This window comes from Streptomyces sp. NPDC088910 (assembly GCF_044749865.1).
GTDB lineage: Bacteria > Actinomycetota > Actinomycetes > Streptomycetales > Streptomycetaceae > Actinacidiphila.
Genome location: NZ_JBIVIV010000002.1, coordinates 1 through 115343, shown reverse-complemented (window position 1 = coordinate 115343; position 115343 = coordinate 1). Strand labels below are relative to the sequence as shown.

The window sequence follows — 115343 nt, the reverse complement described above, 5'->3', positions numbered from 1 at the left end:
GAGTCGCACATGAACGAGTCGCAGGTCTACGAGCCGCTGGTCGAAATGCCCACCTCCTCAGCGCTGTCGTGCCTGATCGCACTCCGGTGGAGTCGCGCCGTCCAGGCCCGCGCACTCGTGCTGTTGGACCCGAACGGGGAGGACCTCGTCGCCTACCCGAAGGACCGCGCGCCGGTGGGCTGGCACCCTCGGCTCGGCCTGATGAGCGCCTGGCGAGCGCCTGCGAGCGACGCGCGATGGGTGTCGCTGCGAGTACGCGAGTGCCAGGTGGAACCGCGGACTCGCGGTCGGGATTCGGGCGGCGAGTCCGGCCGAACGTATCCCCAGGGCCTGGCATGGTGGGTGAGCGATCCCGCCGTGGTCGCCCGACTCGCCCTCACCGAGGACGAGATGGTCCGGCGGATCGTCGAAAGCGCCTCGCTCAGTGGCGTCTGGCCCGGCCTGTCCGACGCGAGCCCTTCCCCCTTCAGCTCGGGGCGCCATGATCCCGGTAAGCCCTACCGCCTGGATCCACTGGGCGTCTCCTTCCGCTTCCGGCCGGGGCGCCCGGCCCTGTCGCCGCCACCGGCCCCGCCCGCGCTGCCGTCGCTGTGGGGGGCGGACCAGCACGAGGCGTACCGGTTCTATCGCGACGTTGTGGGCGGGGGTCCCCACGGCCTGGCGGCTCTGTGGCTGCTTTACCACCCGGACCAAGCCAAGGACGTCCTGCAATGGACTGTGGATCACCAGGGGTTGCTCGATGCCTCGGACAGTTGGGAGCACTCCTTGGCTTCGATGCTCCGGGAACTGACGGGAACTCATCGAGCCTTCATCGGCGTCAAGTTCGCGGAGATCCTCAGTGCGACTGGTGTGCCGCACGGCGAGGAGACGTTGGACCGAGTTCGCCGGGCGCAGGCCGCGGCGCCCGTGGACGCTCCAGGAGACTCGGCGTGGAGGTCGTAGGACCCGTCAGGCGAACTTGGCACTCTGGGCACGGCCCCATCACTCGCCCCTGTCGGGCAGTCGGCTCAGCCACTCGTCGAGCGCCGCGAAGTCCGTTGCCGTGAGGCCGTGGTGGGGGTCGACGCGGTGGAGCAGGGTGGGGGCGGGTCTTCCCGTGGAGGCCGGGGATGTCGTGGCTTTCGGAGGGGTCGGGCCAGGAGACGAAGGGGAGCTGGGGGAGGCCGAGGAGCGGGGAGAGGGAGATGTTGGCCTCGGATTCCCAGGTGGTGGCCCACACCAGCTCGCACGGCAGGGCGCTCAGGCGGGCGCCCAGGGCGGGGTTGACCCGTGCCGGCAGGGGGTTGGCGTCGGGCCCGAGCTGGCTCGTGTAGGTCGGGTAGCCGTCCGGGAGCTGCTTACGCGTCGCGCCGAAGGGGATGAGCGGTCCGTCGACGTCGAGGAAGAGCAGCGGATGGGGGTGCGGGGCGGCGGCGGTCATGGCTGCACGGTGGGCGGTGGAGGTGGGGGATGGGTGGGGGTGTCAGGGTTTCAAATACGTTTCAATTGAGTGGGGTTGATGCTTTGTGGTGGGGCTCTTGACCCTTCGGTGGGTGGCCGCTTAGGTTCGCGGCCACGGACTTGAAACGATTTTTTCGTGGGCGACGCGTGGGGTCGGCGCATGGGGAGATCGTGCCGAAGCAGAGATGCAGAGGAGACCCCGGTGATCGTGCGTGTGGTGACGGCGGTGCTGAGCTTGGTGGTCGTGGGGGTGGCGCCCGCGCAGGCCGGTGGGGCCGGGCACGGCGGCGGGGGCGGCGGGGGCGGCGGGGTGCGGGCCGGGAAGTTGACGGTGGAGCATCAGACCGAGCCGCTCGGGGTGGACGAGGCCAAGCCGCGGCTCGGGTGGACGCTGAGCGCGAGCGGCGACGCGCACGGCGCCAGGCAGACGGCGTACGAGATCGCGGTGTCGAGCACGCGCGACGGCCGCGCGGATGTGTGGGACAGCGGCGAGGTGCGCTCGGCGAAGTCCTTCGATGTCGAGTACGCGGGGCGCCAACTGCGGTCGCAGACGCGGTACTTCTGGCGCGTGCGGGTCTGGGACGGCGCGCACAAGGTGTCACGGTGGAGCCAACCGGCCTCGTTCGAGACGGCGTTCCTCAATCCGGGCCAGTTCAAGGGCGGTTGGATCGGCTCGCCGACGAAACCGGCGACCACGACGCTCACCGGCGCGGACTGGATCTGGTACCCGGAGGGCAAACCGGCCGACTCGGCGCCCGCGGCCACGCGGTACTTCCGCCGCACCGTCGACCTCCCCGCCAACGCCGCCGTCACGGCGGCCCCGTTCGAGCTGACGGCGGACGACAGCTTCGTCCTCTACGTCAACGGCAAGGAGATCGCGCGCTCGCCGCAGGTCAGCAACTCCTGGAGCACGGCCACCGTCACGGACATCGCGGCCGACCTGCGGCCCGGCCGTAACGTCATCGCGGTCCAGGCCGTCAACACCCTCCCCGGCCCGGCCGGGGTGATCGGCACGCTGCACATCGACGGCTCGGCGGGCGTCCCGCCCGACCTCGTCACCGACGCCGCCTGGAAGGCGAGCGACACCGCGCCGACCGGCTGGCAGCAGCCGGACTTCGACGACGCGGCCTGGCCCGCGGCCCTGGAGGCCGCGCATTACGGCGACGCGCCCTGGTACAGCTCGGTCGGCGTCCCGAGCCCGCCCGAGCCGCTGCTGCGCAAGGACTTCACCACCGGCGGCGCGAAGGGCAAGGCCCAGCGCCCCAAGAAGGTCGCGTCCGCCCGCGCCTACGTCGCCGGGCTCGGCTACTACAAGCTCTACCTCAACGGACAGCGCGTCGGCGACCACGAACTCGACCCGGCCTTCACCGTCTACGACAAGACGGTGCTGTACGCGACGTACGACGTCACCAAGTCCCTGCGCGGCGGCGGCAACACGCTCGGCGTGAGCCTCGGCCGCGGGTACTACGCGATGACGAACCCCGACGAGTGGAACGCCTCGCCCTGGCACAGCGAGCCGAAGCTGAAGCTCGAACTCGACATCACCTACACCGACGGCAGCACCCAACAGGTGACCAGCGACGGCAGTTGGCAGGCCGCCGACGGCCCGACGCGCACCGAATCCGTCCTGTACGGCGAGACGTACGACGCGCGGCTCGAACAACCCGGCTGGAACAAGCCGGGGTTCGACGCCACCGCCTGGAAGCCCGCGCTCCCCGTCACCGCCCCGGGCGGCACCCTCCGCGCGCAGGCGTTCCCGCCGATCAAGGTGACCGGCACCCTCCCGGTCAAGCAGGTCACCACGCCCAGGAGCGACGCGACGAGCACCGTCAAGGTGTACGACTTCGCCTCGCCCACGGCGGGTTGGGCGGACACCGCGCTGCGCGGCCCCGCCGGCTCCGTCGTCACGATCACGTACGGCGAGAAGCTGCTCGCCGACGGCACGGTCGACAACGCCGGGCTCCAGACGTACACGTACACGCTCAAGGGTGCGGCGAGCGGCGAGAGTTACCGCCCCAGCTACAGCTACGACGGCTTCCGCTACGTACAGGTCGCCGCGCCCGCGGGCGTCACCGTCACCTCCGTCAAGGGCGAGCGGGTGCACACGGCGGTCACCGCCACCGGCGACTTCAGCAGTTCGAGCGACCTGCTCAACCGCTTCCAGGACGCCCAGGCGAACACGACGCTGAACAACCTGCACTCGATCCCGACCGACACCCCGATGTACGAGAAGCGGCCGTACGACGCGGACGCGCACCTCACCGCCGACTCCGCCATCGCCAACTTCGACATGGAGAACTTCTACGAAAACTGGATGCGCGCCCACCGCGACGACCAGAACGCGGACGGCACGCTCGGCCACACCGTGCCCGGCACCGTCGGCGCCAAGGGCGTGAACGACCCGGTCTGGTCGGCGAGTTTCGTGCTGATCAACTGGGATCTGTACTGGTACTACGGCGACATCCGGCCGCTGGCGGACAACTACGCCGCGATGAAGCTGTGGCTCGACCACTACGAGCAGACCATCGCGAAGACGGGCAACGTCTACACCGGCTTCAGCTACGGCGACTGGGTCGCGCCCGGCGCCGCGTTCCCGCCGGAGGGCACCCGGCTCTCGGGCACCGCGTACATCCACCAGACGGCCACCATGATGGCCAGGATCGCCCGCGCCCTCGGACACGGCGCCGACGCCGCGCACTTCGACGCCTTCGCGACGACGACGGCGAACGCCATCAACGCGAACTTCTACGACGCCAAGGCGAAGGCGTACTACGACAACAAGGACGCGGGCTACCGGCAGACGTCCAACCTGCTGCCGCTCAGCCTCGGCATCGTCCCCGCGTCCGAGCGCGCGGCCGTCGTCGCCAACCTCACGAACGACATCAGGACCCGTGGCCGCCACCTCAACACCGGTGCGCTCGGCACCAAGTTGATCCTCCCCGTCCTCACCGACACCGGCAACGGCGACCTCGCCTACGACGTCGCCACCAACCCCACCTACCCCGGCTGGGGTTACTGGTTCCAGGGCCTCGGCGCCACGACCATGTGGGAGGAGTGGCAGGACACGTCACGCTCCCACGACCACGCCTTCCTCGGCACGGTCGACGACTGGCTCTACCAGTGCGTCGCGGGCATCGAGCCCGCCGCGCCCGGTTACACCCGGATCACGATCCGGCCCCACCCGGTCGGCGACCTCACCGAAGCCTCCGCCCACGTCGAGTCCCCGCTCGGCCGCGTGGCCTCCTCCTGGACCCTCGACCACGGCCGCTTCACGCTCCACGCCACCGTCCCCGTGGGCGCCACGGCCCAGATCCTGGTCCCCGCCCGCACCCGCGCCGCCGTCCACGCCCCCTCCGACGCCCGATTCACCGGCCTGAAGGACGGCTACGCCGCCTACGAGGTCGGACCCGGGGACTACGTCTTCCGCGTCGCCGGCTGACGGCGGAGCGGCGGGGCGGCGCGACGGCGGAGCGGCCCGGCGGCACCGGTCCGCCGCCGGGGCGGCGATATCCGGCCACGGCACCAGGGGCCGGTGAGGGGGCCGCGCGAGGTGGTTCCCGTGGGGAAAGTGGGGCCAGGGCCGGGGGCGGGAGAAATGGATTTCCCGTGCGTGGCGGGGCGCCGCCCCACATGTGTATGCGGCACGGCGCATGCCAAAACACCGTCCCGCGGAATCTGTCGACCGTGTGACGGGCGGGGTGGATGTTTTGGCTGAGGCCGGTTGGGGCCCGCTGGGGCCGGGCTGAGGGAAAAGCGAATTCGGCGGGCGGAAATTCACCGACGGGCAAATTCCGACCGCATATTCCGTCCGGCAGGGCCGGTGGAGCCGGGGGTGCCGGTGGACCCCGGGGAGCCGGTGGACCCGACGCGGCGGATGGAGCAGGTGGAGCAGGTGGAGCGTATGGGGCGGGTGGAGCCGGTGGGGCTCAGACCTCCAGGCCGTTCTCGACCTGCTTGAGCACGTGCCGCGCCAGGGCGAGGTTGGCCCGGCTCCGGTCGAGCGCGAGGTAGAGGAAGAGCGAGCCGGTGCTGCTGCCGAGCAGGCGGATCAGGTGGTACTGGGTGCCCAGCGTGATGAGGATGTCCTCGATCGTGTCGTCGATGGCGAGCATCGACAGCGTGCGGACCTTGGCGCGTACGACCTCGGTGTTGCCCGCCGCCGCCACCTCCAGGTCCAGGCCCCGGCCGCCGCCGAGCGTGCCGAGCGCCATGCCGCTCTCGTAGTCGACGAGCGCGACCCCGATGGCGCCTTCGACGGACATCGCTTCTTTGAGTGCCGACTCAATGTTCACGGGAATTCCCTTGGTTGTGCAGGTCCATGGGTGTCGCGGACCGTACGGGCGAGGATCGGCGTGAGCGGAAAACAGCTATGCGCGATCACAGGTGAAAGAGTTCGGCGTTAAAGTACTCTGCCAGGTGTTCGAAAGTGAAGGGGTGCCTGTGGACGCGCTGGAGTCGGTACTCGGCGAAGTCCTTTCCGCTGCCGGGACGTCAGGGACTGCTGGGACCTCGGGTGCGTCCGGGACGTCCGGTGCGGCCCTGGTCGACGCGGTGACCGGTCTCACATACGCCGAGAGCGGGGACTGCGCGGTGGCCGGAAACGGACCTGAGGTCTGCCATCTGCTGAGCCTCATCGAGGACGGGCTGCACGAGGCGGGAGCGGAGGGCGAGTTGGAGAGCGTGGTGGTGACCGGGCGGCGGACGTACCACGTCGTGCGGGTCGTGGCCCGGCAGGGCGACCCGGTGCTGATCTCCACGGTGCTCGACCGCGCCGACACCAATCTGGCGCTGGCCGCCCGGCACATCGCCACGGCCGCCGAGGGCCTGTTCGCATGACGGCTGACAGCGGGACCGAGCCCGACGACGTGTCCGTGTCCGTGTCCGTGTCCGAGCCCGATCCCTCGCCCGACTCCGACTCCGACCCCGAGCTGCGCGTGCCCCGGAACGTCCCCGCTCTCCTCGCCCAGCTCCGCCAGGAGCGCTTCACCGGAGCCGTCACCGTCGAAGGCGGCCCCGGCGGCACCCTCTTCCTCCGCGAAGGACTGGTCGGCGCCGTCGAGACACCCGCCGCCCCCTCCGCCCGCTCGCTGCTGTTGAAGTCCGGGCGGATCGACGAGCGGGAGTGGGAGGCCGCGCTGGCCGCGCTCCCCGAAAACGGCGAACTGGGAGCGGTGTTGACCGCGCGCGGATCGGTTACGGCGGCGGAGCTGTTCGTCGTCTGCACCGCCGCGCTCTTCGACGGCGCCTTCGCGATGGCCCTGCAACCGGTGACCGGCTGGCGCACCGACCCGGAACGCGGCCCAGGACACGGTCCAGGACGCGGCCCCGAACTGGCCGCCTGGCCCGGCCAGGAGCCCGCCCACCTGACCGAGGAGACCGCGCTGCGACTGCGGACACTGCGCGAAATGGTGCCGTCCGTAGCGGAGTTCGCGCGCGGCGCGGTCCGCGCGGAGGCCAGGTCCGACGCGGACCGTATCGGCGAGCGCGGCCGTACGCTGCTGCTCGCCGCCAACGGCCGCCGCACACCGCGCGATCTCGCGTTCGCGCTGGGGCGCGGGGTGTACCCGGTGATGCTCGACCTGGCCAGGATCGCGACCCGCAGGGCCGCCGCGCGCGACGACGACCCGCTCGCGCCGCGCCCGCTGCTGACCGCGCGGGCCGCCGACCGGCAGTCACCGCCGCCGCCAGGCGCCGACGACAGGCCGCTTCCGCGCCGCCAGCCCGGCGGCCAACTGCCGTCCACACGACCGCCGTCGGAGCGCAAGCCGCCCGGTCACCCCCATCACTCGTCACCGAACCACCCGTCACAGAACAACCTGTTGCCGTGAGCGGGACAGCGACCGGCCTGCCCGAGGAGAGTGCACCATGACCAGTGCCGCCCCTTACGAAGCGCTCGTCGCTTCGCTCAAGTCCCTGCGTGAACGCGTGATGGGCGTCAACGAAACGGTGATCTCCACCTCGGACGGGCTGCTCGTGGCCGCCGACACCGCGACCGTGCAGCCCGAGTCGGTGGCGGCGCTCGCCGCCGCGAGCCTCGGCGTCGGCCGCCGTACGGCGGCGGAGGTCGGTCTCGGCGGGCTGCGCGACGTCGTCGTCCGCTGCAACGGCGGCTACATCGTCGTCCTGTCCGTCGGCGAGCACGCCCTGTTGGTGATCCTCGCCGACGAGGGACTCGACCTGCCGGGCCTCCACCGCGAGTCCCCGGCGACGGTCGACCACCTCGTCTCCCTCCTCAGCGCCGCCTGACGCCTTCGGCCCGGACGACATCCCGGCCCGACACCGCCCGACACGGTCCGGACACCGACACGGTCCCGACACCGACACCGACACCGACACGGACGCGGCCCCGACATCGCCCCGCATCGGAAGCGGGGCGGAAGCGCCCGGCGGGTACCCGCGGAAGCGCCCGCCGCGGTCGACTGAGGTGTGCGCGGCCGGCCGGGCCGACGCCTCGGGCGGGACGGGGACGGGCAGATGGGCGGGTACAGCCGGTCGTACGGTACGGGCTCGGGGACGCGTACGGCTACGGCTACGGCTACGGCTACGGCTACGGCCACGGTCGCGGCGACGACCACGCACCCGCCGTCACTCGGCCAGGTCCGCCCCCGCGAAGGGCTCCGCGATCTTCTCCGCGCGCCCCGCGACAGCCCCCTCCGCGACCCTCTCCACCATCGGCCGCCCACCCGGCTCCGCCACCGCCTCCCCGTACCGCTCCTCGAACCGCCGCTCCACCGGCGACAGATCAGTCCTGCCCAGGTCCTCGGGCCTGATGACGATCCGCAACTCCGGTGTCAGCGCCGCGTATCGACGGCACGCGCCGATGAACGAGTCGACGATCAGGGCTGCGAGCTGACCGCGGTCGAGGTCGGTGACGCGCGCGAGTCCGGAGCCTATGAGCGGGACGGCCAGCGGCTTGAACAGGCCGTGCACGGCCACCGAGGCCCAGAGGCTGTCCAGGCTGGCCCGCAGGTCGTCGTGGCCGGAGTGCGCGACGAGGTCGTTGCCGATCCGCGAATACGCCGTCGCGAAGACCCGCCGTCCGTCCACCGGTACGGCGACGGTCGTGCCCACCGGGTAGCGCACGCGCCGGCCGCGCGGTTTGGCGCGGCTGCTCTCCGTACCGACGGCGGGCACCGCGCGCAGCCCGGCCCGCAGCTTCTCGTCCAGCAGGCGGCGCTGGCCGGCGAAGAGCCGGTCCACGAGCTGGCCCTGGACGCTGCCGCGGCTGATGACGACGTCCTCGTCGGTCGCGGTGTCGAAGGTGTCGGTGAAGCCGACCACCAGATTGGCGTCCGTCTGGTCGAACAGATCGCCCTGCACGAGCACGACGTCCACTTGTCGGCCGGGCAACGGCACCGCGTGGCGCAGCAGTTCGGCGCCGTGCCGCGCGCGCAGGGCGGTCCGCAGGGCTTCGAGCGTGCGGGCCGCGTCCGGGTCGCCGGGATGCTCGCGGGCGATCAACTCGGCCACCGGCAGGGCGAGATCGGGGCGGCCGAGTTCGGTGCGGGAGCGGACCAGGCCGCGCCGGGCGGAGTCCTGGAGCGCGGTGAGCCGCCGGACGAAGTCGACGGCGAACGCCTCCCCGTTGACCTCGGCAAGCGGCCGTCCGCGCACCATGCCCAGCGCCTCGGCCAGCCGGTGGGCCGCGGTCGCGGGCGGCGCGAGCAGCGCCTCGCCGACGACCGCCGTGAACCGCGCGCTGTCCAACTCCTCGGCGCGCGGCACCAGTCGGTACGCGGTCTCCGCGCCGCCCACGGTGACCTGCTGCTCGGTCCGCAGCAGCCGGGCGGCCGTGCCGTCCTGACCCGGATCGAGGGCGCGCCGCAACTCCAGGACACGCTTTTGCACCTCGTTGCGATTGCGCTGTGCCTGGTGCCGCGGCTCGTCGGCCAGCCCCCAGACGTCGCGGCGCAGTTGACGTACGGGAACGGCCTCGCCCTCGGCGGCCACCAGCCGGACCAGCAGCCGGGTCGTGAGCGGTGTCAGCCGTACCGGAAGACCGTCGACTTCGAGCAGTACGGGCCCCAGCACATTTATCCGAACGTGCGTCATTGCTTTCCCCACCCGTTTCCGCCTCCCTCGACGCAAACTCCCGGAGGCGAATGCCAGATTATCAAGCCGCCTTGGAAAAACCATGAGTTCCGCTGATCCCACAGGCCCGGTTCCGGCCCTCCCGCCGACAGGGGTGCGGCGCAGGATGCGCGTGCGCGCGCGGTTACGCGTGCGGTTACGGCGCGGATCGCCTACCGGGCCGCGTTCCCCGTCGCTTCCCCCGCCGCGTTCTCCGTCGCGTTCTCCGTCGCGTTCCGTGTTACGGACTCGGCTCCGCGCTCGCTTACGGTTGCGTGTGGCGCGGCGCGCCCGGCAGATCTTCGTGCGCAATGCCATTGCGGCATTCGGCGGAATATCCGCGGTCCTCCAGTTCGTGGGGCAGCTCTTTCCCCAGAGCTTTCCCGATCCGGCCCCGGTGACCGCGGCATCGGTGGCGGCCTGCGTGCTGTGGGGCATCGGCAGGGCCCGGCCGGTCACGCGCGTGCGGCAGGAGTTCCGGCGCCCCGACATGACGGTGGTGGTCGAGGAGGGCGACCTGTTCGAGCAGGCCGCGCACCTCGTGATCGGCTTCACCGACACCTTCGACACCGCCCCCGAGGGCGGCCTGGTCATCAACGAGGACAGCGTCCAGGGGCAGTTGCTCGCCCGCCGCTACGACGACGACCTCCCGCGCCTGGACGCCGAGTTGGACGCGGCCCTCGGCGCGGTGACGCCCGTCGCGCGCGAGGACCGGGCCCGCAAGCCGCTGGGCAAGCTGGACCGCTACCCGATCGGCACGGTGGCGGTCCTCGGCACCCGCCCGCGGCTGACGTTCGCGGCGGCGTACAGCCGTATCGGCAACGACTACGTGGCCGCGTCCAGCGTGGAGGACCTCTGGTTCAGCCTCAACCGGCTCTGGGACACAGTGAGCCGGTACGCGCGCCCGGAGGCGGTGGCGATGCCGCTGGTCGGTTCGGGGCTGTCCCGTCTCGACTACCTCGACCAGGACAGCCTGTTGCGGCTGATCCTGATGTCGTTCATCGCCAGGTCCCGCGAGGGCGCGGTCTGCTGTGAGCTTCGGGTGGTGGTCCGGTCCGCGGACCTGGAGCGCGTCAATATGCCGGAAGTGGCCGCTTTCCTGCGGACATTGGCGTCGGGCGTCGACCGCGCGTAAGGCGGACGCCGGATGGCGCGTGCGGACCGTACGAGAAGGGGCGGCCGGTCTCCGGCCGCCCCCTGCTCCGTCCTGCGAGGTGATGCGGTGCGTGTCCGGCGGCCCGCGTGTCAGGCGAGCCGCCGATAGGCCGACAGATTCTCGAAGTACGACGTGTCGCGCCAGTCGGAGCGGCTGTCGTCCACCGGGCACTCGGCCACCTTCAGCCGGGCGACGACCTTCTCCAGCGACGACTGCGAGCCGTCGAAGCGGATGACGTTGAGGCCCTCGATGTCGGTGGCGTGCCGCAGCCGGCCCACCTCGACGATGACCGTGCGCGCGCGGTACGCCATCAGCACCATGCCCAGCTCGATCAGCACGTTCTGCCGGGGCTGCCCGGTGTACTGCACCTCGTCCACCCGCTCGTAGTCACCGAGGAGTTCGGGGTGCAGCTTGGCGGTGTCGTCCGGGGTGAGCAGCACGAGCGCGGCCTGCGCGAGCGACGGCGCGTTCGCGATCACCTCACCGATGTAGGGCGAGGTCTTGCCGGTCGCCCGCACCAACTCCTCCCACTCCAACGGGCGCAGGTCGAGCCGCCGCAGCAGCCCGAACATCGCGAGCCGCGCCTGTTCGTCCCGGCCGTGCACGACGAAGACGTTACGGCTGCGGAGGCCGTCGTACGGCGTCGGCGCCGGGGAGTCCGGCCGCGCGGTCCCGGTGGCGGCCGGCTCCTGCGCGGCGGCCAGAACAGGACGGTATTCGTACCCGAAGTGCTCATTTCCGGAACCGGAAACGGTCATGCGCTTGTCCTGGTGATCCATTTCGTCACCCATGCCGCTCAATCCCCTTGGCCGTTCGCGGTTCCGCCGTTGCCCGGCGCGTACTCGTAGCCGAAATTCCTGTTGTTGTCGCCGGAGACGTGCATGCTCTTGTCCTCGTAGTTGAGGATGTTGTTCTGCGCCCTGTCGTGGTCGGTGAGATCCACATTGTGGTCGTTCAGGAACGTCCGGATGATTTCCAGCAGACGGCGCTCGACGATCTGCGTGTACTTCACGGCGTCGGACTTCTGGAAGAAGGCGTGGTAGTAGTCGTTCGTCGCCAACTCGCGCACGCTGGTCAGCGCGCCGCAGTTGACCGACTTGGTCACGTAACGCCCCAGGCGGAATTCGCTGCTGTCGACCGAGGTCACGCTCGTGCCGATCCGGATGGAACTGGGGCCGCGGCGGCCGGGCCGGACCAGGGAGCGCAGCGGCGACGGCAGGAAGCGCTCGGGCAGCAGCCGCAGCGGCGAGAGCAGCAGGCTGAACCCCCAGCGCGGCGTCGCCTTGACCATGTCCCAGGCCACCCGCACCGCCAGCCGCCCGTCGAAGGCGTCCGGCAGCCGGTCGACCAGGTGGAAGTCCTCCACGAGCGGCCCGAGGACGTACGGGTAGAACTCGGTGTGGAGCGTGTTCCCCTTGAGGTCGAAGCCGACGAAGATCGAGGTCACCAACTCCTCGTTCCACGAGCCGATCCGCACGCACAGGTACTCGCGCGCCGAGTCGTAGTCCTCGCGCCAGTGCAGGTCCGGCAGATCGCCGATGCCCGGCAGCCGGGACCAACCCTCGCCGCTGGTGCGGTCGTTGGTCCGGATCGCCGTGGTGAAGCGGCGCCGCTCGACGGCCAGGCCCTCGATGCGCTCGCCCGGCTTGGCGCCGTCGCGCAGTTCGGCGGCCATCCGCTCGCCGACGTATGCGGTGATCTTGTCCACGGTGAACGGCAGGAGCGGCTTGCGCTCGTCGGTGTCGAGCCCCGGCGCCGTCCCCTCGACGTCCCGCTTCCCCTCGTGGTCCCTCGACTTCAGGCGCAGCTTCCGCGCACCGATGAGGAGTTGGGCGTTCGCCCAGTCGCGCAGCGGTTCGCCCGCGCCGACGAACGGCCGGAAGCCGCCGTAGAAGACCAGGCTGTCGCTGGCGGACTGCTCCCGGTCGATCTTGCGGATCAGGGTCTCGGTCAGGCGCGCGTTCGCCGGGTACGCCCCGTCGAAACCGCCGTCGGTGCCGGTCTCCTTCAGCCGCGTCATCAGGATGTTCAGGGTCACGATCCGGCGCAGGTACGCCAGCGCCCACAGCGCCCAGAACACCAGCAGGACGGCGATGACGGGATTGACCGCGCCGCTCGCGGTCAGGATCAGCGCGGCGACGACCGATCCGGCGCCCAACCACCGTTGCAGACGCCGCAGTCGGCGGGCGGCGAGGGCGTGCGCGAGGACGGACACGTTGTCGTAGCCGTAGGACGGCGCGACCACGCGGAAGCGGTTGCGCAGCAACTCCCTGATGACGGTGCCGCGGTAGACGGGGTCGAGGTACGTGCCCGCCGACAGCAGACGGGTCGCCTTCGTACGGGCGTACGCGCGGGACACCGGCGGCGCCTGCGGGGGCTCGGCGGTGTGCGGGAGCACGGGGGTGACGGTCATGGCGGCTCAGCGCTCCGCTCTCAACAGGTCGTCGGCGGCGGGGCGGTGTGCGGGCGCGCCGTGGGCGGAGCTGAGGCCGGTGCGCGCACCGGAGGTGAGGCCGCTCGTCGGGTGCAGCGCCGAGCCGGCGACGAGGGCGATCAGCGCGATCAGCAGCAGGGGCGCGGCGGCGACGACCAGCCCCCACCCGCGCGCGGGCCCGGCGCTCGGTATCAGGCCCACGTGCCGGTACGGTGTCGGACCGAGCGCGGACACGTGCATGGGGAACTGCGCCGGTACGGAGGCCGGTTCGGAGGCCCGTACGGGTACGGGTACGGGTGTGGACGGCGGTGTGGACGGCGGCGCCGATGGCGGCACCGGCAGGTCGGCGGATCTGGGATACGGGTACGGATTCGGGTCGGGGGACGGGAGGCCGGGGTCGCTCATGGACCACTCCAACGGTCGGTGCGGTGTGCGCCCGATCCCGCTCGGCACGCTGGCGTACGCGCCTGCGCGGAAGGGCTGTTGACACCTCAGATGCGACCAGTGCCGCCGCTTCCCCGGCCAGAACCGGACCGCTTCCGATCCGCTTCCGCCGCCCGTTCCGGCTGGACGCGGCCCGTTCCGGCTGGACGTTAGCCGTTCAGCCCGGACGCGGCCCGTTCCGGGGCGCGTGGCAGCGTGTCCGGATGTGGCCGGAGCCGTCGGCGTCACCCTGGAGGACTCCCTCGCGGCGGGCGGCGTACGCCGAAGCCCGACGCCGACACCATCTTCGTCCCCGGCCTCGTCGACCTGCCCGCCGTGGCGGCCCTCGTCCGCGACAGCCCGCTGCCCGTCGACGTCATGGCCGGTCCCGGCTCGCCGTCAGTGGCCGACTTCTCCGCCGTCGGCGTCCGTCGGATCAGCGTCGGCACCGCCCTGGCCCAGGCCGCCTACGGTGCCGCCCGGCGAGCCGCCGCTGAACTGCTCAGCGAGGGAACGTACTTCGGGATGGCGCACGGCCTGGACTTCGGCGCGCTCAACGCCGCCGTCAGCAGGGCTGCGGGGAGCGGGCGTTCGTACTCGGCCCGGTCCGCCCGTCCGGGTCGCGGGGCGGGCCGCCGCCCGGAGGAGGTCCGCAAGGAGCCGGGCCGAGGGGAGGGGGGACGGGGGAAGCGCGGTGTGGACGGTGCGGCGGGGGAACGGGGGCGCCAGGGGGCGGAGGGCGAGGTCGGGCGGGACGGCCCACAGCGCGAGGGAGGGCACGAGGGCGACACCGAGCCCGGCGGCGACGTAGCCGAATTTCCCGCTCCACTCCGCGACGCGGATCAGCTTGCGCGGCGCGAAGCCCGCCTGCGCGCAGGCGTCGAGCAGGAGGGCCGGGTGCCCTCCGGCGGGCGCGTCCTGAATCCAGGACTCGTCGCGCAGGTCGCCGAGTTGGACCGCATCCGCGCTCGCGGCCAGCCGGTGGTCGGGCGGCAGTCCCACGTACAGCTCGTCCGCCAGCAGCGCGTCCGTCGTGACGCCCTCGGCCGACGGCAGGCCCGACGGGTAGTCGCTGACCACGGCGATGTCGAGCGCGCCGTCCGCGAGGCGCTGGACCAGCGCGTCGCTGCGGCCCTCGACCGCGACGACCTCGACGTCGGGACGCGCGCGGGTGAAGGCACGCAGCGCGGCCGGTACGAGGGCGATGTTCGCGGTGGCGAAGGCGCCGACGCGCAGGGTGCCGCCCCGGCCCGCGTGAATGGCGGCCAACTCGGCTTCCGCGCGGGCCAGTCGGTCCAGCACCTCGGTGGCGTGCCGGTGCAGGGCCGCTCCTGCGGGCGTCAGCCGTACGCCTCGCGGCAGGCGGACGAACAGCGGTCCGCCCGCCTGCCGTTCGAGCGCGGCGATGCGGCGGGAGACGGCGGACTGCGTGTAGGCGAGCCGCTGCGCGGCGGCGGTGAAGGAGCCGGTGTCCGCGACGGCGAGCAGCAGCCGCAGCGCGTCCGTACCGAAGGTGTCGCGCACGCCATTCCCTCTCTGCATGGGTCACATGAAATGTAGTCGCTGGTGGAATGGGGCGGGGGTTCCTACCGTCGAAGGGACCGAACGGGGCCTGCTCCGACCGGACCTGAGCCCGTTCCCTCTGACGCGGGAGTCGCCATGGCGCAGCCGAATTCCGAACCCCCTTTCTCCTTGCGGGAGATGCTGTCCGACCTTGAGGAGCTGGTTGTCTGCGAGTCCTTCTCCGCCGACCACGTCGCACTCGCGCGCAGCGCCGACGTGGTCGGCGCGCTGGGCACCCGCCTGCTCGGCACCGCGCCGGAGACCATCGTGAGTGACGGCGTACCGCACCTGCGGTGGGCCTTCGGCACTCCGCGCGTCCTGCTCGTCGGGCACCACGACACCGTCTGGCCGGCCGGCACGCTCGCCACCCACCCCTGGTCGGTGACGGACGGGATCGCGCGCGGCCCCGGCGTCCTGGACATGAAGGCCGGGCTGGTGCAGATGTTCCACGCGCTCGCCTCGCTGCCGTCCCTCGACGGCGTCTGCGTGCTGGTCAACGGTGACGAGGAGGTCGGCTCCCCGACCTCCCGCGCGCTGATCGAGGAGACCGCGCGGGGGTGCGCGGCGGCCTTCGTCCTCGAGGCGTCGGCGGACGGGACCGGCGCGCTCAAGACGGCGCGCAAAGGGACGTCACGCTACGAGGTGGTGGTGCACGGCCGCGCCGCGCACGCGGGACTGGAGCCGGAGAAGGGGGTCAACGCGGCGGTCGAGGCCGCTCACCAGGTGCTGGCGCTGGCCGAATTGGCGGCGCGGGATGAGGAGTTGGGCACGTCGACCGTCACCCCCACCCTGCTGTCGGCGGGCAGCACCCGCAACACCGTTCCGGCCCAGGCCGTCGTCTCCGTCGACGTCCGCGCGCCGACGCGTGCCGCACAGGACCGTATCGACGTCCTCATGCGCGGCCTCACCGCCCGTACCCCCGGCGCCCGGCTCTCCCTTCGCGGCGGCCCCCGCCGCCCCCCGATGGAACCCGCCTCCTCCGCCGACCTCTTCGCGCTCGCCGCCGCCCTCACCGCCGCCTCGGGCCGCCCCCCACTGCGCGGCCTCCCCGTCGGCGGCGCCTCAGACGGCAACTACACGGCCGCCGTCGGCTGCCCCACGCTCGACGGTCTGGGCGCCGTCGGCACCGGCGCCCACGCCCCCACCGAACACGTCCTCACCTCCGAACTCATCCCCCGCGCCCGCCTCCTCGCCGCCCTCGTCACCCGCACCCTCCACCCCTGACCCCGGCGCCGCCGTCCCGCGCGGCCTCCACGGACGGCCCACCGCCCCCCGCCCGGCTGCTCTCGATTCGCGCGGGGAGGCTGCTACCAACTGCCCGCGTTGCGTTGGGCGATCGCCAGATTGCGGGCGATGTCCTCGCGGAGCGGATGGCTCGGGGGGAGGCGTTGGGCGGAGGCGTGGGCTCGGCGGAGGAGGGTGAGGCCGTCGGAGCGGGCACCGGCGGTGAAGAGCGTGGCGCCGAGGGTGTTGGCGGTGGTCAGGGTGTCCTCGTGGGCGTCGCCGAGGCGGCGGACGCGGCGCTGGAGGGTGTCGTCGAGGACGGATACGGCGTCGGAGGTGCGGCCCTGGACGGCCAGCGCCGCACCGTAGTTGTGGGCGTAACCGAGCGTGGCGGGGTCGTCGGACCCGAGGACGCGGGCGGCGCGGGCCATGGCCTCGCCGTGCAGGGCGGCGGAGGCGCCGAGCTTGCCCTGCTGGTAGAGGACGGAGCCGAGCAGATTGCGGAGGCCGATCGACTCGCGGTGGTCGCCGCCGAAGGCGTCGTCGCAGTCGGACATGAGGCTGCGGAGCAGGGCTTCGGCCTCTTCGAGGGCGCCCTCGTCGAACAGAGCGCGGGCCGTACGGACCTGCCGGTGCAGCCGCCTGCGGGTCGAGCCGTTCCCCATGGCTGCCCCCCTCCCTCGCCGCGCGGGCGTGACCAACAAGCCTAACGGCCGGGCGGTTCGGTGGCACGATGGAAGCACCTGGCCACGCCGCGGAAGGAAGCCGATGATCGAATCCCTGGCGACGCTGGCCGCAGCCGCGTCCACGACGCTGGTCGCCGCGATGGCCACGGACGCCTGGCAGACGGCGCGTACGGGAATCCTGCGGGTGCTGCGTCGCGGCGGCGAGCACGAACCGGCCGCGCTGGCAGCGCAGTTGGACAGCGAGGCCGCGCTGGTGGTGGCGGCGGACGACGCGGGGGCGGCCAGGGAGAGCTTGCAGCCGGGCTGGCGGCTGCGCCTGGAGCAGTTCCTGCGGGACAACCCCGAGGCGGCCGAGGCCATCCGGGAGTTGACGGTACGGCTGGAGGCCGAGCTGCCGGGTTCCGAGCAGCAGTGGGTGCGGTACCACCAGAACGTCGAGGCACACGACAACGCCCGCGCCTTCGGCGTCCAGAACGGCAACGTGATCATCCACGAGGCCCCGGCGGCGGGCCCTGTCACCCCGAGCGCCGTAACGCCGAGCACCGGCCCCGTGACCCCGAGCGCCGACCCCGTAACGCCGAGCACCGGCCCCGTGACCCCGAGCGCCGACCCCGTGACCCCGAGCGCCGACCCCGTCACCCCGACGCCCCACGCCCCATCGCCCGACGCCCCATCGCCCGACGGCCAGGCACCCGGTGCCCGCCGCGACGGCGGACCCATGACGTGACCAGCCAGAATGTCACCGCGGTCGGCGGCTTCGCCTACGGCGCCATCGGCGCGGACATCCACGTCTTCGGCGACGGCACCCCCCTCTACCTCCTCAGGCAGTGGTCCCCGGCCCCGGAGCCCGCGGCGGAGTGGCTGGCCCAGCAGCCCAGCCGGATGCTCAACGCCCGTTACGCCGTGGCCCCCTTCACCGGCCGCGACACCGATTTGGCCTCCCTGCACGCCTGGTGCGCGGACGGCCCCCGGCGCGCGGCCCGCTGGCTGCACGCGCCCGGCGGCCAGGGCAAGACCCGCCTCGCCCAGCAGCTCGCGGGGCAACTCGCCGAGCAGGGCTGGAAAGTGGTCACCGCGGTCGAGGGACCGGGCACCGTACTTCCGCCGCAGGGCAGCCAGGATCTGCGGCTGGACGACGCGGCGGGACTGCTGCTCCTGGTCGACTACGCCGACCGCTGGGCGCTGACCAGCCTGACGTGGCTGTTCAGCAACGCGCTGCTGCACCGGCCGGACGTGCCGACCCGCGTCCTGCTCCTGGCGCGGAGCACCGACCCCTGGCCCGCGCTGCGCGCCGCCCTGAGCAATGAGCAAGTCGACGTCTCCACACAGGCGTTGGGCCCGTTGGACATGGAGGAGGGCTTCCGGCGCCGGGCCGGTGACCCGCGCCGCGACGACCGCGGCCCGATGTTCCGCGCGGCGCGCGACGGCTTCGCCGCCCGATACGGCATCCCCCCGCCGGACCGCCAACCCGACTTACGGCCGCCCGACTTCGGCCTCACCCTCGCCGTCCACATGGCCGCGCTCGTGGCGGTGGACGCCGAGGCCACCGGCCGCCGCGCCCCGGAGGACCTGGCCGGACTGACCGTCTACCTCCTCGACCGCGAGCAGTTGGGCTGGGCGCTGCTGCACGGGACACCGGGCCGCGTCACCGTCCCGCCCGCGGTGATGAACCAGGTGGTCTTCGCCGCCTCGCTGGGCGGCGCGCAGCCCACCGCCCGCGGCACGCTCCTGGTGGACGAGTTACGCCTCGGCCACCCGCCGCCGACCGTCCTCGCCGATCACGCGGTGTGCTACCCGCCGCCCGAGGAAGCGGCCGACACCGTACTCGAACCGCTCTATCCCGACCGCCTGGCCGAGGACTTCGTCGCCCTCACGCTGCCGGGCCACCCGGCCGACTACCCCGCGCAGCCCTGGGCCCCGGAAACGGCGGCGACCGTGCTGCGCCGCTGCGGCGGTCCCGCCCGGCCGGTCACGGCGCTCGCCACGGCCGCGGGCCGCTGGCCGCACGTCGGACGCACGTGCCTCTACCCGCTGTTGGCCGCCGAGCCCGCGCTCGGCGTCGCGGCCGGGGGCGCCGCGCTCACCGCCCTGGCCGGTCTGCCGGACATCGGGCCCGACCTCCTCGAAGACGTCGCCGCCGAGCTGCCGGAACCGGTGCCCGCGGACCTGACGGTGGGTCGGGCGGCGCTGCTGGTACGGCTGTTCGAGCACCGGCTGGCGGCGGCGGACGACGTGGACGCGCGAGCCGGGCTGCACGTCAACCACGGCAACAACCTGGACGACCTGGGCCGTACGGAGGAGGCGCTGCGGGCCACGCGGCGCGGCGCGGACCTCTTCGCCGAGCTGGCCGCGACCGACCCCCGGCGGTACGAGGAGCACGTCGGCCGCGCCCTGACCAATGTCGCCAACCACCTCGTCTCGCTGGGCCGGTTGGAGGAGTCGCTGAGCACCCAGCAGCGGGTCGTGGACCTCTTCGAGCGGCTGGTCGCCGAGGACCGGCCCGACGACGCGTCGTCCGGTCCGGTGACGGACTATGTGTCCGCGTACACCCCCCACCTGGCCACCGCGCTGGCCAATCTCAGTACGCGGCTGGAGGCGGCCGGTCGCTGGGAGGACGCGTACCGCGCCAACGAGCGGGCCACGCGCACGTATCGGACCGTCGCCGCGCGCGATCCGTCGTACCGCAGGGGGCTGGCCATCGCCCTGGTCAACGGCGCGACGCTGACCTTCCGTCCCCCGGCGGGCGCCGACGCGCTGCGCGAAGGGGTCGCCCTGAGCCGGGAGTTGGTGGCCGAGGGCGAGCAGGTCGAGGACACGCCGCTCGGCAGGTCGCTGTCCCTGCTGGGGCGGCAACTGACCGCCGAGGGACGGCACGACGAGGCCGTCGAGGTGGCGGAGGAGGTGGCCGCGATCAACCGCCGCCTCGCCCGGGCCAACTCCAGGCACTACGAGGAGGCTTGTGTCACCGCGCTGAGGCTGCTGCACTCAGCCCTCCTCGACGCGCGCCGCCCCCGCGAGGCCATGGAGGTGGGCGAGGAGGCGATCGCGATCCTGCGGCGGCTCGTCGAAAAGGCGCCCGCCACGTACGAGATGGAGCTGGTGGGCGCGTTGCACGCGCAGAACGACGCGCGGCGGTCGGCGGGCCTGGCGCAGGACCCGGAGGCCGACGCCCGCTCCCGGCGCGTCGAGCTGAGGGATACGTACACGGTCCCGGGCGTTACCGTCACCGTGCACGGCTGGCAGCCGGAGTTCCTGCCCCGGCCGTCCCCGCCAGCCGCCGCATTCGGCGCGGAGGCGGCGCGGCTCGCGGACGCGCGGGACTGGCCCGCGTACTGGGAACGGATCTGCGCCGCGCCCCTGGCCGAGGCGGTACGGCTCGCGCGCCGCGTTCCCCGGCGCGGCTGGCTGCCCGCGTCCCGCTCGGACCAGGAACTGCTGGCCTGGCTGCGCGAGACCTCGCCCCGCAAGGCCGAGGCGCTGATCGCCGAGGCCGCGAAGGCCGCCACCCGCCCGCTGCCCGACGACCTGACCTTTTTCTCGCCCTCGTTCTCCGCCTTCTCCCACGGCGGGGACGTGCTGGCCCTGGTCCCGATCGACTACGTGCCGGAGCGGGGGGACGCGGAGGCGACCGAGCGGATCGAGACCCTCGACCTCGGCTCGGGGCCGGAGCACCTCGGCTCAGGACGGAAGCACCTCGCCTCAGGGCCGAAGCCCGGCCCGGAGGCGGGACTCGACTCCGCCCGGCGGACCGTCCTGTACGAAGGCCCCGCCTGCCACAGCACCCTGGCCTGCCTGAGCGCCACCGAGGTGATCGCGGTCCGGCGGCGGGCCGGACGCGACGCGGGCACGGAGCTCGTCCGCCACGGCCCGGACGGCACGACGGTCCTCGCGCAGGGCACCCAACTCCTGGGAACGCGGCTGGCTTCCACCGCCCGCGGCTGCGTGGCCACCCTCGCGCTCCATCCCGCGGCGCTCACGCTCGGCCCCGACGGGCGGCTCGAACAGGTCAACCTGGAGGCGTGGGGCCTCGGTTACGACAACCGGATGGCGGTGACGCCCCGCGGCGACCGCCTCGTCCTGTCCGACGGCGGCCGGATCATCGCCACCGATGCCACGCTCAGCAGGGTGTTGGCCGTGGGCGCCGTACCCCGGTACCACGCGCCGGTGTCGGAGCTGGTCTTCGCCGACGACGACCTGCTCATGACGGCGGGCCACCAAGGCGGCCTGATGCTCTGGCAGTTGGACGGCACCGAGCTGACGCCGGTCGCCCACCGCGACACCGTACGGCTGTCCGGACTCTTCGCCGTGCCGCAGTGGGGCGTGGCCGGCGGCCAGGCGGGCTCCGAGGACCGCGTGCACTTCTTCGACCCGGCCGACGGTCTCGCACCGGTCGCCGCCCCGGCCGCCTTTGTCGGCGACCCCGGCCACCTCAAGGCCGTGATCACCTCACCCGGCGGGCGTCACGTCGTCTACTACGGCCAGCTCGATGTCACGGCCCCGGCGCGCCGCCGCTCCTTCGACTGGATCAGCAGGGTCCACGACCTCCAGCACCCCGGCGCGCTCCTCCAGCGCCCCCTCGCCGCCCTCGACACCCCGCAGCTCGACGTCCTCGCCCGCGCGACCGCCGCCGACCCCCGCCACCGCGACCTCCTCCGCCTCGCCCACACCCTCGGCGCCCGGCCCCGCCCCGGAATCATCTAGCGCCGAATGGGCTCTGACCAGCGCAAACACCGAACGGACGGAGACGCGTCATCGCGGACAGAAGCTGACCGCAACGGCTCCTAGGGTGGTGATCAACGGGGGACCGAGCAGCACTGCGAAGGGCGTGGATCATGAGCGAGACCATGACGGTGAACGCGGCGGAGAGCACGGCGGAGAGCACGGCGGCGAAGGCTGCGGAGGACGCCGCCGGGGCCGTCACCGATGAGCGGGCGGACCTGCTGGCGATGCTCGCCCAGCACCGGTACTTCCTGCGCGTCACCACGCGGGGCCTCACGGACGAGCAGGCGCGGCAGCGGACGACCGTCAGCGAGCTGTGTCTGGGCGGCCTGATCAAGCACCTGACCGGAGGCGAACGGGCCTGGACGGACTTCATCGTGGCGGGCCCGTCGGCGATCGGGGACGCGACGGCCATGACCGAGGCCGACTGGCAGCGGCGGACCGACGAATTCCGTCTGCTGCCCGGCGAGACACTGGCCGGGGTGCTGGAGGAGTACGAGGAGCAGGCCCGCATGACCGACGAACTGGTCGCGGCACTGCCCGACTTGGACGCCTCCCAACCGCTCCCGAAGGCACCCTGGTTCGAGCCGGGCGCTCTCTGGTCGGCGCGGCGGGTGCTGCTGCACCTCATCGCCGAGACCGCCCAGCACGCCGGTCACGCGGACATCATCCGCGAGTCGTTGGACGGCGCCAAGACCATGGGCTGAGCGGCGTACGCGGTACGGGGACAACGGGGACAACGGGAGTACGCGGACAACGGGAGTACGGGGCCGCGTGCGGTACGGGGGTTCGGGCCGTAGGGGTCTGCCTCGGGGCCGCCCCGGCTTCGCGCTCGGCGCAACCGCACCGCCCCCAAATCTGTTGTCCGCCGTGCGGACCTGGGACAGCATGCCGTAGATGGGATCCCTCCTCCGCACCGAAGCCGCAGCCCGCGCCGCCCTGCTCGACGTACGGTCGTACGCCGTGGCCCTGGACGTCACGCGCGGCGACCGTCTCTTCCGCAGTACGACCACGATCCGGTTCGGCTGCGCGGAGCCGGGCGCGTCGACCTTCGTGGAGATCCAGCCGGAGACGCTGCTGCGCGCCGAGTTGAACGGCAGGCCGCTCGACCTCGCGCGACACGTCGACAACCGGCTGGAGTTGGCGGACCTGGCGGCGGACAACGAGCTGCTGGTCGAGGCCGACATGGCGTACTCGCGTACGGCGGAAGGGCTGCACCGCTTCACCGACCCGGCGGACGGTGCCGTCTACGTGTACTCGGCGTGCGCGCCCGACCTGGCCTCGAAGCTCTTCGCCTGCTTCGACCAGCCGGACCTGAAGGCGCCGTTCACCTTCACCGTGACCGCGCCCGAGGGCTGGACGGTGGTCGGCAACGGCGCGTCGTCCCAACTCGACGACGGCCGCTGGGAGATCGCGCCGGTCGGCCCGATCTCCTGCTACCTGGTCGCCGTGGCCGCCGGGCCGCTCTACGCGGTCCGCGCCGAACACGACGGCATCCCGCTCGGCTTGTACGCGCGCCGCTCGCTCGCCGCCGAACTCGACCGCGAGGCACCGGACTTGTTCGCGGTGACCCGAGCGAGCTTCGACCGGCTGCACGGGCTCTTCGAGGAGCGCTACCCCTTCGGCGGCTACGACCAGGTGTTCATGCCCGAGCTCAACTGGGCCGCGATGGAGAATCCGGCCTGTGTCCTCTTCCAGGACGAGATGCTGTTCCGGTCCGCGCCGACCGACACGCAGCGCGCGCTGCGGGCCGTCGTGGTGTGCCACGAGATGTCCCACATGTGGTTCGGCAACCTCGTCACCCTGGCCTGGTGGGAGGACGTATGGCTCAACGAGTCCTTCGCCGAGGTGCTCGGCTACCGCATCGCCGCGGAGTCCACCCGCTACGACAGCGCCTGGACGCTCTTCTCCCGCCGCAAGAGCTGGGGTTACGACGCCGACGAGCGCCCCACCACCCACCCGGTCGCCGCCACCGGAGCGGAGTCCGCGGCCGAGGCGCTGTCCGCCTTCGACGGCATCTCGTACGCCAAGGGCGCCTCCGCACTGCACCAACTTGTGCACTGGATGGGCGACGAGGCGTTCTTCGCCGGGCTCAACAGGTACTTCGCCGCGCACCGTTGGGGCAACGCGGATCTCCGGGACTTCCTCGCCGCGCTCGCCCTCCCCGCCGGCCCGGCGGGCGCACAGGGACCGGACGTGTCCGGCTGGGCCGACGCCTGGCTGCGGACGACCGGCGTGGACACGCTGCGCATCGAGGTCGAGGTCGAGCCTGAGGCCGAGGCCGACGTGGATACGGTGCCCGGCGCGGCGCCCGGCGTCCTGACCTCCGCCGTCCTCGTCAACGACGGCACCCGCCCGCACCGCGTACGCGTCGGCGTGTACGACCGGGACGGTGCGGCGGTCGTCCCGCGCCGACAGTTGGACGTCGAGGTCGCGCCGGGCGGCCGTACGCCGCTGTCCGAACTGGCAGGCGCCCCGCGCCCCGCCCTGCTGCTGCCCAACGACGGCGACTTCACCTGGGCGCGGCTGCGCCTGGACGCGCACTCCGCGGCCACCGTCGCCGCCTCGCTGTCGGCCGTCACGGACGAACTGGCCCGCGCGGTCCTGTGGGAACACCTCCGCGACCTGACGCGCGGCGCCGAGACATCGGCCGCCGCGTATCTGGACCTGGTCGCCGCGCACCTGCCGGGCGAGACCTCGGACTGCGTCGTCGAGGCGGTGCTGGCCTTCGCCGCCGACCACGTGATCGGCCGCTATCTGGCCCCCGCCGACCGGCCCGCCGCGCTCGCCCGGCTCGGCGACACCGCCCGTGCCGTCCTGGCCCGCCCGGCCGCGGCCACGGGCAGGGGTCTGCGGCTGGCCGCCCTGCGCACCGCCGTCGCCACCGCGTCCGGTGACGCGCAACTCGCCCAGCTTGAGGGCTGGTTGGCGGGCGACGACGTGCCGGACGGCATCGCCTTCGACGCCGATCTGCGCTGGGCGGCGCTGGCCCGGCTGGCGGCGGCCGGGGCGGCCGACGAGGAGCGGATCGCGGCCGAGCTGGCGGCCGACCCCGGCAACGTCAGCGAGGTGGGCGCGGCCCGGGCCCGCGCCGCGCTCCCGGACGACGCCGCCAAGGAACGCGCCTGGCACCTGCTCTTCGCCCCGGGCGAGCTGACCATTCATCAGCTCGTCGCGACCGCCGAGGGCTTCTGGCGCTCGGGCGCGCCGGAGGTCCAACGGGCCTACGTACAGAGGTACTTCGAGCGGCTTCCGGCGGCCGGTGAGCGCGGCGGCGCGGTGGTCCAGGCGCTGAGCCGGGCGCTGTTCCCGGTCGGTGCGGCCGACGCCAGCACCGTACGCGCGGCCGAGGAATGCCTCGCCCGTACCGATCTGGTCCCGTCCATGCGCCGCCAGCTCGCCGACGGCCTGGACGACCTCCGCCGCGCCCTCGCGCACCGGGTCTGAGCGCGGCCACGCCGAGCGCGGCCCGCCCCTGATCTGAGGGCGGCCTTCCGCTTCCCCCTTTAACGGCGCCTTTTTCTCATTTTTTCTAACGATGCAAAGAGCCGCGAGGCGTGCGGAGACGGCCTCCGGCGGCGAAGGTGTCGGGCCGGAGGACCCCGGTGCGGCCCTCGTATGCCCGCGCGCCTTCGCAGTCCGCACTGCCCGTGCCTCCCCTGTGCCCCATGTGGTGAGCCGTGCCTGGTGTGATCGGGCCGCTCGATTTTTCACAAACTTTGCGCGGAGGGTGGACGGCGCTGAAGCCTGCTGGTTTCATGCTCCCGGTCCAGGTTTCTAACGTTGGAAAGTCGGCAGGGCCCCCAAGGCGCTGTCGTGGAGCCGCACGTCCTCACCCGCTTCCTGGACGCCGAGTTCTCTTACGGAGAGGTGTATCCGCAGTGAGATCAGGCATATCCCGCACAACAAACAGCCGCCGAGCGGCGGGCAGCACGGGGTCGTCCCGGCTGTCCCGGACGGCCCGGCTGACCGCACTGGTGCCGCTGATACTGGGCGCGGCGCTGCTGACCCCGGCCGCGGCGGGCGCGGCCCCGGCCGCCGCACCGGCCTCGTCCACCGCCGGGGCGTCCGCCGCTCCGGCCGACACCGCTCAAGGTCTGCGCGGCGACTACTACCTGAGCACCGACGCCACCTCGCTCGACTTCGCGCAGTACAGCAGCACCGCGGTCGAGCCGTCCTTGAACGTGCCCGACCTGATCCCCACGCTGCGCGGCTACGCGGGCTCGACGGAGAACGTCGCCGTGCACTGGACGGGCCAGCTCGACGTCCCGGCCGACGGCACGTACACCTTCTACATCAAGGGTGACAACGGCTTCCGGATGTCGCTCGACGGGTCGAGCGTCATCGACCACTGGACGACCGACTGGGACGTGCAGACGACGTCCGAGCCGGTCACCTTGACCGCCGGCGCCCATCAGTTGGCGTTCGACTACAACCAGGGCAACGGCGGCGCGTACATCAAGACGGAGTGGTCGGGTCCCGGCATCGCCCGCCAGGCGATCCCGGACGCGGCGCTGCATCTCCCGGTCGGCTACACGCCGTCCGACGTGAACGCCGTGGTCGCCCCCTCGGGGAAGACCGCCACGGTGCAGTTGGCGGGCCCGGTCACCGCGGTGCCGTCCGACATCACCAAGCACCTCGCGGTGATCGCGGGCGCGGGCCGGTGGACGCCGGGCGTCTCCGTGAACCCGGCGAACAGCTCCCAACTCCTGCTCACGGCGGGGAAGTCGGACACGCCGGTCTCCCTGCACTCCGATGTGCGGATCAGCTACGACGGCCTCGGCGGCCTGACGACGTCCGCCGGTCCCGTACCGCTCTTCTCGGGTCTGGCGACCAACAACTCCACCTGGTACTTCGCCAGCAAGTACGCCAAGGACGTCGACCCGTCCCACGTGCTCCCGGACTACCCCCGGCCGCAGTTGACGCGGGACAAGTGGCAGAACCTCAACGGGACGTGGCAGTTCCAGGGCACCTCGGAAAGCGCGCCGCTGCCCACGTCGAAGCTGAGCGGCAAGATCCTGGTGCCGTACCCGATGGAGGCGCCGCTGTCCGGCGTCGCCGAGCACCACGACTGGTCGCTGTACCAGCGCACCTTCTCCGTACCCGCCAACTGGCGGATCGGCTCGGGCCAGCGCCTGCACCTGAACTTCGGCGCGGTCGACTACGAGACGTGGGTGTACGTCAACGGCCGCCAGGTCGCCCACCACGTCGGCGGATACGAGGCGTTCACCGCCGACGTCACCGACGCGCTCACCCGCGGCGGGCCGCAGACCGTCCTGCTGAAGGTGAAGGACACCACCGACGACGGCACGCCCGTCGGCAAGCAGTCGCGCAGCCCCAGCGGCATCTGGTACACCCCGACCTCCGGAATCTGGCAGACGGTGTGGCTGGAGCCGGTGGCCGACGCGAGCATCGACTCCCTGGTCCTGACGCCGAACGTGAAGGACGGCACGCTGTCCGTCACGGTGCGTCCCGCGGCCGGTACGTCGTCCTCCTCGCTGGTGGCCGCCGTCGCGTACGCGGGCCACAAGCCCGTCGGCGCGGCCGTCGGCCGCGCGGGCGCCGAACTGCGGCTGCGCATACCGCACCCGGAGCTGTGGAGCCCCGACCACCCGTACCTGTACAACCTCCAGGTCACGCTCACCAACGGCCGCTCGATCGACACCGTCGGCTCTTACTTCGGCATGCGGTCGATCTCGGTCGGCAAGGTCGGCGGCGTGAACAAGATCGAGCTCAACGGGAAGCCGACGTTCGTCCTGGCCACCCTCGACCAGGGGTTCTGGCCCGACGGCATCTACACCGCGCCGACCGACGCGGCCCTCAAGTCCGACCTCGAACTGCACAAGCAGCTCGGCTTCAACGCGGTGCGCAAGCACATCAAGGTCGAACCCGCCCGCTGGTACTACTGGGCGGACAAGCTCGGCCTGATGGTCTGGCAGGACATGCCGAGCCGCAACACCGGCCCGGACTCCACCCCGGCCAGCGACGCGGCCTTCACCAGCCAGGTCCACGAGATCGTCGACCAGCACATCAGCAGCCCGTCCATCGTCATCTGGACCATGACGAACGAGGGTTGGGGCGAGAAGACCAAGGAAGCCACCGGCGCCCTCGCGGACTCGGTCAAGCAACAGGACCCGAGCCGCCTGGTCGACCCCGCCTCCGGCGTCAACTGCTGCGCTTCCAAGGGTGATTCGGGCCGAGGTGACCTGATCGACTACCACCTCTACCACGGTCCCGCCTCCCCGGCCCCCGACGCCACCCGCGCCGCCGTCGACGGCGAGCACGGCGGCTACTCCCTCACCGTCCCCGGCCACATCCTCGGTGTCTCCGGCGGCCAGAACTACGGTGACGTCCCCACCATCGAGGAGCTCACCAAGGCGTACGTCGCCAACACCGCTCTTCTCGTCCCCGACGCCTCCACCGACCTCTCCGGCTCGGTGTACACCCAGATCAGCGACGTCGAGGGCGAGTTGAACGGCCTCATCACGTACGACCGCGAAGTCCTCAAGGTCCAACCGGGCCCGGTCCGCGACATCAACCGCAGGCTCATCGCCGCCGGCGCCGCGGCAGGCACCACCGGCTGACCCCGCTCCCTCCCCGAGCCCTCGCGGGCGGCCCGCACCCCGGGTCGCCCGCGAGGGCTCTTTCACAGGCGGCGGGCCGCTTCCGCGACCTCAGGCGTGGCGGCCCCACTGGCCGCGGTGGACGACCTCTCGGGGGTCGCGGCGGCGGTCGCGGGTGCGGGGGCTCTGCGGGGGAAGGTCGTCGGCGCGGTAGCCGATGGTGATGCCGCCGAGCGGCGCGTAGGCGTCGGGGACGCCGAACTCGTCCCGGAACGGCTGGAGATGCTCGGGCATGATGCCGAAGAAGCAGGCGCCCAGGCCCTCGTCCACGGCGCTCAGCAGCATGAGCAGCGAGGCCATCCCCGTGTCGATGTACCAGTACGGCGCGGGCCAGCGCGCCTCGGCCCGGTCCTCCCAGCCCTTGTCCGGCTCCGCGTACCGTTCGAGGTACGTCGCCTTGTGAGCGAGGGGCACCACGACCAGGGGCGCGTCCTGCATGGTCGGCGTGTTCTCGACCCGCGTGGGCACGAAGGGCCAGAACCGCGCACGGTCGGCCGCGTCGGTCAGCGCGAGGAACGCCCACCCCTGCGAGAAACCGGCCGAGGGCGCCCGTAGCGCCGACGCGAGAATCCGCTCGGTCACCTCGGGAGCCAACGGCTTGTCGGAGTAGTGCCGGATCATGCGTCGACGGCGGACGACCTCGGAGAATTCCATACCCCCAGATGCTGCCACGCCGCCCCCGCCCCGCGGCACCCGCGGCACCCGCGGCGCCCGTCCGCCCCCGGCCGTGGTCACCGGGAGGAGCTGGCCCGCCATTCCAGCGCCTCGGGCTCCTCGGTGAACTCCACCAGGTGCTGTCCCGCGTAGCGTTGAAGGGCGTCCCGCACCTCGGCGGGAGTGACCGGAAAAGTCCCGGCATTGTGACCTTGTCGTAATTGGTGGGGATGAGCCCGCCCCGAAGCCCGGGCGCGCACCGCGGCCGAGGGCGGAGCCACGCGGGCACGTCCGGGGCTTGGGGTGGGATGGCGGAGAAAGGGCGGGAAACGGGTACTTGTGGTGGGGGATGGGGGCGTGGTGCCCTGGGGGACTGCGGGGCAACTGGTTCTGAGGAGGTGGGTGAGTCTCATGATCACGCGAATAGTCGCTGTGGCGGCGCTGATTCCGGCCATGGTGGGCACCGCGTCCGGGGTCGCTTCGGCGCAGGCCGAACCGAAGGCGGCGACGGCGGTCGTCACCTTGACCTATGACGCCAGCCAGGCGGGGCAGTGGGCGGCGGCGATCACGCAGGGGGTGCAGAACTGGAACAGCGCGGTGCACAACGTGCGTCTGCAAGCGGCCAATTCGGCGGGCTCGGCGAACTTCGTGTACAAGGCGACCAGTGGGTGGCCGCAGACGACGTTGGGGCCGATCGTGCCGGGAGGCAGCAGGGGACAGGTGCAGTTGGGGCAAGAGGCGGTCAACGAGGGGTACGACGTGACCCGGATCGCCGCGCACGAGACGGGGCACATCCTCGGGCTCCTCGACCACTACAGCGGCCCGTGCTCGGAGTTGATGTCGGGGCACGGCCCCGGCACGGCGTGCCTCAACGCCAAGCCCAACGCGGCGGAGGCGGCCCAGGTCGACCGCAACTACGCGGGCCGCGCGGCGGCGGTTCGCCCCGAGCGGCAGCAGATCGTGATCGACATCTGGTCCCCCTCGGCGTCCACCGCTCAGCGCTGACCGACGCTCAGCGCTACCGGCGTTCAGCGCTGACCCGCCACCGGACGCGCGGTACGGGCACGGGCTCCGTACCGCGCGTCCGGCATGTCCGGCCGGGAGGCGTGTCCGGCCCCAAGGCACGCGCGGCCGGAGGGTTGTAGGAGCCCAGAGACCGAATCGGGCACGGTACGGCCACCGCGGGGACAAGGCGCCGTGACGGATCGGCGGCCCGCGCCAATGCGATGGCCCGCTGTCACAGCCGTGCCCTATCGTGCTCATGGTCAGCGCCGCGAGCAGGCCGGGTCCGCATCGGAACCCGCGCTCGGCGGCGCGCCCGCATCGTGCCGGAGGACGTCCGGCCCCGCACGTGTTCCTGGGGGGAACCCACTTTGCTCACCCGTCATGTGGCGGGCGGGACGGCTCTGTCCGTCCTGCTCGCGACCGCTTCCCTGCTCGGGGTCGCGGCCGAACCGGCCGCCGCCGACAGCGCGGCCACCCTGCCGATCACCTCGTACTCCGACATGGTGGTCGACGGCGCGCACCGGCGCGTCTTCATCAGCACGACCGACAACAAGGTCGTCGTCGCCGACTACAACGGCAAGACCGTCGCTCAGATCACCTCAGAGCCGGGCGCCGCCGGGCTCGTGCTGTCCGCGGACTCCTCGACGGTGTACGTGGCGCTCCCGAAGGCCGACGCGATCTCGGCGATCGACACGGCCACCCTGCGCGAGACGGCCCGCTACCCGCTCGGTGTCGCCCCGCGCCACCTGGCGATGACCAGGCACACGATCTGGTTCGGATACGCGGCGGACGGGTCCGCCGACCTCGGCTCCCTGGACCTCGACCCGGAGACCGACCCGACGACCCCGCCGACGACTCCGCCGACGACTCCACCGCCGACGACCCCGCCCACGACTCCTCCGACGGACGCCCCGACTCCGACCCCGACGGACCCCGAGTCGACGCCGACCCCCACCCCGACGGACACCACGGCCCCAAGCCCCAGCCCGTCGGACACACCGTCGGACACGCCGACCGATACCCCGACCGACACCCCGACCGACACGCCAACGGACTCGCCCTCGGACCCGCCGGTCACCACCTCCCCGACCCCGGACGCCACCACCCCGGCACCCCCCGCCCCCTTCGCCGCCGACACCCCCACCCGGACCACCAACGGCGCCGTCGTCACCCTCGGCCAGGGCGGCCCCCACACCTGGAGCACCGCCCCGATGCTCGCCTCCTCGCCCGGTAACCCGGACGTGGTGGCGGCCGGGACGCCCGTCCAGAGCCCGATGGAGCTCCAGGTCTACAACGTGTCGTCGGGGCACGCCGAGCCCCAGGCGTACCGGTGGAACGCCAACAACGCGGGGAACATGCAGGACATCGCGCTGTCCGCGGACGGCAAGCAGGTGCTGGTCGCCAGTGGCGCCCCGTACTTCCAACAGGCGTACCGGACTTCCGACTTGGCCGACGACGGCCGCTACACCACCGACGCGTACCCGAACGCGGTGGCGGTCGCCCCCGACGGGACGATCGCGGCGGGCATCGACGGCGCCTACGAGCCGGACGTCTACATCTTCCGCCCGCGCTCCGACCACCGCGTCCGCACCTACGACTTCGGCGTCGTCGGAAACCCCGGCACCGCCTCCGCCCTGGTGGCGGGCGGCCTCGCGTGGGCGCCCGACAGCAGCCGCCTGTTCGCGGTCACGGCCGACGTCTACGGCCAGCACCCGACCCTGCGCGTGCTGACCGACCCCACCAAGTCGGTCACCGCCGTCACGGTCAGCGCCCCGTCGACCGCCAAGCGCGCCACGAAGATCACGGTCAGCGGCAAGCTGACCGCCACCACGGCGTTCCCCGCGGGCGCCAAGGTCACGGTGACGCGTACCGACCTCACCTCCCCCAAGGGCACGTCCCTCGGCGCCAAGTCGGTCGCGGCCAACGGCACGTTCAGCTTCACCGACACCCCGACCACCGGCGGCGGCGTCACGTACACCGCCACGTACGCGGGCGACGCCACGCACACCGCGGGCTCCGGCAAGCGCGTCGTCCAGGTCTCGCGCCTGGCCACCGCGGCGAGCGTGAAGACCAACCGCGCCACGTACGCCTACGGGTCCACCGCCACCGTCACCGGGCACCTGGGCAAGACAGGAAAGAGCCGCGTGCTCTCGATCTGGGCCCAACCGGCGGGCGGGCAGAAGAAGTTGGTCAAGTCCGCGAAGGTCAACGCGGCGGGCGACCTGAAGGTGACCTACCGGCTCAGCCGCAACACCACCTTCTGGGCCTCGTTCGCCGGTGACGCCGTCTCCGCGCCGAAGTCGGTGGCCCGCTCGGTCGGCACGCAGGTCAGTGTCTCGCTGGCCGTGTCCGGCAACTACCGCAAGGGCAAGGTCGGTTCGACCTCGTACTACTGGTTCCACAAGAAGAAGTCCGCGCTGTTCACCACGCACATGACGTACGCCAACGGCCGCTCGCAGCGCCTGGACCTCCAGGTCTACTACAAGGGCCGCTGGTACTCCTCGGGCAGCGAGTACTTCCGGCTGGCGATCACCGGCACCTCGCGGGTGGGGCTCGCGGGACCCGGCGAGTCCGGCATCCGGGCCCGCGTCCGCGCGGTGTACGTCAAGGGCTCCTCGGGCGACCGCCTGAACACCACGACGTCCACGGGGTGGAAGTACCTGTACTACACCAACTGACGGCGCCCGCCCGCGCCGTACGGACGAAGGCCCCGCTCACCGGAGACGGCGAGCGGGGCCTTTTCGTCAGCGCCCCTTCGTCAGGGGGCCTCTTGATCAGCGGGCCCTCTCGTCAAGGGCTCCCGCCGAACTGGCGCGTCAGCGCTTGAAGGCGTAGTCCATCAGCTTCTTGGCGTCCGTCGCCCGCTGGTTCACCGAGCTGGACGACAGGACGGTCCCGATCACGGTGCGGTTGCCGCGGGTGGCGGCGAAGACCAGGCAGTAGCCGGCCTGCGGGCCCGAGCCCGTCTTGAGGCCGATCGCGCCGCTGTAACTGCCCAGCAGCGTATTGGTGTTGGTCCAGGTGTAGTAGCGGTAGCCGTTGCTCTTGGTGGTGGCCTTGGTCTTGATGGAGCGGGTCTTCACCACCGAGCGGAAGTCGGCGCTCTTCATGGCGGTGCTCGCGAGCTTCGTCAGGTCGCGCGGCGTCGAGTAGTTGTTCCCGTTGCCGATTCCGTCGAAGGAGTCGAAGTGGGTGTTCTTCAGGCCCAGCGCCTTGGCGGTGGAGTTCATCTGGCCGACGAACTGCTTGACCCGCGCGGCGCGCGTGGAGCCCACGCCGTACTTGTCGGCCAGCGCGTACGCCGCGTCGCAGCCGGACGGCAGCATCATCCCGTACAGGAGCTGCCGCACGGTGACCTTGTCGCCGACGATCAGGCGCGCCGAGGAGGCGTTCTTGCTGACGATGTAGTCGCTGTACGCCTTCTGGACGGTGACCTTGGCGTTCAGGTTGAGCTTCTTCTGCCGCAGCACCACCTCGAAGGTCATGATCTTCGTGGTGGAGCCGGTGGACCGCTTGGTGTCGGCGGTCTTGGTGTAGTAGGTCGTGCCCGTCGAGTTGTTCATCACGTAGCCGCCCTTGGCCACGATCGGTGGCGGCGCGGGCGTCGCCGCCTGGGCCGTGGAGCCGAGCGCTCCGACGGTCAGTACGGCGCCCGCGGTGACGGCCACCACGGACGTACGACGAATGGCCTTGCTGCCGGTTATCACGTTGATTGCTCCAAATGCCCCTGCGGCGCGGTCACACGAGAGTGTGCGGCTCGAAGGTGAGACGCGCCACCCGGCCGGATGGATGTGGTGCCCGGCCGGTTCTCACCGAGTCGTTATCCACCGGAGATGTGGCGCCCGGTCCGACTCCCCTCACGGCTCCCCTCCAACTCCCGTCCCACACCCCTTCACATCGGCCATGGGGGCCGGTCCGCTCCGGCCGACGGGCCACCGGCCGCATGAGGCGCGCCCACGCCCCGGCCCGTGCGCCCGGAGCGCACCTTCTGTGCGGATTCCGTTCGTCCCCCGTACGCCTTTCCCGTGTCTGATGGTGGACGTCCGTGGGCGCTTGCGGGAATACTCCGGCGTGTCCACCGCCATCTCACTCTGCACGCTCCAGTGTTGGGTTGACAACGTTGTCGTCCCGGGGTCGTGCGTGCGTTCCGCGACTCCGGAGAGGCCACATGCCCATCAGATCCCACGCCCCGACGCCGCGCGTGACGCCACCGGGAGCCGCCCGCGGGCACCACGGCCGCCTGCGCGCCACGGTCGCGGCGCTGCTCACCGGGTCGCTCGCCTTCGCCGCGCTGGCGGGCGCCGGTACGGCCGCGGCGGCACCCTCGGCCAAAGCGTCCAACACGTCGCACACGTCCGGCGCGTCGAGCGGCACCGACTACACCAAGCTCATCGACCCCTTCGTCTCCACCGCGGGTGACGACGGCAACGACCTGCCGGGCGCCGAGGCGCCGCACAGCCTCGCCAAGGTCAACCCGCTGACCACACCGGGCCGCAACCACACCGGGTACGACTACAACGAGAGCCGCATCGCCGGGTTCACCGCGACGAATCTCGACGGCGTCGGCGGCTCGGGCGGCGGTGGTGACCTGCTGGTCGTCCCGACGTCCGTGCGCTACGACAAGCGCCCGGCGCCCAGCACATACGCGCACCCGTACAGCCACAACGACGAGACGGCGACGCCCGGTTACTACCAGGTGGGGCTCGGGTCGGTCTCCGGGACCGCCTCGGCGGTGACGCGGGACGCCGGGACCGTCAAGGCCGAGATGACGGCGACGACGCGTACGGCCCTGGAGCGCTACAGCTTCCCGGACGGCGCCGAGCCCCAACTCGTCCTCGACCTCGCGAACAACTTCACCAGCCGCACCCGCACGACGATGAAGGCGACGACGCTCCCGAACGGGACGACCTCGATCACCGGCCTCATCGCGGGTTCGTTCAACGGCGCCTCGTACCAGCTCTATTACGCCGCCACGACCAATGTCCCGGTGACCTCGCTGAAGAGCTGGGGCAACGACGGCACGCTGGGCGACGCGACCACGCGGGACGGCTCCGACGCCGGAGCGGTCCTCGGATTCGACACGGCGAACGGGCGCGACGTCGAACTGCGCGTCACGCTCTCGCCGATCAGCGCGGAACAGGCCGTGACCGACCAGCGCAACGAGGTCGGCGGCCTCACCTTCGACCAGGCGCGCGCACGGACGAAGGCGGAGTGGAACAGCACGCTCGGCGCCGTCGCCGTCAGCGCCTCCGCGACGTCCGACCCCGGGTCGACGCTCACCAAGGAGTTCTACACGCACCTGTACCGGATGTACGGGCTGCCGGTGAACGCCACCAGCACCAGCGGGACCTACCGCGGCGCGGACGGCGCGGTGCACACCGCGAACGGCTTCACGTACTACGACGGCTGGTCCACCTGGGACGACTTCAGGAAGTACTCGGTCGAGGCGTACATCGACCCGGCCACGTACCGGGACCTGGTGCAGTCGCTCATCGTGCTCTTCGCCGACGCGCACGCCTCGGGCAAGAGCCTCGGCAGCCTCACCCACTCGGTGCCGACCGTGCGGTGGGAGCGCTCGGCGGTGGTGATCGCCGACGCGCTGTCGAAGGGGTACAAGAACTTCGACCGGCTGGACGAGGCGTATCCGGCGCTGCTGTCGTACTCCGGGTTCTACACGGGCGCGCAGTTGCGCCAGGGATACGTCACCGGTGATCCCGGTACGACGGTCCAACGCGGTTACGACCAGTGGGCGTTGTCCGTCATCGCGGGAGCGCTCGGCAAGGACGCGGACGCCGCCAAGTTGCGCACGCAGTCGACAATGGCGATCGACAACCTGGTGAAGTCCGGTGCCTGGACCGCCGGTGACGGCACCAAGGTCGGTCTGCTGACCCCGCGCGCGTCCGGCGGCGACTGGCAGAGCGCCGACTACGAGAAGTTCGAGGCGGCCGGTCTCTACCAGGGCACGCTCTGGCAGTACCACTGGTACGACGCCTACGACATGGGCGGCCTCATCAAGGCCATGGGCGGCGCCAAGGCCGGAAAGGCCGCCGTTTACCACATGTTCGGCGAGGACTCCGCCCTCGACAACGGCTCGACCATGCTGCACTCCAACGCGAACGAGATCGACCTCCAGGCCCCGTACCTCTTCAACTACGTCGGCGAGCCCAGCCTGACGCAGAAGTGGGTGCGCGCCATCTACACCGGCTCGACCTGGAACCGGTACATCGCGACGGGCTCCACCAACGAAGCCCCCAGCGGCGGCGGCGAGTTCACCCCGCCGGTCAAGACGCAGGTCTACAAGCTCGCCCCGAACGGCTTCCTGCCGACCATGGACAACGACGCGGGCACCATGTCGACCATGTTCGTCGCGGCGGCCCTCGGCCTGTTCCCGGTGACCGCGGGCTCCAGCCAGTTCCAGATCGGCAGCCCGTTCTTCGACTCCACGACGATCACGTACGCCAACGGCTCGCGCTTCACGGTGAAGGCCGGCGGGGTCTCGCCGACGAACTACTACGTGCAGAGCGCGACCCTCAACGGCAAGCGTTTCGGCGACACTTGGCTGGACTACTCGCAGATCATCGCCGGTGGGACCCTCGACTTCACCATGGGCGCCAAGCCCTCCCGGTGGGGCGTCGACACCAAGCCCGCGTATTCGCTGGACACCGACACCGGCCACGGCGGCACCGGAACGGGCAGCACAGGCACCGTCATGTCCGCCCGCCCGGACACCGTCGCCACCGCCGCCGACGGCACCGTCCACGGCAGCGTGAAGCTCACCCTGTCGGGACCGGCGTCCTTCGCCGCCCGCAGCGGGACCAGCCTCACCAAGTCCGGCGCGGCGAGCGTGACCGGCCTGCCCGGCGGCGTGACGGCCGACCTCCGCGTGACCGGCTCGCGTACGGCGACGCTGTCGCTCACCGGCGCCGCGAAGGTCGACGCGCGCTACGGCATCACCTTCCGCGACGCGGCCTTCGCCCACGGCGTGCGCGCCTCCACGGTGAGCGGCACCGGCATCTCGGCGACCGACCCGCTGACCGTCTCCGCCGCCGCGGTGTACCGCGCCTCGCTCGGCGCGCTCGTCGACCAGGCGTCCCTGGTGCGCGGCGGCAACTACTCCGACGGCTCCTGGACGCTGTTCCGTTCGGCGCTGGAGCGCGCGCGGACCGTCCTCGCGGACACCGCCGCCAGGACGGGCACGCTCATGGCGGCGCAGGACGCGCTGCGTTCGGCCGCCGACGCGCTCACCATCGACGAGGGCGGCTACGCCGTACTCCAGGCCGAGGCCCCCGACCAGATGGAGGGCCCCGGCCTCGTGAAGGAGGCGTACTACTCCGACGGCGACCTCGGCGGGGTCACCGAGGGCGCCTGGGAGCGGTACAACAAGCTGGACTTCGGCGGGGTCGCCCCGCGCAGCGTCGCGGTCCGCTACGCCAACTCGCAGGCCACGAGCGCGAAGCCGAGCAGCGTGGACGTGCACGCGGGCGCCGCGGACGGCCCTGTCGTCGCCACCGTCTCCCTGCCCGGCACGGGCAGTTGGCAGACCTACACCACCGTGCGGGCGGCCGTCACCGACCCGGACGCGCTGCTGGCCGCGTCCGGTGCGACGTTCGTCTTCCACGCGCCGTCCGGCCAGCAGTGGGTGTCGAACTTCGACTGGTACCAGTTCTCGCCCGATGCGGTCTCCTCGTCGCCCTTGACCACGCTCGCCACGCTGACGGCGGCCAACAGCACGACGACCGGCGGCGGTTCGCTGCCGCTCAGTCTCGGCAACGGCATCTTCGAGAACACCACGAACGGCGCGTGGGCCCAGTGGAAGGCCACCGACCTCAAGGACGGCGCCGACACCGTCACCGTCAGCTATGACAAGCCGCAGTCGCGCGCCGCGTCCGACTCGCACCTCGAACTGCACCTCGGCTCGAAGGACGGCGAGAAGGCCGTCGACATCCCGCTCGACTACACCGGCTCCGGCTGGGGAACCCTCGCCACCGCGACCGTCCAGCTCGACCCGGCGGTCTTCACCGGCGTCCAGGACGTGTACGCCGACTTCGTCTCAAGCACCCAGTCGTCCTCGCAGCCGTACGTGGCCAACGTCTACTCGCTGACCCTGACGCGCACCGCCGACGCCCCGGTGGGCTTCGACGCCACCGCGTTCGACTCCAACAGCGGCGGCGGCCTCAAGAGCGAGCCGGTCGGCTGGACCGGCTCCGGCTCCACCACCGACCTCGGCGGTACGTACAACGGTGCCTGGGCCGGCTACGGCGCCGTCGACTTCGGGTCCGCCCCGAAGAACACCGTCACCTTCACCTACGTCAACAACTCCGCGCGCTGCGGCACCGGTTCCGCCGTCCAGCTCTACCTGGACTCCTTCGACGCGGCCGATCCGGGGACGCCGTACGCGACCGTCCCGCTGCCGGTCACCGGAAGCGCGTGGTCGTCGGGAGGCACGACGAGCCTGACGCTGCCCACGCCGGTCACCGGCACCCACACCGTCCACCTGCGGCTGCTGACGACTCCGGACTCCTCGCACCCGTACGTCGCGAATCTGGGCCGGATCACCTTCAGCCATGTCGACACGCCCACCGCGACGGACAAGACCGCGCTGCGCGAGGCGATCGACCGGTACGCGGGACTGTCCGGTGACGCGGCGCGCTACGACACGATCGACTTCGGCGTGTTCCGGCGTGAACTCGGCTTCGCGCAAGCTGTGTTGGCCGCCGACGACGCGGCCCAGCTCGAAGTCGACACGCAGACCCGCAGCCTCACCCTCGCCGCCGACCAGCTGATTCCGCTGCCCCGGCTGCGACTTGAGAACCTGGTCGGCACGGCGTCGGCCCTCGACAACGCGCGCTACACAGACGCGTCGTGGAAGGCGTTCACCACCGCCCTCGCGGCGGCCAAGGCGGCCGTCGCGGACGACAAGGCGACGGACACGACGCTCACCGCGCGCTACCAGGCCCTCGACCGCGCGATGTCCGCGCTCAGGACGAAGCCCAAGACCGTTCCGGCCGCGCCCGGCGCGGTGTCGGCGACCTCGTCCGGCGCGAGCGTGACCGTCGCCTGGGCCGCGCCGCAGGACACCGGCGGCTCGCCCGTCACCGGCTACCGGATCAGCCTCGGCGACGGCCACCAGGTCGAGATCCGCGACCCGAACAGCCGCGGCACGGTGTTCACCTCGCTCCCCGCGGGCCGCTCGTACACCGCGCGCGTCCAGGCGCTGAACGCCGTCGGCGCCTCGCGGCAGAGCGCCGCGACCGCGCCCGTGGTGACCGGCGGCGGCAAGCCGCAGAAGCCCCACGTGACGGGGGTGACCACGGACGGCAGCCACGTCCGGGTGACCTGGCGGGCGGCCGGAGACGGCGGATTCCCGGTCATCGGTTACACCGTGACCCTCGACGACGGTTCCAGCGCGCACCTTCCCGCCACGACCGGCACGGCGCTGCTCACGGTCTCGGGCAAGGCGGAGGGCAACACGGAGGGCAAGGCGGAGGGCAATTCGGCGGGCAAGTCCGAGGGCACGACGGCGGGCAAGTCCGAGGGCAATTCGGCGGCCAAGGCCAAGGCCCACTCGGCCACCGTCACCGCGGTGACGCTGGCCGGGACCTCGGACGACCCGGCCGCCGCCCAGGACGCGGCGGCCCCGGCGTACACCCCGTCCCCGTTCCCCGACGAGACGCTGAAGGCGAGCTACGCGTCGGACAAGTGGCCCGCGACCGGCGACGGTTCCGACTACTTCACCAATCTCCTCAGCGGTTTCGACCACCTCCCCTCCAGCGTCCTCGGCGCCAACTCCAAGGTCGCGAAAGGCGCGTCGCTCACCGCGGAGAACGACGAGATCGCGGTGCGCGTCAACAACGCGGCCACGCAGAAGGAGGTGGACAGGGCCGAGGTCGACGCGACGCACAGCGCCACCGTCACCCTGGCGGACGGCCTCGGGTCCCGGCTCGGCGCGATCTACAGCGACGCGCTGAGCGGCGGACAACTGCCCAAGACCAACGCCCTGTTCGGCCGGGTCACCCAGGGTCTCGACACCCACGACGCGGCCAAGGACCACTACGGCTACCTGCGCCCGTACGTCCGGCTCGGCTTCGTCGGCGACGGCGGGGACGTCTACGAGTCGCAGGACGGCTCGTACAGCGGCCTCGCCACCAGCGGCTCGTACCCGAGCGGTCACACGTACGGCGGTTACGAGGCCGGGACCGTACTGGCCACGCTCCTGCCGGAGTTGGCGCCGTCGATCCTCGCCCGCACCTCGGAGTACGGCGACAACCGGGTCATCCTCGGCTTCCACTACCCGCTCGACGTCATGGGCGGGCGCATCACCGGACAGGCCACCGTGGCCCACCGATGGGCCGACCCCGACTTCGCGCACCTGCTCACACAGGCCCACACCGAGATCGAGAACGTGCTGCTCGCGCAGTGCGAGCAGCGGGGATACGGCGACACGCTCGCCGCCTGCGCGGGCGACTCCTACGGCGGCCTCACCACGGCGCAGGACATCGATCTCTACACGCAGCGCCTGACCTACGGCTTCTCCCGTACGGGCAAGGCCGGTCAGCCCCTCACGGCGCCGGCCGACGCGGCGGCCCTGCTGATCACCGCGTTCCCCGACCTCACCGCCGGGCAGCGCACCCAGATCCTCCAGCAGACCGCCACCGACTCGGGCTACCCGCTCGACCTCACGGCGGACGGCGCACCGAGCTGGGAGCGGATCAATCTGGCCGCCGCGATGGCCGCGCGCGTCGTGGTCAACCACGACGGCTCGGTCACCGTCACCAACCACGCCGACGCCACGAAGGCGAGCGTCGCCGACGCGAGTGCCCTCAAGGTCGGGGGAGTCGCCGTCGACGGCTTCGACCCCGAGGTCTCCACGTATGTCGTCGACCTCCCCGCCAACGGCAAGGTCCCGGCCGTCACCGCCGTCCCGGCCCAGCCCGGCACCCGGGTCAAGGTCACCGACGGAAGCGCGGTCGTCTCCTCGACCGCGCCGCGCTCCACCACCCGCACCGTCACCCTGACTTCACCCAACGGCTCGGTGACCCGTACCTACACCGTCGCCTTCCACCGGTCCGCGCGGGGCAACGGGCACTGACCGCGCCCCGATCCGCCTAGCCCCGCGGGGCCCGACCGCATCCTGGCCGGGCCCCGCGGTGTGTTGCGGGGCTCGCGGACGCAACACCCCTGCGCGGCCTACCGGTTCGAGGTGGCGGGACCGTCCGAGGAACGGTCCGTCGGGCGGGCCGTGGTGGGGGTCGGAGTGGGCGAGGCGGAGGCGGATTTGGAGGGCGGTCCGGTCCGCGTGGCGGCGCTCGGGGACGGGGCCTGGGCCGTGGGCCGGGTCTTCGCCGTGGCGGGGGCGTCGGTCGGCGCGGGGCGCGGCGTCGGGGTGGTGGCGGCGGGCCTGGCCGCGGGGCCGCTCGCGGGCGGCGTGCCGAGCGGGATCGCGGGCGCGGCGGGCGACTGCGGTCCCGCCATGCGCAGCGGCAGCGCGACGAGGACGGCGACGGCGCCGGACAGGCCGACCCCGACGGCGATACGGAGCAGGCGGCGGCGGGCCGCGCCCCGGCGGATCTTCTCGTACCGGCCGGGCGGCAGCCCGAGATGGTCGGGGGCGGGCCGCAGGATGACCGTCAGCGGGTCCTCGGGGTCAAAGTCCTGACCGTCGTCAGACTGTGTGATCAAGGCTTCTCCTCAAGTGGGCGCGCAGCAGTTCCCTGGCGGTGTGGAGGTCGGACATGACCGTCCCCTCCTTGCGGCCGGTGAGCAGGGCTATCTCCCGGATCGGGAGGTCGGCGTAGTAGTGCAGCAGGATCGGCACGCGCAGGCGTTCCGGCAGCGACTGCACCAGCATGCGCAGCGACGGGTCGGTCTGCTCGGCCGGCGGCCGTACCGCGGCTTCCACGGTGGCCCGGCGTACGGCCCTGCGCTCGCGCTCCAGCTTGCGCCAATGATCCCGTACGAGATTGGTCGCGGTGACGTACAGGAAGCCGCGCGGCTCGGCCACCGCCGTCCAGCGCGCCCAGAGCCGGGTGAACGCCTCCGAGGCGATCTCGTGGGCCGTCTCGTCATCGTCGACCAGGCGGCGGCACCAGCCGGCGAGGCGCGGGTAGAAGGCGGCGAACAGCTCGGACGCTGCCTTCTCGCGGGACCGTTTCAACGCTCTCCATGTCGGGGGCAGGGTGGTGCTGTCGCGGACTTCTTGCGGGTCGTGCGGGTCGTCGCCGACTCTCGCGGTCTTTTTGGTTTCTTACGGTTCCTTATGTTTTCTTACGGTTCCTCACGGTCCTGTGCGGTCGCTCGGGGAGGGTCCCGGGCCGCCGACGTACGGGGATCGGCGGCGGCCCGGGACTCGGGGAAGGCGTCAGGAGACCGCCTTGGCTGTGGTTCGTCGTGACGCGCCCGCTACGGGATCAGCGAGGCGAAGACGATGACGTTGTCGCGGTAGCCGGTGCCTTCGCGCGGGCCGCCGCACGTGATGAGCCGCAGCTCGGGACGGTTCACGTCGCCGTAGACCGCGTCCGTCGGGAAGTCCGACTTGGCGACCGTACGGACGTCGGTGACGGCGAACCGCGCCGCCTCGCCGTTCTTCAGGCGTGCCACGATCCGGTCGCCCGCGCGCAGCCGCGAGAGGTGACGGAAGACCCCGTCCCCGTAGGCGCCGACCGTGACGTGGGCGAGGATCACCGAGGGGCCGGTCTGACCCGGTGTCGGCGAGCCCCGGTACCAGCCCGCGCGGTCGTGCGCCGTGATCGGCGGGACCTCGACGGTGCCGTCCGGGGCCAACCCCAGTTCCATGACCGGGGTGTTGACCCCGATGGCCGGGACCTCCAGCCGCACCGGGACCGAACGCGCCAGCGCGCGTACCGACTTCGCGGCGGGCCGCGAAGAGGGCGGTGCGCCGGTGGGACGTTCGGTCACGGCGGTACGGCTGGAGGTGTCACCCGAGGCGTCGCCCGCTGCGTGGCCCGCGGCGTGATGGCCGCCGCAGCCGGTGAGCAGGAGGGCGGCCGTCACCGCGGTGACGAAGGCGCGCCGGGGGCCGGTGAGTCGGAAGCCCGCGGTCCGGTCGCCCGCGGTCCGGTCGCCCGCGCCGCGGTCGCTCACGTCTCGGAATCCCGCGCCGCGGTCGCCCGCGCTCCGGTCGCCCGCGCGGCCGGAGGTCACGCCCCGGTCGCCCGCCGGCGGCGTACGAGGAGGACCGCCCCGCCGCCGAGCGCGAGCACCGCGGCCGCGCTTCCGCCGATCAGGCCGCCGTCGTTTCCGCCGTGCGAGGCCACCGGCGCCTCACCGGTGTTCGGCGCTCCCTTCGGCACCGCGGGGACCTGGCCCGACGTCGCCTTGGTCGGCGCGGGGGACGCGGAGGGCCGCGCGGACGAGGTGGCGTCCGAAGGCCCGGTCGACGGCGCGGCCGACTGCGTCTTCACGCTGGTCGGGGTGGGGGTCGGGGACGCCCCGTCGGCGAACGCGGGCACACCGCTCGCCAGCACGGCAGTGCACGCGAGTGCCACGGCGCTCAGAACAGTTCGGCGCATGAATCGCTCTCTTTCGTCGGCCCGCCCGCGCGGTCACGCGCGGGCTGAGGTGCGGATCGACTGAAAAGACGAGACGCGGGCGGAACGGATTGTAAAGAGCTGGCAAAGCCGCCGAACGGTGCTTCAGGCGCCCTGCCCGGCGTCGCGGTCGACCGCGCTCATGTCGCCGGTGCCGGGGACGCCGTCGGCGCGCGCGTACCGCAGGTGCACGGTGCCCTTCGGGCTGGCCACGGGCGGTGCGAGCAGGGTGACGTTCGTGGGGACCGCGCCGCCGTCGAACACCTTCTTCCCGACGCCCAGCATGATCGGGTGCACCCAGAGGTCCAGCCGGTCGAACAGCTTCTCGCGCAGCAGCGTCTGCACCAGGTTCAGGCTCCCGACCACCTTGATGTGCTCGTGCCGCTCCCGCACCTCGCGCACCGCCGCCACCAGGTCCGGCCCCAGGTGCGTCGACCCCGCCCACGACAGATCGGGCGTACCCCGCGAGGCCACGTACTTCGGCACGCTGTTGAAGAGCGTGGCGAACCCCCCGTTGTCCCCGTCCTTCTGATGCGGCCAGTACCCGGCGAAGATGTCGTACGTCCGCCGCCCGAGCAGCAGCGCGTCCGTCCCCTCGTACGCCGCGTCCACCTGCGCCCCGGCCACCTCGTCCAGCATCGGCACCTGCCACCCCCCGTACGAGAACCCCTCCGGATCCTCCTCCGGCCCCCCGGGCGCCTGCCCCACCAGGTCCAGCGTCGTGAACAGCTCGATGTGAATGAGACCCATGACGTACTCCCGATCGGTGTCTTTTCCCCGTCCAAGAGGTAGACCCCCACCACCCCCCGAACTCATCGCCCGGCGTCGGGCCGCTGCCGGCTGACCGGGTCCGGTCCGGGGGCCTTCTCTCGGCGTGGAGCCGCCCTGCCCGGGGGTGTCCGCGCGGCCCCGGGCAGGGCGGGTGGGTCGGGTCGGGTCGGGTCAGGTGGCGGGGCAGGGGTCGGTGGAGGTGAGGAGGGCGGCGGTGCTCTGGGCGATCGTGACGTGGACGCCGGTGAGGAGGGTCAGGGAGAGGGCGGTGACGGTGATGCCCTTGCCTCCGGCGACGGTCGTCTGCTGATTGATGACGAGGGAGCCGACGAGCGGCAGGGCGATGGTGGTGTTGGGCGCGGCGTTGGCGGCGACGGTGACACCGGCGACGCGGAGGTTGGTCAGGACGGTGGAGCCGGTCGAGGAGACCGGTCCTGGCCCGGTGTCGGTGAGGGACTGCCGCGCCCGGGCCGAGGTGCCGACGAGGTCGGCGGTGATCAGGCCGCCGAGGAGATTGACGCCGGTGGTCTGGGCGTGGGCCGCGGCCGTACGGGTCCCGTCGCTGTCGACGGTCCCCGAGGCGTCGGTGGTCAGGACACCGAGGTTGCCGACGGTGCCGAGCCCGGCGCTCACCACGGAGTGGCTGTCGCTGCCGGGCAGCGGCGTGCAGGAGTGGGCGGACGGTGCCAGCGGCCCGATGTTGAGCAGCGGCGAGGTGAGCCGTACGCCGTGCGCGCGGGCGTCGAAGACGGGCGCGGTGAAGGTCACCGAGGCGCAGCCCGGCAGGTCGACGCCGACCGGGTCGGTGATCGACGAGCCGCAGATCTGGTACGTGCCACCGTCGTTGGAGGTGAGCTTGACGGTGGCGGTGCAGGACTGCTGACCGGCGGCGAGGTCACCGCTCACGGTCACCGTGCCGTCCGCCGCGTTCGCGGTGGCCGTTCCCGTACCGCAGTCGGTGGTCGCGCTGCTGCCGTCCAGCCGCAGCCCGTCCGGGAGTTGGGCGCCGAAGGACCAGCCGTTCTTGGCGGCCAGCTCACTGGTGTTGGTGACGGTGAAGGTCAGGGTGGTGGGCGCGCCCACGGGCAGGTGCGCCGGTGCGAAGCCCTGGTCGAGCTGCGGAGTGGCGTCCAGCAGACGGACGTTGTCGATCGCGCCGTCGTTGCCGTTGCCGCTGGCCTGCTCGTTGACCAGCCGGATACCGGCCGAGTCGCCGCTGAACAGCACCGAGCCGTTGCTGGCGTACGTACCCACCGAGGTGCCGCCGATCACCGAACCGGGGTTCTGGCACGGGTCGATGGGGGAGGTGAACGCGGCGCGCGCGGTGCCGCCGTCGAGCAGGTAGAAGGCGAGCAGGGGGTGGCTGGCGAAGCAGTTCTGGGCCGCCGCGTCCACCGAGAAGGTCAGGAACCGGTGGTTCGCGCTCAGCGGGATCGGCCGTACGGTCTCCAACTCGGTGCGCCCGGCGCCCGGATCGCCCGAGGTGTAGGCGGTGAGCGAGTGGTTGGTGGACGCGTTGCCGCCCGCCCACGTGCCCAACGCGACGGCCATCTGCTTGTTCGCGTTCCAGAAGCCGCCGCAGTTGACGCCCGGCGGGGGACTCGCGGGGCCCTGCTGCGAGACGAGCAGACCGTTGCAGGAGGTCAGCCACGCCGGATCGGCGGTGTACGTCTGCGCCAGCGGCGCCGCGCCCGTGTAGTCCGGCAGCGTCGTCACCGCCGGGCCCTGACCGTTCTCGAAGTCCTCCGTGAACACGCTCGTCGGCGCGCTCGGCGTACCGGGCTGACCGGGCGTGTTCGCCTGCGCCGGGCCGCCCCCGACCAGTGATCCCGTGGCCAGCACGGTCACCCCTAACAGCGCCGTGGCCACCCGCCTGCGCCACCGCCGGTCCGCCCGGCCACTGGCCCCGCCGCTCCCTTCGCCGCGCCGTCTTCCGTCGATACCGGTATCTGCCAGGCCGAAGCCTCTCATCGACAATCTCCTTCGTACGGGCACGCCGGTGCGCCGTCCGATCGCTCGTCCACAGGCCCGCCGTGCCGACGCGTTGCGCGTCTGCGGTCACCCTCCCCGCCCCCCGCCCCTGCGCACATCGGCGCGCGCCGCCCCGCTTGATGCACACGAGGTCCCGTACGCCGCACAAGCCGGTGCGTACTGCCGCAAGCCCCCGGTCTGTGCCCGCCCGACCGATTCGGGAGGTTTGCCGAGCCGTTTCCCGGCGATCACGCGGTCCGCCGGACGGGACAGGCGGGCGCAGCACCTCCGCCAATCCTCCCGACCGGCACCGCGCGTCCCGGATACCACCCGGCCGACCGCGCGACACGTTCGGTCAGCGCGGACCAACGCGGCGGGACCGGGCCGCCGCCCGGCACCGGCCGACGCCGGTCGCCCCCGTGGATCGGCCTCTCCAACGCCCGGCCCCGTGTTCCGCGAGCGGTCAGTCGCCGAAGTGCTGGGGCAGGTCTCCGGCATCCCAGAGCGCGTCGAGCTTGGCGAAGAGCGATTCCAAGTCCTTCAGGAGGATGTCGCGCGCCGCTTCGGGGAGTTGGAGGAGCGGGTCATCGAAGCTCGGCCCGGCGTCGGGGCCCGTCCATCCTTTGTGGCGCCGACAGGACGCGCACCACATGTAGGTGATGCGTACGGTGCGGTGGGGTCCCACCCGCCGGTAGACGTACGTCCGCACCGCGACGGCTCCGCATGCCGGGCAGGCGCGCTCACCGGGTTCATCGACGAATCTCGGGCCGGCCAGTAGCTGCTGGACCTGCTCCGCATCGAATTCCCGCACCGCTCGCCCCTCGTCAACCTGTCCTGGACTTGAACAGCGACAGCATACGTTGGCCGTATTCCTCCGCCGCGTCCTCCGTGCCGCCCCAGATATGACTGGGCGCGACGGTCTCGCCCCACAGCGGCTTCGAATTGAGCGACAGCCGGAACTGCTGATGGTGGTAGATCTCGTGGAAGACGGTGGCGACGCCCTCGTCCATGCTGCGCAGACCCAGGTCGGAGATCTGGATCAACGGCAGCCCCCGGGGCCCGAGTTGAGGCGTGCCGGACACCAGGTGCGGGCTGTTGCCGAAACCGAGTCCGGTCGGCGTGTGGATCTCGGGAACGTGCACGATGTCGTAGTGGCTCACGGACATGTCCGCCTTGCCCAGCGCCATGCGCAACTGCCGGATGCTGATGGGCGCACCGAGCTGGCCGCCGGGAAGGCCCTGCGACGGGCCCCGGAACACGTTGATCAACGAGGAACAGGGTGAGAGGCCGAGCGGATCGGCCAGCACCGTGGGGTTGATGACATCGGCGTAGTCGTCGGCCCCCGGAGCCAGACCGAGCGGATCGGGGCTCAGGTAGCGTCCGGTCTCGGGGTCGAAGTAGCGGTGGTAGTTGTAGTCGAGGCCGGTCTCGGGGTCGTGGTAGCGGCCCGGACTGCGCAGCGGGCAGTCGACCGGGTCCCCGGCGGCCGTCTCCGACGCGGCAGCCGCGGTTTCCTCTTCCGCCGTCCGCGTGGTCTCCGGCAGCCACGGATGACCGCGTCGCCGCCAGGCGACGGCGCCTTCAGGACCGACGAGTTCGGTGGGAGCACCGGCCAGGTCCGTGATGACGGCGAGGAACCGGCGGTCGATCTCTTCCTGCGGCAGGTCCGCCACCGCCTCGGCCGTACGCCTGCTCTGCACCTGCGCGACCGCGCGCGGGCCCTCTCCCAGCAGGCACTCCCAGGTGGTGACCGCTTCGTGGGACCCGGTGACCACGGTGTCCGCCGCCGCGGCCGGGACGCGCACCTGCTCCGCGAGGACCTCTCCGTCCCAGGCGAACCGGACTTCCCCGGCCGCACTGCCGTCCGCCGTCACCAGCTTCTTGGACGTACGGCGTCCCAGCGCGTCGTAGGCGTACGCGGCGACACTGCCGTCCGGGTTGGTGACCGACCGGAGCCGGTCCTCCGCGTCCCACCCGAAGGTCCAGCGCAGCCGACCGCCGGACAGCAGCATCCGGGTCTTGACGGCGACGCGGCCCCGCTCGTCGTACGTGTAGCGGACGCGGCCGGAACGCAGCACCCGCGATCCCGACACCTCAGGAAGCGGCGGACGCCGGTCGTCCGGCCCGGCACCGCGGGGATCACCGGTGTCGACGTCAGTGATCCGCCCGGCGGCATCGAGCGTGAACCGGTGCGTGCCGCCGACGAGTTCGGCGATCTCCGTCGGATATCCGTCGGGCCGGTAGCGGTACCTGCGCTCCTGGACCGGGCGCCCGCTCGCCTCGTCCACGAGGGACTGGACCGTCAGGCGGCCGACCGGGTCCCAGCTCTGCCGCAGCCGGGCCGCCTGCCCCAACCGCCGCTCGGTCTCCCGGCCGTCGCGGTCGTAGGTGAACTGGAGCGACTGGTCACCCATCCGCAGGCCCACCGGTCGGTTGCCCTCGTCGTAGGTCCACGCACTCTCGACGCCCGAGGGAGTCCGGCGGCCGATCCGGCGTCCCATCGCGTCGTAGCGGCTCGTCATGACCAGCCCGTCGCAGCTCTCGGCGACGAGCCGACCGCCCTCGTCGTAGGTGAACTCCACGACGGCGGAGGCGTTTTCGGCGCGCAGCATGCGACCGGTGGCCGAGTAGGCGAAGACCGCGTCGCCGTCGGGCGTGACCATCCTGGTCACTCGTCCGCCCGAGTCCCGCTCGTAGCCGGTCGTCCCCCCGTGGGCGTCGACACTGCCGATGAGCTGCCGCGCGGCGTCGTAACGGTGCGTGCGCGTACGCCCGTTGAAGTCGGTCTCACTGACCAGGTTGCCCACGGCGTCGTAGGTGTACGACCAGGTCAGACCGTCGTCGTTGCGCACCTCGGTCAGTCGCAGCTCGGTGTCGTAGGTGTAGCGCAGACGTGATCCGTCGGGTGCGGTCCGCTCGGCCGGGAGACCGAAGTGCGTCATCGTGAAGCGGTGCACACCGCCCGCCGGATCGCGGTAGGCGACAAGGTCGCCCTCGGCGTCGTACTCCCACTCCTCCGCCGAACCGTCCGGCCGCCTCCGCCACAGCGGCCGGCCCTCGGACGACCAGCCGGTCCTGACGGCCTGTCCCGTGTGATCGGTGACCTCCGCGACACGGCCGAAGGCGTCACGGACGTACGCGGATTCCCCGCCGTCGGGGTCCACGACCGCCACGGGCAGCCCGGTCGCGTCGGTCCGTATGCGCCGGGTCGCGCCGAGAGCGTCGGTGACCGACGTGAGCGCGCCGCGGTCGTCGTACGTGTACGCGGTCGTCGCACCGGCCGCGTCCGTGGTGTCCAGCAGATTCCCGTGCGCGTCGAACCGCTGGCCGACCCGCGCCCCGTCCGGATCGACGGCCCGTACGGGAAATCCGAGGTCGTCGTACTCGATCCGTGCGACGGCGCCGTCCGGATAGGTGATGCCGGTGCAGTGGCCCAGGCCGTCGTACGTGTAGCGCGTCGTGCGTCCCAGCGGATCCGTACGGCTCAGCAGCCGGTCGTAGCGGTCCCACGCCGATGTCGTGCTGTGCCCGAAGTGATCGGTCTGCCGGATCAGTTGGCGAGCGACGTTGAACTCGTAGGTCGTCGTGGCGCCGACCGAATCGGTGGCCACCGTCGTCCCCGGCGCGCTGTCGTAGACATAGCTGTAGGCGAGGACGCCGTCGGTTCCCCCGGTGCGGACGCAGCGGCCCTGGTCGTCGTAGGCGTACGTGTACCAGGTGTCGTTGCGGTCCTGCCAGCGGGTGATGCGGCCCCGGTCGTCGTAGCCGAAGGTCAGGGGCACGCCGGAGGAGTCGGTGACGGCGGTGAGGTGGCCGTCGGTGTAGCCGAACGCGCACAGGGCGGGCCGGTCATCGGCGGAAGCCAGGTGGAGGGCGGTGATCCGGCCGTCCGCGGTGCTGACGGCGACGCGGTAGCCGCCGCTGTGGGTGACGTCGACGGGGGCGCCGAGGTCGTCGTACGTGATCACGATCCTGTTGGCGTTGCGGTCGGTGATCTCCGCCAGGGCCAGCCCCCCGCGCGGCTGCGCCCGGAAGCGCAGGGTGCGACCGGTGTCGGGCTGGGCGACGGTCATGGTGCTGCCGGGGGTGCCGTCCCAGGTCAGGGGCCAGCGCGGGCCCTCGACGGGGAGCAGTGGGTGGCCGGGCTCAGGTACCGGGTAGTGCAGGACCATGCCGTCGGCGGTGGTGAACCGCACGCCCTGGTCGTCCAGGACCAGCCGCTGGTCCAGCGTGGACGCCCAGGTCGGCCCGAACCACCGGCCGCCGCGGAACCCGGTGCGATGGGCGCGCTCCAGCAACAGCGGGAGGATGCCGGGCAGATGCACGTCGGTGGCGGACATGACCATCTCACCGGTGGCCATGTCGATGGGGTCGCCCGAGGTGAACAGGCCCTTGATGGTGCGGCCGGCGTCCCGTATCGCTCCCGCGCCCTTGCGGACACTGTTGGCGATGTTCTCCAGGGCCTTGCCGGATTTGAGGAGGGCGGGGAGTTCGCGGGCCATTTTGAGGAGGCCGCCGGCGGTGGTGAGGCCCTTGAACATCGGGATGCAGTCCAGGGCCGCGAACAGGACATCCCAGAGGCTGGCCTGGCCTTTGAGGTACTTCATGACGGTGTCGGCCAGGACCAGGACGGCGGCTGCGAGGACGAGCCAGGCCAGGGGGCCGCCGATGATCAGGACGACGATGCCCAGCACCGCGACGATGACCTTGCAGACCGCGATGATGTCGTCCCAGTGGTCCGCGACCCAGTCGACCGCCTTCTCCCACCAGTGCTTGTTCCTGATCCCCGCATCCGACGCCTCATGCAGCGCGTGCTGGGCGGTGGACGCCGCGTCGTCCCTGAGCTGGGCCGCGTCGGCCGCGAGTTGCTTCGCCGCGTCGAGCTTGGCCTGCGCGCTGTGGACGGCGGTGGAGGCGGTGGTGTGGGCGCTCTGAGCGTCCGTGGCATTACGGGCCGCCGCCCGCACCTCCTCCGCCGACGGCGGCGGCACGTCCGGCTTCGGGTCCTCCTGGTAGGACTTCGACTTGTCCTGGGCCCGCTTCACCCACGCATCGGCGTTCGTGAGCTGCGACTTGGCGGTGTCCAGCTCCTGCCGCGCCGTGCGCCCCTGCGCCAGCGCCCGGTCCGCGTCACCCTGCGCGGTCTCCAGCTTCGGCCAGTAGTCGTCCAGAGCACCCGACGCGAGGCGGTAGGACCGCTCGAGCTTGTCCAGCTCACCGGGAAGATCCCCGAACTGCCGCCGGTACGCGTCACCCGACAGCCCCGCCCACTCCTGCACCACGGAGTCACCGCTCAGACCCCGCACCGACCGCAGCGCCGAGGCGACATCATCAGCGAAATCCCCCAGCTTCCGCGCGAGTTCCTTCACCTCGAACGGATCACCCGGCACCGGATCCCGGTCCAGATCCAGCACATCCCAATCCGTCGGACGCCCCGTCACCCCGCCAGCACCCCCATCAGCCTCGGCGAACGCCCCCATCCTTCCAACGGCCCTCAGCCCTCGAAAGACGCCCCTGCTCACTCCGACGTCCCACGGGCAACTCATAGTTCCCGGCGCCCCGGCCCGAGCCGGTCGCTCCGTAGCATGGGGCAGGGGTGGTGGCCCCGGTATCGGCGGGGCCACCACCCCTGTGATGATCTGTCAGGTCACCCCGCGCAGAGGGTCAGATTGACGGTGTCGCCCTTGTGGACGACGGTCGGGGCGTGCGGGGAGACGGCGATGACGGTGCCCGGCTTGCAGCCGGGGGAGGCCGTCTTGATGACCCGGCCGATCTTGAGCTGGGCCTTGTCCACCAGGACGGGCCTGGCCAAGTCGAGCGTGAAGCCCGCCAGTTGGATGGGGATCTCGCCGTACTGCACGGTGGTGCGGTTCTTGTCGGTCGTGGCGGACGTGTGGGCGGCGGGCCGCGAGTCGTGCGAGCCGCCGGTGGTGCCGATGGCCAGGGCGGTGCCGGTGCCGGCCACGACGAGGGCGGTGGCGATACCGGCGATGGCCGTGGCCCGCTTGCGACGGGCCCCGCGCGCGATGGCCGCGGTGTCGAAGTGCGGCGCCTCTGCGCCGTTGACGAAGTCGTTCATGGAGTTCACCAGTTCCTGCTCGAAGGGTGTGTAACCCGTGCAGCCGGAAGGCCGCGAACCGTGTGACGTCATCGTGTTCCTTCCGTGGGCTGCGGCGGCGAAGGGGCGGAGGGCGCGGGGAACCGGCCTCTGAGCTTGTCGATTCCGCGAGTGAGCTGGGACCGTACGGTGCTCAGCGAGATCCCCAGATCGGCTGCGATCTGGGCGTCCGACAGGTCGTGGAAATACCGCAGCACCACGACCGTCCGCATGCGCATCGGCAGACCCTGAAGAGCGCGGACCAACTGGTCCCGGGTGTCCACCTGTCCGTACTGGTCCCCCGGAGCGGCCCTGTCGACGCCGTCCTGAAACGGGACCGTACGGCGGAATCTGCGCCATCTGTCGTTGGCCAGATTCACCATGATCCGCCGTACGTACGCGTCCGGGGAGTCCTTGGCGGCGATGGTGCGCCACTTGCGGCACGCCCGTTCCAGAGTCTCCTGGACCAGGTCCTCCGCCGTCTGCCGGTCTCCCGTCAAGACGAGCGCGCCGTGGAACAGTACGGCCGACCGGGCGACGACGAAGGCGTGGAAGTCGTTCTCCACCGGCTCGGGTCCGCTCAGTTCCGTACGCGGTATCCGCTCGGTTGCCAGTTCCAGATCCACACGCTCCTCCCTTCCTGTCACCCCTCCTTGACGTGGAAGCGGCCCCGTCTGCTGCACGGCCCCGGTGTGACCTGGATCACGGATCTGGCCTCGCCGGCCGGGTACGGCCGGTCGCCTACCGCGCGAGCACGGCGGACGCCGCCTGCCGGATCGCGGCCACAGCAGGGCGAGTTCGGGAGGCGGCCGACCAGGCCAGGGCGGAGGTGCAAGGTGCCACGTCGCTCAGATCGACGTACGCGACCCCGGGACGGGGGAAGAAGCCGCGGGCCGCCGCGGGGAGAAACGCCACGGCGGTACCGGCCGAAACGGTGTGGAGCAGCGCTTCCAGGTCGGCCGCGACCGGGCCGTACCGGACGGGCGAACCGTCCGGGCGCGGATCGGTCACCCAGAAGTCCCACCATGGGCGCGGTACTTCGGGAGGTACGTCCACCACCGGCCGACCCGCGAGATCGGCGAGCGCTACCGAGGCGCGGGCCGCGAGCGGGTCGTCGGCGGGCAGGCAGACGACCCGCGCCTCGCTGGCCATGTGGAGCGACTGAACCCCCGGCGGGACCGGCGGGCGCGAGAAGACCACGTCGACCTCGCCGTCGATCAACCGGGTCATGTGGTCGACGAAGTTGAGGTTGCGGATCTCCACGGTGATCCGCGGGTATCGGCGGCGGAGTTCGTCAAGGACGGCCCGGGCATGCGGCATTGACGTCTCGGCGCCGATCGCCCCCACCACCAGTTGTCCCGACGGCCCCCTGGCGTGTTCCCGCGCGGCCTCCCGCAGACGGTCCATCTCCCGTACCACGGACTCCGCTTGGGGAAGCAGCGCCAGACAGCCCTCGGTCGCCTCCACCTTCCGGCTGCCGCGCTCGAACAGCGGGAAACCGAGCCGCTCCTCCAGAGCCCGCACCTGTCTGCTGAGGGCCGGCTGCGACATGAACAGCCGCGCCGCCGCTCGCCCGAAATGCAACTCCTGCGCGATGACGAGCAGGAGCCGTAACTGGTGGACAGTGGGTTCGGGCCGACCCGGCCTGCTCGCCCTGCCGGTACCGTCCTCGGCTTCGGTCATAACCGTCAGTTTATGGATCAGGCCCTGAGTGTCATCGCCCCGTCCTGGAATTCCCGAATGGCCCTTGAAACGATTGGGTCACGCGGGGCGCATGGTGCGCCTCGGGGAGGGGACACGATGAAATTGCGTGGGCGTTCGGAGGCACGTGTCGGAAGGCGGCGGATCCGGGCGGGCCGGTTGGCGCAGGCGGCTGGTGTCGCCGTCGTCGCCACCGCCGCGGCTGTCGTGGCGGCGGGACCCGCGAGCGCCGGTACCGGCGCCATTTACACCACGGACGGCAATCCGGGCGGGGAGGCGTATTACACCGGCGTGGGCGACACCCTCCTTGCCTGTGACATCCAGGCGGACGGCTATCGCGCCTTCGCGGAGATGATCTGGATCGGTTCGGGAAAGAGCAATGTCGTGACGGTCGAGGACGCGGACGGCGCCAATGGAAATTGCGCGCAGAACGACTCGGCGAACATCCCCAGCGGAACCGCCATCAGTATCACCGTCTGCCTGAAGGACGGCGCGAACGGCGCGCGCAAGTGGTGCGCCACCGAGCACGGGAAGGCCAACTGACCCGGCCTGACAGCACCGACCGATCACGGCCGTCTCGGTCTGAACCGGTGTGCGTGTGACTGCGGTTGGACGTCAGCGGCGCAGGGGGGTGCTGACGTCCAACCGCCGCACGTGCGGGTCCTACGCGGTGGGGGTGTCGGTGTCGAGGGTGTTGGTGTGGCGTTCGGTGAGGGGGCCGACGCGGAGGTCCTCGCGCATGAGTTTGCGCATGTCGGCGGCGGCTTTGCCGCGTGCTTCCCAGCGGGCGCGGTCTTCGGTGCTGCCGAGGGCGGTGCCGGCGGCGTAGCCGTCGCAGATGCGGCGCAGGCAGTGGAAGACGTTGTTGGAGGCTTTGACGACGGGTTCGGGTGCGATGAGCCACATGCGTTCCGAGGCGGTGGCGATGCCTGACTCCCGGAAGGCTTCGCGCAGCGCGAACGCCCGTGCGTCGTCGGAGGGGTGGTCCCGTCCGGCCAGGGCCCGCAGGGTCTCGCCGAGCACTTTCACCGTGCTGGTGTACTGCGTGTAGATGTCCAGCCGCAGCCGGAGGGCTTCTTTGTCGTCCTCGCGCTTCCAGCGGTTCCGGTCGGCTATGAGGGTGGCGACGATGCCGATCGCGGCGCCGGCCAGGGTGGAGAGCAGTGGCAACCAGTCCATGCGGGCCACCTTGGGCCATCGCGTGACGGCGGCGCCAGGGGACGCCGGGACAGGACCCGTTGGCCGTCGGTATCCCGCCGCCCGTCCGTATCGCGCCTGCCGTCCAAGGAGTTGACGGCCCGTCACTCCACAGTGGCCGCCGCCGTGTGGAAGGCGTGGCGGACGGCGGTGATGCCGTCGGCGGTGCGGGAGGGGTGGACGCGGTTGGTGAGGAGGACGGCGTAGCGGGCGGTGGCGGGGTCGATCCAGAGGCTGGTGCCGGTGAAGCCGGTGTGGCCGAAGGAGTCGGGGCCGGGGGAGGGGCCTACGGGGGAGCCGACCGGGTCCTGGCCCTGCCAGGCGAGGCCGCGGCGCAGGGCGAGGTGGTCGGTGTGGGGGGCCGTCATCTCGGCGAAGGTCTCGGGGCGCAGCAGTTCGCGCGCGCCGCCCGCGAGCGACCGGCCGAGCCGTTCCACGTCCGCGAGAGGGGCGAACAGCCCGGCGTGGCCGCCGACTCCGCCCATGACCACGGCGTTCTCGTCGTGCACCTCGCCCGCCACCACGCGTCCGCGCCAGGGGCAGTCCTCGGTGGCGACGGCCCGCGCGCGGCCCGCCTCGTCCGGGTTGAAGCCGGTGTCCTTCAACCCGAGCGGCGCGCAGACCAGTTGGTCCACGAGTGCGTCCAGCGGTTCGCCCGCCGCGCTCTCGGCGATGAGGCCGAGCAGGATGAAGCCCTGGGAGGAGTACTCGACCCGGGTGTCGGGCGCCGAGCGCGGCGGCAGGAGGCGCAGCGCCTCCAACAGGGCCTCGCGCGTGGGGTGTTCGCGGTAGAGCTGGACCTGGCCCGGCAACCCCGAGGTGTGCGTGAGCAGGTGCCGTACGGTGAGATCCGCCTTGTCGCCGCCCCGGTAGGCCGGAAGATACCGTCCGACGGTGCCCGCGAGGTCCAGCGCGCCGCGGTCGACCAGGGCCATCACGGCGAGGCCGACGACGGGTTTCGTCACCGACGCCAGGTCCCACAATTCGTCGCCGTTGAGGGCGGGTCCGTCCCAGGCGCGGGTGCCGGTCCAGCCGCGGTCCAGCGGACCCGCCGCCGTACCGACGGACCAGGCGGCGCCCGAGTACGCGCGGCGCGTACGCCCGGCGGCGACGATCTCCCCGAGCGCGCTCCCGACGCCAGCTCCGACTCCGACACCGGCCCCGTCCCCGACTCCTGCGTCAGCCCCGGCCTCGACGTCAGCCCCGCCCCCGACCCCGGCCCCGAACTCGTCCCCGACCCCGCTCACGCCAGCTCACCCGCCTCGGTGTCCACCACAAGAAACGGCGTCGCGGGCACGCTGCCCAAGATGCCTCCCGCCGCGCCGACCGGGCCCCTGCCCGACACACCGCCCGAGCCGCCCACGCGACCCGAGCCGCCCACGCGACCCGAGCCGCCCACGCGACCCGGGCCGCCCACACCGCCCAGCCCCCCCGACACCGTCCGCGCCGCCGCCCGCACCATCGGACCGAACATCTCCGCACTCCGCTCGTCCAGCGTGAAGGTCAGGCCGCGCACGCCGATCGCGCCCACCACCCGCCCCTCGCCGTCGAGGACCGGCGCGGCCACCGACCGTACGTCCGGCTCGTCGTACTCGTCGTCCACGGCGTAACCGGTGCTCGCCGCGTCCCGCAGCAGCGCGCGCAGCTCCGCGGCCTCGGTGAGGGTGCGCGGGGTGCGCGCGGCCAGCGGTCCGGCGTCCAGCAGCGCCGCCGTCTCGTGCGGCGGCAGCGCGGAGAGCATCGCGAGCCCCACCCCGCTGCTGTGCAGCGGGACCCGGCCGCCCGGCCGCCCGCTCATCCGGTACTCGCTGGCGGGCTCGGACTCCGCCAGCAGGACGGCCTCGTCGCCGTGGCGTACGGCGTACTGCGCGAGCAGTCCGGTGCGCCGCCGCAGGTCGGCCAGGACCGGGCGGGCGAGCGCGAGGTCGCGGCTGTCGTGCAGCGCGGCGGCGGCGAGCCCGAGCAGCCGGGGTCCGGCGCGGTAGCTGCCGCCCTCGGCGGGCTGGGCGAAGCCGTACTCGGCCAGCGTTCTCAGATGGCGGTGGACGGTCGGTTTGGTCAGTCCTGTGCGTCGTGCGAGATCGCCCAACCGGTGCGGGCCACCGGTCTGTACGAGCGCTTCGAGCACCTCCATCGCCTTGTCGACGGGACCCTTCGCGGGCTCTTGCTCGCTGGCTCGGGTGTTGACCGCTTTCGACATGTCGCTTAGCTTAACCCAACCGCATTCCATCTGCCGGAACGGATGTGTTGTTCAATGGAACGAATACGTCAAGGGCGGGCCGTGGACCGCAGCCGTCCGCGCCGCCGCGACGTCCTGCGCCTCGGCGGCCTGCTCGTGCCGGCCATCGCCGCGCCCGGGCTGCTGACGGGATGCGGCGCCAACCCGGCGAGCGGCGCGGGCAACGTCCTGCGGGTCTCGCAGCCGGGGGACCCGGTGACCATGGACCCGCAGAAGCAGGGCGACATGGTCTCGATGAACGCCCTGATCAACATGTTCGACACCCTCACCACCCGCGGGCAGGACACCACCCTCCACCCGCGGCTCGCGCTGACGTGGACGGCGCGCGACGAGCGCACCTGGCGGTTCACGCTCCGCCCCGGCGTGACGTTCCACAACGGCGAGGTGTGCGACGCGGCGGCGGTCAAGTTCTCCATCGAGCGGCTGCTCGACCCCAAGACCAAGTCACCGATCGTCGAACTGCGGTACGTGAAGAGCGTCTCGGTGGTCGACCCGCTCACCATCGACGTCCACACCACGCTGCACGACCCGATCCTGCCCGACAAACTCTCCCTGTTCGGCGGCGTCGTCGTGCCGCCCCGCTACCTCGCGGAGGTCGGCGACCGGGGCTTCGCGGCCCACCCCGTCGGCACCGGGCCCTTCACGTTCGTCAGTTGGCAGCGCGACCACGAACTGCGCATGCGGGCCTACCCGAAGCACTGGTCAGGCCGCCCGCACGTGGACGAACTGGTCTTCCGCCCGGCGCCCAACGCCTCGTCCTCGCTCGCCGCACTCCAGAGCGGCGGCGTCGACCTCGTCGCCGGACTCACCCCCGACGCCGCGCAGCAGCTCGACGGCTACCCCGGCGTCACCCTGGACGCCTACACCGGCATCCGCACCTCGTACCTGTCCCTGAACACCCTGGAGAAGGGGCCGCTCAGCGACCGGCGGGTGCGCCAGGCCCTCAACCACGCCATCGACGTACCCCTGTTGATCAAGGCGGTGCTCGGCGGCAAGGCGCGCGAGGTGCCCGCGATGATCCCGCACGGCGCCTTCGGCTTCGACCCCTCGGTCAAGCCGTTCACCCGCTCGGTGGAGACCGCCCGCGCGCTGCTCGCCGACGCCGGATACCCGCACGGCTTCAGCACCACGCTCACCGCCTCCAACAACGACTCCAACGTCGCCGAGGCGCTGTCCGGACTCCTCTCCAAGGCCGGTGTACGCGCCAAGGTCAGCCTCCTCGACCCCGGCACGTACGCCAGCCGGCTCACCTCCACCAACCACTCGGCGCTCGGCCCGATGTACCTGGCCGCCAGCACCATCTGGACGCTGGACGGCGAGAGCATGATCCAGTCGAACGTCCGCAGCGACCGCAGGCAGAGCAGGTGGCACTCGAAGGAGGCGGACCGCCTCGTCGACATCGAGGAACTCTCCGTCGATCCCGCCAAGCGCACCCAGGCGTTCGCCGACCTGCAACGGCTGATGCAGCAAGAAGCGCCGTTCGTCTTCCTCTACCAGCTCGACAACATCTACGCCCGCAACCGACGGCCGCGTTGGAAGCCGGGCCCCGCAGGCGTCCTCGACATGTCGAGCGCGGAGGTCTCCCGATGACCGACATCTCCCTCCAGCGGCGGCCGTCCGCCGCCGACGGCGAGCCGCGGGAACGCACCCGCGACCGCGCGGGACTGCGGCTGCTGCGCACCGTCCTGCTCAGGCTCGGCACCGCGCTGCTGGTCCTGCTCTGCACGGCGACCGTCTCGTTCTTCCTCGTCCGGCTCTCCGGCGACCCCGTCAAGCTGCTGCTGCCGCCCGACGCGACGGCCCAGCAAGAAGCCGTGCTGCGGGGGTCGTTGGGCCTGGACCGGCCGCTGTTCACCCAGTACCTCGACTTCCTGTGGGGGCTGCCGCGCCTGGACTTCGGCAACTCCCTCTTCTACAACGAGCCGGTACGCACCGTGCTCGCCGACCGGCTGCCCGCCACGCTCCAACTGGCCGCCGCCGCACTGGTGGTGACGCTCGTCGTCGCGGTCCCCGCGGGCATCTTCGCGGCGATGCGCCGCGGCCGGGCCTCCGACCGCACCGTGATGACCGGCGTGCTGCTCGGCCAGTCGACCCCGCCGTTCTGGGTCGGCATCCTGCTGATCCTGGTCTTCGCCGTCGGACTGCACGCGCTGCCCGCCTCCGGCTACGGCACGTTCGCCAACCTCGTGCTGCCCGCGGTCACCCTCGCCGTGTACTCCGTCGCCGTCGTCGCGCGGCTGCTGCGCTCCTCGCTGATCGACGTCCTGTCCTCCGACCACATCCGCACCGCCCGCGCCAAGGGCTTCGGCCCGGTCAAGGTGGTGCTCACCCACGGCTTGCGCAACGCGTCGCTGCCGGTGGTGACCGTGGTCGGCCTGGAGGTCGGCAGCCTGCTGGGCGGCGCGATCCTCACCGAACAGGTCTTCTCCTGGCCCGGCGTCGGACAGCTGACGATCGAGGCCATCTCGCACCGCGACTTCCCGCTCGTCCAGGCCACCGTGCTGTTCTTCGCCGCCACCTTCGTCGTGGTGAACCTGCTCGTCGACCTCTCCTACAGCTTCCTCGACCCGAGGGTGAGGACGTCCCGATGACTGTCACATCACCGGCCGTCGCCGCACCGGCGACGGCGGCGGGGCCCGGCCCGCGCGCCGCCGCCCTGCGGACCCTGCTGCGCAACAAGCTCGCCGTCGTCGCGCTCGCCGTACTCACGGTCATGCTGGTCTTCGCGGTCTTCGCACCGCTGATCGCCCCGCACGACCCCAACGCCCAGGACCTGCTGCTCCGGCTGAAGCCGCCTGCCTGGCAGTCCGGGGGCAGCGGCGCCCATCTGCTCGGCACCGACCAGCTCGGCCGCGACATGCTCTCCCGCGTCATCTACGGCACCCGGATCTCGCTGCTGGTCGGCGCGGGCGCGGCGCTGCTCGCCGGAGTGATCGGCACCGCCGTCGGACTCGCCTCCGGCTACTTCGGCGGCTGGCTCGACCGGGTGCTCATGCGGCTCGCCGACGTCCAACTGGCCTTCCCCTCCATCCTGCTGGCCTTGGCCGTCGTCGGTTTCCTCGGCTCCGGGCTCTGGTACGTGATCCTCGTGCTCGGCTTCACCGGCTGGGTCTCGTACGCCCGCGTCGTGCGCTCCGAGGTGATGTCGCTGCGCTCGCGCGACTTCATCACCGAGGCCCGCGCGATCGGTGTCACCGACGGCGCGATCATGCGCCGCCACCTGCTGCCCAACGTGATGGCGCCGCTGGCCACCATCGGCACGCTGCACATCGCGGCGGCCATCGTCGCCGAGGCGTCGCTGAGCTACCTCGGACTCGGCGTACCCAAGGAGACCGTCACCTGGGGCTCGATGCTCGCCGACGGCCAGCTCTACCTCGGCACCTCCTGGTGGGTCGCGGTGTTCCCGGGCATCGCCCTGATGGTCACCTCGCTCGCCGTCAACATCACCGGCGACGCCCTGCGCGACGTCGCGGACCCGAAGGCGTACCGCCGATGACAACCGACCGCACGAGGCCGACCGACCCTACGAGGCCGAGCGACCGCACGAAGCCGACCGACCCTACGAGGCCGAGCGACCGTACGACACGGGCCGGGGTCGCACCCGCCCGCCCCGAACCCGTACTCGACATCACCGATCTCAGCGTCGACTTCAGGCTCGACAGCTCCACCGTGCACGCCGTCCAGGGCGTCAGCCTCCAGGTCGGCGCGGGCGAAACCCTCGCCGTGGTGGGGGAGTCGGGCAGCGGCAAGACGGCCACCGCGCTGTCGGTGCTCCGCCTCAACCCCGAGCCGCCGTGCGTGTACGCGGGCGGCGAGATCCGCTTCGGGGGACGCGACCTGCTCGCCGTGAGCGAGAAGGAACTCCGCGCGGTCCGCGGCCACGACATCGCCATGATCTTCCAGGACCCGATGACCAGCCTCGACCCGCTCCAGCGGGTCGGCGCCCAGGTCGCCGAAGTGCTCAGGCACCACAGGGGCGTCTCCCGCGCCGAGGCCAAGGAGGCGGCCGTCGCCGCGCTGGACGAGGTCGGCATCCCCGACCCCGAGCGGCGCTACCGGCAGTATCCGCACGAGATGTCCGGCGGCCTGCGCCAGCGCGTGATGATCGCGACGGCGCTGGTCGGACGGCCGCGCGTGCTCATCGCCGACGAGCCGACCACCGCGCTCGACGTGACCGTGCAGCGGCAGATCCTCGACCTGCTCGTCGCACTCCAGGAACAGCACGGCATGGCCGTCGTGCTGATCACCCACGACCTCGGAGTCGTCGCGGAGACGGCCGACCGGGTCGTGGTCATGAACGCGGGCCGGGTCGTGGAGAGCGGGGACGTCATGGACGTCTTCGACCACCCCGCCGAGGACTACACACGGCGGCTGCTGGACGCCACCCCACGATTGGAGTCGGCATGACGCTGCTCGAACTCGACGGACTGCGCAAGGAGTTCGGCGGCAGGCCGGTCCATGTGGCGGTCGACGACGTCTCCTTGACCGTGACCGAGGGCGAAACCCTCGCCCTGGTGGGCGAGTCGGGCTGCGGCAAGACCACCCTGACCCGGCTGCTGCTCCGGCTGATGGAGCCGACCGCCGGAAGCGTCCGGTTCGACGGCCAGGATCTCGCCGCCCTCTCCCCGGCCCAACTGCGGTCCGTACGGCGCCAGATGCAGGTCGTCCTCCAGGACCCGTACTCCAGCATGAACCCGCGCATGCGGATCTCCGACATCGTCGCCGAACCGCTGATCACCCACGATCCGGACGCCCGCGGCAGACGCGGCCGGGCACGTACCCGCGAACGCGTGGGCGAGCTGCTGGAGTCGGTGGGCCTGCCCGCGACGATCCAGGACCGCTACCCGCACGAGTTCTCCGGCGGTCAGCGCCAGCGCGTGTCGATCGCCCGCGCGCTCGCCCTCGAACCGAGGCTCGTGGTGCTCGACGAACCCACCAGCGCGCTCGACGTCTCCGTGCAGGCGCAGGTGCTCGACCTCCTGGCGGAGCTGCAACAGCGCCTCGGCCTCACCTATGTCTTCGTCTCGCACAACCTCGCCGTCGTCCGGCAGGTCGCCGACCGGGTCGCCGTCATGCGGCACGGCAAGCTGGTGGAGGTCGGCGCCGCGGCCGATGTCTTCGGCGATCCGCGGCACCCGTACACCCGGCAGCTGCTGGACGCCGTGCCCGTACCCGACCCGCGCCGCGCCCGCCGTACGCGGTCCCGCCCCCGTACGGAGGCGGTCTAGAGGTGGGGTCCGAAGCGGGACCTGAGGTGCGGCGTGTGGTGCGTCCGGAGGCGGGTTCGGCGACGGGGCCGGGCCTAGAGGTGGGAGAGCACCAGCCCCGCGCCGCCCAGCAGCGCCACATCGTCCACGGCCGCGCCGCTCACCAGCACCTGCGGCAGCTCGGCCCCCGCGGAGGCTCCGGCCGAGGCGACGTCGGAGCGCAGCCGTTCCTCGATCAGCGTCCGGAACCGTTCACCGCCCTCGCGCGCCTCGCCGTGCAGGACGAACAGCCCGGGCGCGAACAAGTGCTGGACGTTGATCAGCCCCAGGGCGACGTTCTCCGCGTACTCCTCGACCGTCCGGCGGGCCGCCTCGTCGTCGCGCTCCACCAGCGCGGCGAGGGTGGCGCCGTCGCCGAGCCCGGCCGCCCGCGCGCGCTCGCGCAGCCAGCGCGTGGTGGCCACCGTCTTCCAGCAGCCGCGCCCGCCGCAGGTGCACGCCTCGCCGCTGGCCGACACCGTCATATGGGCGCCGCTGCGCCCGCCGGCCGGGGCCAGCACCTGGCCGTCGTACAGGATGCCGACGCCCAGCACCTCACCGGTGGACACCGACGCGAACGTACGGCGGCCACGCCCGGCGCCGAACCACCGGTCGCCGAGCACCTGGAGCCTGGCCCGGTGCTCGACCCGTACCGGGGCGCCGGTCAGCGCCGCGAGCCGGGCGGTCACCGGATAGCCGTGCAGCGCCGGTACGTCGTTGACCTCGGTGATCAGACCGGCGCCGGGATCGACGATCCCGGCCGCCGCCACGCCGACCCCGACCGGTTCGTACCCGGCGAAGACCTCGGCGGCCAGCGCGAGCGCCGCGTCGATGTCGGCGGGCAGGGCCGTGGCGGCGTCGTACGACGCCTCGGCCCGGCGCAGCACCGCGCCGGACATCGTCAGCACCGCCGCCCGGACCCGTCCGGGCACCAGTTCGACAGCTCCGAGCGTCCGCGGCGGCCGGGGCGCGACCGTCCCCGGCGCGGGCTCGGGCACCAGCCGCAACGGAGAACCTTCATGGACCATGCGCCGACTCTGCCACGACACGGTTTCCGGGAGGTAGCGCTGTGAGAGATCTGACCCGGCTGACCTGGCGCGAAGTCCGCGGGGCCGGGGCGACCGGAATCGCCCTGCTGCCCATCGGATCGCAGGAGCAGCACGCCGCCCACCTGCCGATGGGCACCGACACGCTCCTCGCCGAGGCCGTCCTCGACGCCGCCGCCGCGCTGCTCGACCGGGACCCGACGCCCTCGGAGCTCGTACGGCTGCCCGCCCTCCCGTTCGGCCACAGCCCGCACCACCTGTTCGCCGCCGCCGTCTCGCTGTCCGCCGCCACGCTCGGCGCCGTACTCGACGACGTCCTGGACTCCCTGGTGACCAGCGGTTACCGGCGGATCATGGTCGTCAACGGGCACGGCGGCAACGACGAGATCATGCGGCTGGCCGTGAAGCGCTTCGCGCTGCGCGCCGACGTCACCGTCGCGGCCTGCTCGTACTGGACGGTCACGTCCGGTGACGGCGAGCCCGACGGGGGCAGGCCCGAGGTGACTCCGGGGCACGCGGGCTGGTTCGAGACCTCCCTGATGCTCGCCGCCCACCCGGAGCTCGTCCGTACCCCGGTCGCCGCCCGCGCCCCGGTCGATCCGCCGCCGCTCTTCGACAACCCGCCGTATCCGGGCCTGACCGTGGAGCGCCACGGCGAGTGGGCGCGGGTCGGCGGATCGACCGACGACGCCTCCGGCGCGGACGCGGGGGCCGGGCGCCGGCTGCTGGCCGACCGGGCGGTGGGGCTCGCGCGGGCGATCAGGGCTTTTGACGAGGCGACGGCGGGGGTTTTTGACGAGGCGACCGCGGGGCCTTTTGACGCGGTCACCGTACCTAGGGCCGACGCGGCCACCGCTGTCCCCGACGCGGCCACCATCCGAGCTGAGGAGAAGAATGAAGATCACTGACGTCGACGTATGGGTGGTCAATCTGCCCCTGCTCAACCCGTTCACCAGCTCCTTCGAGACCAAGACCGGGGAGACCAGGACGGTCGTGCGGATCCGTACCGACGACGGTGTCGAGGGCTGGGGCGAGACGATGTGGGGCCGGCCCGTCGCGGCGATCGTCCGGGCGATGGCCGACGATCTGATCGGCACCAGCCCGTTCGCCCTGGAGAGCTTCCACCGCAAGCAGCACATGGTGCCCTTCTTCCACGGCTACCTCGGGTACGCGGCGATCGCCGCCCTCGACGTGGCCTGCTGGGACGCCATGGGCCAGGCCACCGGCCAGTCGCTCACCGACCTGCTGGGCGGTCCCGTACGCGACGAGGTGCCGATCACCGCCCTGGTGACCCGCGCCGACGCGCCCGGCGCGAGCGCCGCCGCCCTGCCGGGACAGCTCGCCGAGCACGCGACGCGGGTGGTCGAGGAGGGCGGCTTCAGCGCCGTCAAACTCAAGGGCACCACCGATGTCGCGGGCGACGTGGCCATCCTGCGGGCGCTGCGCACCGCCCTGCCCGGCATCAATCTGCGGGTGGACCCGAACGCGGCCTGGTCCGTACCGGACTCGGTACGCGCCGGGATCGCCCTCGAGGAGCTGGACCTCGAATACCTGGAGGACCCCTGCGTCGGCATCGAGGGCATGGGCCAGGTGAAGGCGAAGGTCCGGATACCGCTGTGCACCAACATGTGCGTCGTACGGTTCGAGGACTTCGCCCCCGCGATGCGGCTCAACGCGGTCGACGTCATCCACGGCGACGTCTACAAGTGGGGCGGTATCGCCGCCACCAAGGCGCTCGCCGCCCACTGCGAGACGTTCGGGCTCGGCATGAACCTGCACAGCGGCGGTGAACTGGGCATCGCGACGGCCGCGCATCTCGCGGTCGTCTCCAGCACCCCCGTGCTCTCCCGCGCGATCGACAGCATGTACTACCTGCACGCCGATGACATCATCGAGCCGCTGCACCTCGCGGACGGCCGTCTGCGAGTACCCACAGGGCCCGGCCTGGGAGTCAGCGTGGACGAGGACAAGCTGCGCCACTTCGCCGAGGCCAACGAGCGGGACGGGGATCTGACCGGATGACCAAGGAAGCGGTACACACCGCCCACGCGCCCCAGCCCGCCGGCGCCTACAGCCAGGGCGTCGTCGCCGGCGGCTTCCTCTACACGGCCGGCTTCGGCCCCAAGGACCCCCTCACCGGCGAGGTCCCCGAACTCGTCGGCGACCAGACCCGCCAGGTCCTCCGCAACCTCACCGCCGTCCTCGCCGAGCGCGGCCTCACCCTCGACGACGTCGTCAAGGTCACGGTCCACCTCCAGCACCTCCACCGCGACTTCGCCGCCTTCGACGCCGCCTACCGCCCCTTCTTCACCGCCCCCTACCCCGTCCGCACCACCGTCGGCTCCGACCTCATGAACATCCTCGTGGAAATCGACGTCGTCGCCCTCCTCCCGACCGCCTGAGCCGCCCGCTCCGACGGTTCTCCGCGGTCCGTCGCGGCCTGTACGGGGATCCCTCCCCCGGCCGCGGCGGAACCGTCCGGAGCGTCGGCGGCCGAAGCCGTACGCGTCGCGCTGAGGGGTGGTCCGCGTGAAGAGCGACGCGGGGGTTCGACTCCCCACCGGACAGCGCAGCTCAGCACCGCGTACAGGTACCGGCGTACGTCGCCCAGCACATCACCACCGTGCAGATCCGAGACCGCGAGGGCGGGTTCGGGGCTTTCCCCCTCACCTCACCAGGGGCCCCGCTGCCCAACTCACCGGCGCCGTCCTCCCGGGAACGCCATCCGGACTCGTCGCCCCCCCGGCCCGCCACGCCCACCGTCGGACCCGCCCCAACCTCTCGGGAGGGCCTTCGCCCCGAGGCGAAGACCCTCGCGGTCGGTCAGAAGGCGCCGCTGTCCAAGCCCCACCAACTGGCGTTGTACCGCTCGGCGGCGCGCAGACCGCCCGTGCCCAGCCCTCGGTATTGGACCAGCCAGTCGCCGCTCGTCGCGAGAAGGTCGGCACGACCATCAGCCGACCAGTCGCCGACAGCGATGAGAGAACTCATCGCGTTCCAGCCGCCGGTGCCGATCAGCACACGCGACCCGACAGACCCGGTCCTGCCGGGGTAGAGCCACAACTTGCCGGTGGACGCCTCACGGGCGATCAGGTCGGGGCGGCCGTCACCGTTCATGTCACCGGCACCGACCAGGGCGTTCACGCTGTTCCAGCCGCCGGTGCCGATGAGCTTGCGCGTGCCGAGCCCGCCGGCGCTGGTGCCGGGGTAGAGCCACAACTTGCCGGTGGACTTCTCCACGGCGACAAGGTCGGCCCGGCCGTCCCCGGAGAGATCACCGAAGGCGGTGATCTTGGTCATGCTGTTCCAGCCGCCGGTGCCGATCAGTTTGCGCGTGCCGAGCCCGCCGGTGCCGGTGCCGGGGTAGAGCCACAGCTTGCCGGTGGACGCCTCACGGGCGATCACGTCCTCGCGCCCGTCCCGGCTGAAGTCACCGTGCCGGGTCAGGGCGTTCATGCTGTTCCAGCCACCGGAGCCGACCAGGCGCCCAGTGTCGTCACCAGGCAGAAACCACAGGCGTCCGACGGGATCACGGACCAGGAGGTCCGACTTCCGGTCGGCATTCATGTCCCCGAATCCGGACAGCTTCGGCGCCGTCGCCGCGTCCCAGTACGGATAGGCGGGGCCCTCGCACTCCCGCAGCGTGCGGACGAGCTTCAACGAGCTGATGTAGGGGCGCATGCCCGTGGGGTAGCTCTGTCGGGGCGCCCAGAATCCGTAGCCGTGCGCGACCCCGTAGTTCGGGTCGTCGAACGTGCAGGCGATCAGGGCCGAGCGGTTGATGACCAGGGCGAAACTGTTGTTCCAGGTGCCCAGCGTCGCTTTGCTCGTGTTCGTCTTGAACATCGGCCCTGTGCCCCTGTCGTCCTTCCAGGCACAGAAGTACCCCGAGGGGCAGTCGCCGACCGCGGCTTGTGCGGGCGCGGCGCCCGCCGCCACCAGGCCGAGTGTGGAAAGCCCCAGCGCAACGGCCGCAGAAGCCGCCCGGCGAAGCAGTGTGGTGCGCATTCGTTCCCTCCCCTGTCGCGGCCCGCACAGGTTCTTCCCGGCAAGCCGCGAGGATGACCGTATCCGCGCCCTGCCTCACCGCGCCAAATGATGGAGCCGGTCGCGGTCGAAGGCGGCCGTTGTCGCTGACCGAGGGGGCCGGACAGCTGGGCTTCGGCTCCTACGAGGCTTACGTCGGCGGCAGCTCGGCGTGGCCCAGTTGGCTGTCCCCGCCGTTACCGCCGTTACCGCTTGCGTCACGGTCGGCGAGGACGGCGACGACGGTGACGCGGAAGTCGCCCCCGGCGCGTTGGCCGCGGTGCGCGCAGTCGTGGCGGGCGTGGCCGATTCCGATCACGGTGTCCCCGTGTACGCGGATGGAGTCGAGCGTCCAGCCGAACGCGTACGTCACGAGGTCGCCGCCGCCGTAGCGATCGAGCCACTGCCCGCGGTCGAGGACGAAGCCGAACGGTCCGACCGTCGTGAGGTCGTCGGTGACGAGCGCGGCCAGGGCGTCGGCGTCGCCGGTACGTTCGACTTCGGCCCAGCGGTCGGTGAGTTCGGTGAGTTCGGTGAGCGACGCGGCGGGGTCGCCCGTTGCGGTCGTCATGGCACTCTCCTTCGTACGGGTACGGGTACGGGTACGGGTAGCGGTACGGGCGCGGCGTCGACGGGTCGGTGACGGACGCCGTCAGAGCCAGTACGTGCCGTGACGGCGCACGAACTCGTCGCGCTCCGCGTCGCCCATCGGGTCCTCGGCCAGGGTGGCCAGCCGCTCGAAGTACTCCTCGCGCGGAGCGCCCGGTGAGAACAGCAGCAGCATCGAGGCGGCCTCGCCGGAGTCGTTGCGGAAGCCGTGGACGCCGCCGGGCGGGACGTACAGGTAGTCGCCGGCGTGCGCGTCGGTCCAGCCGGTGCCGTCGTTCAGCCGGACGACGCCGGAGAGCACGTAGAACGCCTCGGACATCGTGCGGTGGAAGTGCGGGTCGGGACCGTCGCGGCGGGGCTGAAGTCCCATCGGTACAGGCCGAAGCCGCCGTTGCTCCGGCCGCCGGGTGACAAGTAGCTCACGGTCACGCCGGAGCGGTAGATGAGTTCGGGCTCGGCGTCGGACCGGCGCAGCGTGGCGCTGGCAGCCGGTTCGCCGGTATGGACCACGGCTGGACAGCTCATCAGAGGACCGTACGATCTCTAAGCGTTGGAGGTCAAACGATTAGGCCAGCAAGGATCCGTTGTAAACTCGCGGCCATGCCAGCGCCGCAGGGCCCGCCGTTCGGGACGCATCTCACCCGGGTGGCGAAGGTCGTCTCAGGACAGTTCGACGCGGCGCTCACCGCTGCCGGTGGGTCGCTGCCGGTGTGGCTGATCCTGATGTCGCTGGAGACGACACGGTTCGGCAACCAGCGCGGCCTCGCCGCCGCCATCGGCATCCACGGCGCGACCCTGACCCACCACCTCAACGCGATGGAACGCGACGGCCTCCTCACCCGTCGGCGTGCCGACGACAACCGCCGTGTCCACGTCGTCGAACTCACCGAGACCGGCCACGCGCTCTTCCTCCAACTCCGCGACGCCGCCGCCGACTTCGACCGCCGCCTCCACCTCGGCTTCACCCCCGCCGAACTCGCCGCCGTCTCCGCGGCCCTCGACCGCCTCGCCTCGAACGTCACCGACTGACCACCCGCCGCGCGGTTCCGCTGCCCCCCGCCGCCATGACGGGCCGACGCCGTATTGCCCGGTGAGAGCGATGGCGGAGGACACGAGATCCGAACTCGTCGCGTGCTGCCCCCGCACGCTTTCCCACGGGCCACGGCGTCGTTCACGAGGAAGCACGGGGGTTCCGACCTGGGGCGGGTGTTGGGTGGAGCGACGGCCGAGCAGACGTTACCTGCTGAGCGGACGGCCGCCCGCGACAACGGCGAACGGGGCATCGGGGTCCGACGAGGGCGCGTCGCCCGCGAGTGCGTGGCCGATCCGTAAGCCTCTACCCGAGATCCGGTACGGCGCTGGCGTGGGCGGCCAGGACGCGCCAGGTGCCGTCAACGTGGATCCAGGTGCGGGTGTAGCGAAGGCGCGCCTTGAACGGATGTCCGCCGGCGGTGCCTTCAAGCCCGGCCAGTACGCGGGTGATCCCGGTGGAGTCCACCACGGTCACGTCCAGGTCCTGCTGCTCGAAGACCTCGACAGCCAGGGCCCCGGACCTGTGCGCCCCCAGGTCCTCCTCCTTCGTCACGGTGCTGCCGTCCGGCCCCGTGTAGACGACACGGTCGTCCAGGAGCACGTCCAGTGCCTGTACGTCACCTGATTGAACAGCGGCCTGCAACCTCTGCTCGGCATCGTGAAGAGCGGCTTCAAGAGCCACCTGATCCATCCCCATCCCCATCCTCCTCGCCCTGCCGACCTGCGAATCCTCCGCCGATCGCGACGGTACCCACCTCGCCGGATTCAGCGGTTCCAACATCGAGGGGCTGGCGGAGACTGCTGGAACGGTCACCGCCGCCGTACGAGATCCGCCCCAGCCTGATCCCGGTCGATTCGCGTCGTGGCCGGCGAGCCTTCTGGAGGATATGGGTTTCGAACCGGTGAGGGGTTGCCTTCAACACGCTCTCCGACGTTCTGCTTTGGTGTGCGCCGGGACGTGGATGGTCTGAGCTGGGCCGGGGTGGTGGCTCCAGGGCTTGCTGGACGCTCGTGGACGGGGGCGAACGCCCCCGACCTGCAACCTTCGGGGGTGCGGGCGCCGGCCCTGTCAAGCCGGTGTGTCGTGTGGTGGGCTGGGTTCAGCAATCTGGGTCTGGGGGAGATGTGGGTCTCATCCCTGCTGCTTCTGCCAGCTGCGCTCGTGGCTTGGCCGTCTGGAAGTTGGTGCGGCCAAGGCGGCCAGGTTCGCGTAGCCGGGGCCCTCTTGGTGGCCGTAGGCCGGGCGACTGCGTGTCGCCCCGGGGCGTCAATACGTGTTTTGCGGCTTTCTCTGAAGCTGGTTCTGTGCGGCCTGCGTCCACGCAATGACTGCAGGTCAGACAGCCTGCTCCCCGCGCGAGCGGGGATGGACCCCGATCTGGAGTTTCCGCCAGGCAACGGCGACGCTGCTCCCGCGCCCGCGGGGATGGGCCCGCCACCTCCCTGCACAGCGCGGTGATCAAATACCGCTCCCCGCGCCCGCGGGGAAGAGCAGCCCGATCTCCGGCGTGCCGTTGACCAGCGGCAACTCCTCGTTGTGCGCGGTGGAGCCCTGCATCGGCACGAAACCGCAGATCTTCGCGGACTCGCTCTCCAGGTGGTCGCCGACGCGGGTGAAGGCAATGGAACGGGTCAGGCCCCGCATCCGCAGCGGCACCACCAGGCGACCGCCGGGCATGAGTTGGTCGATCCACGTCGGCGGGACGTCCCAGGCGTCGACGGTCACCATCAGGACGTCGACCTTCCCCAGGTCGGGGATGGGCTGGGCGGCGTCGGCCGTGACGACGGTGACCCGGCCGTAGCCGTGCGCGTCCAGCAGCGGGCGGGCCCGGTCGGTGACGACGGGATCGATGTCCACCGGGGTGACCTGGCCGTCGGCACCGCCGCGTACGGCTCGTACGCCTTCCTCACGCTCACCTCGGAGGTGAAGGCGTGCCGGGGGACGGCGCGCATCACGGCCTCGACCTCGGGAGTGGTGATCCACCCCTCCGCACAGAGGGTGTCCGTGACGAAGCCGGACCCCGGCTCCGCGCGATGCTCCACACGCGAGAGGCATGGGCATTGGCCGCGCTGGGCAGGACAGCGGCGTTCAACCGGGCTACGGAGCAAGCTCGGCACGTGCTTGCAGCCGCCGGTCTCGACGAGCCGTACTGGATCGGCTACTTCGATCAAGCGGAACTCGCCGGTGTCACCGGCGGTCGCTTGCTGGAACTCGCCCGGCGCGACCCTCGGCTCCACGCCGGGCATGCCGAGGAACAGATCCGCACCGCACTCACCCGTCGAGGACCGGAGGCCGGGAGATCACACGCGTTGGACCGCCTCGGCCTGGCCGAGGTCTATTTCCTCTCCGGCGACCTCACTGCAGCCGTTGCCGAGACCCAGCAGCCTGCGACGTCGCCGAGCGCGTCCACTCCGGACGCGTGCGAGAGGGCATGGCCGAGCTGTACGCCTACACGGTGGGTCACGGTACTTCGGCACCCGTACGAGAAGCGCGCGCTAGGCTCCGCGAGCAACTCGCCGACTGACAAGGAACGCTGTGACCATCCTCGCCGTGACCGGCCACATGGACCTCACCGATGCTTCTGTCCCCCTGGTTCGCGCAGCCCTCGGCGAGTTGATGCGTGACGTGGCGGACGGTGAACTGGTCGGCGTCTCCTGCATCGCCGCCGGGGCGGACTCCTTGTTCGCCGAAGCCGTCCTCGACGCCGGCGGAAGCCTCGTCGCCGTGATCCCTTCCCGCGACTACCGCGAGACGAAGGTCAAGGATGCGCACGCCGCCCAATTCGACCGGCTTTTGGCTGCCGCCACCGAGGCGGTGGTGATGGATCACGCCACCGCCGGTCGCGACGCGTACGAAGCCGCCAACAGCGAATTGCTGCGTCGGGCCGACCGTCTTGTCGCCGTCTGGAACGGCATGCCGCCCGGCACCGAAGGCGGCGGCACCGCCGACGTCGTCGAAGAGGCCCGCGCCCTCGGCATCCCCGTCACCGTCATCTGGCCGACGAGAGCCGCACGGCGTATCGCGTGACCTCAACGTCCCTATTGTCGCTCCCAGCACGCGAGTTGCGAGTGGCGGTGCTACTCGGTCTGCCACCAGCCTTGTCCCGTGTGCCAGTCGGTCGCCCAGGTCAGGAAGTCGCCTGCTTGCTGATCATGTGGTGCATCGGCGTAGGGCGCGGCGCATCCGTCTCTGAGCCACCACACCTGGCCGCGTTGCGGCCCGGCCACCACCAGGGTCCAGTACGCGCCCGGTCTGCCTTTGCCCAGCAGCGCCGAGCCGTGCAGGTAGGTCTCGTGGAGCAGCGGCGAGTGGAGGGTGTCGTCGGAGTAGTCGTATGCCCACTGCCACTCCTCGGTGAGGGGGAAGGCGATGCCGGGCACCCGTGCGGCGGTGCCGTCGAACGGCTCGGGGCTCATCCAGCCGTCCGCCTCCCAGACGAACCAGCTGCCACCGGTCTCAGACGACCAGCCTGCGGGGCACTTACCCCCACCCGGCGCACCGTCAACCGAGCCCTCGCCCAGGCACGTACCCCCGTCGAACGCGGCATCGCACGGCTAAAGTCCCCTTCCGCTATAAAGCTCAGCGTTACCTCAACGCTGTTAAGCCCGCAGATCCGCGGGTGGTGAAATGTGCTTGTCCCAAGGCGCCTTGGGAGAAATCCCGCGGATCCAGCAGATTCGCGTGAGGCAACGACTCCGAGCCCAGGGAGGAATTCAGTGGAAGGTTCTAGCGCAGTCGAACGGACCGAGGGGTCGGCTCCCAGACCTCGAACGCGGCGCGCGCCACGTGGGCGGTGGGGAGCAGCGGCGGTAAGCGTGTTCGCCGCCATCGCCTTCATCCTGGCCCTTTCGGCGCCCGCGCAGGCCAATGTGATCAACAAAATGCCGCAGAACGCAGACGGCACGGAGCAGGCATTCTCTCCCGCCTATGACTACGACGGGGACGGCTGCTACGCGACAGCGGCGATCAGCTCTGACGGATACGTCAATCCGGGACTGAAGCCGGGCGGCGCCACAAATGGGCACTGCCACGACTACGGTCAACTCGACCAGTCCAACACCTATTCGCGCAAGTGGTGCAACCACGGATGGTGCGCGATCATGTACGCCAGCTACTTCGAGAAGGACCAGGTCTCGGCATGCGTTTCCGGCGCCTGCGCTGGCCACCGTCATGACTTCGAGCACGTCATCGTCTGGGTCCAGAACAACCGGATCCAGTACGTCTCGGTCTCGCAGCACAAGGGCTGGGAGACCCACGACCGCAGTCAGGTTCGCTTCGACCCCGGCGGTCACCCGAAAGTCGTCTACCACAAGGACGGCGGCTCAACGCACTGCTTCCGATTCGCCAACAGCGGTGACGACGCGGTCGAGAACGTCACGGGCAACTGGTTCTTCCCGCGCCTGGTCGGCTGGAACGGCTATCCCAGCGTCGCTTTCCGGAACAAGTTCATCTATCACACGAGTTTCGGCAGCGCCACGATCAAGCTCGGTACCGGCACATTCGGCGACCAGCTCAACCAGGCCAGGGGAAACCGGTACATCCCCCTCGACCTCCAGGGCGCATGACGCCTGCCGCCCACGCGGAAGCGCCCCGTTAACCACGGTGCGCTCCAGAGTGGTCACCCCGGCCAGCCCTGACTACCACGACGCCCCCGCCGACGCGGGGGCGTCGTGCGTGTCGGTCCGTTGTCGAACCCGCTGGCGGCGCGGATACCGGAACCGCCGCTCCCACTTGGGCAACAGCGGCTCGATCCGCTCCCACGGCGCATCCGATACGACTCACGGCGAGGCTCCCCCGACCAGCCCAACGCCGAACTCGGAGGCCGGACTTAGGCAGCCGCAGAGGTGGCGCATATGTGCGGTCAGCCATACGAGGTGACCTATCCTGCCAGACCACGGGACAGGGCGGGACATCGGAGCGCGGGGGATAGGCATGGGCGGACAAGACGTCGTTCTGCGGAATCGGTATCGGTTAGTGCGGTACGTCGGTTCGGGGGCGATGGGTGAGGTGTGGCGCGCACGGGATCTTGTGCTGGGACGCGAGGTCGCCGTCAAACTTCTTCACTCAGGCCTAATGAATAGTCCCCGGTTCTCCGAGCGTTTCCGGGACGAGGCGCGCATTCTGGCGAGCCTGAAGCATCACGGCGTCGTGACCGTCCACGACTTCGGCGAGAGCGACGACCCGCGTGCCGCCTTCCTCGTGATGGACCTGCTCGACGGGCGTCCCCTGAGCGAACTCACGGACTTGGGCGAGCCGCTGGGCGTCGTCCGCACGCTGTCGATCGTCGTGCAGGTCCTCGACGCCCTTCGGGCAGTGCACGAGCGCGGGATCACGCACCGGGACCTGAAGCCGGCGAACCTGATGCTCGGTGACGGTGACAAGGTGATTGTCACCGACTTCGGCGTGGCCCGGGCGGTGGGAGCGGCCCGGCTGACCTCCCACGGCATGGTCATGGGCACCCCTCAGTACAGCGCCCCGGAACAGGCCGGGCCGGGCGAGGTCACGGCGTCAGCCGACTTGTACGCGGTCGGGGTCATCGCGTACGAGTGTCTGTGCGGTCAGCCGCCCTTCTACGCGGAGGACCCGGAGTCCTACGTCGCCCTGCACGCCTCGGCCCCGGTACCGGACATGCCCGAGGGGATCCCGGACGCCGTGCGGAAGCTGGTGCTGCGCGCGCTGTCCAAGGCTCCGGAGGACCGGTTCGCCGACGCGGCGGAGATGGCGGACGCCGTTCAGGCCGCTCTGGTCGGCCTCGGCGCCGATGGCGTATCGCGGTGGCGAAAGGGGGATGGCACTGCGGACCGGGCCTCCCGCACCGCGCCCGGTCGCCTCGCCGCCGTACTGCGGAACAGGGCCCAGGCCGGCCGGGGCGGCACGTCGGTGCCCAAACAGCGCCCCTGGCCCACCCCGTCGGTGTCCTTGGGCGCGGAGCCGGGTCGCCGCCGCGTGCGCGCGATTGTGCTCACGGCGGCCGCGGTGGTGCTCTGCGTCGGCGTGGCGGCAGTCCTGACGACGCCCCAGCACCACCGAGCGCGTCCGAGTGCGTCCGGCCCGCCCTCGCTCCCCGCTTCTGCGAACTCGGCCCCCACGGCCGGGGGCCCGCTGTCCACCGCGCCCCATCCGTCCCGTTCGCCGCGCCCGACGCACCACGGCGCGGCGGGCGGCCCCGCCGTCGGACCCGGTACGGAGGCCACGGGCGGCCCTCCCACGGGGGGCCCTGCCACGACCGACCCCGCCACGACCGGCCCCACCACGCCGTCGACGGTGCCCACCCGGACCCCGACCACTCCGGCGGGCGGCCCGTATTCCATCACCGCTTCTGTCACCTGCGACTCGGGAAAGCCGGTGGACGACGGCCTCTACGTGCAGGCGGACACGGGGAGGGGGGAGGCCACCAAGGTCGTCTCGGGCGGTGTGACGACGTGGCGGCGCACGCTTCCCAAGAGCGAGTACTACACGATGCACATCGGCTGCGGCACCGACGCGAACCGTGAATGGGAACCCCTGATGTCGGACGGGACGCGAGGTCTGCACACCGAATGGGTGACCGGCACCTACCACGCCTTCGCCTGTCACGACGTCCAAGGGGCCGCGGGATACGGCAAGTGCGAGGAGCGTCCCGGGGCGTAGCCCGGCATGGGGGCATCTCCAGCGAGGCCGGGACGCCGACGGGCGTCACGGCGCCGGTGCGGACCGACGGGCCGGGGCTGCGGTGCGAGGCGGACGGCGTGCGGAGCAGGTCCAGCGGCAGGTGACGCGCGGACGCTCGCACACGGGGCTCGTCCACCGACGCAGGGCGCTCCCGAACCGGTGCTCCGTCTCTCGGTCGTCGGGGGTGAGCGCCGCGAGGTGCTCGCCGATCCGGTCGGCCCCCTTCGGCCATCGCCCCCTGACGTTCTTTTGGAGCCGGAGGAGGGACTGGAGGATCTCGATCCGGTCATCGGTGTTGCGGAAGGCGAGCATCCCGTGGATTCCCGCCGCGCGGTCGAGGTCCCGCAGAGCGGGGCCGTACCGGTCAAGGTGGGTCAGCGTCCCGCATCGGGCCACCAGGATGTCGGCGAAGCTGGTGCGGTAGGTGTCGGGGAACCGTGCGGCGAGGTCCTCGCGGAGCCGGACGGCTCTGTCGAACGCCTCCAGAGCCTCCTCGGATCTCGACAGTGCGGTAAGGCACCGCCCCTGAATACTGAGCATCTTCGCCAGACTGGCCCGGGTGTCGGGGAGGACGTCGCGGAACTGCTCCTGGATGCTGATTGCGCTGCCGATCGAGGCAAGGGCCTCCGGGTGCCGTTTGAGCCCGTGGAGGTACGCTGCCCGGTTGCGGAGGGCGGACGCCAACTCCGCCTGCCCGTCAGGGCTAGAGTCGGCCAGCTTCCTGTGGATCGCGATAGCGTGATCGATGACACGGAGTGCTTTCCCCCGTCGGCGCACGCAGTTCAACAGCGTCGCGCGGGTCCTGAGCACCGAGGCGTACAGGGACCTCTCCTCATCTGTGGCCCTGGCCCGCGTCAGTCGTTCGAGCCTTTTCTCGGCCCGGTCGGCGTACGCGAGACCGTCACAATACCGACCCGCGTCGAACAGCCTGAACGCGACCTCGCTCTCAGCCCGTGCCAGGTCCGCGAGACGTGTGCGGCGCTGAAGCGAACGGATCGAGCCGTGGCGACTGTACGATCGGCGGCGGTCGGACACCTGGCGGAGCGCCGCGGACAGGGCCAGTTCGGCGAGCATTTGCGTGCTCTGGGGAATTGCCTCAAGAAGAGCCGTCACGGCCCGGGCGTCGGTGAAGGATTCCATCCGCACCTCCCGGAGGGCCTCGGACAGGACGCGGCTCGTCCGGGAACGGAGCGCCACCTGGACAGCCGGTCGGGCGAGCCGCTCCGCGTGCTCGGCGATCAGCTCCCGGACAGGGCCTTCGAGGAGCGGAGTCTCGTCGGCCAGCGGGCCGAGGATTCCCAGGGCGCGCCTTGCCTGCCGGTCGCTGACGGCGGGAAGGACTCTGGACAGCAGGGCGCGCCCGTCGAGCTCCTCGGTGAGCGCCTTTTTCAACCAGTGTTCCGCGAGGCTGTCCGGTTGCAGGCTGCCCCAGTACCCCTGCCCTCCGGAGGACGGGTACAGGTCGCTGATCGTGGCGGCGAGACGGCGGCGATCGGCTGTGGCGGCGGGGCTCGGTCCGGTGTCCTCCAAGGCGGCAAGGGTGCGTTCGGCCTCGTCCCTGTCTGCGGCCCCCACCAGGAGGGCGGCGGTCAGCGCGGTCACGGGCGGCTCGTGACCGAGACCCCGGGACTCGGCCATAGACGCCCAGTAACGAGTCTCGTGGGCCAGGATGACGTCCATGGGCGCTTTCCCGCCAGTGGTTCTCCCGTCGACCGACGCCGCTTCAAGCACGGCGGCCAGCGCGGCGTTGTGGAGCGTCAGCGGATGACCGTCACGCAGCACATCCGGGGAGGGGGCGTCGAGCGGCAGGGGATCGAGGTCGGTGTGTGCGTAGCCCTCGACGCTCCGCAGTGCCGCCGCGAAGCACTTCACGGCCTCGGCGTAGGTCTCGGCGCGGTCCGCTTCCGCGAGCGGGCCCAGTTCGAGGGGCGGGTGCGAGAGGACCTGGTATTTGTCCTCTTGCTGAAGTTTCTGCCACCATTCCCCGTCGCTGCGAGCCAGCATGAGGACACGGACCTGGCTCAGCGGTGTGTCGAGGGCGAGGGTGTTGATCAGCGCCCGCATCGCGGTGACGTTCTTCTCGGCGTAGTCCACGACCAGCAATACCTTGGAGGTGGTGCGGGCGACTGCCTCCGCGACGTCACGCGACCCTGCCTCACCGGGTGCGGCGCAGGCGGCCGCGTGCTCCGGGGTGCGGAGACGGCCGACGGTCCAGCCCTCGCTCAGAAGTTCCGCCGCCAGCTCGCGGGCCAGCCGGGTTTTCCCCTGGCCGCCTTTCCCGATCACCAGGCGTCCCGAGAGGGCTTCGTCGGCCGCGCACCACTCCCTCAGCTCGACGAGTTCCGCGCGCGACCGGAAAGGCACCGTCTCGTATTCCGGTCGGAGCAGGCAGGCCGGGGTCCTCGGGCGGATGTCGAGGTGCCAGGGGGCGAGGTATCCCTGGAGCTCGGCGGATTCCAGCATGAGGGGGCGCCCGGTCGCCTCCTCCACGAGCGCGCGGAATTCCGCACTGCGGGCCATGACGTACACCGGCAGCACACTCAGCCGTCTGCTTCCGAAGTTCTTCCGATCCTCGATGACGATGCCGCACACCAGGCGGCCGCAGGTCACCGCGGCCCCTGACATGCCGGCCCATCCCGAGCCGCCGGACGGGTCCCGGTCCGGGGCGATGACCAAACCCAACTGATATCGCTCCGCGCGTTGCCCGGCGAGGGGGCCGATGGACCCCTCGACCTGATCGGAATCACCGCCGCTGTCGGGATGACGGCGCACACTCGCGGGCAGCCCAACCGCGCTGACACGTACGGGTGAACTCCCGCTCAGCACACCCCACCTCAGCTCGGCGGTGACATCGGGCGGCCGCCAAGCGCTGTCGGCGGATTCCACGACCCGCAGCACAGCGGCGTCAAGGTCGCCGTCCCCCAGCCAGGCGACGGCGGCGCGGACGAGGCCGGGGCGGTTCAGGAAACGCACCGCGACGGTTTCCAGATGCCGCTCCTCGTCCAGCAGTACGTGCCGGGCAGTGAGGATCAGGTTTCCCCCGATCCACGTCCCGGTCCCGATCCGCACCTCGCCGCGCGGCAGGGGCTCCGCGAAGACCTCCACCACGCGACTTGTTCCACTGCTTTTCATGGCGTCCCTTCCGTCGGCTCGGCCTAGAACTCCGGGATCGCGGGGAGGGTGCCGTTCACCAGGATGTCGTGGCCGCGATCGTCCAGCGGGGAGAGCGTCAGCTTCAGGCGGTGCGTCACGGTCGAGGTCCGGTCCACCTTCCCGCTGAGCACGTAGACCTTGGCCCCGGCCCCGCCCGACCGGACCACGGACACGTCGAATTCGAGTTCCACCGGCCCGACCCTGAACCGCAGGTCCTGCCCCGCGCCCTCAGCCATCGCCGCCTGGAGTTCGGCGCGCACCCCGAGCACCGCCGCCGCGAGGCCCACGCTCGCGTCAGTGTCCACGAATGTGCTCCCAGGCAGGGAAGCCATGTCCATGGAGCGGTGCGGCCACACCGCGGGGGAGGGCCGGAGCCGCATCGAACTTCGAGATGTTCGAGTCGTTGCAGGCGCACAGTGACACGACTCCCAGCAGAAAGATCGCGCAGCCCAGAGCGCCCCTGCGCCTGGTGTTCCCCGGTCCGCGGCTTTTCTTCTTGTTCATGTCCTCGGCAGCTCTCTCTTCGGCGAGGGGGCCCGATCAGTGCGTGTCCCCCCGTGGTTTCCTGCGGTGCCGGCCGCGCCGGAACCGGCCACTTCGAGCAGCCCCCGACGTGGCAGTGTTGCGTTCCCAGCTCACCACGACATGACCGCGGGGCACCTCCCGCGTTGAGCTGACGATGAGCTTCGGCGTGGTGTTGACTGACCGTCATGAAGGTGTTGCTCACAGGTCCCGTCCGTCGGCACAGGGAGATGGTGATCCTCCTGCAGCCAATGGGGTTCGCCCTTCTCACGGTGCCGCGGATCGACCAGCTGGCGCTGGCGGGCCACTGGCCGGACGTCGTTCTGCTGGAGTGCGACACGATCAACAATCCGGTTCTGGGAAAGTGCGGACGGCTGCGTGCCGCCTGCGGCGCCCCGATCGTCGCCATCACCCGGCACGCCGACACGGATGCCTGGAAAGCCGGGCGCGAGGCGGGGATCGACGAATTCCTCGTGGAGCCGTTCAGCCTGGATGAACTGGTCGCACGGCTGCGCATCGCGGGACACCCGGCCCCGGCCGTCACGACGGGAAACAGCAGCTCCCACATCGCCTACGGACCGCTCCGGATCTCCCAGGAGTCCAGGAGGGTGACCGTGCGCGGGACCGAAGTGGAACTGCGGCCGACAGAATACGAGTTGCTCGTGACGTTGGCCCGTCGGGCTGGCCAGGCGCTGAGCCGGGACCATCTCGTCAACTGCCTGTCACGCAACGGTGCGAAGGACCCGGAACGGGCGCTCGAAGTGCATATCCACGAACTGCGGTCGAAACTGGCCGTCCCCGGCCTCATCGCGACGGTGCGCAACGTCGGATACCGCCTCATCACTCAGGAGAGTTACCGGCGCCTGGAGGGGAACTGAACACGGTCGGTGTCCCACAGGGAGTGGCCGCAGAGCCACGGCCGCCGAGATCGCCGGACTGGTGGCGATATCCAGCACCACCCCGGTGACCAGCGCGACCCGCTCGGCCACTCGCGTCCGCTGCGGACCACCAAGGCGCGCTTCGTTCTGTGGCCGACGCCCGCCTGATCGCGGAGCGCATCGACGGGAGTCAGGCCGCCGACACGTGGTTCGGCCACCCGCTCCAGAAACACCACGTCCACTTCTCGCAGGCGTTCACCCTCATGGGGCGTAGGCGCGAGGCCTACGCCGAGCAGGAGGCGGCGCTGGATCTCACCGCATCGCCGCCCGTGATGACACGGGCGATGCTGGGATAGGGACGCCGCCACTTCTCTGAAGTTGGTTCTGTGCGGCTCGCGTCCACGCAATCACTGCAGGTCAGTCAGACTGCTCCCCGCGCGAGCGGGGATGAACCAAAGCCCGCGCCGCGCAGGAAGCTGCGACCGCCCTGCTCCCCGCGCGAGCGGGGATGGACCCCGCGCGAAGTCGAAGAGCCAGCCCATGGTCGGCTGCTCCCCGCGCTCACGGGGATGACCGGTCAGTAGCTGTGTCTGCCCTCCAGCTCACTCGCCCCGGAGCCGGATGGCCATGACGGTTCCATCGGCGCGGACGGACACCGCGTTCCACTGCTTCGATGTGCTGTGGTCCGGCCACTGCCCGCGCAAGTCGTGTACCTCGCGTCGGTATTCGTTGACGCGCCCATGGTGGAGGTGCAGGTACAGGCTCCTCCGGAGGCCGGAGAACGCCTCTACTCGGGTGCCGTTGAGGCGATAGATGTGATCGGTGCCGACGAAGTCGATGCCGTGGATGGTGTGCTCTGCGTCGCGCAGCCTGGCCGTGTTGGCGTAGGCGTCGTGCTGGAAGTGGCGTTTCCCTTGTTCCTTGGTCAGATACTGGACAGTGGGCTTGCCGCCTCCAGTGAAGGCCATGAGAGCGGCTGCTTCCGTCAGTGCCAGCACGGAGCTGAACCAGGCGAAGGAGTCGGGCATTATCTGGAATCCGGGGACGGTCGTCTCTCCGTGACCCGCGGGCCGTACGGTGTCGGCCGCGCGGTTCTCCTGTTCCAGGTAGAGGTCGAGATCGGGCGCCGATGGCTTCCCGGGCGGGCGGAGAGCGGTGGCGCCCGGCACCTCCAAAACGTGCACGGCGAGGCTTTCCTTTGTGGGGATCTCGGTGCCGATGAGCAGGTACGGGACTGTGCCGTACGGTCCGATGTGCACGGACTCCACGTGGGCGCTGGCCGTGCTGAGCTGCTTGTGCACCTGACGAACGCTGCTGTGTCTGCCCTTGGATGCGAGCAGGAGGACGTGGGACGGCTGCCCCGGTTGCCAGGCTTCGACGAAGAAGTGGGGCCGTCGCTGTAGCGCCTCCGGGCGGCCGTCGGTACCGGAACTGCGCAGAGTCCAGCCGGCCTTGAGGGCGACATCCGCCGGGATCACAGAGACCGAGTGGTCGGGGTACCGGGACCTGACGATGTTCTCGGCCAGCAGCGAAGCGAAGCCGGTGCCGATTTCCCCGGATTGCGTGGCCTTGTAGAAGCGCAGGAGATCGCGTCCCTCGGACGATAGCTGCAGGTAACGGCCCCGGTTGGCTTCCATGGCCTGGCTGTAGCGGAGGCTGCCCCAGTGCTCGGCGAGCCCTCGCCCCGCGCCCTGGCGGGCCGCGGCGGCACCGAGGCCGATGGCGTGGATGACCTGCCACGGCGTGAGTGCCAACGATTGCGGAGCTGTCCGAACGGCTCGGTAGTCGGTGCGGCGGCGCAGCGGACCCCGCCCGTCCTCCAACCGTTTCTTGTCCTCCTCCGCTGCCGCCTTGCTGACCTGGTCGGCGAGTTCGGCGGATGAGCGGACCTGGACATGGGAGGTGGTGCTCAGCTCTTCGAGGATCTCGGCGATGGCTTTGGACTCGTCCTCGTTCACCGACAGCCCTTCCGTTGATGTCATATGACGTGAGCCGGAGGGCGGTAGGAGGAGGCGGGGGAGCGCAAGCAAGTGCGCATAGGTCGGCGCAGGTTGGTATTCGGCCAGACTGTGGCTCTGTCAGTGACCGCCGGGCGGGGACCGCTAACTGCCGTGCAACCACATCGCAACAGCGGCGAGGTCCGTGTCGGTGAGGCCGTGGCGGTGGTCGACGCGGTGGAGAAGGGTTCGTGCGGGGTGGTGCGCCTGCGCCCACGTGCGGTCGGCGTCGGAGATCTCGTCGTCGAGCCAGGCGAAGGGGCGCTCGGCAGCCCAGTCGAGAAGAGTGCGCGTTTTCCAGTGCAGCCCGGACGGATTGCGTTCCTCTGAGGGTTCCGGCCAGGTGACCACGGGGAGTTGCGCCAGCCCCAGGAGCGGCGCGAGGCACTCGTTGGCCTCGGCTTCCCACGTGGTCGCCCACACCAGATTGCAGGGCAGCGCCAGCAACTTGCGCCCGAGAGCCGGATCGACCCTGGCAAGCAGCGGATTCGCACCGGCTTCCTGCGGCACGTACGTCGGATATCCGTCCGGGTACTCCTCCCGTGTCGCCCCGAAGGGAATGAGTGGTCCGTCGACATCGAGAAAGAGGAGGGGCCGGGGCGGGGGAGCGATCACACCCGCACCGTACGGGCAGACAGGTTGTCCCGGAAGCGGATCGCCGACTGCGCCACATGGTGTGCGCGCCGTTGGTGTGATGCACCCGCCAGGTGCCTCGCTTGCCGTCCGTATTCTGTTTGCTGGACGACTAGGTGTCAGCCTATGGGAGGAATATTCTTTTTGCTGCTTTCTTTGAAGTTGGTTCTGCACGGCCGACATCCACGGAACGACCGCAGGTCAAGCAGACTGCTCCCCGCGCCCGCGGGGATGGACCATATCAACGGGGGCCGACACTCTGACCCTGGCCAGGGTGAGGGTCAACTTACGTGTTCATCAAACCGCTGGGCGGCCCGCTGAGTCCGAACACGGACTACCACGACGGGAAACGGCCCTTGGTGGGAGCCGGGCACGTCTGCCAGCATGCGGGCGCGGTACCTGCATGTGCCGGACGCCATGCTCAAGGACGTGGCGCGGAAGATCGCCGGTGCCATCTGGGGCCACCCGGGAACGCCCGCTGTGGGCAAAAACCAGGACAACGGGGGCTGGGAAGACACCGATGGCCCCCACCGCGAACGGTGGGGGCCATCGGCATATTGCCCGGTGAGAGCAATGGCGGAGGATACGAGATTCGAACTCGTGAGGGGTTGCCCCCAACACGCTTTCCAAGCGTGCGCCCTAGGCCACTAGGCGAATCCTCCGGGAGGAACAGTACAGGGCGTGGGGGGGTGGTTGCGAACTCGATGGGGGGGTGGGGGATCGGGTAGGGTGGGCGGCAGCCCCTCACGTGGCGCTATCTCGCTGAACTCCCCCAGGGCCGGAAGGCAGCAAGGGTAGGTGGGCTCTGGCGGGTGCGTGGGGGGTCTTTGCGTGGGCCGGCGGGGATGACGGGGCCGGATGTCGGTGGGCCCGGATAACCTCGTAGGCGTGTCCCTTGCTCTGTACCGCCGCTACCGTCCCGAGTCCTTCGCCGAGGTCATCGGACAGGAGCACGTCACTGACCCGTTGCAGCAGGCGCTGCGGAACAACCGGGTCAATCACGCGTATCTGTTCAGCGGGCCGCGAGGCTGCGGGAAGACGACGAGCGCGCGGATCCTGGCACGGTGCCTGAACTGCGAGCAGGGGCCGACGCCGACGCCGTGCGGGGTGTGCCAGTCGTGCGTGGACCTGGCGCGGGGCGGCGCGGGGTCGATCGACGTGATCGAGATCGACGCGGCGTCGCACGGCGGTGTGGACGACGCCCGTGATCTGCGGGAGAAGGCGTTCTTCAGCCCGGCCAGCAGTCGGTACAAGATCTACATCATCGACGAGGCCCACATGGTCAGCCCGCAGGGCTTCAACGCCCTGCTGAAGGTGGTCGAGGAGCCCCCGGAGCACCTGAAGTTCATCTTCGCGACCACCGAGCCGGAGAAGGTCATCGGCACGATCCGGTCGCGTACGCACCACTATCCGTTCCGGCTGGTGCCGCCCGGCACGCTGCGCGACTACCTGGCGCAGGTGTGCGAGCGCGAGGCCATCGCCGTGGAGGACGGGGTGTATCCGCTGGTCGTACGGGCCGGGGCCGGGTCGGTACGTGACTCGATGTCGGTCATGGACCAGTTGCTGGCGGGCGCGGCGGCCGACGGCGTGACGTACGCCATGGCGACCGCGCTGCTCGGCTACACGGACGCCGCGCTGCTCGACGAGGTGGTGGACGGGATCGCGGCGGGGGACGGGGCGGCGGTCTTCGAGATCGTCGACCGGGTGATCGAGGGCGGGCACGACCCGCGCCGTTTCGTCGCCGACCTGCTGGAACGGCTACGGGACCTGGTGATCATCGCGGCCGTCCCGGACGCCGTGGACAAGGGCCTCATCGACGCGCCGCGCGACGTGGTGGAGCGGATGCAGGCGCAAGCCTCCGTGCTGGGCGCCGCCGAGCTGAGCCGCGCCGCCGACCTGGTCAATACGGGGTTGACGGAGATGCGCGGCGCCACCTCGCCCCGCCTCCAACTGGAGCTGATCTGCGCCCGCGTGCTGCTGCCCGCCGCCTACGAGGACGAGCGCTCGTTGCAGGCCCGCCTGGAACGGCTGGAGCGCGGCGTCGCCGCCGGGGTCTCCGCCGGATTCGCCCAGAGCGGCGGCCCGTCCAGCGGCACGGGTACGGGTACGGGTCCGGCTGCGGGCGCGCCGCAGGCCGTCGGACCCGCCGCCGCCAGAGCCGCACTCGGCGGCGGCCGTACATCGGGCGAGAACGGTACGGCGTACGCCCCCGCCCAGGCACCGCCCCCGCACCAGGTCCAACCGCAGGCCCAGCCCCCGGCCCCCGCCGTACCCGCGTACGTACCCTCAGAGGCACCCGGCGCCGAGGCCGCCGCGCCCGCCGCACCGCCCGTGCCGCCGCCCCCCGCCCAGGCACCCCCCGCCCAGGCACCCCCCGCCCAGCGCCCCGGCGCCTGGCCGTCCGCCGCCTCGCCCGGCCAGCCGCAGAACCGGACCCCGGCGCAGCCCCCGGCTCAGGCGCCCCCGGCCGCCGCGCCGCAGACCCCACCGGCCCAGGCCCAGGCCCAGACCCAGGCGCAGGCCCCCGCCCCGACCGCCTCGCTCGGCGACCCCAGCCGGGTGCGCCAGATGTGGCCGGACATCCTGGAGGCGGTCAAGAACCGCCGCCGCCTGACCTGGATGCTGCTGTTCAACAACGCCCAGGTGGCGGGCTTCGACGGGGAGACCCTCCAGGTCGGCTTCGACAACCCCGGCGCCCGCAACAGCTTCGCGAACAGCGGCAGCGAGGACGTACTCAAGGCCGCCATCAGCGACGCGCTCGGCGTGCAGTGGAAGATCGAGGCGATCGTGGCCCCGAACGGGGGCGGCGGCGCCGGGAGCGCGGGCGGGCAGGGCGGAGGCGGCGGTTACGGAGGCGGCGGTGGCGCCCCCCGCCCCTCGGGCCCGCCGCAGCCGCCGGCCGGTCGCCAGGGGCAGGACCGGCCCCAGGGCGCCCCGAGACCGGACTTCCAGGCCGGACCCCCCTCGTCCCAGGGCCAGGGACAGGGATACGGGCACGACCAGGGGCCGGGCCAAGGTCAGTACCAGTCCCACTCCTCGTCCCAGGCGCCGTCCGCGTCCTACCAGTCCGGGCCGCCCCCCATGGACGACATGCCGCCTCCGCTGGAGGACGACGTCCCCGAGGACGACGACCCGGATCTCGTCGACTCCGCGCTCAGCGGCCACGACCTCTTCGTGCGGGAGCTGGGCGCCACGGTCATAGAGGAGATCGCGCACGACTGAAGGCGCGGCGCACAGGGCGCGGCGCCCTCAGCGCGGCGCACAGGGCACGGCGCGGGTGCACGGCTGAACGCACGGCGCGGGGCCCGACCGCGTCCGCGGCACAGGACTCGGCCCACGACTCGGCCCAAGACCCGACCCGTCCCCGGCCGAGTTCACCACCGGATTCGGGCACCCCACCGCTGGTGGACGCGTTGTACTCCCGTCGGGTGGTCTCCGCCCGGTTCCGATCCTCCGTACGGCGTAGGGCGCTGGGCCGTACGAACACGTAGGCTCGCCCTGTCACGAAAAAGGTGGCACCGCACCGCAGACGCCAGTCAGGAGTGAAACCGTGATTCCCGGTGGTCAGCCGAACATGCAGGCGCTGCTCCAGCAGGCCCAGAAGATGCAGCAGGACCTCGCCACGGCCCAGCAGGAGCTGGCCGAGACCGAGGTCGAGGGCTCCGCGGGCGGCGGCCTGGTCACCGCGAAGGTGACCGGCGCCGGTGAGCTGCGCGGCCTGGTCATCGACCCCAAGGCGGTCGACCCCGACGACACCGAGACGCTCGCCGATCTGGTGGTCGCCGCGGTGCACAACGCGAACGAGGCGGCGCAGGCGATCCAGCAGGCCAAGCTCGGCCCGCTCGCCCAGGGGCTGGGCGGCATGCCCGGCCTCCCGTTCTGACCCCTCCGGAAACCCCACCGGAGAACCGCGGAAACCGTGAGGAAGGCTCGTCGGCGTGTACGAAGGCGTGGTCCAGGACCTGATCGACGAACTGGGCAGGCTGCCCGGCGTGGGTCCCAAGAGCGCCCAGCGGATCGCCTTCCACATCCTTCAGGCCGATCCGGCGGACGTACGGCGCCTCGCGCACGTGCTGTCCGAGGTGAAGGCGAAGGTGCGGTTCTGCGGGGTGTGCGGCAATGTCGCGCAGGACGAGCAGTGCCGGGTCTGCCGTGACCCGCGCCGCGACCCCTCGGTGATCTGTGTGGTCGAGGAGCCGAAGGACGTGGTGGCGGTCGAGCGGACCCGCGAGTTCCGCGGGAAGTACCACGTGCTCGGCGGCGCGATCAGCCCGATCGAGGGCGTCGGCCCCGACGACCTGCGGATAAGGGAGCTGCTGAGCCGTCTCGCGGACGGCACCGTCACCGAGCTGATCCTCGCGACGGACCCGAATCTGGAGGGCGAGGCGACAGCGACGTACCTGGCCCGGATGGTGAAGCCCATGGGACTGCGGGTCACGCGACTGGCCAGCGGCCTCCCTGTGGGCGGTGACTTGGAGTACGCGGACGAGGTCACGCTGGGGCGGGCCTTCGAAGGGAGGCGGTTGCTGGATGTCTGAGACCGTGACGAAGAAGCAGGACCAGGACCAGGGCCAGAAGCAGGCTCAGGCGCAGGGCCAGAGGCAGGACCGGAAGCAGAAGCAGGACCAGATGCGGGGTCGGGCACAGGACGTGGCGGGCAAGGAGCAGGAACCGGACGAGTTCGCCGTACAGATCGCGGACCAGATCGAGAGCTTCATCCTCTCGGTCCGCGAGGTCGCCAAGGGCGACGATCCGGACAGCGCGGTCCCGTACCTGCTGCTGGAGGTCTCGCAGCTCCTGCTGGCCGGCGGCCGGCTCGGCGCGCACGAGGACATCGTCCCGGACGAGCGGTACGAGCCGGACGTCGGTCCCGAGCCGGACGAGGACGACCTGCGGCAGCGGCTCGCGGCGCTCCTCGAACCGATCGACGTCTACTCCGAGGTCTTCGACCCGTACGTGCCGCGGTCGACGCCGGTGGCCTGCCGTATCTCCGACGACATGGCCGATGTCGTGGCCGATCTCACACACGGCCTCGCGCACTTCAGGGCCGGGAGGATCTCCGAGGCGCTGTGGTGGTGGCAGTTCTCGTATCTGTCCAACTGGGGCTCCACGGCCAGTGCCAGCCTGCGCGCGCTCCAGTCGCTCGTGGCCCACGTACGGCTGGACAGCCCGCTGGACGAGCTGGACGGCCTGGACACCGGCGGCGACGGGGACGACGAGGAGGAGCTGGCCGAGGAGGCGGGCAAGGTCATGGAGGCCGAGCTGGGGACGCTGGGGCTGCGCCCGGCGACGTAGGACGCCCCCGCGCCTCCGGCCGTAAAACTTGCGGCTGATCACGCCTCGGGCGACGTATCTCACCATGCGATACGTGCGGGGCGGATCGTGCCTGCTCGTTAAACTGGGCCGACCGCAACAACCCCTGGAAATCCCCCGGCACCCCCTGGGAATCCCTGAGCGAGGAGCGCACGTGGGCCTTGTCGTGCAGAAGTACGGCGGCTCCTCCGTCGCCGATGCCGAAGGCATCAAGCGCGTCGCCCGACGGATCGTCGACACCAAGAAGGCGGGCCACCAAGTGGTCGTCGTGGTGTCCGCGATGGGCGACACGACGGACGAGCTGATCGATCTCGCGGAGCAGGTGTCACCGATTCCCGCGGGGCGCGAGTTCGACATGCTGCTGACCGCCGGTGAGCGCATCTCGATGGCGCTGCTGGCGATGGCGATCAAGAACCTCGGGCACGAGGCGCAGTCGTTCACCGGCAGCCAGGCCGGGGTGATCACCGACTCGGTGCACAACAAGGCGCGGATCATCGACGTCACGCCCGGCCGTATCCGTACGGCGCTGGACGAGGGCAACATCGCGATCGTCGCCGGATTCCAGGGTGTCTCGCAGGACAAGAAGGACATCACCACGCTCGGGCGCGGCGGCTCGGACACCACCGCGGTGGCGCTGGCGGCGGCGCTGGACGCCGAGGTGTGCGAGATCTACACGGACGTCGACGGCGTCTTCACGGCCGACCCGCGGGTGGTCAAGAAGGCCCGCAAGATGGACTGGATCGCCTTCGAGGACATGCTGGAGCTGGCCAGTTCCGGCTCCAAGGTGCTGCTGCACCGGTGTGTGGAGTACGCGCGCCGCTACAACATCCCGATCCACGTACGGTCGTCGTTCTCCGGGCTGCCCGGCACCTGGGTGAGCAGCGAACGGCCCGCGAACCTTCCGCGACCGCAGCAAGCGCGTGCCGCGTACGAGTCAGCACAGGGAGACAGTCCGATGGAGCAGGCGATCATCTCCGGCGTCTCGCACGACACGTCCGAGGCCAAGATCACGGTGGTCGGCGTGCCGGACAAGCCGGGCGAGGCGGCGACGATCTTCCGGGCCATCGCGGACGCCGAGATCAACATCGACATGATCGTCCAGAACGTGTCGGCCGCGGCCACCGCGCTCACCGACATCTCCTTCACGCTCCCCAAGGCCGAGGGCCAGAAGGCGATGGCGGCGCTGACCAAGGCGCAGACGGTCATCGCCTTCGACTCGCTGCGCTACGACGACCAGATCGGCAAGATCTCGCTGGTCGGCGCGGGCATGAAGACCAACCCCGGTGTCACGGCGACCTTCTTCGAGGCGCTGTCCAACGCGGGCGTCAACATCGAGCTGATCTCGACATCCGAGATCCGTATCTCGGTGGTGACCCGGGTCGACGACGTGAAGCCCGCCGTGCAGGCCGTGCACTCGGCGTTCGGCCTGGACAGCGACAGCGACGAAGCGGTCGTCTACGGAGGGACCGGGCGATGAGCGCCGCGCCGCGACCGTCGCTCGCCGTGGTGGGGGCGACGGGAGCGGTCGGCACGGTGGTGCGCGAACTCCTCAGCACGCGCCAGGACGTGTGGGGGGAGATCCGGCTGGTCGCGTCCGCGCGCTCGGCCGGGCGGCTGCTGCCGGTGCGCGGTACCGAGGCGGAGGTCGTCGCGCTCGACGAGGCGGCCTTCGACGGGATCGATGTCGCGCTCTTCGACGTGCCCGACGAGGTGGCCGCGCGGTGGGCGCCGATCGCGGCGGCCAAGGGCGTGGTCGTGGTGGACAATTCGGGCGCCTTCCGGATGGACGACGAGGTGCCGCTGGTGGTGCCCGAGGTCAACGCGCACGCGGTACGGATGCGCCCGCGCGGCATCGTCGCCAATCCCAACTGCACGACGCTGTCGATGATCGTGGCGGTCGGCGCGCTGCACGCCGAGTTCGGGCTGACCGAGCTGATCGTCTCGTCGTACCAGGCGGCCTCGGGCGCCGGGCAGGCCGGGATCGCGGCGCTGCGCGACCAGATGACGAAGGTCGCGGGGACGGAGGCGGGCACGCAGGCGGGTGATCTGCGCCGCACGGTGGGCGACTTCGGGCCGTTCGCGGCGCCGCTGGCGCTCAATGTGGTGCCGTGGGCGGGCTCGCTCGCGGGCGACGACGGCTGGTCGTCGGAGGAGATGAAGGTACGCAACGAGTCGCGCAAGATCCTCGGGCTGCCCCATCTGCGGGCCACGGCGACCTGCGTACGGGTGCCGGTGATCACGACCCACTCGCTGTCGGTGCACGCGCGCTTCGAGAACGAGGTGACGGTCGCGCGGGCGCACGAGATCCTGCGGAACGCGCCGGGTGTCGTGGTCTCCGACGACCCGGGGCAGGGTGAGTTCCCGACGCCCGCGGACGCGGTCGGCACCGATCCCACGTGGGTGGGGCGCGTACGGCGCTCGCTCGACGACCCGTGCGCCCTCGAACTGTTCGTCTGCGGCGACAATCTGCGCAAGGGCGCGGCGCTGAACGCCGTCCAGATCGCCGAGGTGGTGGCGGCGGACATCGCCGTCTGAGGCCGCTCGGGCGCGTCCTCGGCAATGTGCACGGGGACGAAGTTGCTGGTCTGGACCACTTGAACTCACGTACCCGAACGTTGGAGACTTTGCATTCCCCCGCGGGAACCGACTCGCTCGGGGGAGCGTCTTTGTGTCAGCGCACTGCCCTATGGTCTGGTCCCTAAGGTGCTGCACACCGAGCGTGGTCCGGGGGGAAGCGTCGGTGCAAACAGGGCGTTGAGGAAGAGCTGGTACGCATGGGGATATTTGACGCTCCGTCGAGCGGCGTGTCTTGCGCGTACAACCCTGAGGGGGGGATGCGTGTCCAACAGTCGTGGCGGAGGCACTGGGTATCGAGACGGCATTCGGACGGCACGGGACGATCACGCCGCCCCGGCTGCCGCGTCCACGCGCGTCGGCGTCCGGTGCGCTCTCCGGTGGCATCCCGGTGATCGCGCCCTGGCCGGTCGTGCGGGTCACGGCCGCGGAAGGCGAGGACTCTGACTCGGCGATGGCAGTAGGCACCACGGTCGACCACCTCACCGAGACCTACCGTGCGCACTACCGTTCACTGCTCGGCCTCGCCGCGCTGCTGCTGGACGACACGGCCTCCTGCGAGGACGTGGTCCAGGAGGCGTTCATCCGGGTGCACTCCGCCCGCAGCCGGGTCCGCGAGCCGGAGAAGACCCTGGCCTATCTGCGCCAGACGGTCGTCAACCTCTCCCGCTCCGCCCTGCGCCGCCGCATCCTGGGCCTGAAGCTGCTCTCCAAGCCGATGCCCGACATGGCGAGCGCGGAGGAGGGCGCGTACGAGATCCTGGAGCGCGACCAGCTCAAGGCCGCGATGCGTACGCTTCAGCGCAGGCAGCGCGAGGTGCTGGTGCTGCGATACTTCGCCGACATGACCGAGGCGCAGGTCGCCGAGACCCTGGGTATCTCCCTGGGCTCGGTGAAGGCGTACGGTTCGCGAGGCATCGCGGCGCTGCGCGTCGCGATGGAGGCGACGGCATGACCACCCCCGACGACGCGCATGGTATGGAAGACCAGAACAAGAACCAGGATCAGGACCAGGGCAAGGGCGCGGACCACGGCGAGGGCCGGGGCCGCGACCTGGGCTTCGGCTCCCCCGCCGCCGCTTCCGCCTCGGGCTCGGACGGCGCTTCCGCCTCGGGCTCCGGCTCCGCCCGCACTTCCGCCTCGGGCTCCGACAGTGCGTCCGGCTACGGCTCCGGTGCCGACGGCCTCTTCGGCCTCGACGGCGGCTTCGACTTCGCCAGTCTCGAACTCGACCTCGACAGTGCCGACGGCGTCGAGCACACCCCGGAGGAGGCGGCGCTGCGGGCGCTGCTGCACAACGCCGTCCAGGGCATAGAGGCGTCCCCCGAGGCGCTCGACCACCTGCGGCGCGCGGTCCCGGCCCGCAGGCAGCACCGTCGGCAGGCGCTGGCCGGTGCCGCCGCGGCCGTGGTCCTGGCCGGCATGGCGGTGCCCGCGCTGATCCACGCCGCCGACACCTCCAGCAGCACCAACGCCCTCCCGGCGAACGTCTCCAGCACCCACGCCTCCGCCCCCGGCCAGGACGGCCACACCAACTACTGGGCGGGCGGCCCCTCCTCGGGTCAGGCGGCCACCGGCACCGGCGGCGCGGGCACCTCGACGAAGAGCCCCACCGACGATCCGCCGCCCGCGACCACCACCCCCTCGGACTCGGCGGCGGTCTCCGCGCCCGACTGCTCCAGCGTCCAGCTCGGCCAGGGCACCAGCTCCGCCGACTCCCCGGACTCCTCCGGCCGCGTCTACGGCTGGTTCCGCGTCGCCAACGTCTCCGGCGTCCCCTGTACGGTCCCCGGCAGCGGGCAGGTGCAGGTCCTCGCCGAGGGCTCGGCCGACCCCTCCCGTATCCAGGTCGTCGGCCACACTCCGGGCGACCCGGCGAGCAGGCTGCCCTCCGGCGTCGACGGACCCGTGGTGCTCGCACCGGGTGACACCTACGAGGTGCAGTTCGCGTGGATCCCCGCGGGCAACGGCACCGGAGGTTGCCCCACGACGCCCACCACGCCGCCGACCACCCCGACACCCACGCCGACGTCGAGCGACCCCGCGAGCACCGGCGGCCCCACCGGCTCCGACCCGGGCACCGGCACGGGCAGTGGCAGCGGCAGCAACGGCGCCTCCACCCAGCTGGGCAGCGGTGACCCGCCGACCAGCCCGCCCCCCGGCAGCGTCGCCCTCAACCACACCCCGGCCGCGGGCGCCCCCGTCGTCGACGGCCCCGTCATCCAGAACGCCTGCGCGGGCACCCTCTACACGACGGCCGCGCTCCCCGGCACCACCAGCGGCAACACCACCCCCGGTACGGGGACGAGCGGCGGCACCGGAACCGACTCGGGAGCGACCGGCTCCGGCTCGTAGGGCCTCCGGGCACTGCGGGTACTTCGGCGACTCCGGGTACTTCGGGGAACTCTCCCCGGACCCCCTCCCCGCACCTCGCGGGACCAGGACCGGCGCTCCTGGTCACCGGAGGCCGAGCCCTGCGCCTGGCCGCGCGCCCGGCGTCGGCTCCGGGCCGGTGCGGGTCCCCGGTTGCGGGGCCGCGAACGGCCCCCCGTACCGTTGTGGTGTGTACCGGTTCCTGCTCACCCCGCGCTGGCTGGCGGTCAGCGTGCTGTCGCTGCTCGCCGTGCCGTTCTGCGTCTTCATGGGCAGTTGGCAGTTGAGCCGGTTCGAGCTGCGGGTCGACTCCCACAAGAGCGCCGAGCACGCCCAGGGCAAGGCCGTCGCCGAGGCGGCGGTGCCGTTGGCGACACTGCTGCCGCAGCCGCGCACCCAGGTGCCCGACGGCGCCTCGGGTCGTTCGGTCAGCGCGACCGGCCGCTATGACTCCTCCCATCAGCTCCTGGTCCCCGGCCGCACCCTCGACGGCCACGACGGCTACTACGTACTGACCCCCCTGCGGGTCGGCGCGGACGGCGCCGCCCTGCCCGTCGTCCGCGGCTGGCTGCCGGGCGACGCCTCCGCCGCCGCGCGTACCGGTGCCGTACCGGCCGCGCCGACCGGCGAGGTCACCGTGACCGGCGCCCTCCAGTACCCGGAGAGCACCGGCACCGACGGCGTGCAGTCCAACGGCGCGCTGCCCTCCGGACAGCTCGGCATGATCAGCGCCGCCTCGCTGGTCAATGTGCTGCCCTACCCCGTCTACAGCGGCTGGATCACCGCGAGCGACCCCACCGCGCCGCTGAAGGCGGTGCCCCCGGCGGCGGCCCCCAACAGCGGTCTGGACATCAAGGCGTTCCAGAACCTCGGCTACACCGGTGAGTGGTTCGTCTTCGCCGGCTTCGTCGTCTTCATGTGGTTCCGACTGGCCCGCCGCGAGGCCGAGACACGCGCCGACGCCGCGCTGGGTCTCGTCCCCGACGACGGTGACGACGAGCCGGGGTCCGGGCCGAAGGCGGAATCAGGGCCGGACGCCTCCGGCGCGGGCCGGGCGGACGCTGTGGTCACCGCGTCTGCGTCCGCCGACGCCTAGGGCCGGACGCCGAGGCGCGCCCTGGCCGCACTTCCAGCCGTGTGCTGGCCCGGCTGACTGTCCGGGCGCCTTTCGTCCGCCGAGGCGCGTGTCCAGCTGTCCGGCCGTACGCGCATCCGCCCGCTCGCCCGGCCGGAGGCCCGGGGCTGGCCCGGGGTCGGACCCGCGCTGGTCCAACCCCGGTCGGCCACCGGCCCCCTACCGCCCTGCCGCCTACCCGCCCGCGTGTTTCAGCGCGAAGGCCAGTTCCAGACGGACCTGCTTGATCCGCTCCTCCACGACCAGCGAACCGTGCCCCGCGTCGTACCGGTACACCTCGTGCGGCTTGTCCAGCTCCCGAAGCCGCTCGACGTAGTTGTCGATCTGGCGTATCGGGCAGCGCGGGTCGTTCATGCCCGCGCTGATGTAGACGGGGGCGGCGACCCGCTCGACGTAGGTGAGCGGGGAGGACGCCTCGAAGCGGTCGGGGACCTCCTCGGGGGAGCCGCCGAAGAAGGTGCGGTCCAGGGACTTGAGGGCCTCCATCTCGTCGGCGTACGCGGCCACGTAGTCGGCGACCGGGACCGCCGCTATGCCCACCGTCCACGCCTCCGGCTGGGTGCCAAGGCCCAGCAGGGTCAGATAGCCGCCCCAGGAGCCGCCGGACAGGACCAGCCGCCGCGGGTCGGCGAGGCCCGAGGACACGGCCCACTCGCGGACCGCCGCGATGTCCTCCAGCTCGATCAGGCCGACGCGGTGCTTGAGCGCGTCCGTCCACTCCCGGCCGTAGCCGGTCGAACCGCGGTAGTTCACCCGGACCACCGCGAAGCCGTGGTCGACCCAGGCCGCGGGACCCGCCGCGAAGGAGTCCGAGTCGTGCCAGGTGGGACCGCCGTGGATCTCGAACACGGTCGGGAACGGCCCCTCGCCGACCGGCTTCTGGACCAGCGCGTGGATCCGGCCGCCGGGACCCTCCACCCACGCGTCCTCCACCGGCACCGACTCCGGCGCCCGCAGCCCCGGCGCCTCCAGCACGACGGCGCCGGTCGTGGACCGCACCGCGGGCGGGCGCTGCGCCGACGACCACAGGTACTCCACCGTCCCGTCGGGCCGGGCGGTGGCGCCGCTGACCGAACCCGGCGGGGTGTCGAGCCGCGCCAGGGTGCCGGCCGCCAGGTCGTACCGGAACATCTCGCCGCGCGCCTGGTAGTCGTGGACGACCAGCAGCGCCGAGCCGTCCGGATACCACTCGGCGTGCACGTCACCGGGCAGGTCTATGGCCAGCCGCGTCTCCACGCCGGTCGCGGTGTCCCAGATCATCGGCAGCCAGCGGCCGGACCGCTGGTGTCCGACCAGGAGGCGGGTGTCGCCGACGACGGGGGCGAATCCCAGGCAGTCCAGGCCCAGCTCGGCCCGGCCGCCGTCGGTGTCGTCCAGCTCCGCGACCGTCGAGCCGTCCGCGACCGACAGCACCCGCAGCGCGCTGTGCATCGCGTCGCCGTGCTCGGTGTGCTCGATCACGACCAGCGTGCCGTCCTCCGAGAGGTCGCCGACGCTCGCCGACTCCGCGTGCCGGTAGACCTCGACCGGCTCGCTGTCCGGCCGCACCACGTACACCGACGTGCCCTCGTCGTCGGTGGACCGTCCGACCACGGCCAGGCCGCCGGGGCCCAGCGCGAGACCGGCCGGGTAGGACGCCTCCAGGCCGGGCGCCGCCGGTACGTCCTCACCGCCCGCGAAGGGCTGCCGCATCCATATCCCGAACTCGTCCCCGTCCGTGTCCGAGAACCACCACACCCACGCGCCGTCCCGGCTCAGCGTGCCGTCCGTCGTCCCGTTCGGCCGGTCGGTGACCTGCCGTCGCTCGCCCGTCGTCCGGTCCCAGGCGTACAGCTCGTACGTCCCCGTCACGTTCGACACGAACAGGCTGCGGTCCGGGGCGTCCTCGGCCCACTCGGGCAGCCCGACCCGCGGCGCCCGAAAGCGCTTCTCCCACTCCGGCATGGACCCCGCCGGGGATCCGGTGATCTCGTTCATGCCCCCATGATGCTCCGCCCCGACCACATTCGGGCACCCACTCTTCACAGCCTGTGGATAACTCCGTGCCCCGGCCGCCGCGGATCATCGCCCCGCCGCTACGACGCGCCGCCCGCGGGGGCCGTGCCCGCCGTGCCGCGTACGACCACGACGGGGCACGAGGCGTGCACGGTGACCGTGTGGCTGACCGAGCCGAGGAGGGTGGAGCGGAAGGTGCCGTGGCCGCGCACGCCCACCACGATCAGGTCGGCGCCCTCACCGCTGTCGAGGATGGCCTGGGCCGGGTTGCCGAGCACGGTACGGCGGGTGACGGTCGCTGCCTGTTCGGGCGTGAGGGCCGCCTCGACGGCCCGCGCCAGGATCTGGTCCGCGTTGGCCTCCAGATCGACGTCGTCGGGCAGCCCCGGCAGCCCGGCCCAGCCGTACGCCGACGGCATCTCCCACGCGATGACCGCTTCCAGCGCGGCGCCGGTCAGGGCCGCCTGCCGCGCGGCCCAGCGCAGCGCCTTGAGCGACGGTTCCGAGCCGTCGACCCCGACGACGATCCTGCCTGCGGCCGTGCCCGTACCGGAGCCGATACCGGAGCCCGTGCCGGAGCCCGTGCCGGGATCGGCGCCTGATCCCGTGCCCGAGCCTTCGGCGGAGCCCGCGTCCGAGCCCGTGCCCGCGCCTGACCCCGCGTCCGAGCCCGTACCCGCGCCCGCTGCCGTGCCCGTCTCCGTGTCCCGCGTCGCCTCGCCCATGGCCGTCTCCCTCGCCTCGCTTGCCCGTCCGACCCGGAAACGGCCGGCCCACACGCCAAGCGTGCGTGACAAGCGGTGCGTGGCGGGGCATTTCGGGCGGTCGCCGGTCCGCGTCGGATACGCGTCCGGCTTCCGGGCCGGGGCGGCGCGCGCGGCTCCGCGCCGTCGTGGAAGCGGAGGCGCGGGGCCTTCGCGCCTCCGCTGGATACGGAGTTGGCGCCCGCGCGGCTCACCGCTGCGGCCGTGGGAAACGGCTACTGGCGGAGGTAGCGGTCGCGCACCAGGGTGAACCGCATGGCCCACTCGGTCAGTTCGGCCAGGCTGCGGCTGGACACGCGGCCGGTGCGGATGGTGCCGTTCGTCAGGACGACGGCCATCCGGAAGACGGATTCGTGGTCCTCCACGACGCACTCGGCGAAACGGATCATCGGCCAGGGGAGGTCGACGGTCTGGCCGTTCTCGCCGAGGGAGATGCCGTAATCGTCCGCAAGTAGTGCGTTCTTCCGGTCCATCGCCAGGAATTCGGGGACGTCGTCCTCCGGCGACCAGGCCGGGACGCCCGGGACCGGGGCGGGCGAATGCGCCGGGTAGGCCGTGGCCAGCGAGGTCGACGGCGGGATCGACGGACCGGGGACGCCGGGCGCGTACGAGGGAGGCGGCGGAACGGCCCCTGAGGCGTACGGGTTGGCGGCGGCCGGAGGAGGCGGGGGTACGGGAGTCCGCGGGTCCGAGGTACGGGGGGCCGCGTCCCCGGTGCGGTGCGGGGCGTCGCCCGTACCCGCCTCGGCCGTACCCGAATCGCCGAACCAGTCGAGGAGTTGGTTTGTGCTCGGGCGGTGGGACGGCTCCTTCGTGAGGCAGGCCGCGACCATCGGGCGGATCGCCTCCGGGACCGCGGAGACGTCGGCCTCGTGGTGCACGGAGCGGTACATCAGGGCGACCGGGGTGCCGCCGCCGAAGGCGCTGCCGCCCGCGGCGGCCACCAGGACCGCGCCGAGCGCGAAGATGTCGGCGGCGCCGTCCACGTCACGGCCCTCGGCCTGCTCGGGGGCGAGGAAGCCGGGGGTGCCGAAGGAGGTGCCCGTGGTGGTGATCCGGGTGTTCTCGACGGCGCGTGAGATGCCGAAGTCCAGTACGCGCGGGCCGTCTTCGGCCATGATGATGTTGCCTGGTTTGAGATCGCGATGCACCAGACCGCAGCGGTGGATCGCCTCCAGCGCCTCGGCGAGCGCGGCGCCCAGCGCCTTGAGCTGTTCCTCGCCCATCGGGCCCCGCGCGGCGAGCAGTTGGCCGAGCGTCGGACCTTGCACGTACGCCGTCGCCAGCCAGGGGGCCTCCGCGTCCGGGTCCGCGTCCACCACCGGCGCCGTGTGGAAACCGCCCACCATGCGCGCCGCGGCGACTTCGGCGCGGAAGCGCTCCCTGAAGGACGGGTCCGCGGCCAGTTCCGGCCGCGCCACCTTTACCGCCACGTGGCGGCCTCCCCGCGAACGGGCCAGGTACACCAGGCCCATTCCGCCTTCGCCGAGCTTGCGAAGGACGACGTAGCTTCCGATGCGGGTCGCTTTCGCGTCGGCGCCTGTCGCTGTGCCGTTGGAGCCGTTGGAGCCGTTGGAGCCGTTGGAGCCGTTGGAGCCGTTGGAGCCGTGCGAGGCGCTCGTATCGATTGTGCCGTTCGTATCGCTCGTGCCGCTCGTGTCGTTCGGGCCTTGCACGCCCAGCCGCCTCCTCGCGTCCCCCGTCTGGCCAGGCGCCCAGTATGACGGTCCCTCTGCGGAGTGCGGTCCCTCATTTCGCGCGGGTGCGGGCCCCGCCCTACGACAGCAGGGAGCGGATTGCGGCGCGGTCGACGGTGGTGAGGGCGCGGACGAGGGGCGGGGTGAGGAAGACGAGGAGGAGGCCGAGGAGGGAGGCGCCGGCGATCTGGAGGGGGGAGGAGAGGTAGTAGGCGTGGTGGACGCCGCCGGAGGTGTACTCGAAGAGGCGGTAACCGGGCCAGTCGACGTAACGGGGGAAGACCCAGGCGTAGGCGGGGTAGAGGGCGACGGTCCAGCCGGTGACGAGGAAGGTCAGGGTGAGGACGAAACTCGCGATGCGCCAGGGGAACATGAGGACCTGGAAGAGGAGGGCCTTCCAGGCCGAGGCGTCGCGGAGCCTGGCGGTCATGGCGGCCCAGCGGCCGGGGGTACGGGGCGCGGGTACGGGGGCGGGCTCGCCGACGCGGAGGGAGAGCCGGCTCCTGGCGCGGGCGCGTTCGGCGCCGCCGAGCGCGCGGGCCCCGGTCAGCATCGCGGCCAGGACGGGCACCCCGATCGCGGTGAGGGCGAGGCTGGTACCGAGGGCGAACATCGTGACGGCGAAGACGAATCCGGCGATGGCGATCGGCAGCGACGTGAGCGCGTAACCGACCTCGCGGAAGGTGACGGCGGAGAAGGGCGCGCGCCAGAAGCCGGGCGGGACGCGGCCGGGCCCTGGACCCTTCGCGGGCGAACCGTACGCGGGATGCCCGGCGTCCGGAGCCGCCAGCAGGCCGGGCCGGGCCTGCGACGCGGCGGCGGGAGGAGAGGAGTGCGGCTGCGCGGTGGACGCCTGAGTGGCGGCGGCCTGAGTGGCGGATGTCTGCGCGGCGGACGCCTGAGCGGCGGCGCTCTGAGTGGCGTGGGGGAATGTGCTGGCGGTCATCGCTGGCCTCGAATCATCGCGGTGGGGACCGTTCCGTCCTGATGCCTAGACGATCCCGCTCGGCACCCCTCTCGCGGCATCCGGCAGCCCGGCCGGTCGGGGGTGGGGCCAGCCCCACCCCCTGCCATTCTTGAACGGTGCGCGAAACAGGAGACGTCCCGTTCGAATCCGGCCCATCCGGCCTGTCAGACCCCGCCGGCCTGTCAGACCCCGCGGCCCCCGCCGCCCCCGTCGTCATGAGCGGTACGCCCGGCTCCTTCGCCAGGAGCGTGCTGGCCGACCGCCACCCGGCGTTGATCAGGCAGGTCGCGGACGCCTTCCCGTACCCGCCCGAGCAGCGCCGCGCACTCGACGCGCTCGCGGAGGAGACGGCCGCGCCCGCCTCGGCCGACGCGACCTCGGGCCCGTCGATCGGCCCGCTGTCGACCCACACCGGCACCGACACCCACACCGGCACTGACACCCGCACCGGCACCGACTCCCGCACCGACGACATCCGACGGTGGGCCGAATGGGGCGCGGAGGCGTACGTCGGCCGTGCGTCGTGGTACGAGGTGCCCTTCCTGTGGGCCGAGAGTTACTTCTACCGCAGGCTGCTGGACGCGGTCGGCTACTTCGGGCCGGGGCCGTGGCAGGGCGTCGACCCCTTCGCGCCGTTCAAGCGCGCCGAGTTGACCGGGCCCGAGGTCGCCGACGAACTGGCCGCCCTCGACGCGCTCGACGACCTCGCCCCGGACGACCGGGACCGCGCTGTCCTCCAAGGCGCCCTGTGGGGCAACCGCGCGGACCTCGGCTTCCGCATCTCCGCGAACGGGTCTACGGCGAACGGGTCTACGGCGAACACGTCCTCCACGAAAGCGCCTTCGGCAGAAGCTCCTACGGCGGAAGCGTCCTCCGCGAACACGTCCTCCACGAACACGCCCTCCGTGAACGCGTCCCCCACCCACGCCCCCACAAGCACCCCCTCCGACGACCTCCTCGCCGACGACAGCGCCGCCCTCTGGCGGCACCTCGCCGCCGCCCCGCCCGGCACCGCGGCGGTGACCGTGATCGCCGACAACGCGGGCCGCGAGCTGATCCCCGACCTGATCCTGATCGACCATCTCCTGCACACCGGCCGCGCCGCCACCGCGGTCCTGCACGTGAAGCCGTACCCGTACTTCGTCTCGGACGCGACGACCTCGGACGTCGTCGACTGCCTGCGCCGGATCGGGCAGGCACCGGGCCGCAGAGCGCGGGAGACGGGCGCGCGGCTGTGGTTGGCGCTGGGCACCGGCCGACTCGTCGTCCGCGCGCACCCGTTCGCCTGCGCGCCGCTGCCGTACGCCGACATGCCCGCCGATCTGCGGGCCGAACTGGGCCGCGCCACACTGACGGTGCTCAAGGGCGACCTCAACTACCGCCGCTTGGTGGGCGACCGCCTGTGGTCCCCGACGACCGAGTTCTCCCTGCCCACCGGCTACTTCCCGAGTCCGCTGGCCGCCCTGCGCACCCTCAAGTCCGATGTCATCGTCGGCCTCGACACCGGTACGGTCACCGCGCTCGACGCCAACAGCGCGGCGAACGAAGCGGCTTGGCGTACGAGCGGGACGTACGCCGTCGTCCAGGTGCGTACGGTCTGAACCTCCGGCCCCGCGGGGAAGGACCGTCTCCGCCCTCTTCCCCGGCACGCCCGGACACACCGGGCCGCACCCTCTAGGCTGCAACCGCCGTACGCGCAAGATCAGTTGATCAGACGCGTGCGGTGCAGCGCGCACCGACAACGTGAGACGACACAGGACGACGACGTGAAGGGCGGACAGGGCGATGGGTGTGGCGATCCGGAGGGCCGGGGCGGACGACCGGGAGGTCGTGGTCGGGGTGCTGGACAAGGTGTTCAGGAACGACCCCGTGAGTAGCTGGGTCTTCCCCGACCCTGAGCACCGGCTGCGCAAGCACGCGTCGTTGATGGGCGCCTTCGCCGACCAGGTACTCGCCGACGGCTACGTCGACATGACGGAGGACGGCAAGGCGGTCGCCCTGTGGATGTCGATACCCGCGACCAGCGACGCGCCCGAGGACGCCCAGGCGCACGCGGACGACGACGACCCCGCCGCCTTCCGCGAGGCGGTCGACCCGGACAACGAGCGCGTCGAGCAGATCGCCCGCATCCTCGGCGAGGGCCACCCCACGGGCCCCGCCCACGAATACCTGCTGCTCATCGCCGTGGACGCGGAGTTGCAGGGCCAGAGCCGCGGCACCGAACTGATCTCCGCCGTCCTCGAACGCTGCGACCGCGACGGCCTGTCCGCGTATCTGGAGGCCAGCAGCGAGCGCAGCCGCGGCCTGTACGAGCGGCTCGGCTTCGTCTTCACCGGCCGCACGATCGACCTCCCGGACGGGCCTCACATGTGGCCGATGTGGCGCGAGCCGCGCGCCGCGGCCGTATAGGCGTACGCGTAGCCGTACAGGCAGCCGTACCTCCTAGGCGGAGGTACGGCACCCCCGCCCGCGGGTAAGGAGCAGGAGAGGCACGGCCGTTGGTACGCGGCCGCGCGCGGGGGAGAGGCGGCAGGGCGATGACGGACACGGGAGCGGCAGCCGGTACGAATACGGGTACGGGTACGGATACGGGCGGCGGTTCGCGGGACGCGGCGGGGACGAACGGCCCGGCCACCCTGCGCGAAGTCGCCCGACTCGCCCAACGGCACGGCTTCGGCGAGTCCCGCGCCGTCCACGCGCTCGGCGGCGGTGACGTCGGCTGCGTCGCCTTCGGCCTCGCGGTCGTCCTGCTCGCGCCCGGCATCGGCCTGGTCCTCCACCCGTACAACCCGGTGGTCACCTCGATCGGCGTCACCTTCCTCGTCCTCGCCCTCGCGCTGCCGATCACCGCGTTCCGTTACGAGAAGCGCCGCGACAACCGCATCCCGCGGCTGCACGTCTTCGACGGCGGCATCGTCATCACCCGCCCGGCCCGGATCGACGTCCACCCCTGGCCGGACATCCGCGTCGTCGAGCGCGAGGACTCCGTCGCCATCGGCCAGGGCGGCACGACGCGTCAGGTCCACCGCCTCGAACTGCACGCGATAGACGGCGACGTGCTGTGCTCCCTGGGCGACGCCTTCGACACCGTCACCGTCGTCAGAGCCGCGATCGCGGGCGGCGCGCATACGTCATAACGGCGCGCGACCGAGAGCGCGCAGGTCCGTCAACTCGGCACCCGTCTAGCACCGTTCGGGTACCCGCCTTGTGGTTTTTTGCGGGGCGGGGCGGGGCTAGGAGGGGAGGCGCTCTTGGAGGTGGACCGTGACGGTGTCGCCCTCTTGTTTGCTGATGGCTTTGCGCAGCTCGGCGGTGACGGGGAGTTTGTGGGTGCCGTCGCCGAGGGCCATGAAGGAGCTCTGGAAGGGGTGGCCGTCGATCGTGCCGCGGACCTTGACGAGGCCGCGGGTGCCGAAGAAGGCGGCGGACTCGGGCCAGACGACATAGGTCCAGCCGCCCTTGTTCGGGCTTTTCAGCAGGGTCGCGGTGAATCGCTTGTCCATCGTGGATACCGCCTGTTCAGCAGCTTTCGGTGGCGCGCCCCGGCCGGGGACGTCCGCGGGCGTTCACCACGTAGGACCGGCGGCGAGGCGGAAACTCATCGCGGGCCGCGAAGGCTGACGTGCGGGCGGCGGGGGCTCATCTACAGTGCTGCGGTCAGTGCCTGTCAGCCGGTGATGTGAGAAGGAACAGCGGACCATGCCGACCGAGACGTTCGAGTTCCAGGTGGAAGCGCGTCAGCTTCTGCAGATGATGATCCACTCGATCTACTCCAACAAGGACGTGTTCCTGCGCGAGTTGGTGTCCAACGCCTCGGACGCGTTGGACAAGCTGCGGCTCGAAGCGCTGCGGGACAGCGAGTTGGACGTGGACGTGTCGGACCTGCACATCGGGCTGGAGGTGGACCGGGAGGCCCGTACGCTCACCGTGCGGGACAACGGGATCGGGATGTCCCGGGAGGAAGTGGTCCAGCTCATCGGGACGATCGCCAACTCGGGGACGGCGAAGTTCCTGCGGGAGCTGAAGGAGGCCGAGGGCGCGGGCGCCGCAGAGGGCCTGATCGGCCAGTTCGGGGTCGGGTTCTACGCGAGCTTCATGGTGGCGGACGAGGTCACGCTGCTGACGCGCCGCGCGGGGGAGACCGAGGGCACGCGGTGGACGTCCAGCGGTGAGGGGACGTACACCGTGGAGACCGTCGAGGACGCCCCGCAGGGGACGGCGATCGTGCTGCGGCTGAAGCCGGAGGACGCCGAGGACCGGCTGTACGACTACACCTCGCCGTGGAAGATCAAGGAAATCGTCAAGCGGTACTCGGACTTCATCACCTGGCCGATCAGGATGGCCGCGGAGCCCGCGCCCGGAGGCGACACCGACACCGACACCGGCGCCGATACCGACACCGACACCGAAGGCGACGCCGAGGACGGTACTGACGCGGCGGCTCCCAAGCCCGAGCCCCAGCTCGAAACGCTGAACTCCATGAAGGCCCTGTGGGCCCGCTCCCGCGAGGAGGTCAGCGACGCCGACTACCACGAGCTGTACAAGCACATCAGCCACGACTGGAACGACCCGCTGGAGATCATCCGCCTCCACGCGGAAGGCACCTTCGAGTACCAGGCGCTGCTGTTCATCCCGGCGCACGCGCCGCAGGACCTGTTCATGCGCGACTACAAGCGCGGCGTCCAGCTCTACGTGAAGCGCGTCTTCATCATGGACGACTGCGAAGCGCTGATGCCGCCGTACCTCCGCTTCGTCAAGGGAGTCGTCGACGCGCAGGACCTCTCGCTGAACGTGTCGCGCGAGATCCTCCAGCAGGACCGCCAGATCGAGCTGATGCACCGTCGGCTGGCGAAGAAGGTGCTGTCGACGGTCAAGGACATGATGGCCGCGCGGCCCGAGCAATACGCCACATTCTGGCGGGAGTTCGGCCGCGTCCTGAAGGAGGGACTGCTCGGCGACTTCGAGAACCGTGACGCGATCCTCGGCGTCAGCTCCTTCGCCAGCACGCACGACAAGGACGCGCCGACGACGCTCGCGCAGTACGTCGAGCGGATGAAGGACGGCCAGGAGCACATCTTCTACGTCACCGGCGAATCGCGGCAGGCCGTCGAGAACTCCCCGCACATGGAGGCGTTCCAGGCCCGCGGCATCGAGGTGCTGCTGTTGACCGACCCCGTGGACGAGGTCTGGGTCGACACGGCACCGGAGTTCGGCGGCAAGCAGTTCCGCTCCGTCGCCAAGGGCGAGGTCGATCTCGGCACGGAGGAGGAGAAGCAGGAGGCGGGGACCGAACGGGAGAAGCAGCAGGAGGAGTTCGCGGGCCTGCTCGCCCGTATGACGGAACTGCTGAGCGAGCAGGTCAAGGACGTACGCCTCTCCTCGCGGCTCACCGTCTCGCCTGCCTGCGTCGTCTCGGACACCAACGACGTGTCACCGGCGCTGGAGAACATCTACCGCGCCATGGGCCAGGAGATCCCGCACGCCAAGCGGATTCTCGAACTCAACCCCAAGCACCCGCTGGTCGTCGGCCTCAACCGCACCCACGCCGAGCGTCCCGACGACCCGGCCCTCGAAGAGACCACCGAACTCGTCCACCAGCTAGCCCTGTTGGCCGAGGGCGCCGAACTCCCCGACCCCTCCCGCTTCGTGAAGCTGGTCGCGGACCGCCTCGAACGCACCTTGTGAGACAGGGTTCTTGAGGGCGCTGGGGCCGGGGGCCGTACGGATCGCCGTACGACCCCCGGCTCTCCGCGTGAGCCCCGGTACGCGTGGACCCCTTTACATGAGCCGCCGCACGCGCGACCCCCGTACGGCGAACCCCCGTACGCGCGCCCTCTATACGTGCGGCGTCGCCGCGACCGCCTGCTCCGCCGTCCACCGGTCCATCCGCTCCCACTGCCCGAGCAGCCACTCGCTGCGAGCCGCGTCCCCGACCGGGACCTCGGCCGCCGGTATCCGCCACCAGTGGACCCGCACCGGGCGGCGGAACGGCAGGAAGTCCCAGGCGGCGCGCGCGGACGCGATGACGTCGAGGCCGGAGTGGACGACGAAGACCACCTCGGCGGTGGGCGCGGCGGCCAGTACGGCGAGGCTTCCGGCGTCCCGCGGCGGCAGCACGTACCGCAGCCGGGCCGCGCGGGCCGCGCGCCGGTACTGGCCGAGGCGGCGCAGGCTGGCGATGGCGCGGCGGTGGCGGCGCGGGGTGAAGTTGCCGCCCTCGGGGAAGATCACGAGCGCGTCGCGCGACCGCAGCCCCGCCGCCAGTTCGGTGATCGCGTCCTCGGCGGTGCCGTGCGCGGGGGGCAGGAAGCAGTGCGGGACCCGGCCGAGCAGGACGTCGAGGCACGGATCGGCGCGCAGGACGCCCTTCAGCACGGTGTGCGGCAGCAGGCGTACGTCGGTGAGCAGCGTCTGGAGGAGCAGGAACGAATCGCCGACACCCGCGTGCCGGACGAACACCACGAGCGGTACGTCCGGCGGCCGGTCGCCCACGGGCAGCGCGGGCGTCATCTCCACCTCCAGCCGGAACAGCCGGTCCGCCACCTTGCGCAGTACGGCCAGCAGCCGCGCGAGGAGCGCGAACGCCTCGGCCGCCCGCCGGTCCCGGTCCGCCCGGGGGTGGTGCAGGAAGAGCGCGGAGGCCGCCAGCACTCCCGTGAGGTCCACGACGAGGTAGACGAGCAGGAATCCGGCCATACGCGTCGGCCGCCACGCGCCGCGCGACGGGATCGACACGGGCGCGCTGAGTACGGTCACGGTGATGAGGAGCGCCGCGGCCACCGGTATCAGCGCGACCACGAGCGCGGTGGTGACCGTACGCCGGGCGGCTGTGACCAGCGCGGCGCCCGCGGCAGCGGCAGCGGTACGGGTACGGGTCGACGGCCGGACCCGCGCGGCCGGGTCGGCGCTCGCGAGCGCGTCCGTACCTGCACCCGCCGGGCCCGTACTCGCTGGACCCGTACCTGGACCCGTGCCTGAACTAGCCGGACCCGTCCCCGCGTTCAGGCCCGAGTCGAGGCCCGTCACGCCGGACCCTCGGCGGAGTGCGGGTCCTCGGCGCCGGAGCCTTCCGGGACAAGGGACTTGGGGGCGGCCCCGTCGAGCGCGCTCTCCAGATACCGCGACGACGCGGCGTAGGCCCGTTCGATACGGTCCGCCGTCTGCCCGAAGGCCCGGTGCCGCAACTGGCCCAGCGCCCCGGCCGCTTCACCGGATGCCGCCCCGCTGGGCAGTACGTGCACGGTCACGTCCGACGGCAGGTCGGCCATGTCGCGGGCGAACCGGTGCCTGCGGGCGATCTCGAAGGCGACCATGGCGACGTCCCACGGCAACTTCGGCGGGGTCAGCGGCCGTTCGATGCGGCCGACCTGGAGGACGTAGATCTCGCGCGCGCCCAGGGCGACGGCCCTGCCCACCGGGATGCTGTTGACGAGGCCGCCGTCCACGAAGTGCTCGCCGTCGACGTCGACCGGCGGCAGCAGTCCGGGCACGGCCGACGAGGCGAGCACCGCCTCGATCAGCGGGCCGCGGTCGAACCAGTGCTCGGCGGCGTTCTCGATGCTCGCCGCCACGCACTGGAAGGGCACCTCCAACTCCTCGATGAGCGCGACCTGTACGTGCTCACGCAGGAGGTCGACCAGCGGCGCCGGGGTGTAGAGGTGCGTACGGCTCCGCACGGCGGTGCTCACGCGGCCCATCAGCGAACCGGCGAACACCCCGGCCTTGCCCAGCCCCGTCCACAGCTCGATCAGCCGGCCGACGGCGGTCTGCGACGGCTCGGCGGCCACGGCGGCCCCGTTGATCGCTCCGACGGAGGTCCCGAGCACCATCCCCGGCTTCACCCCCTGCGCGAACAGGGCCTTGAGCATGCCCACTTCGTACGCCCCGAGGGCCCCGCCGCCCCCCAGCACGAACGCCGGTCCCCCCGCTTCACCCGCACTGTGGTCCATGCCAGAACGCGTGCCCCCGCTCCTTCCCCCCAATCAGCCGCCCGAACTCGCCACAGGCGCGGTGCCGCGTCGTCGGCCGGGCGCTTTCGCGGCGGACGGCGCGGGCCGTAGCGGACCGGCGTACGCCGTCGAGGCGGCGGCTGCGTCCTTGCGCCGACCGGGGCTTCGCGAGCGGGGGGTGGCGGCGGGGCGGTTGGAGCAGACTGGTGGGCCGCGTCGCGTCGGCGCGAGCCGGGCGGGCCGAGCCGGTGCCTTCGTCCTCCTTCCGCCGAGCCGGTCCGGTGCCGACCGCCACGTCACGGCGAAGGGCGTACACCGATGACCGAACCCCCGATGACCGAAGAGCCTCCGACGACCGGCCAACCCCCCACGGCCACATCCACGGCGCGCACCGCTGCTGTCGGCGACGACGAAAAGGCCGTACCCGACGAGGAGTTGCGCCTGACGTTTCCTGGCGACCGCAGCGAGGAGGCCGGTTACGCGATCACGCTGCGCGCCATGGCCCGCCGACTGCCCCAACTGGTGCGCCGGGCGCTCGGCATGGCCTGGCACGTGGACCGCAAGGCGGTCACCGCGCTGCTCGCCTGCCAGGTCCTGTCCGGCGTGCTGGAGGCGCTCGGCCTGCTGGCGGTAACCGGCACGATCACGGCCGTCATCGCGTCGGGCCACATCGACGAACGCCTCCGCCAAGCCGCGCCCTCCCTGGCCCTGTTGGCGTCGGCGGCGGGCGTACGGGCGGTGCTGGGCATCGCCGTCACCGGTCTGTCCACGCGCCTGGCACCGCGGATCTCGCGGGAGGCGGAGCTGCGGCTGCTGGACGCGGCGACGCACGCGGAGCTGACGGCGTACGACCACCCTGGCTACAACGACCGCTGGGACGCGGCCGACCGGGGCGTCGAGGTCTCGCAGGACATGCTCAACCAGTCCCAGAACATCCTCGCCGCCGCCGCATCGTTGATCGCCGCCGCGGCCGTACTGACCAGCGTCCACCCCGTGTTGCTGCCGCTGCTCGTCCTGGCCGCGCTGCCGCAGGCCATCGCGGGCGTACGGGGGGCGCGGCTGAACTACCTCGCGTCCCTGGAGACGATGAAGGACCGCCGCCTGCTGAGCGTCCTGCGGTGGAATCTGGTCGACAAGCAGCACGCCGACCAGATCCGTTCCGGCACGATGGCCGACTTCCTGCTCGGCAAGTACCGAGCGGCCGGGGCGCGGGTGGACGCCGCGACCGACCGGGCCGCCTGGCGCGCGGCGAAGATGTCGCTCGTCGGGAGCCTGGCCGGGGGAGTCGCGGCCGGAGCGGTCTGGGCGGCGCTGCTCTTCCTGATCAGCACCGGCCGCGTGTCCGTCGCGTCCGCGGGCACGGCGACGTTCGCGCTGCGCACGGTCGCTTCAGGACTGCGCGGCATCATCGGCTACGGCGCCATCATCTTCCGTACCGGGATGTACCTTGACGACTGGTCAGATTTCCTGGACGAGGCCGGTGGCCACCGGATCGCCCGCGGCGAGACCGTACCGATCGGCCCGGCCGTCGTACGCGCCGACCGCCTCACGTACACCTACCCGCACGCCGACCGGCCCGCCCTGCTCGATGTCAGCCTCGACGTGCGGCGCGGCGAAGTCCTCGCCCTGGTCGGCGAGAACGGCTCGGGCAAGACCACGCTCAGCAAACTCCTGTCCGCCCTCTACCTCCCCGACCGCGGCGCCGTCGTCTGGGACGGCGCCGACACCCGCACCCTGGACGCGCACGCCGCCTGGTCACGCGTGGCCGTCGTACCCCAGGAGTACGCGAAGTGGCCGCTGACCGCCCGCGACAACATCACCCTGGGCCAGCCCCGAACCGACCACCCGCACACGGCGGTTGATACGGCCGCCCACGCCTCCGGCGCCGACGAGGTCGTCACGTCCCTGCGCTCGGGCCTGGACACCCTCCTGGCCCGCGAGTGGTGGGGCGGCCAGGAACTCTCCGGCGGCCAGTGGCAACGCGTCGCCCTGGCCCGCGCCTTCCACCGCGACGCCGGTCTCCTCGTCCTCGACGAACCCACCGCCGCCCTCGACCCCCGCGCCGAACACCGCATCTTCACCGGCCTGCGCACCCTCGCCGCCGACCGCGCGGTCGTCCTGGTCACCCACCGCCTCACCAATGTCACCGTCGCCGACAAGATCGCCGTCCTCGACCAGGGCCGCCTCGTCCAGTACGGCACCTTCGCCCAACTCCGCGACACCCCCGGCCTCTTCCACGACCTGTGGCTCCTCCAGAACGACCGCGCGCCCGGCATCCCCGCCCAGCCCTCCGGCCCCGTGGAGCAGCAGCAGACGGCCGACCTCTGAGGCCGAGAGACGACTACGGAGGCGCCGGAATTTCCGACGCGCCGCCGGTCCGGCCGCACTTCGCCCCGGCCGACGCCCCCTGCCGCTTCGTAGCGGAGCGTCCTATGATCGTCGCGCTACGTGGGAGGGGGTGGGCCATGGCGGCGGGGGGATCGGCTTCGCGGCGGGCTCAAGAGGCGCGTCGGCAGGAGCGGTTGCTGCGGGAGCAGTGGCAGGCGGCGCGGCGGCAGGCGCGGCAGTGGGAGAGCGCGAGCGAGGGCGAACAGCGGGTCAGCGCACAGTTGTTGGTGCTGACCGAGCGCGGCTGGCGGCTTCTGGTGGACCGGCGGTGGCCGGGTACGCGGTCCGCGAACGTGGACATGCTGCTGGTCGGGCCCGCCGGTGTCTTCGTCGTGGACGTCAAGAACTGGCGCGCCGACCCGGAGGTCGAGGACGGCCGGCTCCTCGCGGGCGGTGAGGTGAGGGACGAGCACGCGCGCAAGCTCTCGGCGGTGACCAAGGCCGCCGAGACGGCGGTCGCCTCGTTGGGGATGTCCCCGGTCGCGGTCCGGCCGCTGATGGTCTTCGCCGACAAGCGCGTGGACACCGCGCTGGGGAGAATCCGGCTCCTGGGGGAGCGGGAGGTCGGTCCGTATCTGCTGGCGGAGCGTCACCGCCTCAACGCCGCCTCGGTGAGCGTCATAGCCGACCACCTGGGGCGGGTGTTCCCCGAGTACGAGGGATCGTCCGTCACAGAGCCGGTCACAGAGCCGGCCACAACGTCGACTACGGCGCCGTCCAGCGTGCCGCGCTCCGGACGCCAAGATCAGCCCGCCGCAGGGCTGTTCGACCTCGACGGCATGCGCGAGGCCGCACTGGACGCCGCCATGCGGGCACCGATCGAGCAGTGGATGACCTTCCTCGCCCAGGACCAGGTGGCCCTCGTGCGCCGCAACTGGTCCGGCCCCGCCCGTATCAGCGGACCCGCCGGTACGGGCAAGACCGTCGTCGGTCTGCACCGCGCGTCCTACCTCGCCCAACGCACCACGGGACGCGTCCTGTACGTGACCTTCGCCAGCAACCTCCCGCGCGTGCAGGAGACGTTCCTGCACGCGATGTCCCCCGCGGTCGCCGACCGGGTGGAGTTCCGCAGCCTGCACTCGTGGGCGCAGCAGTACACGCAGGACCGCGGTGTGCCGGTGAATCTGAACGGGGACAAGGCCGAGACGGCCTTCAGCCTCGCCTGGACGCACGCCGGGCGCGACAGCCCGCTGACCGAACTCGACCCGCTGCCGCGCTACTGGAAGGACGAGATCGACTACGTCATCAAGGGCCGCGGGATCACCTCCTTCGAGGAATACGCCGTCCTGCCGCGCCGCCGCCGTCGGGTGGGCCTGCGAAGGCCCCACCGGCAGGCGGTCTGGGGACTCTACGAGGCGTACGAGTCGCTGCGCGTCCAACGCGGTGTGCACGACTTCAACGACGTGCTGGCCCTCGCGCTCGCCGAGGCGAGCAGTTCCACCGAGGCCGCGCCGTACGCGGCCGTCATCGTCGACGAGGTCCAGGACCTGACCCTCGTCGGGGTCAAGCTGCTGCACGCCCTGATCGGCGACGCTCCCAACGGCCTGCTGCTCGTCGGGGACGGGCAACAGGCCGTCTACCCCGGGGGATTCCGGCTCTCCGACGCGGGCATCGACATCCGCGGCGAGCGCGGGCAGGTGCTCAGCACCAACTACCGCAACAGCAAGAACATCCTCGACGCGGCCCTCGCGGTGGTCGCCGACGACGCCTTCGAGGACATCGACGGCGTACGCAGCTCCGGCGCCAGGGAAGTCGACCTGACCTACCACGACGGCCAGGTGCGGCGCGTGGACCGGCCGACCGTCGAGGACCACGACCGGGCCCTGCTGGAAGCGCTGTTGGCCCTGACCCCCGCCGAGCGGGCCGACTCCGCCGTGCTCTGCCCCTCCGTACGGGCCATCGGCCGCTACCGCGACCTCCTCACGGCTTCCGGCCTCCCGGTCTGCCCGCTGGAGCGCTACGCCGGTCACGCCGTCGAGGGCGTCAAGCTCGGAAGCTACCGGCGCGCCAAGGGACTTGAGTTCAAACGCGTCTACCTTCCGCGGTACGACACCTCCCTGCTGACCGGCGCCGAAGGGCTCTCCGAGACCGAGCGCGAGCGCCGCGAACTCGGCCGCAGCCAGCTCTTCGTCGCCATGACCCGCGCCCGCGACACCCTCTGGCTGGGCAGCGTCACTCCCGCCGCCCAGGCGTGACGCGTCTACGGACGCTCGGCGCGCAGCCTCCGTTCGCCCGTCCGCCGGAGCAGTGCGCGTACGTGGGGCGCCAGGAGCCGCAGCCGCGGATCGTACGGGCCCGCGTCGGGCACCTCCGGCAGCGCGGCGCCGAGCAGACGGCCGGCCGTCGCGTCCAGCACAGGGGCCTGCGCCGCCGGGGTGGCGGCCACGACGCTGTCGAGCAGTACGCCGTGGCCGAGAACGCAGCGCAGCCCCGCGTTGTCGCCGACGTCGACCCGTTCGACGAGCGAGTGGTCGAGCAGGGCGCGCAGCGCCGACTCGGCGCGACCGCGGGGCAATACGGCGCTGATGCCGTCGTCGTTGAGGACCGACAGTGGCAGCGGCTCGGGGGCCAGCCGGGCGATCAGACGCAACAGGTCGACCGCTTCGGGCAGTCCGCGCGCCGCGAAGGCGTCGAGCGTCAACTGCCAGGTCTGTCCCACCAGATGGCGGGGGTCCGCATCACTCAAGGCATCGGCCCCTCGGTCGAGCAACTGGACTGGGAGTTCTTCCTCCAGATGGCGTCCGTACACATCCATCGTCCAGGGCTCTATGACCTGGTGGGAGAGGAAGCCGCCCGCGAGGGTGAGCGCGAGCGGGAGGCGGCCCAAGCGGTCGGCGATCTCGGCGGCCTGGGCGAGCGTGCCGGTGTGCGGGGCGAGGTCGCGCAGGACGGCGCGCCGCGTCCTCGCGCGGCAGGACGCCGATGTGCTGGAGTTCCGCGCCGGGCCACCAGCGGGGTGCGGCTCGGCGGGTGGTCACCAGCACCGTGCCCCGCGGGCTGGTGCGCAGCCAGCTGCCGTCGCTGAGGATCGCGGGGTCGTCCGCGTTGTCGAGCACCAGCAGCCAGGGATCGGGGGAGCCGGCGAGGTACCGCCAGACGAGGTCGGCCGCGGGCCGGTAGCCGTTGCGGGCGGCCAGCAGTTCGCCGTCGGCCGCGCCGCGGTCCGCGGCGACCGCGAGCATCCCGGAGCGCAGGCTCGCCCGGTCCGTGGCGTTCACCCAGAGCCCCACCCGCCCGTACTCGGCGGTGGCGGTCTGGAAGAAGGCGTGGGCGACCGCGGTCTTGCCGCAGCCACCCATGCCGTACAGCACGAAGATGTCGTCGCCGCTCTGCGCGGTGAGGGCGCTCCTCAACCGGTCGAGGACTTCGGTGCGGTCCCGCAGGACCAGGGGCGGGCGGCCGACGGCGGGCCGGCGCACCGAGTCGGGACCGGCCGGGGCCTGCGGGCCGCCGTCGTAGTGGTGGTGCTCGCTGATGTGCTGATCTCCCGACGCCTGGTAGACCCGGCCGTCGTCCTGGGCGCGGCCGTCCATGGACCCGCCGGTCGTACCGCTCACCGCTCGGTGACGCGCTGGTCGCGGCGGGTTTGGGCGCGGCCGGGCTGGAAGCGGCCGGTCCGGAGACGAGCGGGCTGGAAGCGAGCGGGCTGAAAGCGGCCGGGCTGGAAGCGGCCGGTCCGGGCGCGGCGCCCTTGTGCCAGGACGCGGTGACGCGTGGTCCGCCAGGCGTCGGTCGCCATCGGGGCGACCACGGGGGCTCCGGCGGTCCGCGTGAGCACCGCGAGTTCCGGATCCACAGCTCCCCCTACCATTCAATAATCTGATCATATTGGCTTTGAGCCAATATGAGGACCGGTAACGTCCGGTGTGGATCATTATTGCACCGGGAGTCGAATTGCGATAGGCATCCGCAGGCGGTCGCCGCCGTTGTCGTGGCATATGCCAGACGGCTGGTTATCGGGTACGCTCCGGCTGTAGTGACGCCGATGCGGGTACGATCCGCACGCGGTACGACAGTACGCAGCCGATCCTGGGGGCAACCATGACCAGACCATGGGAAGCAAATCCCGACACCACATTCTTAAAGCGCCTCGGTAAATCACCTCAGGAGCTGGGGAATACGACCGACACCCCCGACTGCCCCGACATCTGGGAGCTGGAGAACGGCGACATCGCCGTCATCGGCCGGGATCTGACGGCTTCCCTCGGGCGGAATCTGCCCGCCGGGGTCTCGGTCGGCTCCGACGAGCGACTCGTCGTCATCCCGAGAAACATGCTGATCGCGGCGAAACCGGACATTCCCAGTGTTTGACTCCTTTCCCAACGGCACCTTCGAACGCCTCGCCCGGCCCGCCTACCACGAGGAATTCTTCCGGATCCTCAAAAGCGGCGTCAGGAGCCAGGACAAGCTGGAACGCGGCCAGCATTTCCAGGAACGCGGTTTCGCGAGCTGGGAGGCATTCGCCGCCGGGCGCTGGGAAGAAGCACTCGCGCTCATCGAGGAAAGGCGTCCGGCCTACGCCCGGTAATTCGCCGAGGCGGAGGAGTTGGGCGTCGCGCAGCGGCGGCTCCGAGTCGTCGAATTCCCCGTGACGTGGTGATGTACGAGGTGCAGTACGACGACGAGGGAAACGCGGACGGGGCCAGGCGGTACGCGGAACCCGCCCTGATCGCCGAGACCAGGGCGGGGTTCGCGTCGCTCTACGCGCGGGGCGAGCCCTTCGGCGACTTCTTCGACCGCGAGATCGCCACGCTCTCACCGCCGGTCATCGACGGCGTCGGCTAGGCCGTTTCGTTCGGATCATCTGATCGTTGGTCCGGGTGTGCCGTTAAGCGACGCGCAGTGGGCGCGAATCGAGCCGTTGTTGCCGGACC

Annotated in this window: 89 protein-coding genes, 1 tRNA gene, 1 other RNA gene and 5 pseudogenes; 52 read left to right on the top strand and 44 right to left on the bottom strand. The window is 71.6% G+C overall.

From position 1 onward, the window contains the following. Positions 1 to 9 precede the first annotated feature (9 nt). A complete protein-coding gene (locus ACIP4Z_RS05065; protein WP_391042370.1) occupies positions 10 to 942 on the top strand; it encodes a hypothetical protein in 933 nt (310 codons plus the stop codon). 39 nt (positions 943 to 981) lie between these two features. Here the strand turns inward: ACIP4Z_RS05065 and ACIP4Z_RS05060 are convergent. Then, positions 982 to 1420, bottom strand: a pseudogene (locus tag ACIP4Z_RS05060) (hypothetical protein). Between the two features lie 222 nt (positions 1421 to 1642). On the opposite strand from ACIP4Z_RS05060, the gene ACIP4Z_RS05055 reads away from it, so the two are divergent. Further along, positions 1643 to 4879 (top strand): family 78 glycoside hydrolase catalytic domain, encoded by a 3237-nt coding sequence (locus ACIP4Z_RS05055; protein ID WP_401305184.1) that lies wholly within the window; start codon positions 1643 to 1645, stop codon positions 4877 to 4879. A gap of 487 nt (positions 4880 to 5366) precedes the next feature. Here ACIP4Z_RS05055 and ACIP4Z_RS05050 read toward each other — a convergent pair whose 3' ends face one another. Further along, on the bottom strand, positions 5367 to 5732 hold the full coding sequence (locus ACIP4Z_RS05050) for a hypothetical protein (protein WP_355336472.1): 366 nt from the start codon (positions 5730 to 5732) through the stop codon (positions 5367 to 5369). Positions 5733 to 5991: 259 nt separating this feature from the next. Between ACIP4Z_RS05050 and ACIP4Z_RS05045 the strand changes: the two genes are divergently transcribed. Genes ACIP4Z_RS05045 through ACIP4Z_RS05035 form a run of 3 tightly spaced genes read left to right on the top strand, consistent with a single transcriptional unit; the run spans position 5992 to position 7686 of the window. Next, on the top strand, positions 5992 to 6276 hold the full coding sequence (locus ACIP4Z_RS05045; RefSeq protein ID WP_401305182.1) for a hypothetical protein: 285 nt from the start codon (positions 5992 to 5994) through the stop codon (positions 6274 to 6276). Then, positions 6273 to 7268, top strand: coding sequence for a hypothetical protein (locus ACIP4Z_RS05040; protein WP_401305180.1), 996 nt, complete (start codon positions 6273 to 6275; stop codon positions 7266 to 7268). The genes ACIP4Z_RS05045 and ACIP4Z_RS05040 overlap by 4 nt, the downstream gene beginning before the upstream one ends. A 37-nt stretch (positions 7269 to 7305) precedes the next feature. Next, entirely contained in the window at positions 7306 to 7686 is a 381-nt protein-coding gene (locus tag ACIP4Z_RS05035) for a roadblock/LC7 domain-containing protein (protein ID WP_355336469.1), read from the top strand. A gap of 339 nt (positions 7687 to 8025) precedes the next feature. On the opposite strand, the gene ACIP4Z_RS05030 is transcribed toward ACIP4Z_RS05035, so the two are convergent. After that, a complete protein-coding gene (locus tag ACIP4Z_RS05030) occupies positions 8026 to 9492 on the bottom strand; it encodes a macro domain-containing protein (RefSeq protein WP_401305177.1) in 1467 nt (488 codons plus the stop codon). Between the two features lie 322 nt (positions 9493 to 9814). Here ACIP4Z_RS05030 and ACIP4Z_RS05025 point away from each other — a divergent pair, with 322 nt between their 5' ends. After that, on the top strand, positions 9815 to 10645 hold the full coding sequence (locus tag ACIP4Z_RS05025; RefSeq protein WP_401305175.1) for a macro domain-containing protein: 831 nt from the start codon (positions 9815 to 9817) through the stop codon (positions 10643 to 10645). 110 nt (positions 10646 to 10755) lie between these two features. Here the strand turns inward: ACIP4Z_RS05025 and ACIP4Z_RS05020 are convergent, their stop codons facing one another. Genes ACIP4Z_RS05020 through ACIP4Z_RS05010 form a run of 3 tightly spaced genes read right to left on the bottom strand, consistent with a single transcriptional unit; the run spans position 10756 to position 13505 of the window. Further along, a complete protein-coding gene (locus tag ACIP4Z_RS05020) occupies positions 10756 to 11457 on the bottom strand; it encodes a nucleotide-binding protein (protein ID WP_355336466.1) in 702 nt (233 codons plus the stop codon). Between the two features lie 5 nt (positions 11458 to 11462). After that, a complete protein-coding gene (locus tag ACIP4Z_RS05015) occupies positions 11463 to 13079 on the bottom strand; it encodes a hypothetical protein (RefSeq protein ID WP_401305173.1) in 1617 nt (538 codons plus the stop codon). Positions 13080 to 13085: 6 nt separating this feature from the next. After that, positions 13086 to 13505 (bottom strand): hypothetical protein, encoded by a 420-nt coding sequence (locus ACIP4Z_RS05010; RefSeq protein ID WP_401305171.1) that lies wholly within the window; start codon positions 13503 to 13505, stop codon positions 13086 to 13088. Positions 13506 to 13739: 234 nt separating this feature from the next. On the opposite strand from ACIP4Z_RS05010, the pseudogene ACIP4Z_RS05005 reads away from it, so the two are divergent. Then, positions 13740 to 13964 (top strand): annotated as a pseudogene (locus ACIP4Z_RS05005) (isocitrate lyase/phosphoenolpyruvate mutase family protein); the annotation flags it as partial. On the opposite strand, the gene ACIP4Z_RS05000 reads toward ACIP4Z_RS05005, so the two are convergent. Next, on the bottom strand, positions 13923 to 15065 hold the full coding sequence (locus ACIP4Z_RS05000) for a LysR family transcriptional regulator (protein ID WP_401305169.1): 1143 nt from the start codon (positions 15063 to 15065) through the stop codon (positions 13923 to 13925). The pseudogene ACIP4Z_RS05005 and the gene ACIP4Z_RS05000 sit on opposite strands and share 42 nt — an antisense overlap. 117 nt (positions 15066 to 15182) lie before the next feature. Here ACIP4Z_RS05000 and ACIP4Z_RS04995 point away from each other — a divergent pair, with 117 nt between their 5' ends. Next, on the top strand, positions 15183 to 16310 hold the full coding sequence (locus tag ACIP4Z_RS04995) for a M20 family metallopeptidase (RefSeq protein ID WP_401305167.1): 1128 nt from the start codon (positions 15183 to 15185) through the stop codon (positions 16308 to 16310). Between the two features lie 83 nt (positions 16311 to 16393). On the opposite strand, the gene ACIP4Z_RS04990 is transcribed toward ACIP4Z_RS04995, so the two are convergent. Next, positions 16394 to 16975: a tetratricopeptide repeat protein gene (locus ACIP4Z_RS04990; RefSeq protein ID WP_401305165.1), complete on the bottom strand. Its 582-nt coding sequence runs from the start codon at positions 16973 to 16975 to the stop codon at positions 16394 to 16396. Between the two features lie 103 nt (positions 16976 to 17078). Between ACIP4Z_RS04990 and ACIP4Z_RS04985 the strand changes: the two genes are divergently transcribed. The 5 genes from ACIP4Z_RS04985 (at position 17079) to ACIP4Z_RS04965 (ending at position 28299) form a co-directional block, all read left to right on the top strand. Then, positions 17079 to 17723 carry a hypothetical protein gene (locus ACIP4Z_RS04985; RefSeq protein ID WP_401305163.1) on the top strand — a complete coding sequence of 215 codons (645 nt, stop codon included), beginning with the start codon at positions 17079 to 17081 and terminating at the stop codon, positions 17721 to 17723. Then, the gene (locus ACIP4Z_RS04980; protein ID WP_401305161.1) at positions 17720 to 21697 is read left to right on the top strand and encodes a hypothetical protein; all 3978 of its coding nucleotides are present in this window, start codon (positions 17720 to 17722) and stop codon (positions 21695 to 21697) included. The genes ACIP4Z_RS04985 and ACIP4Z_RS04980 overlap by 4 nt, the downstream gene beginning before the upstream one ends. A 131-nt stretch (positions 21698 to 21828) precedes the next feature. Beyond that, positions 21829 to 22422 carry a DUF664 domain-containing protein gene (locus ACIP4Z_RS04975; protein WP_391159117.1) on the top strand — a complete coding sequence of 198 codons (594 nt, stop codon included), beginning with the start codon at positions 21829 to 21831 and terminating at the stop codon, positions 22420 to 22422. 190 nt (positions 22423 to 22612) lie between these two features. Then, a complete protein-coding gene (gene pepN / locus ACIP4Z_RS04970) occupies positions 22613 to 25162 on the top strand; it encodes an aminopeptidase N (protein ID WP_401305159.1) in 2550 nt (849 codons plus the stop codon). A 434-nt stretch (positions 25163 to 25596) separates the two neighbouring features. After that, positions 25597 to 28299, top strand: coding sequence for a PA14 domain-containing protein (locus tag ACIP4Z_RS04965; protein WP_401305158.1), 2703 nt, complete (start codon positions 25597 to 25599; stop codon positions 28297 to 28299). A gap of 90 nt (positions 28300 to 28389) precedes the next feature. Here the strand turns inward: ACIP4Z_RS04965 and ACIP4Z_RS04960 are convergent, their stop codons facing one another. Continuing rightward, positions 28390 to 28992, bottom strand: a complete 603-nt coding sequence (locus ACIP4Z_RS04960; RefSeq protein WP_355336458.1) for a nitroreductase family protein — start codon at positions 28990 to 28992, stop codon at positions 28390 to 28392. Between the two features lie 411 nt (positions 28993 to 29403). Here ACIP4Z_RS04960 and ACIP4Z_RS04955 point away from each other — a divergent pair, with 411 nt between their 5' ends. After that, positions 29404 to 29997 (top strand): snapalysin family zinc-dependent metalloprotease, encoded by a 594-nt coding sequence (locus ACIP4Z_RS04955; protein WP_401305156.1) that lies wholly within the window; start codon positions 29404 to 29406, stop codon positions 29995 to 29997. A 368-nt stretch (positions 29998 to 30365) separates the two neighbouring features. Then, positions 30366 to 32675 carry a YncE family protein gene (locus ACIP4Z_RS04950; protein ID WP_401305154.1) on the top strand — a complete coding sequence of 770 codons (2310 nt, stop codon included), beginning with the start codon at positions 30366 to 30368 and terminating at the stop codon, positions 32673 to 32675. A gap of 138 nt (positions 32676 to 32813) precedes the next feature. Here the strand turns inward: ACIP4Z_RS04950 and ACIP4Z_RS04945 are convergent, their stop codons facing one another. Continuing rightward, positions 32814 to 33704 carry a serine hydrolase gene (locus ACIP4Z_RS04945; RefSeq protein ID WP_355336455.1) on the bottom strand — a complete coding sequence of 297 codons (891 nt, stop codon included), beginning with the start codon at positions 33702 to 33704 and terminating at the stop codon, positions 32814 to 32816. 461 nt (positions 33705 to 34165) lie between these two features. On the opposite strand from ACIP4Z_RS04945, the gene ACIP4Z_RS04940 reads away from it, so the two are divergent. Further along, positions 34166 to 41086, top strand: a complete 6921-nt coding sequence (locus ACIP4Z_RS04940; protein WP_401305151.1) for a glycoside hydrolase domain-containing protein — start codon at positions 34166 to 34168, stop codon at positions 41084 to 41086. A 98-nt stretch (positions 41087 to 41184) separates the two neighbouring features. Here the strand turns inward: ACIP4Z_RS04940 and ACIP4Z_RS04935 are convergent, their stop codons facing one another. The 11 genes from ACIP4Z_RS04935 to ACIP4Z_RS04885 form a co-directional block, all read right to left on the bottom strand. Next, entirely contained in the window at positions 41185 to 41676 is a 492-nt protein-coding gene (locus ACIP4Z_RS04935; protein WP_355336453.1) for a hypothetical protein, read from the bottom strand. Further along, positions 41660 to 42151, bottom strand: a complete 492-nt coding sequence (locus ACIP4Z_RS04930) for a sigma-70 family RNA polymerase sigma factor (protein WP_391042400.1) — start codon at positions 42149 to 42151, stop codon at positions 41660 to 41662. Before ACIP4Z_RS04930 ends, ACIP4Z_RS04935 begins: the two co-directional genes overlap by 17 nt. 245 nt (positions 42152 to 42396) lie before the next feature. Beyond that, on the bottom strand, positions 42397 to 43008 hold the full coding sequence (locus ACIP4Z_RS04925) for a class F sortase (RefSeq protein WP_391159578.1): 612 nt from the start codon (positions 43006 to 43008) through the stop codon (positions 42397 to 42399). Positions 43009 to 43154: 146 nt separating this feature from the next. Next, positions 43155 to 43526: a sortase-dependent protein gene (locus ACIP4Z_RS04920; RefSeq protein WP_401305149.1), complete on the bottom strand. Its 372-nt coding sequence runs from the start codon at positions 43524 to 43526 to the stop codon at positions 43155 to 43157. A gap of 123 nt (positions 43527 to 43649) precedes the next feature. Continuing rightward, positions 43650 to 44294: a dihydrofolate reductase family protein gene (locus tag ACIP4Z_RS04915; protein WP_355336450.1), complete on the bottom strand. Its 645-nt coding sequence runs from the start codon at positions 44292 to 44294 to the stop codon at positions 43650 to 43652. A gap of 192 nt (positions 44295 to 44486) precedes the next feature. Continuing rightward, the gene (locus tag ACIP4Z_RS04910) at positions 44487 to 46286 is read right to left on the bottom strand and encodes a choice-of-anchor P family protein (RefSeq protein WP_401305146.1); all 1800 of its coding nucleotides are present in this window, start codon (positions 46284 to 46286) and stop codon (positions 44487 to 44489) included. Positions 46287 to 46749: 463 nt separating this feature from the next. Next, positions 46750 to 47097 carry a hypothetical protein gene (locus ACIP4Z_RS04905; protein WP_355336448.1) on the bottom strand — a complete coding sequence of 116 codons (348 nt, stop codon included), beginning with the start codon at positions 47095 to 47097 and terminating at the stop codon, positions 46750 to 46752. 13 nt (positions 47098 to 47110) lie between these two features. Further along, the gene (locus ACIP4Z_RS04900; protein WP_401305144.1) at positions 47111 to 51700 is read right to left on the bottom strand and encodes a DUF6531 domain-containing protein; all 4590 of its coding nucleotides are present in this window, start codon (positions 51698 to 51700) and stop codon (positions 47111 to 47113) included. Positions 51701 to 51933: 233 nt separating this feature from the next. Continuing rightward, positions 51934 to 52437: a PASTA domain-containing protein gene (locus ACIP4Z_RS04895; protein WP_355335804.1), complete on the bottom strand. Its 504-nt coding sequence runs from the start codon at positions 52435 to 52437 to the stop codon at positions 51934 to 51936. Then, positions 52434 to 53003 carry a SigE family RNA polymerase sigma factor gene (locus ACIP4Z_RS04890; protein ID WP_401305979.1) on the bottom strand — a complete coding sequence of 190 codons (570 nt, stop codon included), beginning with the start codon at positions 53001 to 53003 and terminating at the stop codon, positions 52434 to 52436. The genes ACIP4Z_RS04895 and ACIP4Z_RS04890 overlap by 4 nt, the downstream gene beginning before the upstream one ends. Before the next feature lie 121 nt (positions 53004 to 53124). Then, on the bottom strand, positions 53125 to 54066 hold the full coding sequence (locus ACIP4Z_RS04885) for a LysR family transcriptional regulator (RefSeq protein ID WP_401305142.1): 942 nt from the start codon (positions 54064 to 54066) through the stop codon (positions 53125 to 53127). Positions 54067 to 54243: 177 nt separating this feature from the next. Between ACIP4Z_RS04885 and ACIP4Z_RS04880 the strand changes: the two genes are divergently transcribed. Next, positions 54244 to 54627, top strand: a complete 384-nt coding sequence (locus tag ACIP4Z_RS04880; protein ID WP_401305141.1) for a hypothetical protein — start codon at positions 54244 to 54246, stop codon at positions 54625 to 54627. Between the two features lie 120 nt (positions 54628 to 54747). Here the strand turns inward: ACIP4Z_RS04880 and ACIP4Z_RS04875 are convergent, their stop codons facing one another. The 3 genes from ACIP4Z_RS04875 to ACIP4Z_RS04865 all read right to left on the bottom strand — a co-directional run bounded on the left by ACIP4Z_RS04875 (position 54748) and on the right by ACIP4Z_RS04865 (position 57481). Further along, the gene (locus ACIP4Z_RS04875) at positions 54748 to 55263 is read right to left on the bottom strand and encodes a hypothetical protein (RefSeq protein WP_401305139.1); all 516 of its coding nucleotides are present in this window, start codon (positions 55261 to 55263) and stop codon (positions 54748 to 54750) included. Positions 55264 to 55385: 122 nt separating this feature from the next. After that, positions 55386 to 56396, bottom strand: a complete 1011-nt coding sequence (locus tag ACIP4Z_RS04870; protein ID WP_401305977.1) for a serine hydrolase domain-containing protein — start codon at positions 56394 to 56396, stop codon at positions 55386 to 55388. Positions 56397 to 56524: 128 nt separating this feature from the next. Next, on the bottom strand, positions 56525 to 57481 hold the full coding sequence (locus tag ACIP4Z_RS04865) for an IclR family transcriptional regulator (protein ID WP_401305137.1): 957 nt from the start codon (positions 57479 to 57481) through the stop codon (positions 56525 to 56527). Positions 57482 to 57535: 54 nt separating this feature from the next. Here ACIP4Z_RS04865 and ACIP4Z_RS04860 point away from each other — a divergent pair, with 54 nt between their 5' ends. From ACIP4Z_RS04860 to ACIP4Z_RS04840, 5 genes are read left to right on the top strand one after another with little or no spacing between them, the layout of a single operon-like run. After that, positions 57536 to 59110, top strand: coding sequence for an ABC transporter substrate-binding protein (locus tag ACIP4Z_RS04860; protein ID WP_391159153.1), 1575 nt, complete (start codon positions 57536 to 57538; stop codon positions 59108 to 59110). Beyond that, positions 59107 to 60111 carry an ABC transporter permease gene (locus ACIP4Z_RS04855; RefSeq protein WP_355335820.1) on the top strand — a complete coding sequence of 335 codons (1005 nt, stop codon included), beginning with the start codon at positions 59107 to 59109 and terminating at the stop codon, positions 60109 to 60111. The genes ACIP4Z_RS04860 and ACIP4Z_RS04855 overlap by 4 nt, the downstream gene beginning before the upstream one ends. Continuing rightward, the gene (locus tag ACIP4Z_RS04850; protein WP_401305134.1) at positions 60108 to 61016 is read left to right on the top strand and encodes an ABC transporter permease; all 909 of its coding nucleotides are present in this window, start codon (positions 60108 to 60110) and stop codon (positions 61014 to 61016) included. The genes ACIP4Z_RS04855 and ACIP4Z_RS04850 overlap by 4 nt, the downstream gene beginning before the upstream one ends. Then, positions 61013 to 61927: an ATP-binding cassette domain-containing protein gene (locus ACIP4Z_RS04845; protein ID WP_401305132.1), complete on the top strand. Its 915-nt coding sequence runs from the start codon at positions 61013 to 61015 to the stop codon at positions 61925 to 61927. The genes ACIP4Z_RS04850 and ACIP4Z_RS04845 overlap by 4 nt, the downstream gene beginning before the upstream one ends. Next, positions 61924 to 62748: an ATP-binding cassette domain-containing protein gene (locus tag ACIP4Z_RS04840; RefSeq protein WP_391042418.1), complete on the top strand. Its 825-nt coding sequence runs from the start codon at positions 61924 to 61926 to the stop codon at positions 62746 to 62748. The genes ACIP4Z_RS04845 and ACIP4Z_RS04840 overlap by 4 nt, the downstream gene beginning before the upstream one ends. A gap of 74 nt (positions 62749 to 62822) precedes the next feature. On the opposite strand, the gene ACIP4Z_RS04835 is transcribed toward ACIP4Z_RS04840, so the two are convergent. Continuing rightward, the gene (locus ACIP4Z_RS04835) at positions 62823 to 63794 is read right to left on the bottom strand and encodes an ROK family protein (protein WP_355335832.1); all 972 of its coding nucleotides are present in this window, start codon (positions 63792 to 63794) and stop codon (positions 62823 to 62825) included. A 41-nt stretch (positions 63795 to 63835) separates the two neighbouring features. Between ACIP4Z_RS04835 and ACIP4Z_RS04830 the strand changes: the two genes are divergently transcribed. From ACIP4Z_RS04830 to ACIP4Z_RS04820, 3 genes are read left to right on the top strand one after another with little or no spacing between them, the layout of a single operon-like run. Then, positions 63836 to 64720, top strand: coding sequence for a creatininase family protein (locus ACIP4Z_RS04830; RefSeq protein ID WP_401305129.1), 885 nt, complete (start codon positions 63836 to 63838; stop codon positions 64718 to 64720). Then, positions 64707 to 65834, top strand: coding sequence for a mandelate racemase/muconate lactonizing enzyme family protein (locus ACIP4Z_RS04825; RefSeq protein WP_401305127.1), 1128 nt, complete (start codon positions 64707 to 64709; stop codon positions 65832 to 65834). Before ACIP4Z_RS04830 ends, ACIP4Z_RS04825 begins: the two co-directional genes overlap by 14 nt. Then, positions 65831 to 66214: a Rid family hydrolase gene (locus ACIP4Z_RS04820; protein ID WP_391042420.1), complete on the top strand. Its 384-nt coding sequence runs from the start codon at positions 65831 to 65833 to the stop codon at positions 66212 to 66214. Before ACIP4Z_RS04825 ends, ACIP4Z_RS04820 begins: the two co-directional genes overlap by 4 nt. A 421-nt stretch (positions 66215 to 66635) precedes the next feature. Here the strand turns inward: ACIP4Z_RS04820 and ACIP4Z_RS04815 are convergent, their stop codons facing one another. The 3 genes from ACIP4Z_RS04815 to ACIP4Z_RS04805 form a co-directional block, all read right to left on the bottom strand. After that, positions 66636 to 67820: an FG-GAP-like repeat-containing protein gene (locus ACIP4Z_RS04815; RefSeq protein ID WP_401305124.1), complete on the bottom strand. Its 1185-nt coding sequence runs from the start codon at positions 67818 to 67820 to the stop codon at positions 66636 to 66638. A gap of 169 nt (positions 67821 to 67989) precedes the next feature. Then, positions 67990 to 68409, bottom strand: coding sequence for a nuclear transport factor 2 family protein (locus ACIP4Z_RS04810; RefSeq protein WP_401305122.1), 420 nt, complete (start codon positions 68407 to 68409; stop codon positions 67990 to 67992). Positions 68410 to 68490: 81 nt separating this feature from the next. Then, complete coding sequence (locus ACIP4Z_RS04805) at positions 68491 to 68817, bottom strand: cupin domain-containing protein (RefSeq protein WP_401305120.1); 327 nt, start codon at positions 68815 to 68817, stop codon at positions 68491 to 68493. 230 nt (positions 68818 to 69047) lie between these two features. Here ACIP4Z_RS04805 and ACIP4Z_RS04800 point away from each other — a divergent pair, with 230 nt between their 5' ends. Then, positions 69048 to 69476, top strand: coding sequence for a MarR family winged helix-turn-helix transcriptional regulator (locus tag ACIP4Z_RS04800; RefSeq protein WP_401305118.1), 429 nt, complete (start codon positions 69048 to 69050; stop codon positions 69474 to 69476). A 307-nt stretch (positions 69477 to 69783) separates the two neighbouring features. Here ACIP4Z_RS04800 and ACIP4Z_RS04795 read toward each other — a convergent pair whose 3' ends face one another. Then, positions 69784 to 70176, bottom strand: coding sequence for a nuclear transport factor 2 family protein (locus ACIP4Z_RS04795; RefSeq protein ID WP_401305116.1), 393 nt, complete (start codon positions 70174 to 70176; stop codon positions 69784 to 69786). Between the two features lie 762 nt (positions 70177 to 70938). Beyond that, positions 70939 to 71337, bottom strand: coding sequence for a hypothetical protein (locus ACIP4Z_RS04790; protein WP_401305114.1), 399 nt, complete (start codon positions 71335 to 71337; stop codon positions 70939 to 70941). A gap of 678 nt (positions 71338 to 72015) precedes the next feature. Here ACIP4Z_RS04790 and ACIP4Z_RS04785 point away from each other — a divergent pair. Continuing rightward, on the top strand, positions 72016 to 72507 hold the full coding sequence (locus ACIP4Z_RS04785; RefSeq protein WP_401305112.1) for a hypothetical protein: 492 nt from the start codon (positions 72016 to 72018) through the stop codon (positions 72505 to 72507). A gap of 50 nt (positions 72508 to 72557) precedes the next feature. On the opposite strand, the gene ACIP4Z_RS04780 is transcribed toward ACIP4Z_RS04785, so the two are convergent. Beyond that, positions 72558 to 72896, bottom strand: a complete 339-nt coding sequence (locus ACIP4Z_RS04780; RefSeq protein ID WP_401306037.1) for a hypothetical protein — start codon at positions 72894 to 72896, stop codon at positions 72558 to 72560. 33 nt (positions 72897 to 72929) lie between these two features. On the opposite strand from ACIP4Z_RS04780, the pseudogene ACIP4Z_RS04775 reads away from it, so the two are divergent. The 3 genes and pseudogenes from ACIP4Z_RS04775 to ACIP4Z_RS04765 all read left to right on the top strand — a co-directional run. After that, a pseudogene (locus ACIP4Z_RS04775) lies at positions 72930 to 73043 on the top strand (IS5/IS1182 family transposase); the annotation flags it as partial. 252 nt (positions 73044 to 73295) lie between these two features. Next, entirely contained in the window at positions 73296 to 74045 is a 750-nt protein-coding gene (locus ACIP4Z_RS04770; RefSeq protein WP_401305110.1) for an NPP1 family protein, read from the top strand. A 367-nt stretch (positions 74046 to 74412) separates the two neighbouring features. After that, on the top strand, positions 74413 to 76110 hold the full coding sequence (locus ACIP4Z_RS04765) for a protein kinase (RefSeq protein WP_401305108.1): 1698 nt from the start codon (positions 74413 to 74415) through the stop codon (positions 76108 to 76110). Between the two features lie 45 nt (positions 76111 to 76155). On the opposite strand, the gene ACIP4Z_RS04760 is transcribed toward ACIP4Z_RS04765, so the two are convergent. After that, positions 76156 to 79200 carry a hypothetical protein gene (locus ACIP4Z_RS04760; protein ID WP_401305107.1) on the bottom strand — a complete coding sequence of 1015 codons (3045 nt, stop codon included), beginning with the start codon at positions 79198 to 79200 and terminating at the stop codon, positions 76156 to 76158. Positions 79201 to 79286: 86 nt separating this feature from the next. Next, positions 79287 to 79589 (bottom strand): trypco2 family protein, encoded by a 303-nt coding sequence (locus ACIP4Z_RS04755; protein WP_355335899.1) that lies wholly within the window; start codon positions 79587 to 79589, stop codon positions 79287 to 79289. Between the two features lie 405 nt (positions 79590 to 79994). On the opposite strand from ACIP4Z_RS04755, the gene ACIP4Z_RS04750 reads away from it, so the two are divergent. Beyond that, positions 79995 to 80684 (top strand): response regulator transcription factor, encoded by a 690-nt coding sequence (locus ACIP4Z_RS04750; protein WP_401305104.1) that lies wholly within the window; start codon positions 79995 to 79997, stop codon positions 80682 to 80684. A gap of 149 nt (positions 80685 to 80833) precedes the next feature. Further along, complete coding sequence (locus tag ACIP4Z_RS04745) at positions 80834 to 81040, top strand: hypothetical protein (protein WP_391042443.1); 207 nt, start codon at positions 80834 to 80836, stop codon at positions 81038 to 81040. A 246-nt stretch (positions 81041 to 81286) separates the two neighbouring features. Here the strand turns inward: ACIP4Z_RS04745 and ACIP4Z_RS04740 are convergent, their stop codons facing one another. Next, entirely contained in the window at positions 81287 to 82642 is a 1356-nt protein-coding gene (locus ACIP4Z_RS04740) for a hypothetical protein (RefSeq protein WP_401305102.1), read from the bottom strand. Between the two features lie 144 nt (positions 82643 to 82786). Next, entirely contained in the window at positions 82787 to 83296 is a 510-nt protein-coding gene (locus ACIP4Z_RS04735; protein ID WP_391159192.1) for an HAD domain-containing protein, read from the bottom strand. A gap of 299 nt (positions 83297 to 83595) precedes the next feature. On the opposite strand from ACIP4Z_RS04735, the pseudogene ACIP4Z_RS04730 reads away from it, so the two are divergent. Continuing rightward, a pseudogene (locus ACIP4Z_RS04730) lies at positions 83596 to 83818 on the top strand (site-specific integrase); the annotation flags it as partial. Between the two features lie 70 nt (positions 83819 to 83888). Here the strand turns inward: ACIP4Z_RS04730 and ACIP4Z_RS04725 are convergent. After that, positions 83889 to 83976, bottom strand: a tRNA-Ser gene (locus tag ACIP4Z_RS04725). Positions 83977 to 84052: 76 nt separating this feature from the next. Between ACIP4Z_RS04725 and ffs the strand changes: the two genes are divergently transcribed. From ffs to ACIP4Z_RS04675, 10 genes are all read left to right on the top strand, one after another. Further along, an RNA gene (gene ffs, locus ACIP4Z_RS04720) (signal recognition particle sRNA small type) lies at positions 84053 to 84143 on the top strand. Between the two features lie 59 nt (positions 84144 to 84202). Beyond that, positions 84203 to 86536, top strand: coding sequence for a DNA polymerase III subunit gamma and tau (locus ACIP4Z_RS04715; protein WP_401305099.1), 2334 nt, complete (start codon positions 84203 to 84205; stop codon positions 86534 to 86536). A 328-nt stretch (positions 86537 to 86864) separates the two neighbouring features. Continuing rightward, the gene (locus ACIP4Z_RS04710) at positions 86865 to 87197 is read left to right on the top strand and encodes a YbaB/EbfC family nucleoid-associated protein (RefSeq protein ID WP_391042507.1); all 333 of its coding nucleotides are present in this window, start codon (positions 86865 to 86867) and stop codon (positions 87195 to 87197) included. A 55-nt stretch (positions 87198 to 87252) separates the two neighbouring features. Next, positions 87253 to 87852 (top strand): recombination mediator RecR, encoded by a 600-nt coding sequence (recR, locus tag ACIP4Z_RS04705; RefSeq protein ID WP_355335946.1) that lies wholly within the window; start codon positions 87253 to 87255, stop codon positions 87850 to 87852. Positions 87853 to 87943: 91 nt separating this feature from the next. Beyond that, positions 87944 to 88609, top strand: a complete 666-nt coding sequence (locus tag ACIP4Z_RS04700; protein ID WP_391043543.1) for a DUF5063 domain-containing protein — start codon at positions 87944 to 87946, stop codon at positions 88607 to 88609. Positions 88610 to 88781: 172 nt separating this feature from the next. Continuing rightward, complete coding sequence (locus ACIP4Z_RS04695) at positions 88782 to 90104, top strand: aspartate kinase (RefSeq protein WP_355335948.1); 1323 nt, start codon at positions 88782 to 88784, stop codon at positions 90102 to 90104. Then, entirely contained in the window at positions 90101 to 91162 is a 1062-nt protein-coding gene (locus tag ACIP4Z_RS04690) for an aspartate-semialdehyde dehydrogenase (protein ID WP_401305096.1), read from the top strand. Before ACIP4Z_RS04695 ends, ACIP4Z_RS04690 begins: the two co-directional genes overlap by 4 nt. Before the next feature lie 316 nt (positions 91163 to 91478). Beyond that, positions 91479 to 92156: a SigE family RNA polymerase sigma factor gene (locus tag ACIP4Z_RS04685; RefSeq protein ID WP_391042510.1), complete on the top strand. Its 678-nt coding sequence runs from the start codon at positions 91479 to 91481 to the stop codon at positions 92154 to 92156. Continuing rightward, positions 92153 to 93556, top strand: a complete 1404-nt coding sequence (locus tag ACIP4Z_RS04680) for a hypothetical protein (protein ID WP_401305094.1) — start codon at positions 92153 to 92155, stop codon at positions 93554 to 93556. The genes ACIP4Z_RS04685 and ACIP4Z_RS04680 overlap by 4 nt, the downstream gene beginning before the upstream one ends. Before the next feature lie 208 nt (positions 93557 to 93764). After that, positions 93765 to 94670, top strand: a complete 906-nt coding sequence (locus ACIP4Z_RS04675; protein ID WP_401305092.1) for an SURF1 family protein — start codon at positions 93765 to 93767, stop codon at positions 94668 to 94670. Positions 94671 to 94883: 213 nt separating this feature from the next. Here the strand turns inward: ACIP4Z_RS04675 and ACIP4Z_RS04670 are convergent, their stop codons facing one another. From ACIP4Z_RS04670 to ACIP4Z_RS04655, 4 genes are all read right to left on the bottom strand, one after another. Further along, a complete protein-coding gene (locus ACIP4Z_RS04670) occupies positions 94884 to 96686 on the bottom strand; it encodes a prolyl oligopeptidase family serine peptidase (RefSeq protein ID WP_401305091.1) in 1803 nt (600 codons plus the stop codon). Between the two features lie 98 nt (positions 96687 to 96784). Beyond that, complete coding sequence (locus tag ACIP4Z_RS04665) at positions 96785 to 97264, bottom strand: universal stress protein (RefSeq protein WP_391159583.1); 480 nt, start codon at positions 97262 to 97264, stop codon at positions 96785 to 96787. A 419-nt stretch (positions 97265 to 97683) separates the two neighbouring features. Next, entirely contained in the window at positions 97684 to 98943 is a 1260-nt protein-coding gene (locus tag ACIP4Z_RS04660; RefSeq protein WP_401305974.1) for a protein kinase, read from the bottom strand. A gap of 301 nt (positions 98944 to 99244) precedes the next feature. Beyond that, the gene (locus ACIP4Z_RS04655; protein WP_401305089.1) at positions 99245 to 100111 is read right to left on the bottom strand and encodes a sensor domain-containing protein; all 867 of its coding nucleotides are present in this window, start codon (positions 100109 to 100111) and stop codon (positions 99245 to 99247) included. 236 nt (positions 100112 to 100347) lie between these two features. Between ACIP4Z_RS04655 and ACIP4Z_RS04650 the strand changes: the two genes are divergently transcribed. From ACIP4Z_RS04650 to ACIP4Z_RS04640, 3 genes are all read left to right on the top strand, one after another. Beyond that, positions 100348 to 101733: an ARMT1-like domain-containing protein gene (locus ACIP4Z_RS04650; protein ID WP_401305087.1), complete on the top strand. Its 1386-nt coding sequence runs from the start codon at positions 100348 to 100350 to the stop codon at positions 101731 to 101733. Positions 101734 to 101917: 184 nt separating this feature from the next. Continuing rightward, the gene (locus tag ACIP4Z_RS04645) at positions 101918 to 102541 is read left to right on the top strand and encodes a GNAT family N-acetyltransferase (protein WP_401305085.1); all 624 of its coding nucleotides are present in this window, start codon (positions 101918 to 101920) and stop codon (positions 102539 to 102541) included. A gap of 128 nt (positions 102542 to 102669) precedes the next feature. Then, the gene (locus ACIP4Z_RS04640) at positions 102670 to 103269 is read left to right on the top strand and encodes a hypothetical protein (RefSeq protein ID WP_401305083.1); all 600 of its coding nucleotides are present in this window, start codon (positions 102670 to 102672) and stop codon (positions 103267 to 103269) included. 96 nt (positions 103270 to 103365) lie between these two features. On the opposite strand, the gene ACIP4Z_RS04635 is transcribed toward ACIP4Z_RS04640, so the two are convergent. Further along, positions 103366 to 103635, bottom strand: a complete 270-nt coding sequence (locus ACIP4Z_RS04635; protein ID WP_391042525.1) for a DUF1905 domain-containing protein — start codon at positions 103633 to 103635, stop codon at positions 103366 to 103368. A gap of 196 nt (positions 103636 to 103831) precedes the next feature. Between ACIP4Z_RS04635 and htpG the strand changes: the two genes are divergently transcribed. Next, positions 103832 to 105817 carry a molecular chaperone HtpG gene (gene htpG / locus ACIP4Z_RS04630; RefSeq protein ID WP_401305081.1) on the top strand — a complete coding sequence of 662 codons (1986 nt, stop codon included), beginning with the start codon at positions 103832 to 103834 and terminating at the stop codon, positions 105815 to 105817. Positions 105818 to 105967: 150 nt separating this feature from the next. Here the strand turns inward: htpG and ACIP4Z_RS04625 are convergent, their stop codons facing one another. Together ACIP4Z_RS04625 and ACIP4Z_RS04620 are read right to left on the bottom strand one after the other, a co-directional pair. After that, complete coding sequence (locus ACIP4Z_RS04625; RefSeq protein WP_401305079.1) at positions 105968 to 106930, bottom strand: hypothetical protein; 963 nt, start codon at positions 106928 to 106930, stop codon at positions 105968 to 105970. 224 nt (positions 106931 to 107154) lie between these two features. Next, entirely contained in the window at positions 107155 to 108081 is a 927-nt protein-coding gene (locus ACIP4Z_RS04620) for a patatin-like phospholipase family protein (protein WP_355335972.1), read from the bottom strand. Between the two features lie 333 nt (positions 108082 to 108414). Between ACIP4Z_RS04620 and ACIP4Z_RS04615 the strand changes: the two genes are divergently transcribed. Together ACIP4Z_RS04615 and ACIP4Z_RS04610 are read left to right on the top strand one after the other, a co-directional pair. Beyond that, positions 108415 to 110409 carry an ATP-binding cassette domain-containing protein gene (locus tag ACIP4Z_RS04615; RefSeq protein ID WP_401305077.1) on the top strand — a complete coding sequence of 665 codons (1995 nt, stop codon included), beginning with the start codon at positions 108415 to 108417 and terminating at the stop codon, positions 110407 to 110409. 194 nt (positions 110410 to 110603) lie between these two features. Continuing rightward, positions 110604 to 112664 (top strand): UvrD-helicase domain-containing protein, encoded by a 2061-nt coding sequence (locus tag ACIP4Z_RS04610; protein WP_401305075.1) that lies wholly within the window; start codon positions 110604 to 110606, stop codon positions 112662 to 112664. A 35-nt stretch (positions 112665 to 112699) separates the two neighbouring features. Here ACIP4Z_RS04610 and ACIP4Z_RS04605 read toward each other — a convergent pair. Beyond that, positions 112700 to 114002: pseudogene (locus ACIP4Z_RS04605) on the bottom strand (NB-ARC domain-containing protein); the annotation flags it as partial. A gap of 508 nt (positions 114003 to 114510) precedes the next feature. Here ACIP4Z_RS04605 and ACIP4Z_RS04600 point away from each other — a divergent pair. From ACIP4Z_RS04600 to ACIP4Z_RS04590, 3 genes are all read left to right on the top strand, one after another. Then, the gene (locus tag ACIP4Z_RS04600) at positions 114511 to 114780 is read left to right on the top strand and encodes a hypothetical protein (RefSeq protein ID WP_355335978.1); all 270 of its coding nucleotides are present in this window, start codon (positions 114511 to 114513) and stop codon (positions 114778 to 114780) included. Then, positions 114773 to 114997, top strand: coding sequence for a hypothetical protein (locus tag ACIP4Z_RS04595; protein ID WP_401305073.1), 225 nt, complete (start codon positions 114773 to 114775; stop codon positions 114995 to 114997). Before ACIP4Z_RS04600 ends, ACIP4Z_RS04595 begins: the two co-directional genes overlap by 8 nt. A gap of 71 nt (positions 114998 to 115068) precedes the next feature. Beyond that, positions 115069 to 115254, top strand: coding sequence for a DUF6879 family protein (locus ACIP4Z_RS04590; protein ID WP_401305972.1), 186 nt, complete (start codon positions 115069 to 115071; stop codon positions 115252 to 115254). Positions 115255 to 115343: the final 89 nt, after the last annotated feature.

Excerpts from the sequence above, each read along its gene's own strand:
- ACIP4Z_RS05065 (WP_391042370.1), top strand. The coding sequence starts at position 10 with ATGAACGAGTCGCAGGTCTACGAGCCGCTGGTCGAAATGCCCACCTCC.
- ACIP4Z_RS05040 (WP_401305180.1), top strand. The coding sequence starts at position 6,273 with ATGACGGCTGACAGCGGGACCGAGCCCGACGACGTGTCCGTGTCCGTG.
- ACIP4Z_RS05035 (WP_355336469.1), top strand. The coding sequence starts at position 7,306 with ATGACCAGTGCCGCCCCTTACGAAGCGCTCGTCGCTTCGCTCAAGTCC.
- ACIP4Z_RS05030 (WP_401305177.1), bottom strand. The coding sequence starts at position 9,492 with ATGACGCACGTTCGGATAAATGTGCTGGGGCCCGTACTGCTCGAAGTC.
- ACIP4Z_RS05020 (WP_355336466.1), bottom strand. The coding sequence starts at position 11,457 with ATGGGTGACGAAATGGATCACCAGGACAAGCGCATGACCGTTTCCGGT.
- ACIP4Z_RS05015 (WP_401305173.1), bottom strand. The coding sequence starts at position 13,079 with ATGACCGTCACCCCCGTGCTCCCGCACACCGCCGAGCCCCCGCAGGCG.
- ACIP4Z_RS05010 (WP_401305171.1), bottom strand. The coding sequence starts at position 13,505 with ATGAGCGACCCCGGCCTCCCGTCCCCCGACCCGAATCCGTACCCGTAT.
- ACIP4Z_RS05000 (WP_401305169.1), bottom strand. The coding sequence starts at position 15,065 with ATGCAGAGAGGGAATGGCGTGCGCGACACCTTCGGTACGGACGCGCTG.
- ACIP4Z_RS04995 (WP_401305167.1), top strand. The coding sequence starts at position 15,183 with ATGGCGCAGCCGAATTCCGAACCCCCTTTCTCCTTGCGGGAGATGCTG.
- ACIP4Z_RS04990 (WP_401305165.1), bottom strand. The coding sequence starts at position 16,975 with ATGGGGAACGGCTCGACCCGCAGGCGGCTGCACCGGCAGGTCCGTACG.
- ACIP4Z_RS04985 (WP_401305163.1), top strand. The coding sequence starts at position 17,079 with ATGATCGAATCCCTGGCGACGCTGGCCGCAGCCGCGTCCACGACGCTG.
- ACIP4Z_RS04975 (WP_391159117.1), top strand. The coding sequence starts at position 21,829 with ATGAGCGAGACCATGACGGTGAACGCGGCGGAGAGCACGGCGGAGAGC.
- pepN (WP_401305159.1), top strand. The coding sequence starts at position 22,613 with ATGGGATCCCTCCTCCGCACCGAAGCCGCAGCCCGCGCCGCCCTGCTC.
- ACIP4Z_RS04960 (WP_355336458.1), bottom strand. The coding sequence starts at position 28,992 with ATGGAATTCTCCGAGGTCGTCCGCCGTCGACGCATGATCCGGCACTAC.
- ACIP4Z_RS04955 (WP_401305156.1), top strand. The coding sequence starts at position 29,404 with ATGATCACGCGAATAGTCGCTGTGGCGGCGCTGATTCCGGCCATGGTG.
- ACIP4Z_RS04940 (WP_401305151.1), top strand. The coding sequence starts at position 34,166 with ATGCCCATCAGATCCCACGCCCCGACGCCGCGCGTGACGCCACCGGGA.
- ACIP4Z_RS04920 (WP_401305149.1), bottom strand. The coding sequence starts at position 43,526 with ATGCGCCGAACTGTTCTGAGCGCCGTGGCACTCGCGTGCACTGCCGTG.
- ACIP4Z_RS04915 (WP_355336450.1), bottom strand. The coding sequence starts at position 44,294 with ATGGGTCTCATTCACATCGAGCTGTTCACGACGCTGGACCTGGTGGGG.
- ACIP4Z_RS04910 (WP_401305146.1), bottom strand. The coding sequence starts at position 46,286 with ATGAGAGGCTTCGGCCTGGCAGATACCGGTATCGACGGAAGACGGCGC.
- ACIP4Z_RS04895 (WP_355335804.1), bottom strand. The coding sequence starts at position 52,437 with ATGACGTCACACGGTTCGCGGCCTTCCGGCTGCACGGGTTACACACCC.
- ACIP4Z_RS04885 (WP_401305142.1), bottom strand. The coding sequence starts at position 54,066 with ATGACCGAAGCCGAGGACGGTACCGGCAGGGCGAGCAGGCCGGGTCGG.
- ACIP4Z_RS04875 (WP_401305139.1), bottom strand. The coding sequence starts at position 55,263 with ATGGACTGGTTGCCACTGCTCTCCACCCTGGCCGGCGCCGCGATCGGC.
- ACIP4Z_RS04865 (WP_401305137.1), bottom strand. The coding sequence starts at position 57,481 with ATGTCGAAAGCGGTCAACACCCGAGCCAGCGAGCAAGAGCCCGCGAAG.
- ACIP4Z_RS04860 (WP_391159153.1), top strand. The coding sequence starts at position 57,536 with ATGGAACGAATACGTCAAGGGCGGGCCGTGGACCGCAGCCGTCCGCGC.
- ACIP4Z_RS04855 (WP_355335820.1), top strand. The coding sequence starts at position 59,107 with ATGACCGACATCTCCCTCCAGCGGCGGCCGTCCGCCGCCGACGGCGAG.
- ACIP4Z_RS04850 (WP_401305134.1), top strand. The coding sequence starts at position 60,108 with ATGACTGTCACATCACCGGCCGTCGCCGCACCGGCGACGGCGGCGGGG.
- ACIP4Z_RS04845 (WP_401305132.1), top strand. The coding sequence starts at position 61,013 with ATGACAACCGACCGCACGAGGCCGACCGACCCTACGAGGCCGAGCGAC.
- ACIP4Z_RS04840 (WP_391042418.1), top strand. The coding sequence starts at position 61,924 with ATGACGCTGCTCGAACTCGACGGACTGCGCAAGGAGTTCGGCGGCAGG.
- ACIP4Z_RS04835 (WP_355335832.1), bottom strand. The coding sequence starts at position 63,794 with ATGGTCCATGAAGGTTCTCCGTTGCGGCTGGTGCCCGAGCCCGCGCCG.
- ACIP4Z_RS04825 (WP_401305127.1), top strand. The coding sequence starts at position 64,707 with ATGAAGATCACTGACGTCGACGTATGGGTGGTCAATCTGCCCCTGCTC.
- ACIP4Z_RS04820 (WP_391042420.1), top strand. The coding sequence starts at position 65,831 with ATGACCAAGGAAGCGGTACACACCGCCCACGCGCCCCAGCCCGCCGGC.
- ACIP4Z_RS04815 (WP_401305124.1), bottom strand. The coding sequence starts at position 67,820 with ATGCGCACCACACTGCTTCGCCGGGCGGCTTCTGCGGCCGTTGCGCTG.
- ACIP4Z_RS04810 (WP_401305122.1), bottom strand. The coding sequence starts at position 68,409 with ATGACGACCGCAACGGGCGACCCCGCCGCGTCGCTCACCGAACTCACC.
- ACIP4Z_RS04805 (WP_401305120.1), bottom strand. The coding sequence starts at position 68,817 with ATGGGACTTCAGCCCCGCCGCGACGGTCCCGACCCGCACTTCCACCGC.
- ACIP4Z_RS04800 (WP_401305118.1), top strand. The coding sequence starts at position 69,048 with ATGCCAGCGCCGCAGGGCCCGCCGTTCGGGACGCATCTCACCCGGGTG.
- ACIP4Z_RS04795 (WP_401305116.1), bottom strand. The coding sequence starts at position 70,176 with ATGGGGATGGATCAGGTGGCTCTTGAAGCCGCTCTTCACGATGCCGAG.
- ACIP4Z_RS04780 (WP_401306037.1), bottom strand. The coding sequence starts at position 72,896 with ATGAGCCCCGAGCCGTTCGACGGCACCGCCGCACGGGTGCCCGGCATC.
- ACIP4Z_RS04765 (WP_401305108.1), top strand. The coding sequence starts at position 74,413 with ATGGGCGGACAAGACGTCGTTCTGCGGAATCGGTATCGGTTAGTGCGG.
- ACIP4Z_RS04750 (WP_401305104.1), top strand. The coding sequence starts at position 79,995 with ATGAAGGTGTTGCTCACAGGTCCCGTCCGTCGGCACAGGGAGATGGTG.
- ACIP4Z_RS04700 (WP_391043543.1), top strand. The coding sequence starts at position 87,944 with ATGCGGGGTCGGGCACAGGACGTGGCGGGCAAGGAGCAGGAACCGGAC.
- ACIP4Z_RS04690 (WP_401305096.1), top strand. The coding sequence starts at position 90,101 with ATGAGCGCCGCGCCGCGACCGTCGCTCGCCGTGGTGGGGGCGACGGGA.
- ACIP4Z_RS04680 (WP_401305094.1), top strand. The coding sequence starts at position 92,153 with ATGACCACCCCCGACGACGCGCATGGTATGGAAGACCAGAACAAGAAC.
- ACIP4Z_RS04670 (WP_401305091.1), bottom strand. The coding sequence starts at position 96,686 with ATGAACGAGATCACCGGATCCCCGGCGGGGTCCATGCCGGAGTGGGAG.
- ACIP4Z_RS04660 (WP_401305974.1), bottom strand. The coding sequence starts at position 98,943 with ATGGGCCTGGTGTACCTGGCCCGTTCGCGGGGAGGCCGCCACGTGGCG.
- ACIP4Z_RS04655 (WP_401305089.1), bottom strand. The coding sequence starts at position 100,111 with ATGACCGCCAGCACATTCCCCCACGCCACTCAGAGCGCCGCCGCTCAG.
- ACIP4Z_RS04650 (WP_401305087.1), top strand. The coding sequence starts at position 100,348 with ATGAGCGGTACGCCCGGCTCCTTCGCCAGGAGCGTGCTGGCCGACCGC.
- ACIP4Z_RS04645 (WP_401305085.1), top strand. The coding sequence starts at position 101,918 with ATGGGTGTGGCGATCCGGAGGGCCGGGGCGGACGACCGGGAGGTCGTG.
- ACIP4Z_RS04640 (WP_401305083.1), top strand. The coding sequence starts at position 102,670 with ATGACGGACACGGGAGCGGCAGCCGGTACGAATACGGGTACGGGTACG.
- ACIP4Z_RS04635 (WP_391042525.1), bottom strand. The coding sequence starts at position 103,635 with ATGGACAAGCGATTCACCGCGACCCTGCTGAAAAGCCCGAACAAGGGC.
- htpG (WP_401305081.1), top strand. The coding sequence starts at position 103,832 with ATGCCGACCGAGACGTTCGAGTTCCAGGTGGAAGCGCGTCAGCTTCTG.
- ACIP4Z_RS04620 (WP_355335972.1), bottom strand. The coding sequence starts at position 108,081 with ATGGACCACAGTGCGGGTGAAGCGGGGGGACCGGCGTTCGTGCTGGGG.
- ACIP4Z_RS04615 (WP_401305077.1), top strand. The coding sequence starts at position 108,415 with ATGACCGAAGAGCCTCCGACGACCGGCCAACCCCCCACGGCCACATCC.
- ACIP4Z_RS04600 (WP_355335978.1), top strand. The coding sequence starts at position 114,511 with ATGACCAGACCATGGGAAGCAAATCCCGACACCACATTCTTAAAGCGC.
- ACIP4Z_RS04590 (WP_401305972.1), top strand. The coding sequence starts at position 115,069 with ATGTACGAGGTGCAGTACGACGACGAGGGAAACGCGGACGGGGCCAGG.